This window comes from Lentisalinibacter orientalis (genome assembly GCF_040706535.1).
Classification (GTDB): Bacteria; Pseudomonadota; Gammaproteobacteria; order Steroidobacterales; family Woeseiaceae; genus Lentisalinibacter; species Lentisalinibacter orientalis.
The window spans coordinates 1-115,343 of sequence record NZ_JAPDRJ010000006.1; the positions used below are offsets into that span (position 1 = coordinate 1).

Annotated in this window: 98 protein-coding genes and 1 pseudogene (1 of these 99 running past the window's edge); 68 read left to right on the forward strand and 31 right to left on the reverse strand. The window is 61.1% G+C overall.

The window, feature by feature from the left end:
* The 3 genes from ACJMK0_RS17575 to ACJMK0_RS17585 form a co-directional block, all read right to left on the reverse strand.
* The coding region (locus ACJMK0_RS17575; protein WP_405240317.1) for a DUF4437 domain-containing protein at positions 1–880 on the reverse strand (880 nt) is incomplete at its 3' end.
* Between the two features lie 14 nt (positions 881–894).
* On the reverse strand, positions 895–1,092 hold the full coding sequence (locus ACJMK0_RS17580) for a hypothetical protein (protein ID WP_405240319.1): 198 nt from the start codon (positions 1,090–1,092) through the stop codon (positions 895–897).
* A gap of 111 nt (positions 1,093–1,203) precedes the next feature.
* Positions 1,204–1,977, reverse strand: a complete 774-nt coding sequence (locus ACJMK0_RS17585) for a GntR family transcriptional regulator (RefSeq protein ID WP_405240321.1) — start codon at positions 1,975–1,977, stop codon at positions 1,204–1,206.
* Positions 1,978–3,142: 1,165 nt separating this feature from the next.
* Here ACJMK0_RS17585 and ACJMK0_RS17590 point away from each other — a divergent pair.
* From ACJMK0_RS17590 to ACJMK0_RS17610, 5 genes are all read left to right on the forward strand, one after another.
* On the forward strand, positions 3,143–5,635 hold the full coding sequence (locus tag ACJMK0_RS17590) for a TonB-dependent receptor (RefSeq protein ID WP_405240722.1): 2,493 nt from the start codon (positions 3,143–3,145) through the stop codon (positions 5,633–5,635).
* A 373-nt stretch (positions 5,636–6,008) separates the two neighbouring features.
* On the forward strand, positions 6,009–6,746 hold the full coding sequence (locus ACJMK0_RS17595) for a hypothetical protein (protein WP_405240323.1): 738 nt from the start codon (positions 6,009–6,011) through the stop codon (positions 6,744–6,746).
* 76 nt (positions 6,747–6,822) lie between these two features.
* Positions 6,823–7,611, forward strand: coding sequence for a hypothetical protein (locus tag ACJMK0_RS17600; protein WP_405240325.1), 789 nt, complete (start codon positions 6,823–6,825; stop codon positions 7,609–7,611).
* A 48-nt stretch (positions 7,612–7,659) separates the two neighbouring features.
* Positions 7,660–8,250, forward strand: a complete 591-nt coding sequence (locus tag ACJMK0_RS17605; protein WP_405240327.1) for a tetratricopeptide repeat protein — start codon at positions 7,660–7,662, stop codon at positions 8,248–8,250.
* Positions 8,251–8,305: 55 nt separating this feature from the next.
* A complete protein-coding gene (locus ACJMK0_RS17610) occupies positions 8,306–9,826 on the forward strand; it encodes an FAD-dependent oxidoreductase (RefSeq protein ID WP_405240329.1) in 1,521 nt (506 codons plus the stop codon).
* A 557-nt stretch (positions 9,827–10,383) separates the two neighbouring features.
* Here the strand turns inward: ACJMK0_RS17610 and ACJMK0_RS17615 are convergent.
* From ACJMK0_RS17615 to ACJMK0_RS17625, 3 genes are all read right to left on the reverse strand, one after another.
* Positions 10,384–11,712 carry a sulfite oxidase gene (locus ACJMK0_RS17615; protein WP_405240724.1) on the reverse strand — a complete coding sequence of 443 codons (1,329 nt, stop codon included), beginning with the start codon at positions 11,710–11,712 and terminating at the stop codon, positions 10,384–10,386.
* Between the two features lie 786 nt (positions 11,713–12,498).
* Entirely contained in the window at positions 12,499–13,446 is a 948-nt protein-coding gene (locus ACJMK0_RS17620; protein ID WP_405240331.1) for an alpha/beta fold hydrolase, read from the reverse strand.
* A gap of 622 nt (positions 13,447–14,068) precedes the next feature.
* Positions 14,069–15,766: an alpha/beta fold hydrolase gene (locus tag ACJMK0_RS17625; protein ID WP_405240332.1), complete on the reverse strand. Its 1,698-nt coding sequence runs from the start codon at positions 15,764–15,766 to the stop codon at positions 14,069–14,071.
* Positions 15,767–16,018: 252 nt separating this feature from the next.
* On the opposite strand from ACJMK0_RS17625, the gene ACJMK0_RS17630 reads away from it, so the two are divergent.
* The 4 genes from ACJMK0_RS17630 to ACJMK0_RS17645 all read left to right on the forward strand — a co-directional run bounded on the left by ACJMK0_RS17630 (position 16,019) and on the right by ACJMK0_RS17645 (position 20,329).
* Entirely contained in the window at positions 16,019–16,873 is an 855-nt protein-coding gene (locus ACJMK0_RS17630; RefSeq protein ID WP_405240334.1) for a TauD/TfdA dioxygenase family protein, read from the forward strand.
* A gap of 613 nt (positions 16,874–17,486) precedes the next feature.
* Positions 17,487–18,497 (forward strand): TRAP transporter substrate-binding protein, encoded by a 1,011-nt coding sequence (locus ACJMK0_RS17635; protein WP_405240336.1) that lies wholly within the window; start codon positions 17,487–17,489, stop codon positions 18,495–18,497.
* Between the two features lie 38 nt (positions 18,498–18,535).
* The gene (locus ACJMK0_RS17640; RefSeq protein WP_405240338.1) at positions 18,536–19,003 is read left to right on the forward strand and encodes a TRAP transporter small permease; all 468 of its coding nucleotides are present in this window, start codon (positions 18,536–18,538) and stop codon (positions 19,001–19,003) included.
* Between the two features lie 45 nt (positions 19,004–19,048).
* Positions 19,049–20,329, forward strand: a complete 1,281-nt coding sequence (locus ACJMK0_RS17645; protein WP_405240340.1) for a TRAP transporter large permease — start codon at positions 19,049–19,051, stop codon at positions 20,327–20,329.
* Between the two features lie 31 nt (positions 20,330–20,360).
* Here the strand turns inward: ACJMK0_RS17645 and ACJMK0_RS17650 are convergent, their stop codons facing one another.
* Positions 20,361–21,302 (reverse strand): LysR family transcriptional regulator, encoded by a 942-nt coding sequence (locus ACJMK0_RS17650; protein WP_405240342.1) that lies wholly within the window; start codon positions 21,300–21,302, stop codon positions 20,361–20,363.
* Positions 21,303–21,853: 551 nt separating this feature from the next.
* On the opposite strand from ACJMK0_RS17650, the gene ACJMK0_RS17655 reads away from it, so the two are divergent.
* Positions 21,854–24,136 (forward strand): TonB-dependent receptor, encoded by a 2,283-nt coding sequence (locus ACJMK0_RS17655; RefSeq protein ID WP_405240344.1) that lies wholly within the window; start codon positions 21,854–21,856, stop codon positions 24,134–24,136.
* Positions 24,137–24,634: 498 nt separating this feature from the next.
* The gene (locus tag ACJMK0_RS17660; RefSeq protein WP_405240726.1) at positions 24,635–25,291 is read left to right on the forward strand and encodes a GntR family transcriptional regulator; all 657 of its coding nucleotides are present in this window, start codon (positions 24,635–24,637) and stop codon (positions 25,289–25,291) included.
* 171 nt (positions 25,292–25,462) lie between these two features.
* On the opposite strand, the gene ACJMK0_RS17665 is transcribed toward ACJMK0_RS17660, so the two are convergent.
* Positions 25,463–25,717, reverse strand: coding sequence for a pyocin activator PrtN family protein (locus ACJMK0_RS17665; protein WP_405240346.1), 255 nt, complete (start codon positions 25,715–25,717; stop codon positions 25,463–25,465).
* A gap of 628 nt (positions 25,718–26,345) precedes the next feature.
* Between ACJMK0_RS17665 and ACJMK0_RS17670 the strand changes: the two genes are divergently transcribed.
* From ACJMK0_RS17670 to ACJMK0_RS17705, 8 genes are all read left to right on the forward strand, one after another.
* Positions 26,346–27,800 carry a ParB family protein gene (locus ACJMK0_RS17670; protein ID WP_405240348.1) on the forward strand — a complete coding sequence of 485 codons (1,455 nt, stop codon included), beginning with the start codon at positions 26,346–26,348 and terminating at the stop codon, positions 27,798–27,800.
* On the forward strand, positions 27,797–28,453 hold the full coding sequence (locus ACJMK0_RS17675; protein ID WP_405240350.1) for a DUF2857 domain-containing protein: 657 nt from the start codon (positions 27,797–27,799) through the stop codon (positions 28,451–28,453). Before ACJMK0_RS17670 ends, ACJMK0_RS17675 begins: the two co-directional genes overlap by 4 nt.
* Before the next feature lie 3 nt (positions 28,454–28,456).
* Entirely contained in the window at positions 28,457–29,602 is a 1,146-nt protein-coding gene (locus tag ACJMK0_RS17680; protein WP_405240352.1) for an STY4528 family pathogenicity island replication protein, read from the forward strand.
* Between the two features lie 87 nt (positions 29,603–29,689).
* Positions 29,690–30,484: a PFL_4669 family integrating conjugative element protein gene (locus tag ACJMK0_RS17685; protein ID WP_405240354.1), complete on the forward strand. Its 795-nt coding sequence runs from the start codon at positions 29,690–29,692 to the stop codon at positions 30,482–30,484.
* Positions 30,485–30,520: 36 nt separating this feature from the next.
* Entirely contained in the window at positions 30,521–31,042 is a 522-nt protein-coding gene (locus ACJMK0_RS17690; protein ID WP_405240356.1) for a DUF3577 domain-containing protein, read from the forward strand.
* A 213-nt stretch (positions 31,043–31,255) separates the two neighbouring features.
* Positions 31,256–31,675, forward strand: a complete 420-nt coding sequence (locus tag ACJMK0_RS17695; protein WP_405240358.1) for a JAB domain-containing protein — start codon at positions 31,256–31,258, stop codon at positions 31,673–31,675.
* Between the two features lie 95 nt (positions 31,676–31,770).
* Positions 31,771–32,190 (forward strand): DUF6573 family protein, encoded by a 420-nt coding sequence (locus ACJMK0_RS17700; RefSeq protein WP_405240360.1) that lies wholly within the window; start codon positions 31,771–31,773, stop codon positions 32,188–32,190.
* 293 nt (positions 32,191–32,483) lie between these two features.
* Positions 32,484–34,085 (forward strand): amidohydrolase family protein, encoded by a 1,602-nt coding sequence (locus ACJMK0_RS17705; protein WP_405240362.1) that lies wholly within the window; start codon positions 32,484–32,486, stop codon positions 34,083–34,085.
* Positions 34,086–34,214: 129 nt separating this feature from the next.
* On the opposite strand, the gene ACJMK0_RS17710 is transcribed toward ACJMK0_RS17705, so the two are convergent.
* Positions 34,215–34,874 carry a thermonuclease family protein gene (locus ACJMK0_RS17710; protein WP_405240364.1) on the reverse strand — a complete coding sequence of 220 codons (660 nt, stop codon included), beginning with the start codon at positions 34,872–34,874 and terminating at the stop codon, positions 34,215–34,217.
* A gap of 13 nt (positions 34,875–34,887) precedes the next feature.
* Positions 34,888–35,040: a hypothetical protein gene (locus ACJMK0_RS17715; protein ID WP_405240366.1), complete on the reverse strand. Its 153-nt coding sequence runs from the start codon at positions 35,038–35,040 to the stop codon at positions 34,888–34,890.
* A 781-nt stretch (positions 35,041–35,821) separates the two neighbouring features.
* On the opposite strand from ACJMK0_RS17715, the gene ACJMK0_RS17720 reads away from it, so the two are divergent.
* The 7 genes from ACJMK0_RS17720 (at position 35,822) to ACJMK0_RS17750 (ending at position 42,180) form a co-directional block, all read left to right on the forward strand.
* Positions 35,822–36,688: a phage integrase N-terminal domain-containing protein gene (locus ACJMK0_RS17720; protein ID WP_405240368.1), complete on the forward strand. Its 867-nt coding sequence runs from the start codon at positions 35,822–35,824 to the stop codon at positions 36,686–36,688.
* A 136-nt stretch (positions 36,689–36,824) separates the two neighbouring features.
* Positions 36,825–37,265, forward strand: coding sequence for a PFGI-1 class ICE element type IV pilus protein PilL2 (gene pilL2, locus ACJMK0_RS17725; protein WP_405240370.1), 441 nt, complete (start codon positions 36,825–36,827; stop codon positions 37,263–37,265).
* 290 nt (positions 37,266–37,555) lie between these two features.
* On the forward strand, positions 37,556–38,275 hold the full coding sequence (locus ACJMK0_RS17730) for a TIGR03759 family integrating conjugative element protein (RefSeq protein WP_405240728.1): 720 nt from the start codon (positions 37,556–37,558) through the stop codon (positions 38,273–38,275).
* The gene (locus ACJMK0_RS17735) at positions 38,272–38,820 is read left to right on the forward strand and encodes a lytic transglycosylase domain-containing protein (protein ID WP_405240371.1); all 549 of its coding nucleotides are present in this window, start codon (positions 38,272–38,274) and stop codon (positions 38,818–38,820) included. Before ACJMK0_RS17730 ends, ACJMK0_RS17735 begins: the two co-directional genes overlap by 4 nt.
* Complete coding sequence (locus ACJMK0_RS17740) at positions 38,817–39,344, forward strand: PFL_4695 family integrating conjugative element protein (protein WP_405240373.1); 528 nt, start codon at positions 38,817–38,819, stop codon at positions 39,342–39,344. Before ACJMK0_RS17735 ends, ACJMK0_RS17740 begins: the two co-directional genes overlap by 4 nt.
* Positions 39,341–41,452 carry a type IV conjugative transfer system coupling protein TraD gene (gene traD / locus ACJMK0_RS17745; protein WP_405240374.1) on the forward strand — a complete coding sequence of 704 codons (2,112 nt, stop codon included), beginning with the start codon at positions 39,341–39,343 and terminating at the stop codon, positions 41,450–41,452. Before ACJMK0_RS17740 ends, traD begins: the two co-directional genes overlap by 4 nt.
* The gene (locus tag ACJMK0_RS17750) at positions 41,449–42,180 is read left to right on the forward strand and encodes a TIGR03747 family integrating conjugative element membrane protein (RefSeq protein WP_405240376.1); all 732 of its coding nucleotides are present in this window, start codon (positions 41,449–41,451) and stop codon (positions 42,178–42,180) included. Before traD ends, ACJMK0_RS17750 begins: the two co-directional genes overlap by 4 nt.
* Positions 42,181–42,197: 17 nt before the next feature.
* On the opposite strand, the gene ACJMK0_RS17755 is transcribed toward ACJMK0_RS17750, so the two are convergent.
* Together ACJMK0_RS17755 and ACJMK0_RS17760 are read right to left on the reverse strand one after the other, a co-directional pair.
* Positions 42,198–42,509: a hypothetical protein gene (locus tag ACJMK0_RS17755; protein ID WP_405240378.1), complete on the reverse strand. Its 312-nt coding sequence runs from the start codon at positions 42,507–42,509 to the stop codon at positions 42,198–42,200.
* Between the two features lie 190 nt (positions 42,510–42,699).
* Positions 42,700–43,584 carry a nucleotidyltransferase domain-containing protein gene (locus ACJMK0_RS17760; RefSeq protein ID WP_405240379.1) on the reverse strand — a complete coding sequence of 295 codons (885 nt, stop codon included), beginning with the start codon at positions 43,582–43,584 and terminating at the stop codon, positions 42,700–42,702.
* Between the two features lie 66 nt (positions 43,585–43,650).
* Between ACJMK0_RS17760 and ACJMK0_RS17765 the strand changes: the two genes are divergently transcribed.
* From ACJMK0_RS17765 to ACJMK0_RS17850, 18 genes are all read left to right on the forward strand, one after another.
* The gene (locus tag ACJMK0_RS17765) at positions 43,651–44,283 is read left to right on the forward strand and encodes a Cap15 family cyclic dinucleotide receptor domain-containing protein (protein WP_405240381.1); all 633 of its coding nucleotides are present in this window, start codon (positions 43,651–43,653) and stop codon (positions 44,281–44,283) included.
* 731 nt (positions 44,284–45,014) lie between these two features.
* Positions 45,015–45,344 carry an integrative conjugative element protein, RAQPRD family gene (locus ACJMK0_RS17770; RefSeq protein WP_405240383.1) on the forward strand — a complete coding sequence of 110 codons (330 nt, stop codon included), beginning with the start codon at positions 45,015–45,017 and terminating at the stop codon, positions 45,342–45,344.
* Between the two features lie 9 nt (positions 45,345–45,353).
* Positions 45,354–45,584, forward strand: a complete 231-nt coding sequence (locus ACJMK0_RS17775; RefSeq protein WP_405240385.1) for a TIGR03758 family integrating conjugative element protein — start codon at positions 45,354–45,356, stop codon at positions 45,582–45,584.
* Positions 45,585–45,658: 74 nt separating this feature from the next.
* On the forward strand, positions 45,659–46,009 hold the full coding sequence (locus ACJMK0_RS17780; protein ID WP_405240387.1) for a TIGR03745 family integrating conjugative element membrane protein: 351 nt from the start codon (positions 45,659–45,661) through the stop codon (positions 46,007–46,009).
* A 22-nt stretch (positions 46,010–46,031) separates the two neighbouring features.
* Positions 46,032–46,391 carry a TIGR03750 family conjugal transfer protein gene (locus ACJMK0_RS17785; RefSeq protein WP_405240729.1) on the forward strand — a complete coding sequence of 120 codons (360 nt, stop codon included), beginning with the start codon at positions 46,032–46,034 and terminating at the stop codon, positions 46,389–46,391.
* Entirely contained in the window at positions 46,363–47,022 is a 660-nt protein-coding gene (locus ACJMK0_RS17790) for a PFL_4703 family integrating conjugative element protein (protein ID WP_405240389.1), read from the forward strand. The genes ACJMK0_RS17785 and ACJMK0_RS17790 overlap by 29 nt, the downstream gene beginning before the upstream one ends.
* Positions 47,009–47,806, forward strand: a complete 798-nt coding sequence (locus ACJMK0_RS17795) for a TIGR03749 family integrating conjugative element protein (RefSeq protein WP_405240391.1) — start codon at positions 47,009–47,011, stop codon at positions 47,804–47,806. Before ACJMK0_RS17790 ends, ACJMK0_RS17795 begins: the two co-directional genes overlap by 14 nt.
* Entirely contained in the window at positions 47,806–49,212 is a 1,407-nt protein-coding gene (locus ACJMK0_RS17800; RefSeq protein WP_405240393.1) for a TIGR03752 family integrating conjugative element protein, read from the forward strand. The genes ACJMK0_RS17795 and ACJMK0_RS17800 overlap by 1 nt, the downstream gene beginning before the upstream one ends.
* Positions 49,169–49,576 (forward strand): TIGR03751 family conjugal transfer lipoprotein, encoded by a 408-nt coding sequence (locus ACJMK0_RS17805; RefSeq protein WP_405240395.1) that lies wholly within the window; start codon positions 49,169–49,171, stop codon positions 49,574–49,576. The genes ACJMK0_RS17800 and ACJMK0_RS17805 overlap by 44 nt, the downstream gene beginning before the upstream one ends.
* Positions 49,577–49,578: 2 nt before the next feature.
* Entirely contained in the window at positions 49,579–52,314 is a 2,736-nt protein-coding gene (locus tag ACJMK0_RS17810; RefSeq protein WP_405240397.1) for a conjugative transfer ATPase, read from the forward strand.
* An 85-nt stretch (positions 52,315–52,399) separates the two neighbouring features.
* The gene (locus ACJMK0_RS17815; protein ID WP_405240731.1) at positions 52,400–52,837 is read left to right on the forward strand and encodes a DUF1525 domain-containing protein; all 438 of its coding nucleotides are present in this window, start codon (positions 52,400–52,402) and stop codon (positions 52,835–52,837) included.
* 11 nt (positions 52,838–52,848) lie between these two features.
* Positions 52,849–53,865 (forward strand): TIGR03756 family integrating conjugative element protein, encoded by a 1,017-nt coding sequence (locus ACJMK0_RS17820; RefSeq protein ID WP_405240398.1) that lies wholly within the window; start codon positions 52,849–52,851, stop codon positions 53,863–53,865.
* On the forward strand, positions 53,862–55,211 hold the full coding sequence (locus tag ACJMK0_RS17825; RefSeq protein ID WP_405240400.1) for an integrating conjugative element protein: 1,350 nt from the start codon (positions 53,862–53,864) through the stop codon (positions 55,209–55,211). The genes ACJMK0_RS17820 and ACJMK0_RS17825 overlap by 4 nt, the downstream gene beginning before the upstream one ends.
* Before the next feature lie 6 nt (positions 55,212–55,217).
* Positions 55,218–55,571 (forward strand): hypothetical protein, encoded by a 354-nt coding sequence (locus tag ACJMK0_RS17830; RefSeq protein WP_405240402.1) that lies wholly within the window; start codon positions 55,218–55,220, stop codon positions 55,569–55,571.
* Positions 55,568–57,139 (forward strand): conjugal transfer protein TraG N-terminal domain-containing protein, encoded by a 1,572-nt coding sequence (locus ACJMK0_RS17835; protein ID WP_405240404.1) that lies wholly within the window; start codon positions 55,568–55,570, stop codon positions 57,137–57,139. The genes ACJMK0_RS17830 and ACJMK0_RS17835 overlap by 4 nt, the downstream gene beginning before the upstream one ends.
* A gap of 575 nt (positions 57,140–57,714) precedes the next feature.
* Positions 57,715–59,739, forward strand: coding sequence for a type I restriction-modification system subunit M (locus tag ACJMK0_RS17840; protein ID WP_405240406.1), 2,025 nt, complete (start codon positions 57,715–57,717; stop codon positions 59,737–59,739).
* 53 nt (positions 59,740–59,792) lie between these two features.
* Positions 59,793–61,067: a restriction endonuclease subunit S gene (locus tag ACJMK0_RS17845; protein ID WP_405240408.1), complete on the forward strand. Its 1,275-nt coding sequence runs from the start codon at positions 59,793–59,795 to the stop codon at positions 61,065–61,067.
* Positions 61,068–61,120: 53 nt separating this feature from the next.
* Complete coding sequence (locus ACJMK0_RS17850; RefSeq protein ID WP_405240410.1) at positions 61,121–64,057, forward strand: type I restriction endonuclease subunit R; 2,937 nt, start codon at positions 61,121–61,123, stop codon at positions 64,055–64,057.
* A 125-nt stretch (positions 64,058–64,182) separates the two neighbouring features.
* Here the strand turns inward: ACJMK0_RS17850 and ACJMK0_RS17855 are convergent, their stop codons facing one another.
* The gene (locus ACJMK0_RS17855; protein ID WP_405240412.1) at positions 64,183–64,416 is read right to left on the reverse strand and encodes a helix-turn-helix domain-containing protein; all 234 of its coding nucleotides are present in this window, start codon (positions 64,414–64,416) and stop codon (positions 64,183–64,185) included.
* A 463-nt stretch (positions 64,417–64,879) separates the two neighbouring features.
* Between ACJMK0_RS17855 and ACJMK0_RS17860 the strand changes: the two genes are divergently transcribed.
* Positions 64,880–65,284 carry a GIY-YIG nuclease family protein gene (locus tag ACJMK0_RS17860; protein ID WP_405240414.1) on the forward strand — a complete coding sequence of 135 codons (405 nt, stop codon included), beginning with the start codon at positions 64,880–64,882 and terminating at the stop codon, positions 65,282–65,284.
* A 2,508-nt stretch (positions 65,285–67,792) separates the two neighbouring features.
* Here the strand turns inward: ACJMK0_RS17860 and ACJMK0_RS19235 are convergent.
* The gene (locus ACJMK0_RS19235) at positions 67,793–68,053 is read right to left on the reverse strand and encodes a tyrosine-type recombinase/integrase (RefSeq protein ID WP_452233288.1); all 261 of its coding nucleotides are present in this window, start codon (positions 68,051–68,053) and stop codon (positions 67,793–67,795) included.
* A gap of 62 nt (positions 68,054–68,115) precedes the next feature.
* Between ACJMK0_RS19235 and ACJMK0_RS19240 the strand changes: the two are divergent.
* Positions 68,116–68,274: pseudogene (locus tag ACJMK0_RS19240) on the forward strand (IS256 family transposase); the annotation flags it as partial.
* A 102-nt stretch (positions 68,275–68,376) separates the two neighbouring features.
* Here the strand turns inward: ACJMK0_RS19240 and ACJMK0_RS17870 are convergent.
* On the reverse strand, positions 68,377–69,663 hold the full coding sequence (locus ACJMK0_RS17870) for a tyrosine-type recombinase/integrase (RefSeq protein WP_405240415.1): 1,287 nt from the start codon (positions 69,661–69,663) through the stop codon (positions 68,377–68,379).
* A gap of 444 nt (positions 69,664–70,107) precedes the next feature.
* On the opposite strand from ACJMK0_RS17870, the gene ACJMK0_RS17875 reads away from it, so the two are divergent.
* Positions 70,108–71,520, forward strand: a complete 1,413-nt coding sequence (locus ACJMK0_RS17875; protein ID WP_405240417.1) for a right-handed parallel beta-helix repeat-containing protein — start codon at positions 70,108–70,110, stop codon at positions 71,518–71,520.
* Here ACJMK0_RS17875 and ACJMK0_RS17880 read toward each other — a convergent pair whose 3' ends face one another.
* On the reverse strand, positions 71,521–72,648 hold the full coding sequence (locus ACJMK0_RS17880) for a VanZ family protein (RefSeq protein WP_405240418.1): 1,128 nt from the start codon (positions 72,646–72,648) through the stop codon (positions 71,521–71,523).
* Between the two features lie 249 nt (positions 72,649–72,897).
* Here ACJMK0_RS17880 and ACJMK0_RS17885 point away from each other — a divergent pair, with 249 nt between their 5' ends.
* The 4 genes from ACJMK0_RS17885 to ACJMK0_RS17900 are packed head-to-tail and all read left to right on the forward strand — an operon-like array spanning position 72,898 to position 75,783.
* Positions 72,898–73,386: a hypothetical protein gene (locus tag ACJMK0_RS17885; RefSeq protein WP_405240420.1), complete on the forward strand. Its 489-nt coding sequence runs from the start codon at positions 72,898–72,900 to the stop codon at positions 73,384–73,386.
* Positions 73,387–73,425: 39 nt separating this feature from the next.
* Positions 73,426–73,731, forward strand: coding sequence for an HPr-rel-A system PqqD family peptide chaperone (locus ACJMK0_RS17890; protein WP_405240421.1), 306 nt, complete (start codon positions 73,426–73,428; stop codon positions 73,729–73,731).
* Complete coding sequence (locus ACJMK0_RS17895) at positions 73,728–74,666, forward strand: HprK-related kinase A (protein WP_405240423.1); 939 nt, start codon at positions 73,728–73,730, stop codon at positions 74,664–74,666. Before ACJMK0_RS17890 ends, ACJMK0_RS17895 begins: the two co-directional genes overlap by 4 nt.
* A complete protein-coding gene (locus ACJMK0_RS17900; RefSeq protein ID WP_405240425.1) occupies positions 74,656–75,783 on the forward strand; it encodes a nucleotidyltransferase domain-containing protein in 1,128 nt (375 codons plus the stop codon). The genes ACJMK0_RS17895 and ACJMK0_RS17900 overlap by 11 nt, the downstream gene beginning before the upstream one ends.
* A gap of 70 nt (positions 75,784–75,853) precedes the next feature.
* On the opposite strand, the gene ACJMK0_RS17905 is transcribed toward ACJMK0_RS17900, so the two are convergent.
* Positions 75,854–76,546, reverse strand: coding sequence for a 4'-phosphopantetheinyl transferase family protein (locus ACJMK0_RS17905; protein WP_405240734.1), 693 nt, complete (start codon positions 76,544–76,546; stop codon positions 75,854–75,856).
* Between the two features lie 130 nt (positions 76,547–76,676).
* Between ACJMK0_RS17905 and ACJMK0_RS17910 the strand changes: the two genes are divergently transcribed.
* Positions 76,677–79,496 carry an AMP-binding protein gene (locus ACJMK0_RS17910; protein WP_405240427.1) on the forward strand — a complete coding sequence of 940 codons (2,820 nt, stop codon included), beginning with the start codon at positions 76,677–76,679 and terminating at the stop codon, positions 79,494–79,496.
* 95 nt (positions 79,497–79,591) lie between these two features.
* Here ACJMK0_RS17910 and ACJMK0_RS17915 read toward each other — a convergent pair whose 3' ends face one another.
* A complete protein-coding gene (locus ACJMK0_RS17915) occupies positions 79,592–79,987 on the reverse strand; it encodes a VanZ family protein (protein ID WP_405240429.1) in 396 nt (131 codons plus the stop codon).
* 261 nt (positions 79,988–80,248) lie between these two features.
* Between ACJMK0_RS17915 and ACJMK0_RS17920 the strand changes: the two genes are divergently transcribed.
* The 5 genes from ACJMK0_RS17920 to ACJMK0_RS17940 all read left to right on the forward strand — a co-directional run bounded on the left by ACJMK0_RS17920 (position 80,249) and on the right by ACJMK0_RS17940 (position 84,692).
* The gene (locus tag ACJMK0_RS17920; RefSeq protein ID WP_405240431.1) at positions 80,249–80,905 is read left to right on the forward strand and encodes a PEP-CTERM sorting domain-containing protein; all 657 of its coding nucleotides are present in this window, start codon (positions 80,249–80,251) and stop codon (positions 80,903–80,905) included.
* Positions 80,906–81,145: 240 nt separating this feature from the next.
* Positions 81,146–81,769 (forward strand): PEP-CTERM sorting domain-containing protein, encoded by a 624-nt coding sequence (locus ACJMK0_RS17925; RefSeq protein ID WP_405240433.1) that lies wholly within the window; start codon positions 81,146–81,148, stop codon positions 81,767–81,769.
* Between the two features lie 169 nt (positions 81,770–81,938).
* The gene (locus ACJMK0_RS17930) at positions 81,939–83,084 is read left to right on the forward strand and encodes an acyl-CoA dehydrogenase family protein (RefSeq protein ID WP_405240435.1); all 1,146 of its coding nucleotides are present in this window, start codon (positions 81,939–81,941) and stop codon (positions 83,082–83,084) included.
* Positions 83,085–83,097: 13 nt separating this feature from the next.
* The gene (locus tag ACJMK0_RS17935) at positions 83,098–84,306 is read left to right on the forward strand and encodes an acyl-CoA dehydrogenase (protein ID WP_405240437.1); all 1,209 of its coding nucleotides are present in this window, start codon (positions 83,098–83,100) and stop codon (positions 84,304–84,306) included.
* A gap of 92 nt (positions 84,307–84,398) precedes the next feature.
* A complete protein-coding gene (locus ACJMK0_RS17940; protein WP_405240441.1) occupies positions 84,399–84,692 on the forward strand; it encodes a HigA family addiction module antitoxin in 294 nt (97 codons plus the stop codon).
* A 7-nt stretch (positions 84,693–84,699) separates the two neighbouring features.
* Here ACJMK0_RS17940 and ACJMK0_RS17945 read toward each other — a convergent pair whose 3' ends face one another.
* The 5 genes from ACJMK0_RS17945 to ACJMK0_RS17965 all read right to left on the reverse strand — a co-directional run bounded on the left by ACJMK0_RS17945 (position 84,700) and on the right by ACJMK0_RS17965 (position 88,807).
* Positions 84,700–85,116, reverse strand: coding sequence for a putative toxin-antitoxin system toxin component, PIN family (locus ACJMK0_RS17945; protein ID WP_405240443.1), 417 nt, complete (start codon positions 85,114–85,116; stop codon positions 84,700–84,702).
* Positions 85,116–85,334, reverse strand: coding sequence for an AbrB/MazE/SpoVT family DNA-binding domain-containing protein (locus ACJMK0_RS17950; protein ID WP_405240445.1), 219 nt, complete (start codon positions 85,332–85,334; stop codon positions 85,116–85,118). The genes ACJMK0_RS17945 and ACJMK0_RS17950 overlap by 1 nt, the downstream gene beginning before the upstream one ends.
* A 209-nt stretch (positions 85,335–85,543) precedes the next feature.
* Positions 85,544–86,029, reverse strand: a complete 486-nt coding sequence (bfr, locus tag ACJMK0_RS17955; RefSeq protein WP_405240447.1) for a bacterioferritin — start codon at positions 86,027–86,029, stop codon at positions 85,544–85,546.
* Positions 86,030–86,172: 143 nt separating this feature from the next.
* Positions 86,173–86,394, reverse strand: a complete 222-nt coding sequence (locus ACJMK0_RS17960; protein ID WP_405219725.1) for a (2Fe-2S)-binding protein — start codon at positions 86,392–86,394, stop codon at positions 86,173–86,175.
* A gap of 187 nt (positions 86,395–86,581) precedes the next feature.
* Entirely contained in the window at positions 86,582–88,807 is a 2,226-nt protein-coding gene (locus ACJMK0_RS17965; RefSeq protein ID WP_405240449.1) for a TonB-dependent receptor family protein, read from the reverse strand.
* Positions 88,808–89,176: 369 nt separating this feature from the next.
* Here ACJMK0_RS17965 and prsR point away from each other — a divergent pair, with 369 nt between their 5' ends.
* Positions 89,177–90,559, forward strand: a complete 1,383-nt coding sequence (gene prsR / locus ACJMK0_RS17970; protein WP_405240451.1) for a PEP-CTERM-box response regulator transcription factor — start codon at positions 89,177–89,179, stop codon at positions 90,557–90,559.
* A gap of 217 nt (positions 90,560–90,776) precedes the next feature.
* Positions 90,777–91,475, forward strand: coding sequence for a PEP-CTERM sorting domain-containing protein (locus tag ACJMK0_RS17975; RefSeq protein WP_405240453.1), 699 nt, complete (start codon positions 90,777–90,779; stop codon positions 91,473–91,475).
* A gap of 74 nt (positions 91,476–91,549) precedes the next feature.
* Here ACJMK0_RS17975 and ACJMK0_RS17980 read toward each other — a convergent pair whose 3' ends face one another.
* The 5 genes from ACJMK0_RS17980 to galE form a co-directional block, all read right to left on the reverse strand.
* The gene (locus ACJMK0_RS17980; RefSeq protein WP_405240455.1) at positions 91,550–92,029 is read right to left on the reverse strand and encodes an REP-associated tyrosine transposase; all 480 of its coding nucleotides are present in this window, start codon (positions 92,027–92,029) and stop codon (positions 91,550–91,552) included.
* 159 nt (positions 92,030–92,188) lie between these two features.
* Entirely contained in the window at positions 92,189–93,553 is a 1,365-nt protein-coding gene (locus ACJMK0_RS17985; RefSeq protein ID WP_405240457.1) for a sigma 54-interacting transcriptional regulator, read from the reverse strand.
* Complete coding sequence (locus ACJMK0_RS17990) at positions 93,534–94,166, reverse strand: hypothetical protein (RefSeq protein ID WP_405240459.1); 633 nt, start codon at positions 94,164–94,166, stop codon at positions 93,534–93,536. The genes ACJMK0_RS17985 and ACJMK0_RS17990 overlap by 20 nt, the downstream gene beginning before the upstream one ends.
* Complete coding sequence (locus tag ACJMK0_RS17995) at positions 94,159–95,625, reverse strand: HAMP domain-containing sensor histidine kinase (RefSeq protein WP_405240461.1); 1,467 nt, start codon at positions 95,623–95,625, stop codon at positions 94,159–94,161. The genes ACJMK0_RS17990 and ACJMK0_RS17995 overlap by 8 nt, the downstream gene beginning before the upstream one ends.
* A gap of 46 nt (positions 95,626–95,671) precedes the next feature.
* On the reverse strand, positions 95,672–96,682 hold the full coding sequence (gene galE, locus ACJMK0_RS18000) for a UDP-glucose 4-epimerase GalE (protein WP_405240463.1): 1,011 nt from the start codon (positions 96,680–96,682) through the stop codon (positions 95,672–95,674).
* A gap of 326 nt (positions 96,683–97,008) precedes the next feature.
* Here galE and ACJMK0_RS18005 point away from each other — a divergent pair, with 326 nt between their 5' ends.
* The 6 genes from ACJMK0_RS18005 to ACJMK0_RS18030 all read left to right on the forward strand — a co-directional run bounded on the left by ACJMK0_RS18005 (position 97,009) and on the right by ACJMK0_RS18030 (position 108,306).
* Positions 97,009–99,624, forward strand: a complete 2,616-nt coding sequence (locus ACJMK0_RS18005; protein WP_405240465.1) for a PKD domain-containing protein — start codon at positions 97,009–97,011, stop codon at positions 99,622–99,624.
* 34 nt (positions 99,625–99,658) lie between these two features.
* Positions 99,659–100,291, forward strand: coding sequence for a hypothetical protein (locus ACJMK0_RS18010; protein WP_405240467.1), 633 nt, complete (start codon positions 99,659–99,661; stop codon positions 100,289–100,291).
* Positions 100,292–100,556: 265 nt separating this feature from the next.
* On the forward strand, positions 100,557–104,084 hold the full coding sequence (locus ACJMK0_RS18015) for an EAL domain-containing protein (RefSeq protein ID WP_405240469.1): 3,528 nt from the start codon (positions 100,557–100,559) through the stop codon (positions 104,082–104,084).
* A gap of 49 nt (positions 104,085–104,133) precedes the next feature.
* The gene (locus tag ACJMK0_RS18020; RefSeq protein WP_405240471.1) at positions 104,134–105,027 is read left to right on the forward strand and encodes an N-formylglutamate amidohydrolase; all 894 of its coding nucleotides are present in this window, start codon (positions 104,134–104,136) and stop codon (positions 105,025–105,027) included.
* Positions 105,028–105,092: 65 nt separating this feature from the next.
* Complete coding sequence (locus ACJMK0_RS18025) at positions 105,093–106,235, forward strand: carboxylate-amine ligase (RefSeq protein ID WP_405240473.1); 1,143 nt, start codon at positions 105,093–105,095, stop codon at positions 106,233–106,235.
* Positions 106,236–106,386: 151 nt separating this feature from the next.
* The gene (locus ACJMK0_RS18030; protein ID WP_405240475.1) at positions 106,387–108,306 is read left to right on the forward strand and encodes a diguanylate cyclase domain-containing protein; all 1,920 of its coding nucleotides are present in this window, start codon (positions 106,387–106,389) and stop codon (positions 108,304–108,306) included.
* A 91-nt stretch (positions 108,307–108,397) separates the two neighbouring features.
* Here ACJMK0_RS18030 and ACJMK0_RS18035 read toward each other — a convergent pair whose 3' ends face one another.
* Complete coding sequence (locus ACJMK0_RS18035; RefSeq protein WP_405240477.1) at positions 108,398–109,723, reverse strand: NTP/NDP exchange transporter; 1,326 nt, start codon at positions 109,721–109,723, stop codon at positions 108,398–108,400.
* A 137-nt stretch (positions 109,724–109,860) separates the two neighbouring features.
* On the opposite strand from ACJMK0_RS18035, the gene ACJMK0_RS18040 reads away from it, so the two are divergent.
* Complete coding sequence (locus ACJMK0_RS18040) at positions 109,861–110,508, forward strand: VOC family protein (RefSeq protein ID WP_405240479.1); 648 nt, start codon at positions 109,861–109,863, stop codon at positions 110,506–110,508.
* Positions 110,509–110,566: 58 nt separating this feature from the next.
* Here the strand turns inward: ACJMK0_RS18040 and ACJMK0_RS18045 are convergent, their stop codons facing one another.
* Positions 110,567–111,556: a CpcT/CpeT family chromophore lyase gene (locus ACJMK0_RS18045; RefSeq protein ID WP_405240481.1), complete on the reverse strand. Its 990-nt coding sequence runs from the start codon at positions 111,554–111,556 to the stop codon at positions 110,567–110,569.
* A 226-nt stretch (positions 111,557–111,782) separates the two neighbouring features.
* Here ACJMK0_RS18045 and ACJMK0_RS18050 point away from each other — a divergent pair, with 226 nt between their 5' ends.
* Complete coding sequence (locus ACJMK0_RS18050; protein ID WP_405240483.1) at positions 111,783–113,060, forward strand: putative porin; 1,278 nt, start codon at positions 111,783–111,785, stop codon at positions 113,058–113,060.
* 31 nt (positions 113,061–113,091) lie between these two features.
* Here ACJMK0_RS18050 and ACJMK0_RS18055 read toward each other — a convergent pair whose 3' ends face one another.
* Positions 113,092–113,601: a hypothetical protein gene (locus tag ACJMK0_RS18055; RefSeq protein ID WP_405240485.1), complete on the reverse strand. Its 510-nt coding sequence runs from the start codon at positions 113,599–113,601 to the stop codon at positions 113,092–113,094.
* Positions 113,602–113,816: 215 nt separating this feature from the next.
* Here ACJMK0_RS18055 and ACJMK0_RS18060 point away from each other — a divergent pair, with 215 nt between their 5' ends.
* Positions 113,817–115,343, forward strand: the 5' portion of a protein-coding gene (locus ACJMK0_RS18060) for a tetratricopeptide repeat-containing sulfotransferase family protein (RefSeq protein ID WP_405240487.1). It continues 492 nt past the right edge of the window; only the first 1,527 of its 2,019 coding nucleotides appear in the window; it begins with the start codon at positions 113,817–113,819; the stop codon falls past the right edge of the window.

Genomic DNA, 115,343 nt, shown 5'->3' on the forward strand with positions numbered 1-115,343 from the left:
GCATCGTGTCCTCGAAGTCCTCCGGCCCGTGGGGATGGTTGTGGGCGTGGTTCACGCACCACTTGTAGAGCACCGGGTCACGCTTGGCGAGGCGGGCGGCGGAGCGCTCCTCGTTCTCCTCCGGCGTGCTCCACGGGTTGTAGTGGAAGTGGTTGAACAGTTTCGAGTCGGTGCGGCCGATGGCGATGCAGCCGTACTCGCTCGCGAAGGCACCATGGTTGATGTAGGGCGGACGCCAGAAGTAGCCGCCGGTGGGCAGATTGCCGAACTGCATCATCCACGACGTCCCCCACAGGTGATAACCCTCCTCGCAGCAGTCGTGGTAGGAGATGTTGTCCTGGTGGAATTGGGGCACCATGCAGTAAAGGAACGTCATGGCGAAGGTCTGCGGATTGAAGTTCAGCAGCTTGATCATGCAGCCGGCCGCCACGGACGGGCTCACCACGTTGCCCGGCGCCCAGACGATGTCGGCATAGGTGTCGACGTCGTGATAGAGCTCCGTGCGCGAGAGCTCGTGGTGCTGGTCGCTCTCCACCAGGCTCGGCTCCGCGGTGTTGTACATCATCAGCAGGAGCGCGCCCTGCTCCGAGCTGAGCTCGGGCAGCGCATAGCCCGCCGGCACGAAGAAGTAGTGCCCCCGGTTACAGACCTTGTCGCCGAGTCTGATGCTGCCCTCGATGACGATGAACTCCAGTTCGGAGTAGCTGAAGCCGGGGGGCTGGCGATAACCGGAGTCGAGCTGCACGGTCATCGTGCAGGAACCGATCTCCGGGTCCAGGCTCAGCATCTTGTAACGGTAGCCGCTGCCGAAGCCCGGGAGCGGCATATTCTTGAAATGGACGTCGCGGTCGCAGAACGGTTCGATATGCGGTCTGGTCATGGCGCTCTCCCGGCTCAGTAGACGACTTTATGCTTGCGGTCCGGCTTGACCGGAAGATCGTGCTCGGGGATCTTCATGCGCTGATCGCCGTCCACGTTGAAGCCGTACTCCTGTATGCGCTGGAAGAATTCCTCGTACCACTGATCCCGCGTGGGATCGAGAGCTTCCATCTCGGCGACGATTTTTCGGTAGCGTTCCTTCTGCTCCGCCACTTCAAGCTTTAGCCATTCAGCTGCCTGTGGCGGTTGCTCTCGTCTGACTCTGTTACACATCTCGCTTCCTCATCGCTAATAGATCCGTCTCGTTTCAGGGTTTGTCGATCATCAATCTAAACTAAGCTCCATTGAGTACACATAAAGAGCGGGGTTGTACCAACCATCCAGGATATCGACAGTATCACCCCGCTTGTCGATAGACTTACGCCGGATCGCGAGCAAAGCAGTCCCGGGCTTTACGTTCAGGTGCTCAGCAATTTCCATGGTTGCATCTGTTGCACTCAGCACTTGCTCAACCTTTGCGACCTCTACTTCGTTCCCCTGAAGCACCTCAAGCCGGGGCGTGCGCTCTAAATTTCGCTTCGTGAAACCTCGTCGTATGCCCCGTGTGAAACTAACGTAGTAGGCGAACGGCTCACCGCTCTCATTGCTCCTGACGCGAATCAACTTGTGGATCTTTTCATTCACCGGCATCGAAAGCTCTTCGCGGATATTGGCAGGCGGAAGAATTTTTTGGACCGAGATTACGTTGACGATGCTGTGCTTACCCAATTCGATTAGATTCTCAAGCACATCAACGAGGGGCGCGCGAACCGGTCGCGGTTTGTACCGATAGGTGACGATCGAGCCCTTCCCTCGATATCGTGCAATGAGCCCATCATTCGCCAAGTCATCCATAGCGCGCTTTGTCGTGATTCTCGATACGCCACACGCGCCCGCAATCTCCTGCTCGGTGGGCAGTCTGGATTCGAACGGGAGAACTCCCTTCAGGATTAGCGACTTGAGCGCTGAATAAAGTTGATAATAGAGGGGCGCTCGAGCGAGCGAGCCTTGCTGAATCGCCGACAGCTCGCCGAGCAGAGCTTGCAACGAGTAACTCACTGGCACATCCTCAATTTACGTGAAACGATCTACGCCGGAACGATCAATAAGAACGTATATCACACAGTGGAGCATGTTGGTATATCTATATGACAATTATGAAATAGAGAGGGGTGTCGGCCGTAGCGCAAGAATGATGTAAAAGGCTTACAAAGGCCTTACTTCGTCGGGGACGGGCAGTTTTATGAGCCACGGCTGTCTAATCTGTCCGCTTGAACGACACCAATAAAGGTGAGTGCCTTTTTCATTTCGAATAATATCGGGACATGCTCACTATTTCGCCCACATCATGAGAAGGGGAGAGAGTGAGACTGCCGGGAATACAATCGAGTGCATGGATTCGTAGTCTGCCTGGCCGGACGGAATAGGCAGTCGCTGGTAGAGATGTCTCGCAGTCCGATAAGACGGGTAACGATCTGGATGCGAACGAAGCGGTTCTGCGCTGCAGAGGATAACGAGATTTAGATGACTTAGCCCATACTTTCTCTGTTCCCGAGGGTAATGCTTCGAGGCGAGTGAAGTTTTGGCGGGGGATTCTTCGTGTCGGTAATCAAAGAGCCAAGCGGAAGCGCGTGGTCAGGCGGGTCGCCTAACTTCGAAGATGCCGGGACAGGAGAATTGAGTGGCTTGCGAATTATCGAGGGATCTCGTGGGTGACGTTGAGTCGAGGAGTTCGTAGTGCCTCGCCGAAATGCTCTCCCGGCGGCTGCTCCTTCAGCGGATTGGTTGACCGGATAATTCGGGAATGTCGTCATATGCAGTGAGAGATCGCCTGCAGTCGGGGCAGCTCGCGCGTTGGCGTTTCGCCGTGTAAGCAGTTCGGTTGCCGCGACTGCGGCGTTCTCTCTACAAATAGTATTGGCCGCGCGGATTAGAATCAGTCTATTCGGTCGCGGGGTGACGGCTCGCGCAAGATCATGGCCATCATGGGTTGACGTTGGCGGTACGGCGTGGGTATAAAGATATACAAACCATACAAAAGGCGCTTCGCCTTCTGAGGGTTAAGTCGTGTGACCGATAAAGTAGATGCACGCGCGTGAGTAGGAAGGGTCTAAGGCTGAGCCAAGAAGCAGTTTTCTGTGGAGCAACATTGACGGCAGAAGATGGCCGCCAGCTTGGTATAAGGTCGTTGACGGAAACAGGCAGAGATTTCGGGGGACTAATTATGCAGGGCAATAGGTCTGATCATCGTGTGGATCGGTCGTCGCGGTTCTGTTGGCGCGGCTTGCGAATTCGGCTATCGCTTCGCGCGAATGCGGTCGCGGAAGAGTCGACAAGCTCGGTAGCTCGTTTCGATTTCGCCTCTAGGAACCTTTTCCGATCGCGAATCGATGGGCTTCTAGTAATCGCCGCCGTTATTGCGAGCGGGGTTTCATGGTTGCCGGCTAGCAGCCTCGCGGCGGAGTCGCAGGCAATTGAGGAAGTTGTTGTGACTGCGCGGAAACGCGGAGAGTCACTGCGAGATGTGCCCGTCGCTATAAGCGCGTTCACAAGAGAGGATATCGTTCAGCAGGGAATCAAAGACCTAGAAGATCTGTCCTCTCAAACCCCTGGTCTATTTTTCTCGGAGCAAGGGGATCAGCGAGGAGGTCGATTTACCTCCGTCGTGCGTATGAGGGGCATGAGTATTAATGACATCTCACCTGTTAGGCAGCTGGCGTCCGTCTTTAAAGACGGCGTATTCGTATCGGGCGGCGTCTCAGCAATTAGTATGGAGGACGTCGAACGAGTCGAGATCATCAAAGGCCCTCAGAGTGCCTACTTTGGGCGTTCCACGTTTGGCGGGGCAGTGAATTTTATTTCCTCCGCGCCTTCAATGGACGAATTAGGAGGCGAAATTAACCTAAGCGCGGCGGAAGACGGCCATTACGATGTGGCGGGATCTATCGAAGCTCCACTAGTAAGTGGGAAGCTTGGCGCCAGGTTAACTGGACGCTACTACACGACAGACGGGCGATATACTAGCAGTGTAGATGGCGGAGAGCTGGGAGCCGAAGAGACGCGATCAGCGAACCTCGTCGTGGCGGCAGTACCTAGCGACGCGCTGGACGTAACTGTGCGGCTCTTTTACGGAAAGGATGAAGATAGTCTACCAACGACTGTCGCAATTGGTTCCGATTTCTACAATTGTGGTCCGTTCTTCGACGGGGGTAAGCGATTCATATGCGGTGACGTGCCCGATATCGATAGCGATACGCTTGGGCTGAATACGACCTTAGAAGGCACCGCGCGTGACATATTTGTAAACAACTCGGTGGCAAGTGATGCGATCGCATCCTTTCCGCTAACCCTAGAAAAGCGTGGTATGGAGCGGGAAACAAAGAGAGCAACAGTAGCTGGTAATTACTCGATTCCCGCGTCAGCGTACACCGTCTCCTTTGCAGCTGGGACAAGCTCCATAGAGCAAGTAAGAATAAGCGACACAGATCATACCGGCCAGGATGTTTGGGTGGAGGGAAATTTCCAGGATATAGAAGATTCCTCCTTCGAACTTAGGCTGACGCGGGATGGTGAACGGGCGAACTGGATGGTTGGCATCAATATCTTCAATATGGAGTATCTCGCGCCCACTGGAACAACTATCGGTTGGCTATTTCCGAATGATTTCGCACCGAACGGTTTTTTCTTCGATCAAACGGTCAGCCAATCGGATGTCTCAACGCGAGGACTTTTTGGCTCGTTTAGCTACGCACTGACAGACACCGTTACGATCAATCTAGAGGGTCGTTTCCAGGAGGACGAGATTGAAGAGACGGCGCCACAGGTTGCGCTCGAGGAAACCTTCAATAATTTTCTTCCGCGAATAATCGTGCAATGGCAGCCAACTGACGCGACAAATTTGTATGCCACGTTCGCACGAGGAAACATGCCCGGCAATTTCAACGGGAATATTGCCCAGTTTACAGAGGAGCAGCAACAGCAAATTATCGAGCAAACAGGTGCCACAGAGTTTGTCGATGAGGCAGAACTCGACAATTTCGAGATAGGGCTCAAGCAGTCATTCCTAGGTGGGCGAGCTTTTCTCAATGCAGCGGCCTATTTTATGGACTGGACTAATCAGCAGTCGCGAAGTATTGCAGTCGTGGACGATGATACGAGCCCCGCAGGTTTCCGCACGGTCCCGGTAGTTGTCTCGGACGCAAAGACAGATCTTTGGGGTATCGAGCTAGAAGGAACACTGGACTTGGGCGATAACTGGTCGCTGAGAGGCACATATAATTGGGCAGCTTCAGAGATTCAGAGATTTAGCTGTCTCTTGTGTGAGCGCGTCCTAGGGACAGCCGATGTGTCAGGTAATGAGTCAGCGAGGTTCCCAGAGCATTCGGGCTCGATCGGGGCAATGTATGTCGATCAGCTTTCCAATGATTGGATGTGGTACTCGCGTGTTGATGCGATCTATTTAGGCAGCGCTTGGTCAGAGGTTTTGAACCTTGCTGAGAAGCCCGAGAGTTGGACCGTCAACCTACGAGCCGGTATCGAATCCGACGTCTGGCGACTAGAGGGATTTATTAGGAACGCATTTGACGATCGGACGATACAGACCGCTGCGCGTTCTGCCGACTTTACCAAAGGGAATTTTGACATTACCGACTTCGTAGTGAACGTAACGCCAGCTGCGCCACGGCAGGTCGGCGTCCGGCTGAGCCGCCGATTCTGAGAGGCTGTTTTTGAGATTTGAGCCAAGTGCTTCAGGATGGGCACGAGAGCGCTTTCGATAGATTGGGCACAAGGGCGGTGCAAGCAATTGCTCATCCGAGTGGATGTTCGGGACCAGGGCAAGGTCGGGACCGGGTAAACCCTCGATGCGTGCCCGGATGATTGAAGGGCGGAGGTCTCGAGGGGCGAGGATCGTCAGGGTACAGTCGATATCGGCGATAGCCAAGTACGGCGTACCGAGACGCTTCGCGTCAGTTACGTAGATTAGTGCAGCTATTGTAGCGGAAGCGCCTCGCAACCTCGCTTGGTCGAATCTTCACATCGCGATCTCAGGAACAGAGCAGATGTTGCAGCAAGGAAGGAGAACCTAAGAGATGAAAGCTCGGCTCTGTGCCCTCATGCTGGCGCTGTCGTTTATCCTTGGGCACGTCGCACACGCCCAAGAGAATTCAAACATCGTTCAAGAATTTCATGGGCGAATCGAATATCGATTTCTCGACACCGATGAAGTACGCGGGCACGAGGTGTTTCGTCTGACGGTTCATCCGAATGGTGAAAGGACTATCCGAATAACTAATGTGCTGAACGAGACGGGAGTCTTGCGGGATGTCGTGATGCGCGTCAACGAGACTCTAAAGCCTATAGACTTGTTCATCTCACACTGGAAAGATGCTCAACATCGTGGGACTGGATACTACTGGGCCACGAACGGCGAAGTACATGCCGTGGTAAACGCGCCAAATGGAACCCTACAGCAACGAGCAAACGTCCCAACACCGTTCTCGTTTGCAACACGTCCGCAAGCCGCATTCGGATGGCACCTCTGGAACTATGATTTCGAGAAAGGAGGTACGCAGCCTTTGACGATCTTCGTACTTTCCAAATGGGGACTTGATGTCGGATCGATACTTGGTGAGGTACGGGAGTTTTCGGCGCAATTAATCGGTAGCGAGCGCCTGAAAGTGGCCGGGGCGGTATTCGACACTTGGCACGTGATCATTGGCGAAACGTACGAAGTGTGGGCCGACAAGGAAACACTGCTGGCGGTGCGGCTGCTGGTAAAAGAGAAAAACCGGGTGTATGAGCTTGTGGAATTTGGGCAAGTGCCCTGATCGGAACGTACAGCGAAGTGTGCGGGTATTGGAACGAAGGTCGTGCGCGGATGCAGCGGGCGACCGCCGCGGCAGCATGAAGGAAATGGGGCTGATGTATTGGTACGAGATGAACTTGCGATATCTTTTCGTTCTTTTTGGCAGTGTGCTGGCTACAGCTGCTTATGCCTTCGGACCCATGAGTCCTGGTGTAAATCCAAGCGTGGTTCAAGACCTTGCCGGTGTGATCAAGTATTCGACAATATCGGATTCATCGTTTCGTGGTGAGGAGCATTGGCGAATGCTAGTCCATCCTGACGGCTCGCGGACAGTGACAATGACCGTCAGGCTCGACGCCACGAAAGTGTCTAGGGTGACCACCGTTCGTGTGGATGCCCAATTCAGACCATTGGATGCGTATCAAATGTTGTGGACAGAGGGTGAATTTAGGGGCTCGGGATATTTCTGGGTGGAAGGCCAGATATTGAATGCGGTTGTAACGGCCAATACTGGAACCTTACAGCAGACTGTTGAAGTCCCGAAGCGGTTTTCCTGGGTTACGCACCCCTTAGGAGCCGATGGCCTTCATATGTGGTATTTCGATGAGCAAGGGCCGAGAGTTCAAACGGCAACGGTCTACAACACAGATACGCTTGGAAAATCTCTTGGGTCAATTCTCGGTCGTGTCCATGACGTAAAGTTGGAGCTACTTGGTGAAGAAGAGATTGATGTTCCCGCAGGGCGCTTTCTTACCAAAAAGTACCTCATGGATGAACGGCTGGAAATCTGGGTTGGTGTCGAAGATCCCTTGATGGTAAAGATGCGAAATCAATCGAAAGACCGGCTCTATGAGCTGGTGGAGTTATCCAGGACCGATTTGCGCTAGGTAGGCTTGTGCCGTGCGGCCGCGTAGTTGCGACAAGTGGGGTTCCCAGTGCTGAAAAGGCTAGTGATCTTTGCAATTGTAATGCTCGTTATGATCACGAGTATAGAAGGTAATGTTCAGGCGGCAGTAGGCGCGTGTGATCGATTGGCAGGACACCCGGCGGATCCGGAGCGAGTGACCGCAGGGGTCGGACGTTCGGATATGGACCTAACGGCGGCGGAGGAGGCATGCCGCACGTCGGTCGCGGAGTACCCTGAGCATGCACGTAGTCAATACCACTTAGGTAGGGTTCTGTACTATCAGGGACATTACAAAGAAGCATTACCGCATCTGAAAAAAGCTGCGGAGTATGGATATGCTCAAGCAATCTTCGTATTGGGCTATATAAGGGTGACGGGGGACTTGGGGGAGAAAGACTATTGCTCGGCAGGAGAGTATTGGCTTGACGCCGCAGCTCTCGATCATCCTTGGTCTGGATATTTTCTCGCCGATGCGGCCGTAGAAGGGCGGTTTTCTGAGTGTGCATTCGACATTGACGACGATCAGATAAGACGATTCGCAGCTCTAGCGGCTGATCACATCACTATTTCGGCGTCTGCAGGGCGCGTCGAAGAGCTACTCAAGCGACTGTCCAGATAGGTTGCCGCTTCCAATGTGTAAGAAAACAATCGGTCATGGCCGTGACTCAGCCACCTTGAGCGAATCAGCCTCAGGACTGGCGCTTGATCGAAGGAGCTTCCTGCGTGTGGGCGCGGGCGCGATCACTGCCGTGGCCTTGTCGCCCTTAGAGGCACTCGGCAGTGAGTGGGATCTGGTGATCGTTGGTGCGGGTACGGCGGGGCTCCCGGCAGCTATAGCTGCGGCTCGTCGGAACTTGAACGTTCTGGTCGTTGAGAAGGCGTCCCAAATGGGCGGCACCCTTTGGATCTCGGGTGGTCAAATGAGCGCGGCCGGTACGTTTGCCCAGTCGGAATTGGGAATTGAGGATCGACCGGAAGATCATTTGTCGGACATTCTTCGTATCAGTGAAGGCACCGCGGACAGAGAGTTAGCTAGTCTCGCTGTTGCTCATGCGGCCGACACCGTTGATTGGCTAATGACAAATGGCTTAAAGCTCAATGACTCAAGCCCTACCGTCGGAACGGGTCACGAGCAATATGGGAAGCCCCGGGTGTACGCGCCCGAGAATCGAGGTTTGAGCACGCTCAATATTTTGCGCGCGTTGGTCAATGAGGCGAAACCATCGATATTGTATGAAGCGGAAGCCGTAGAGTTAATAATTTCAAGGAACACAGTTGCGGGCGTTGTTGTGCGTATGCGGGATGGTCTTCAACGCGATATTCTTGCGAGAAACGTACTGATTGCGAGTGGTGGCCATAATGGCAATCCAAGAATGTTCCGAGACCTGCACGACGTACCACTTTATCGCCAGCCAGCGGTATCGGCAAACGTGGGAACGGGCATTGAGTTGGCCCTGCAAGCAGGTGGGTATTGCCGCGGTGGACATAACTATCTCTGTGACTTCGGGAGCATTCCGGCCAGCTTTGAATGGCCAAGTCCAGAATTCGGACGATCTTCGCATCATCCGCATCGACGCCCACCATGGGAAATATATGTCAATGTAGACGGCGAGCGTTTCCTACGCGAGGATGAGCCGAGCGTACATCAGAGGGAAATAGGCCTGCTAAAGCAGCCGATGCAGCGGTATTGGACGATCTTCGATAGGAAGGTCCTCGAGGAATCACCGCCGTTAGTCCGATCAGCTCCTCCGTCCCTTATGATGTGGTCGAATAGAGAGCTGACGCGACTGTTTGGAAAACGACCAGCGTTCGAGCGTGGTGAGAGCCTGGAGGAGTTGGCGCGGCGGATCGGGGTTCCGGCAGCGACCTTGATTGAGACGGTGCGACGGTATAACGAGGGACAAAGCAGTGGCGAGGATTGGCTCGGTAGGCAACACATGCCTGTAGCTCTGAAAAACCCTCCTTTCTATGCCATTTGCCATCAAGGAAGCACACTTCTGTCGTTCTCGGGCGTGGCTGTGAATCAGAAATTGCAGTTAATTCGCAAAAGCGGAGAAGCGATCCGAAACGTGTATGCTGCTGGAGAGGTTCTAGGCTTCGGTAATGTATCCGGGCGCGCGTATTGTGGTGGTATGGGCGTCACACCTGCATTGACATTTGGACGGATGCTCGGACAGCGCTTAGCGGCTTCGTGACGAGCACCCGAAGATACGCCTCCAAATTGTTGAGCATCCCTAACCGGGTCAAGATCAGATAAGCGTTATGAACGAGGCGGTCGAGGATGACATTAGCCAGCGTCGGATCGCCGATGATCTTGCGCCCGCATTCGGTTCATCGCGGGACCTCCCTCTGCTAGATAGTGCCGCGTACCGCTCCGTCGCTTCAATCCCACTTATCTACCGAGTCCCCTCGGTCGGCGGCATCAACTGACGCGGAATTGGACTGCGTCGACGTTTATTGCTCGGCGGATAGTTTGTCGCCAGGTAATCGACAATATCCGCTTCGACGTCTGACGCGAGTGTCCACAGGTTCTGCTCGGACTGCATCCAGCGAATTGTCGCCAGCCACTGCGACTCACTGCCGCGCTGTTGGGTGATGAGTCTTGCTGAATGGCATGCGAGGCAATGCGCACGTACAAGCTCCCATCCGGGGGCGATTTTGAGGCCGGTAGAGGAATCTTCCTCGGCCTGCGAAGTTGGCGAGACACAGCAAAGTACAAGGCCGATTGCAGATAAGAAGAGAACTCGATGAGTCATGCCGACGCCACCTGAACAGCGATTCGATGGCAAGCGTTATTCAGATACCCTTTGGGATTCCAGCCCGGCAACACCATGGGTTGGGAGCGGCCTTGGCTATCCGATGCGCGTGCCCAGACCTCATAGTACCCGAGCTGTGGAAAGCGGATGCGCGCGCGAAATCGTTGCCATGCAAGGCGATTGGCGGGCGGCTCAAGCTTGGCTGCTTGCCAAGTCGAGCCAAAGTCAATGGACACGTGCATAGAGGCTACTGCCACGTCGCCCGCCCAAGCATGGCCCTCCAAGTCCAATGGTTCGTCGATAGGATGTACGATGCCGGATCGCGGCATCGTGATTAAGGACTTGACTGGCATCGATTCGATGATGCACATGTCCTCTGTGGGAACTGTCGCCCCGGGCGACACCGGGCGGCAGGGCACTCGGTAGGAGTTACCCGTCATCTTTGGCCCGTCGTGTACCCTGTCGCGAATGAGGATCTTGGTGAGCCACTTGCCCGAGACGGAGCCGGGCCAGCCGCCACAGACGAGCCTTAGCGGATGCCCGTTGAGGTGTGGAATATCTTCGCCATTCATCGCCCATGCAATTAGTGACTCGTCCTCCAACGCTTTGGCAATTGGCACTCCGCGCGAAATCGGTGCCTTGGTAGTATCACCACTGGCGTGAATATCTGCACCGTAGTAAGCGACGTAGACAGCGTCGTCGCGTAACCCGACGTCGCGTAGGACATCCGCCAACCGAACGCCCGTCCACTCCGGGCAGCCGAGGGCACCGGTCGACCACTGGTTGCCGGCCGCTGATGGCACGAACTCGCTGCGCCCGTTACCGCCACATTCGAGCTGCAACCGATAGGTATGGTGATCGAATTTCCGTTTCAGGTCGGAAATTGAATATGTCACAGAGCGTTGGGCCGATTCCCCGGCGACCTCTAGGCGCCAGGCCTTCGGGTCGATGCTTGTGATCGATGGAGGGGTGCCATTATTGCGAACGAACAGGTATTTCGCGGGGGTTATCTCGTCGTTTAGCAAGTGGGGTGGGGTTTCTGCATTGATTGGTCGATCATTGAGGACGATCAATCCTTCCTTACCTTTTATGACAAACGGTTCGTCCGATTGGGCGAACGCCGCTGGAATCAATCCGGACGGCATGAGATGCCCGAATGGTATGGACGCACCCAAAAACGACGACAAAGTGAGTAACCCTCCGCCTCGAACGAAGTCGCGTCGTGTCAACGTGGTGCTTTGCCGGCTCCATAGCATTCGATCCGCGCGCTGCGGGTCCTCTGCATACAATTCGTGAATACCGCGTTCTCGTTTTGACACTTTGATTTACCTCTTCGTCCATTTCGTCAGGTCAACCATCGACGGCCATCGGAGCAGCTTGAGTTCAAATTCTGTAGCGATAGCCGCTTCGAGGACACCCGGATCGCCTCTCACATGGTCGGACCCCTTTCCGTCGGGCGACGACTCGTCCAAGGCATCATCGATAGCCTCGTAGCACGTGGCCCACGCCACAGAAGTACCGGCGAATCCCGTACCAAGGTAGATATCTTACGGAAATTCCCGAATTGCTGGAAAGCCCACTCGGTGGTCGATTACTCGCTTCCATGTGAAAGCAACGGCACTCCATGCGATCACGACAACGCTGTTCTTCTCGCGCGCAGGGAAGGGCATCCCGAATGAGATCGGCATAGCGATCTCGTCGCAAAGTGCGAATCGCTGTCCGCTCAAGTTGCGCTGTGTGGTCGCGGAGACCTCCAGCCTCAGCCTGTTGTTGGTGGCTGTCCACTAGATGAGACGAAAACGGCGTCCACTGCCTGTGTGGGGCAGATCTTCGACCTCGTCCGAGCAGAGCGTTATCTTGCCCTCGGGTTCGCGTCGCATGGCATCGACGCCTCCATCAGTTCGTCGAATACCTTGCGGTCCTCGGTCATGTCTGCCGCCTCTTGGCGTTGAACTCCGCGTGAATGGCCCTATGTCAGTATTATCTTCTCATCGGTCGTAAGGTCGGTTGCCGCGTTTGACTGTACTCCCGCAATTGGAGCGATGCGTGTTTCGGAATTTCGCCCGTATTGTAGGTTTCCCCAATGCCGGGCCAGCGCGCACCCTCGCCGTTCACTGCTCGGATCGGTTGCGCCTTATGCGCTCGGCAAAACCAGCAGCAATACTTGCCCACCGTTCATGCTGAGCCATCAATTCAAGGATATTGCCATCAGAAAACTTGACGAACTCAAAATCCGGCCTCACCTTTGAGGCTCGTACGTCAGTGTAGTGAATAATATCCTCGATATCGGTCAAAATGAGGCCGGGCACATCGATCGACCTTAGGTCGGGTTCCATGTCATAGTGAAATGCTGCCCAATGCCCGATGTCGGGTCCCTGAATGAATGTTGTAATCGCCAACCAGGTTTTTCCATCCAGAATCGCTTGTTCCTGTGATCTCATTGGCCTTTCGAACGCCCGCGTAAGATGCGAACCATCGACAACTGGAGTGCGAGGGGGCGCATTGCTCATTCGTTTCATGAAGTCCGCACTCTCCTCTGCGGTAAGTATTGCCGCCCCATGAAGAATGATCCCAGCTACACGATCTGGATTACTCGCTGCAAATGCTGTGGCGATTTGAGCGCCTGTATGATGGCCTGCAACTATGACCTTCCGGACATCCAGATGGTCCAGAACATACAATAGATTGTCAGAGTACTCGCGAATCGTTGGCTGGTGCGGCGGCCTGTCCGAGCTGCCATAGCCTGGCGTATCAATCGCAATTGAGCGGACACCGAGTTCGGCCAGGGAATTCTGCACTTCGCCGAACTGAATCATTGACATCGGCGTCATGTGCAGGAGGACGAACGGGTATTCGTAGTCACGCGGTCCGATGTCTCGATAATGCACCTGGCCTAAGGGGGTGTCAGCGTATCCTTTGCCACCGCTCAGAACTCCCCAGCCTTGCCAGTCATCGGTCGATGTTCCACGCATGACTTCATCTGCATGGATATTCTCAATGGAGAAGAAGGCTATTGGAAGCAACGCCAAGAAGAACGGGAAAGTACTTCGATATATCATAGGAGGACCTCGCTAACGGATAGATTTAGATAGCGAATATTAGGATGCCATCGCCTGGCGCTCGAATTGCCGCCCTGTCGTCCAGCGGATGGCAGTGAGTATCATTGTAGACATCATGCGCGAGCGTGACACAGCCTGCCGGATAGCCCGAGCGCGTGTCTTGCCGATAATCTCGTTAGTCGGGTCTGTGCCGACCGAAAAAATGCGCCATAACAATCAGACCGTTTTTTATGACCGCAGAAGGCTTGCATACTACATTGGAACTATGAAATTGAAACTAAGAAGGACGTCTCATCGACGTGCGCTGTCGACTCAGGTTCACGACGAGAATCGCTGTTGATCAGCGAAGGAAGTTAGGCGAGGATGGCGACCTGATCCAATGAAAGATATGCATAGCTATTCTCTGCAAGAATAGCCGAGAAAATAGGCGGTCACTCGCGCAACGACGTGACGCGCTTGATCGGATTCAAATAGCGGCTCAACCAGAGCTCGCAAGAGCGGTGGTACCCCTATCAGCAATAATGAGCATGGAGTGGTCCCGTCAATACAGCGCTGTCGTCTGCAGGAAGAATACAGGGCAGCCAGCAATTGAAACAGTTGCCGGCTACTCTATTGTGGCTGACTATGTGAGCTCTGAAGCGAAAAAGGGCTCAATCGCTGGTCCGCGCTCAGCGGGCACATCCGGTAACGCCAAGAAGCCGCAATGTTGATGCGTTGCACACGCCTGGCGCGCATGAGAAATATGGTGACTCTGGTTGGTAGCGCACAACACGGTGGGTACTTTCACCTTGGCCAGCATCGCGTCGGTGGGATAGTCGAAATAGGCTTGGTGCGCTAGGCCCCACATGATCGGTGCCTTAAGCATCTCCACTACATGGCGATGAACACGGTGGGCATCCAGGCAGGTGCTACCCTCAATAATATTTGCCTTGTACTGGCGGTACCATGGCCAAAAAAGCAATTGATCCCGTGCAAGGTGCCAACATCGTAAGAGATGACCACCATACCAATCAGGTGACCACGCCGGAGTGTAATTGGCTTTCAAGTCAGCCATGACTGCGTCATCGGTAAATATGACGTTAGTCATAGCGAGCCGGTGGACTCTATCCGGCTCTGCCACGGACCAATCCAGGCCGATCAGCCCACCGCTCCCGATGCCATGGTAATCGACCTGATCTAGCCCGAGACTGGTAACTGCCTCCACGAGTACCTCACGATACTTCGGCACCGTGACATCCGATTCACCCAGGAGATGATCGGACTCCGAATGCCCTGGAAGGTCCACTAACACCAATGAACGCTGCGCGACCAGAGGCTGCGCAACGTCATTGACTGTGTCCGTCGATCCGCCGGCACCATGCTGAACTAGGAGCGGTCGTCCCGGTGCGTCGAAATTGCACTTGATGCGCACCTGTCCGCCGTCAACGTCCGCCATGCTTTGCCAGAGCCGTCCCTTAATCGGTGAGGTGTCAGGGGCAAGCGGGGCTACCTCACCCGGCGACCGGAGCAGTAACTCAAGACATGCCGCAGTAGCGGCACCCGAATCCGTCGACGCCTTGAGTTCTACGCATGCTGGCGGTGATGTTATGCGCGACTGATGGGCAAGTAGCGGGTCCTGCTCAGAGGCCGTAACCAAAGTGGGCACCGTCGCATTCCGCAGTGCCGCGGCCCCAGCGAAATTGAATGCCGCCCGGTAGGCGACCTGGTAGTGGTCCCCAGCTCGGAGCATTTCAACGAGCGAGTTCTGTATAACTGCCGAAGCTGGCGCGTCCGCCTTTAGGCGTGCGGCAGCGGTGCGACGAAACCACGGGAAAAATATATGCTGGTCTCTCATTCGCGACCAGAGCCAAGTTAGATGACTGCCGTCCCATCGCACCATCAGTGGCGGCAAGTAGTAGGTCAAAATCTCCTTGCGCTCCTCGTCCGTCAGTGACGCAAGTCCATTCACGGCGCATCCAGTAATACGGTCCGGCGCGAGACAAGATAGCGCCACAGCCATGCTTCCACCAGTGTGGTAACCGTACACACCAACCCGGCGAAGACCCAATACATCCATGAGTTCCAGTACGGACTTGGCGAAGTCCTCTATCGAGGGATCGGGTACATTCAGCGGATCGCTACAGCCATAGCCAGGTGTATCGGGCGCAATGATCGTGAAGTATTCCTGCCATACTTTGATCAAGGGGAGTAGGTTGGCCGATGACTGGGGGGACTGATGAAGCATCAGGAGTGCGGGGCCGCTGCCTGCACGGCGATAGTGAACCTGTCTCGGTCCCCACCGACCAAACACCGTCGCGAAGTGGCGTTTAATCATAGACATCCTTTGTGCTTTTGCTCGATTTATCGAAGGAGATAGCCGCGCGTGGCGGTAACGCGAGCGAGGCATCATGGTAGCCGAGACAAATCGTGTCTACCACGCTTCGCATATTTCAGGATTAAATTCGTTCAGTATTCTTTTAGAGAATACGTATGCACTTTTCTCATTGGATGGCCCCCGCGTGTTGATATAGGTTCAAAGCGTTGAACGCTTGTTAGATTGAGTATCATTAGCAATGAACCATCAGGAGATGTCATGACATCAAGCGAGGGGAACATCGAGTTGCGTCGCCTCAATCCTTACATTGGGGCTGAGGTTCATAATTTAGATATTGAAGCCGGTCTCACAGACGAGCAAGAAAAAGCTATCGTCGCGGCTTTATTCGATCACTCTCTGCTGATATTCAGGGACCAGCATCTTTCGCCAGGCACGCAAGTACAGTTCAGCGAGCTTTTTGGCGAAAATGATGTACACATCTACGATCAGTATCTTGATCCGGATTTTCCGCAGCTGATCCGCCTTTCGAACATGCACGGCGAGAAAGGAGTGGTCGTTGACAACTACTGGCATGCAGATCTGACCTACTATCCCGAGCCGACCGGAGGTGCTGTGCTGTATGCACATGAGGTTCCCAGGGTGGGTGGCGATACACTCTATGCTTCCCTCATTAACGCCTATGATCGTCTACCCGACAAGATCAAGAAGGAGTTAAACGGAAAAGAGGCGGTTCACAGCCACGATCCGAGACCGTCAATCAAGCGCCCGACCTTGTCGGACGAACAGAAGCCCAAGGCGCCTGATAGCGTCCACCCAGTGGTCTGCAGGCATCCGGTAACCGGCCGCCGAATACTCTTCGTAAATGAAGGATTCACATCGAGCATTGTCGGACTAAGCGAGGACGCTAGCGAAGAGTTACTGCAATATCTATTTAAACACTCGACAGACGAGGAATTTGTCTATCGACACAAATGGCGCAAGGGGGACGTGCTGATTTGGGACAATAGAGCAGTTGTCCATTCGGCAACCCCGTGGGATACGAGTACCGAAAAGCGGCATCTTACTAGAACCACTATCAAGGGTGAGCGGCCCGAAATGGCTTCACCATACTGATCGACCTGACTGAAACCCATGAGCCACGGTGGATTCGTTCTGGTATTGGGAGTCGTTTTTTGTCAAGCGGATTCAATACGCGGACTTCGAAGCGTGTGGCGCGCCGTGGGGCAAAATTTCACAGCCGAAGCACATGGATAGAAATGTGCGGCAATGGGGGAATCCAGTACGATCTCAACATGCATTCGGTGCGCGTGCTGTAATCGGCGCGCCCTGTGCAAAAGCCTGCACATTGCCTAAACCCGCCAGCATCCTGTGATGTCGCACGCCGGGTGCTCCGGGCTCGCATGATACGCTGCAGATCTAGGCTGGCACGCGATGAGGGGGCCGCATGCGCACACGTTTGACGATAGGCGCGCTACAGATGATTTCTCCGTACGACCGCATTCCATTCCCGTATCGTTTTGCGGGAACCCAACGTGTGGTTGACGCGTGACGCTCAGAGCGCCAAGCGGTTACCGGACCGGGTATGAGGCCGTTGAGCACAGTTCTATGGGGCGGGCTATATTTCCAAGCCGCACCACGGAGTCACAACCGCCGTACATAATTCAATCCGTGACCGGGATGTGAAAATGACAAGCGTCGGAACGGGGACTATTCTGGAAGCCGCGTTGTGAAGGATCCGCGGTTCAACAGACGAATTCTTATTGCAGGCACGCTTGCAAGCGTGGTGCTGGGCGGGTGCCGGAAACAGCGTGCCCGTCCACTCAGCTTTTCTTTACCTTGGGGTGAAGCATCCTTCCATACCAGCAATGCACGAACCTTTGCTAGCAAGGTCGGGGAGAAGACGGCAGGGAGGGTGGACATACGGGTATTCTCCGGTGCGTCTCTTGGGGTGAAGGGGCCGCAGTCGATTCGCGCCTTGCAGGAAAATATAGTGAACCTTGCTGATATCAGTGGGTTCCAGCAGGTTGGAACCGCGCCCGTCTTGGGGCTGGAGTCCTTGCCTCTATTGATCGATTCAATGGAGGAACTTGAACTACTTTGGAGCAGGCTACGGAATATTGTAGATCGCAAGTTATCAACGCTCGGCTTGAAAGTGTTGTACGTAGTTCCGTGGCCTCAACAAAATATTTTCTCGAAAACAGAGATTCGGCAGCCCAGCGACCTATACGGCCTTCGCATACGCAGCCAAGCACCTATCATGACTGCTTTCTCTCGTGCTCTCGGGATGGCACCTATCCAATTGACGAACCCCGAGACAGTGCCCGCGCTAGCTACCGGCATGATCGATGCCGTCGCTACCTCTACCTCGACTGCCTCCTCACAGAAATATTGGGAATTTCTTGGATATACCCTGAGGACCAATCATCTATGGTCATCCAACATCGTGGCTATAAACCGGGGTGCATGGGAACGGATTGCCAAAGAGGATCGAGACGTAATCCAGGAAATAGCCGATACGCTGGAGGAGCAGTTCTGGCAGATAAGCCGTGAGGAGGATTTAAGACAGCTAAAACGTCTCGAAGCGATGGGTATGAAGACCACAATGCCCACACGCGAATTCATTAAGAGGATGAGGGCGGCGGCGAGACCACTTTGGAGGGATTTCGCCCTGGCCCTCGCGCCAGAGGAAAAAGAGGTGCTGCAATGGTTCATAGAAGCGGTTCAGCGCGGAAGCTGATACGCGTAGTCGACACTGCATGCTGGGGTGGATCGGTTATGGCATGCGTCGCCTTGGCGACTCTATTCGTTATTTGCTTGATTGAGATTCTCTCGCGAGCGTTGTTCGCGCATTCGTCAGCGCTCGTCGGTGAGTACTCTGAATATCTTTTGCTCAGCAGCCTGCTCTTGGGTAGCGGCTGGGTCCTGCGCCAGCAAGGACACATTCGGGTTACGCTATTAACCGACCGGGTACCGCATAACTACACGCGCGCCGCGCGATATGTGACAACGTCTCTGGCCCTTTTAGTGTCGGGCATCGCGTCCGTCGCCATGACCGACTTTGCATTAGGCACATTGGAGCGAGGTACGCTTTCCTACCATCCGAGCGCAACGCCATTATGGATTCCCCAGGTGGTCGCAGCAGCCGGCTTCTGGCTACTCAGTCTGGGCCTGTTTGCGGAGTTGGTCGATCCGAAAGGCACCACGGCTGATCCTGGCGGGGCGGTAGAAAATAATGAACCTTGACCCGGGGCTAGCATGAGCCCTGGACCGCGAATCTAGGGGCTTTGCATGGGGACTGAAGCACTCATCTTCTTTCTGCTCATTTTCATCTGGCTGGCCACCGGCGTATGGGTAGGACTTGCGCTTATTGGGGCAGCCATCATTTCACTACTAATTTTCACGGACGTCTCCGCGCTGGCCTTGTTAGCGTTTGACGCTTGGGCAACCCTGACCACGCCGGAACTAATAGTACTGCCGTTGTTTATCTGGATGGGTGAAATCCTCTTTCGCTCAAGGTTGGCCGGCAACCTTCTTGAAGGTATTACGCCGCTGGCAAGCCGCGTCCCTGGTGGACTGTTGCATACAAATGTACTCGGTTGCACCATGTTTGCAGCGGTTTCTGGATCGTCTGCCGCTACAGCTGTAACGGTAGGGCGTATTACGCTGGGTGAACTCTTTGCAAGAGGCTATGAGAGGAGGCTATCGATCGGCTCGCTCGCGGGAGCGGGAACCCTGGGTTTCCTCATACCTCCATCGATCATATTGATCATTTATGGGGTGCTATCGGAGACGTCAATCATCGATCTGTTCTTGGCAGGAATCCTGCCGGGGTTAATGCTCGCAGCGATATATTCTGGTTACATTGCCATTCGCTGCCTGTTAAATCCTGACCTGTCTCCTGACAACGACGAGCCCGCTTCTCTCTTGGAGATTGCTCGCGGTCTCAAAAGAACTCTTCCGTTACTGTTCTTGATCGGATTGGTTATAGGGAGCATGTACCTCGGTATCGCGAGTCCGATAGAAGCCTCCGTACTGGGTGTAGCCGGGTCTCTGCTGTTGGCCGCTATCGGCAAGGAGTTGTCTGTCCGGGACATCCTCGACTCATTGCAGGCGGCCGTCATGACATCGTCAATGATCGGCCTGATCCTGGTTGGGGCGCTCCTTCTGTCGAAAACCGCAACCATCTTGGAAATTCCGGCGGGCGTAGGCACCTTGATCCAGCTATGGGACCCGAGTCCGCTCGTCCTGGTGCTGACGTTGACTTTATTCTACTTGGCGCTCGGTTGTTTCCTCGATGGCATGTCGACAATCATGCTGACTCTCCCCATCGTGCTGCCCGCCGTTTTGGGTGCCGGTTTCGATGCGGTCTGGTTCGGGGTTTTTCTGGTGCTGGTGATTGAAATGGCGCAGATCACTCCGCCCATTGGCTTCAACTTGTTTGTCATTCAGGGACTGACAGGTGAGAAACTCATGTCTATTGCCCGAGCAGCCTTCCCATTCTTCCTTTTAACCGGCGTAATGATCGCGTTGATCACAGTATTCCCGGAGCTGCTGCACGCTTTCCGTTGAGCTTCCGAAATATCTTCTCGCCTCGTCGATATCAGTACAGGAGATCCGTGTCGTCAGGATTAAACGTGTCGTCATTATAGATTAGCCGTACTTTCTCGACGACGTTCTGAGCGGCCGGCGACAGGACAGTATCCCTCGACCAAAGCAGGGCATGGGAAATCTGATTGGTCTGCGACGTTCCTGGTAGGGCCCGCACGCTACCTTCCCTGAAATGCCGTGCCACAAGGTGCGATGACAAGAGCGCCACATGAGATTGCGCCACAATGGCATGGCGAAGCACAGCAAGAGAGTCGGTCTTCAGGGATACTTTTGGCCGGGGGATCTTCCGTAAGTCGAAATAGCTTTCCATGCCTCTTATGTAATAGGCTTGATTGGAAAAGACCCAGCGTGCGTTCTGTATGTCGGACTGGGATATATTGGCTTTTGAAAATAACTCATGACCACTGTAGGCAAAGATCGATCGCTCGATGGTAAGGTTACGCAGCTCCTGCACTATCACGCCTGGCATCACTTTTTCTTCGGGGAGCGATGTCAGCACGAGATCCAACTCGCCCAGCCTCAAGAGCTGAATCAATGTGTTGTGGAATGCTTCGACGACATAAAGCTCTCGCGGTGTGTGGGATTCATAGACACGCATCAAACCTGCAAGCACCGAATTGCTCAATAACGTCGGGCAGATGCCAAGCCTCAGAGGACTGTCTGAGCCCGAAACGAGTTCTTCAATATCGGAGAAGGCCGCATCGGCGACATTGACTATACGCTTCGCGTGTTCGCATAGCCGCTTGCCTATTGGTGTGGCGACGACGCCTCTGCTCTGCCTCTCCAGGAGCTTCGCCCCTAAATCTCTCTCGAGCTTCTGTATGCTACGCGTGAGTGCCGACTGCGTAATGTGTTGCGTTTCGGCGGCTTTTTTTATGTTGCCGTGCTCAACAGCAGCAACAAGGTAGCGGAGGCGAGTCAGGTCGATATTCAACGAGAGATCCGTCCTTTGTAGGGAAGTCGGAAATAGCTCCTGGCGATTGTATGAGTCAGCTAGACGTTAGGGGGATAGGGATGTAGTGCGCAGGTCTGGCGGCAGTCTCACATTGGGCCCTCCTTCGTGGTAGAGCAGCTAGCAAAAACGAGAGTGGCACCAGCTTACGGTTCTAGCGACCAGGATTCAGATCAACATCTGTTCTTGGATGTGTGTTTTAAAAGTTACTTCCACTTTCGTCAAATCCGGGCGCGTTCGCTAGACGGAACCCGTCGGTAGAAGAATTCAGTTTATATACGGCGGGTCCGCGCCGGGGCTGGGCCGCACCAAAAAAGACGGAATGGTTACCCGACACAACTAAAGTTCACACAGCAGATTTCCACTATCTGGTGTTGAGAAAACGGAGTCGCAGCAAACGTATTCAGCTTGAGAATACATATGTACTTAACTCATTGGAAGGCTATTCGAGATTGAGATACGTTCTATCCGTGATTATCACCTGACGCTGAGACGCAGTTCTGATTACACGAAAAGCCACGCGGGGGAGAACCATGAAGAAGAGTAGTGCACGGCACAGTTTATTGTCCTCATCGATGAACTCCGCGAGCGCAGTTACGCTGTTGTCGCTCGCCGTTGTATTTTCAATGCCGGCCAAAGCGCAGGTCGATGATCCTGATACTGAGGCCGATTCCGGCCGCTCTTCAAAGGCTATAGAGGAGGTTGTCGTCACTGCCACGCGGCGAGCCATGAGCGCGCAAGAGGTTCCTGCCAGTCTCACGGTCTTTGATGCAGCGTCAATCGAGCAAATGAACATTCGAACAGCGTCGGACTTCATGCAGCAAACCCCAAACGTGCAAATAAGAAATGTGAATAATGCTGGTGAAACACTGATCACGATTCGAGGCGACTCGCAAACTCGAAATACGTCACCACCAGTCGCCCTCGTTGTGGACGGCGTCGTGTTAACAGGCCGTAGTCAACTATCCGGTGATCTCTACGATATCGAGCGAATCGAGGTCTTAAAAGGGCCCCAAGGATTTCTGTACGGACGCAATGCTATCGCTGGCGCAATAATCATAGAAACGAAAAAGCCCGGCAATCAGTTTGAGGGAGACGTCGAATTCGGTTACGGTCGCTTCGATACAGCTGAGGCGAGAATCAGTTACGGCGGACCGCTCATTGAAGACGAACTTTTCTTCCGTCTGTCCGGGAGCCTAATAGATAGTGAAGGCTTCTATACGAATGTGACACGACAGGAGAAGATGTTCCCAAGGAATGAAAAGAACTTCCGAGGACGCCTAATTTGGGAGCCGACCGAAGAATTTGATGCCGATTTTCGCTTTAATTATAAAGACAACAAGCAGGGCGGGGTTCAATGGAAAATCCAAAGTGCGATCCCCGGCCTTCAAACATCTCCGCAGGCGGCCGTCTTGGATGTCAACCGGATCGAAGAGCAGCCCTGGGTTAGAAACGTTGAGGCGCGTAGCTTTCACGAAGAGACTACGCTGGCTTTGAAACTGAGCTACGACTTTGGCCCATTCGAACTTCAGAGCGCCACGAATTACGATCAGTTTGACGATGGCTGGAGTACGGATGATCTCCCGTACGCGAGCACGCCCGACGGCACTCAGTTTAACCTCTTTTCTCATGAATCTCTTTCGACCGAATTACGAGTTCAGTCGCGAGGGGACCAGAAACTTAGCTACACGCTAGGCGTCTATTACGCAGACATCGATAATGATCCAGATCGTATTACTGCAGAGGGTGTTGACGATACAGCAACGGGTCGAGTTCTGGATGCCCGCAACCCGCGAATAGGGCCAGACGTTCTCAATCGCACCTTGACGTTTAATGAGTCTCTTCTCTACACGGAAGCATGGGCGGCGTTTGCGCATTTCAATTACCAAATAGCGCCCAGCCTCGCAATTACCGTGGCTGGTAGATATGACCGTGACGAGGTGAAGCAAATCGATGCAAGTCCTCCGGAGTTTTCACCAACTGCGGGTCTCGTACGGGAGGATTCGTGGGAGGAGTTTCAGCCCAAATTTGATATCACCTGGAATCCCACCGATGACATATTGCTCTACGGTGGATTTGCCAAAGGATTTCAGTCCGGCGGATTTAACAACCCGACGGCACCAATAGCCAGTGGCGGCATCGTCTCGGGTAAGTACGATGAGTCTACGGCCGAGAATTGGGAGTTCGGGTTTAATAGCAGATGGTTTCAGGATCGCCTGACATTCAATATGGCCGTTTTCCAGAATGACAAGAAGAACTCTCAGCAGTTCGTATTCGTCCCTGCGGGCAACGTTAATGCGGTTCAGGTTATTGACGAAGTGGAGATCAGTGGGTTCGAGGCGGAGCTAACGGCGCGGCCGATCCCCGAACTGGATGTGCGCGCGGGCCTCGGTATGCTGGACGCCGAAATCAAGGAGTATGCCTCAGAACCTGACACTGTTGGAAACCGAGCGCCGTTTACAGCGGAACTGACCGGCAATCTGTCCGTGACCTATACCCGAGAATTAGCGGGGCTTTCCCTATTTGGAGTCGCAAGGCCTGAGGCGAGAATCAATGTCACCTACGAACACAGGGGCGATCAGTACTTTAATGCGGATAACACACCAGGCACGAAACGGGATGCGCTGAATATTGTAAATGCCAATGTAGCCTTGCGCCTGGATGACTGGACAATCGAAGCCTGGGTACAGAACTTGACGGACGAAATATACCCCGCAGATGTGATTCCGGTTTTTACCGCCCCGGCATTGCAGACCCAGGCGGTGTTCCAGTCTCCGCCACGAATGTGGGGGGTGTCTTTCAAGTATGCTTTTTGAGGTCTGACATAGACTCGCGGACCGGCGCCTGGACGTCTATAGTCGCTGCGGGTATTGGAAGTGCTCGCAGCCGGGGTTAGGACTCGGCTGTCGCTGACGCGTTGCACGCCCTTCGGTGGATTCGCAGGACTTGTTCCCAGCAAGCCGCTTACCTATGGGTGTGCCACTGGCGATCGCGAGACCTACGGGAAACATAGCGGAAAGGGTTCTCCGGCGGGCGGTACATGGAAACTGGCATTGTCATTTTTCATCAGCCAAGGGCATCTACAGATCACTTTCTTCGCTTTGGTACTGAAGACTGTTTTGTGGTGAGCCATTACAAGCAGCCATTATAGGTATCGAGTGTGCGCGGGCTCGATGAAAGGGAATCAGGTGCCACCTCTAGGTAGTGCGTTGGGTGTGTAAGAAGCCGTTAATTCGTAAGCGGCGAGTTGGAACGTTTGACCGCACCGATTTCCCCGAGGAAAAGCTCCGTAGAGAACACGAGGCGGCGTGGAAATGGGAGTGGGTCGACAATCAGCCTTCGAAAAGTCATATGAACTTATCCGCGGAAGAATTTTGTCTGGAGACTACCCTGCAGGAACACATCTGACCGAAAAAGAGATCTCTATTGATGCCGGGGTGAGTCGAACTCCCGTACGAGAGGCCCTGCAACGTCTATGTGCGGAAAGCTACGTTGAGATAAGACCTAATCAGGGTTTTTTCGTCACCCATCACCCTATATTTGACGACGCTAGCGATACGATAGCGTTACGCGAAGTGGTAGAGACATTCGCGATTACGCTTGTCGCCTCGAGAATTAGCGAGAGTGAGTTAGAAGAGCTTTCGGCGATCAATCAACGACTTCGCACTTATCGCAAAACATCTGCCTCTCTGGTGGCTCTCTCACAGCTATGCTCCGAGTTTCATGGGAAACTCGCTGTTATTACGCGAAGTCACAGCGTTTCGCGGATTGTCGAGCTACTTTTGGAGAATCCATCAGTACTAGCCAGTATGGCATACGTTGAGACGACTGCGTCGGAAGCATCTCACACCACACGACTCCAGCTTATTGAAGCACTCCAGGCCAGGGACAGTGCTTACGCCGCGAGCCTTATTTCGCTGATGATACATCGGACCCGACAGGCTGCCATTGCCGATCGTGCGCCGGATTAGTCCGATCCCCCGGAACGGTTCGTTTGACCGGAAGCTGTCGTTCCTTTCTTGCGCTAGTCTACTGCCCAGCCGCGGATTAATGACGCTCTCTGACGTGCCCGAGGTTTCACGTTCACCAAGATAAGGTGAGGCTTACGGCTTTTCTGATGACAGGACCAAGCGCTAATGAAGCTACTGCATTGCCTGCCACTGACTGGCTGCGCTCTCGCGCTGATGATCGATGTGGCGGGCGAGATCCGCGGCACTGATGAGCCAGGGCGATTTCTGCGAGCCGATGCGATAGGCCGGAATCGGCAGCTGCTGCATGGCGGCGCGTCGCTTGGCTTTCGTAACGGACAGGCCAAAGTATTTCTCGCACACCTTTTCGAGCGGAATCTCCGCCGTTCCAAACTCGGCCAACAGGCCGAAATAGGTTGGGGACATCATCTTATTGTTCTTCCCAATGTAGGCCAGAGAAACCATATATGCGAAAAAAATAACAAATAGTGTTTCTTTTGCCCAGCAGGAAAATCCATGAAATGGGCATAAATGCCTGTCTGTGGGCCCTTTTGGCGCACAACACGCGCAAATATCGCTTGTTATGTAAAACGCAATGACGTTCGTTGTACCGATACCGAGAACTTGTTGCCGTCGACGTCTTCGTCGGGACGTTCAGCCTAGCGCCGGGCGATACTGAGGTCAGGAAGAAATGACCCTGACAGAAGGGCGGTTTTCTCCTTGCAGCGCGTCGGTCGTTGAGCCAAGGACCGTCGGGTTTGCGCAAATCGGCGAGCTCACCAACAACTTTCAGCGACCAGCGTGAAAAATCTCCTGGTCCCGTATTGACCGGGTTCTGACCGATTCCGGTCCCAACATTTCCTTTGCTGACCACGCCGCCCGTTGCCGCCGAATAGCCAATTGCCCGGGCTTGTGCGCGTTGCTAGGTTTTTCCAGGAGACCGAGTCGGCAGCGCGTCACAGGAGGTGACCAGAGCGGCACGCCGCTCGGCGATTCCTGGTACGAGGCGTTCGACAGCTCGTGCCTCTGTAGGGTGCGGAGAGTAGGAGACAGGTCGATGGCAGCGGTATCCGCAGCGCTTGAGCCGGACGATACACAGATCCGGCTGCCGGTCGATGCCATCGAGTGCTTCGAGGGTAACCCGCGCCTCGTGGCCAACCCGGAATACGAGCGCATCAAGGCCTCGATCCGCGAGAGCGGCCTGCAGCAACCGCTGGTCATTACCCGAGCTCCCGGTGCCGAGCACTACACGGTCGAGGCCGGCGGCAATACGCGACTGCGCATCCTGCAGGAACTCTACCAGGAGACGGGCGATGAGCGCTTGGGCGAAGTCGACTGCGTGCTCCGGTCCTGGATCTCCTACGACCACGTCGTCATTGCCCATCTCAAGGAGAACGATCTCCGCGGCAATCTCACCTTCATCGAGAAGGCGCTCGCCATCTGCGCCATCGAGAAGCGGCTGAACGAGGAGGCGGCGAAGCGGAGGACCAAGCCACTCCCGCAACGGGCTATTGCGGATCGTCTCGCCCGGGAGGGCTTTGCCATCGATCAAAGCCAGCTCTCGGTGATGCGCTATGCGGTGGATCGACTCTATCCCGCCATGGGCGCGGCGCTGCGGGTCGGGATGGGGCGGCCCAGCATTGTCGGTCTGAAGCGCCTCGATGCGGTGGCCGCGAGCCTGTGGGAGGCGTGGGAACTCAACAAGGAGGGGGCCTACGATCCGATCTTCCTGACGCTTTGCGAGCGTTACGAGCCCGATTTCGATCTGGCCGAGTTTCGAAAATCCCTCGAGTATGAAATCGCCCAGTGTGCCGACGTGTTGCTCGAGACCGTCAAGCTCATCGTCGCCAGCATGCTGGAGGGTGATCGCGCACCGCCAAAACCGAAACCGGAGGATTACCCGGACAGCGTCGCAAACGCCAAAGACGAAGAGGGCGAAGGCAAGGACAAGAAGGCCGACGAGGACAAGGACAAAAAATCGACGGATGACGAGTCAGAGGGACCGGATTACGCGCCGTTCCACACCCACGGTGACTTTGCCACGCCGGGGCTCGAGAGCCTCCGCGCCAACGCCTACCAGACCGCCCATGCGCTGGCCGAGGCCTTCGGCCTGGAGGCGGTGATCACCGCGACACCGGAGCGGGGTGTGGGTTACCTGGTCACCGAGTTCCCGGATCCGGAGTTGATGGACCACTGCAGTCTCGAGGAACAGACGGCAATGTCGTTTCTGTGGTGGCACCTGGTGGCGCTCGCCGAGGTGACGGTCATGCCGATCGAGGTCATTCAGACAGTCCTGCCGGCTGATTCCCGATTGCGTGCCGCACTCGCCAGTGACGAGCCCGGCGCGCTGTTTGACGGCATCCGCTCGGTGGATCTGGGGCAGGTCGCCCATCGGTTCTGGAACGTGCTCGATGCCGAGCAATGGGGACTGCTGATCGATCTGCAGGAGATCTACCGAACGCTCCGCAGTTGCTTCTCGCCCGATAACCCCCTGTGGAGACTCGAGCCATGAGCGGTGCCGCCAAGGAAGCCGACTTGGTACTGGCGGTACTCCTCTACGCCTCGCGCTGCTGTCAGGAGGGCGATCGGCATGCACTGCGCCAGATGAACTTCGGCACCAAGGAGATCGAGGCGATAACGGGGCTGCAGATGGACGATGTCATCCGCGCCCAGCGCCTGGGCGCTCACTGTCTCAACATCCGTTTGGATCGCCATGCCTTCTGGGGCCTGCTTTCGCGTCTGGAACGGCTTCGTGATGAGGAGCAGCTGCAGCGCGAGCTCATTGCCCGCGATGCGCCCTTCCCGATGATGGCGGAACTGACCGACATGGGCGGCCGCGAATACACCCGCTGGCGACGGCTCTATGGATTGCCGCCCGGTATGGGCCGCCCGCCGGAGCCGGACGAGAAAACGGAAAACGCCGTCTGGCGTGCCTGCGAGGAACGGATGGGCACGGGCCCGCGCCGTCGCCTGGCCGCCGAGGATTATCTCGCGATTGCCGAGGCCTGCGATGTCCCACTGAGGACGGTGTGGCAAGCGCTCAAGCGGTGGCGCCAGGATGCCAGCGAGACCGCTGGGAGCGCTCAGGCCACTCTGGCACTCGGCGCCGGCGAAACGTCCTCTGATGCCGCGGTCACAAGCACCCGGATCGCCGACAAGGCCTAAGCCATGGAGGGCGGCGATACATCCGTCCGCGCGCCCTCGGTGCTGGCCGGCCGGCTGGAGGAGGCCGCCCAAAGGGTTCTCAGGGCTACCCAGCCCAGCCAGGGTGTGGTCTACACCGGCAATCGCCATGGCGCCATCCCCGTCGCCCTCATTGCCGACCCCGTGCTCGAGCCCGTCGACAAGCTCATCTGGATGGTCATCAGCACCCGGGTAGAGACCGATGGGGTCTTCGGGACGATTCCCTCGTACAAGGAGATCGCGAGACTCGCCAACATCGGCTCGAGTTCCACCGTGGCCCGGGCGTTAGCAATCCTCCGTGCTACCCGCTGGCTGACGCTGTGTCGCCAGGTACGTGATCAGAACGGGCGCTTCCGCGGCAACGTCTATGCCATGCACGATGAGCCGGCAGCCCTCGCCGAGTGCCTGGAGCTGGATCCGGACTATTTCACCTTCCTGGAGGAGGCTGGCCGTCACGGCCATGCCCGCGTGCGGGGCGTGGCCGGTGCGGTTCGGGTCTCGATCGACCAGGATGTCAAAGAGTCACGGCACGCTCGCCACCCACCTTCGGCGACGGAGCGAAGGCTGCAATCGGCGAGAAGCCGGACGGAGGCGAGCGGTGAACGCTACTTCGCCCTGACCGGTGCCGCCATTGTCCGGTTGAATGAACAGCGCGCCAGGAACCGCTATCCGAGCGCTCACCGCGTTCGAAATTCGAACACGGTACGTAGTAGTAGTAATAATAAAAAAACTACTACTACTACGGATTCGTCCGTACTTTCTGAGACCGATCTCGTCTTCCCGGCTCGCCTCAACCAGGCCCACCGCATGCTCGCCCGGAAGTATCTGGCGAGCGTGCCGGCCCCAGATCGCCAAGCCATCCTCGATGAGCTCGAGGGCAGAATCCAGGCAGAAAAGCGCGGCGCGAGACCATTATGGGACACAATGGGCTATCTGGCGCGGCTCTGTGAGCGGGCCCGCTCGGGAGAGTTCAACCCCAATCTGGGCCTCCCGGTGGCCGAGGCGCGGGCGAAGCTGGCCCGCCAGCCGGCACCCTCCGAGCCGCCGCCGGCACCCCCCGTCGACCCCGAAAAAGCCCGCGAGAACATCCGACAATTGCGGGAAATTATTGCCAGCACCGACCTGAAATAATTTTGATGACACTGTCATCAAAAATCCCTGCAGCCCCTGTCGGGATTTTCCATCGCCAATCCGGCCCGGGTTCGCCAACCTCGGGCCATGGATACCTACAGCGAATTTGGTGAACTCCCCCGGCGTGATCCCGGCCCCCTACGTGGCGGCGCCCGCCTGGTGCTGCACAGCTACCAGGCCGCAGCGCTGGTGCGCGGCCGACGGCCGGAGCCTGCGCGGGACGGCCAGCCCGCCCGCCCGGCGATATTCGGGCTGTTCGCCTTTGCCTCGCTCCTGAATACCATCCGCGACGGTGCCGAGGAGCACGACCCCTACGCACGCTGGTGGTTGCGACGCATCGATGATGCGCTCGATCAGGCGGATCTGGAGCTCTACGACCTCCAGGACCTTCTCAATGAGGAGGCCGATACGGATGAGAGATACAGGCTCGATGCCTGTGCCTCGGTGCGTCCGGCGGTGTTTGAGCTCAAATTTTCTCATTCCCAGGCCTACCGGGCGGCACGTCTCATTGCCGGTTACGACTTCTTCGTCCTCGATGCCATGACGCTGCGCTTCCACACCATGGTGCCGGCGGCCGTGGCGACCGATCTGCTACACGTGGCCGGTCGGGTCGTACGCCGGGGGCTGATGAGCCCGGCGGGCTACCGGCGCACAGGTGTCCGGTATGCCGATATCCGCGCCGGTAACTCGCTGGCCGAGAAAGCACGCTCCCTCATGGGGCCGCTGCCCGAGGACTGGGCCGGCGGTCAGTCGACCGATGATCTGCCGGCGGCAGGCCAGCGGGCTGCAGGTCTGCCGGGCGCAGCCCCTGACGATGACGAGGGTTCGTCCGTGACGACGTCCTCTCAAAACGATTCATCCGTACTCACTGCGGTTCGGTGAGGATGTGCAGGCGATCTGAAAGTGCACACAGGGCGAATGCCCGATCGCGAGGCCGTTTTCGGCCGTTCCAATCAGCCCGTCGGCGAGTGTTGCCCGACGGGCGCATTCCGGGCGGGTTTTTTCTCTCATACAGGAGACCAAGCTATGTCCGAGCATGAAAATCCGTCATCGGAGCCGAAATTTTTCGACCTGATGACCAACGGTCTGGGCTATCTCAGCCGGCTGCGGGAAGTGCAGCCGAGCGAAGGCGAGCCCTTTGTCGCCGTCAGTCTGGCCGCGCTTCGGGGCAGTGCCGATCAGGTGGGTTATACCTACTTCGATTGCGTGCTGGCCGGTGCCAAGGCGCACGACGTCGTCGAGCGACTGAGACCGTTCATCGAGAGCGAAAGGAAGGTCCTGATCGGTTTCACCCTGAGTGATCTTCGCGCGGAGACCTTCACCTTCAAGAACGGCGGACGTGCCGGCGAGCCGGGCGTGAGCCTGAAGGCCCGTCTGGTGCGCATACCCTGGGCGAAAGTCGACGGCGCCGCCGTCTATGACGAACGCCAGGCCGCCTGATCGAAGTCGGACGACACCTCCGGGTGTCGTCCATTCTTTTCAATTTGGGCACGTCTCGTGCCTTACCCACCCGTCCGGGGCCTCGCCCCGACGGGACGATCGCCCCGACTTTCTGAGGAGATCGTCATGGGAATCCCAAAAACCCGGCGTCCGTCCAACCGGATCGCTCGTTTCAAAAGACTCGAACTCTCGGCTGCGGAGGAGACCACACTGATGGAACTCGCACTGGCACGGCTGGCTGAACGACATCGGCCCGGTGAGACCTTCACCGGTCCCGGTGATGCCGAAGGCTACCTTCGACTGAAGCTCGGCACCCGCAAGTACGAGGTCTTCGGTGCGGTTTTTTTAGACAACCGTCATCGAATCCTCGCTCTGGAGGAGCTTTTCCAGGGCACGATCGACGGCACCAGCGTCTATCCGCGGGTCGTGGTGCAGAGAGCATTAGAGCTGAACGCAGCTGCGCTCGTGCTGTTCCACAACCACCCCTCCGGAGTTGCGGAGCCGAGTCACGCCGATGAGGCGATCACAAAACGACTGAAGGCCGCGCTCGACCTGGTCGACGTCAGGGTGCTCGATCACTTTGTCGTCGCGAGCGGTGAGAGCGTCTCCTTCGCCGCACGGGGGCTCCTCTGAGCCCCTTTTTCCAAAACCACCGTCCCGTCGGGAAGTACTCCTTCCCGGCGGGCGGAAGGTGCTTCTCCCGGGTCATTCCACCAAGGAGAACCACCATGTCTGTCGAAATCAATGAAGATCCGTACTTCGGTGAAGTCATTTCCGCTTACACGCGGGCCGAAGCCCTCGCCGACGGTGTCCTGATCGATGCCGGTCCGATGGCCAAGGAGGCGGGATTCCGCTGGCCGGTCGCCATCACGGCAGCGGCCTGGGCGGATTGTGTCGAATGGGAAGCCGTCGATAACCGGCGTCAGACCCATCAGGACCAATCCGGTCGACTCTGGGACGTGCTGTTTATGGCGGCCTATGCTGTCCGCAAGAACCAGGAGGTCCAACGAGAGCTTCGCTTCAAGCTCTATCGGGTGCCCCGGGACGGTCGTTCGACCAAGGCCCGGCTGACCGAACTCAAACTGATCGCCGGTCCCGGGGATGAAGGAGAACCGGTACTGACGATATGCTTACCGACAGAGGACTGAAGGAGCTACCCCTCGCCCCGTCATCCTCTCCCTGGCCGCTTGGGTTAAAGCGGCAACTTTTTCCGCGCATCGATCCGATGCCTGATTCGTTAATTCGTGCTTTTTTGCCTGCCGCAGGCAATGCTGCGCTGCAGGATTGTCTTTGTGCGGCTGGCTGCCTAAGGTGGTGGTGGCGGCCTGTGGCCGCTCACTCCGAACGGACTCTCCTATCCGCGATGGCAGTGATCGGGAGCATTGACGCTCATCCTCACCGGTCGCCACCGCAGCTTGACTTGCTGACGAGGGGGAGAACAATGACCAACAAACACGATCATTCGCACGGACACGGGGGTTGCTTCGTCTGCGACGGCGCACAGTCTCGCGACACGGAAGACGGTCCGAAAGCCGAGGGACGACGGCGCTTTATCAAGGCGGCACTGGCGGCACCTCTGGCTGCCTCTCCGCTCTTGGCCGCCGCCGGCCCCCGGGAATCTGCCGGTCCGCCGGCGGGCCGGGGCCAGGGCCGGTTCAATGCAAGGGCGTTCGTCATCGAGGCCGGCCAGGCGCTGGTCTATCAGGGTGATGAGCTCGCGGTCGAGCGCGATGTCTCGATACTGGTTCGAGATGGGTATATCGAATCAGTCAGCCGCTCGCCGATCCGGGGCTTCCCGAAGATCGACGCGCGGACGCAGTTCGTCGTACCCGGCTTTATCACCGGACACACGCACGCGTGCAGCGCGACACCGACCCGGGGCATCATCGAGATGGGTCGATCCTTCGCCCGGCCGCTCGAGCTGGTGGAGACGCTCACCGATGATGAGATGGATGCGCTGACCGCCTTCAACGTGGCAGAGCTCCTCCTCGGCGGCTCAACCACGCATATCGAGATGTCGCTGAGCCTCCGCCAGGCCCAGTCCTACGTGCGGGTTGCTCGCAAGTGGGGCGTGCGCGGCTATCCGGGCGGGATGGTGCCGGGCATCGCACGGCTGTTCCCGATCTGGTTCCGCGCCAACGATCAGGCGCTGTTCGACTCGGTCCCGGGCACACTTGCTGAAATCGAAGCCAATCTTCAGTTCGCACGGAGTATCAACGGCGCCGAAGAGGGGCGGCTCCTGCCGCAGATGACACCGCACGCAACCGACACACAAACCCCTGAGACCATGCAGGCCTATGCGGACGGCGCGGCGGAGCTCGGCAACGGCATCCACATTCACCTCTCGCAGTCGTCACGGGAGACCGAGACGGTGAAGCGGCTCTGGGGTATGACCCCCGCCGCCTGGTGTCGAGAGTTCGGCTTCTACGACGGCCCGTTCTTCGGAGCCCATATGTCGGGGCTCGATTTCGCCGTCGATCCGCCGATCCTGAACGCCGGCGGTGCCGTCTATTCGCACTGCCCGTCCGCGGGCGGCGCCGGCGGCGGCACCCAGCCATACCCTGAGGCACTGGCAGCCGGGATGAACGTCAACATCGGTATCGACACCCACTCGAACGACTATCTCGAGAACCTCAAGCTCGCCGTGCTCTACGGTCAGGCGAGGCACTCGCTGATCGCGGGGACGAGTCCCATCCCGTTGCAGCGCCCGAGCATGTGGGATGCGATCAAAGGCGCGACGACTGTGGCAGCCGATGGACTCCGGCGCGAGGACATCGGCCGCATCGCACCGGGTGCGAAGGCCGATCTGGTCGGTATCGATGTGACAGGGCCCCTGGTCGGGACCGGCGCGCTGCCGCCGGAGCCGCTCAATAATCTGCTCTATGCCCACGGGCTCTCAACGAAGCTCGTGATGACCGACGGCAACATTCAGGTACTGGATGGGCGATTCGTGGCGGATAACTTTGAGCGCGTCGCGAAGGAAGGCGGTGAGGCCGTTCGCATCATCTGGTCCCGTCTCGCCGCCGAGGGCTGGTTCGACTAGGCAAGGCTTTTGGGGTGACGATATGCGGTCGCCAGGGTCCGGATCGCGAGCGCCAGAATCTCGCGGTCCGCCTGGCGGCCGACCCTTTTATCGGTTGATGCGAAGAGCGCCGTCGCAGGTCTGAGCGTCCTACCGGGGCGCCCGCCAGCCGGCCGCCCGGGCTTCTTCCTCGGAGCAGAACCAGCGCTCGCCCTTGGATTCGTCGATGCGGGTGGGCCCGTAGGAGGACGAGCCCGGTACGTGATAGATGCGTGCGCCGCCCTTGCCGATATTGCCTTTGATATTGCAGCCACTGGGGGCCGATTCCTGGTTGCCGGAACGACGCCACTCCCAGGGCGGCACGTTGCGGGCCTCGCTCAAACCCCACAGTCCGCGCTCAGCCTCCCGTGCCGCTTCCTCATGAGCGAGCAGGGATCGATCCCGGAGATAGCGTCGATAGACCCACGCCGCGCCCCGACGAACCATCTCGGCACAAACGTCCAGCTCCCCAACGTAGGGTCGTCCCACGGTCCGCCCGTAGCGATCGGTCGTCTGTACCTCGACGCGCACGGCTTTTTGGAACACGAGTTCCGAGAGCACCTGTCTCGCCCGATTGCCATAGGGCTGGCCCCGTTCCGGCGCATCAATCTCGGCCAGCCGGATCTTCACCTGTTCGCGCTCTACGGTGAGAAGCGTGAAGGTATCGCCATCGGCAATGCCGACCACGCGCCCGGATAGTTCGGCCGCTGATACCAGCAGCGGTAGGAGGCACAGCAGAAGTGCGGCAGTTGTGCGCATCAAAATGGCCAATCGGGCATCTTTGCTATTGGATGACAACAGTATTCCGGTCGAGCCAGAGTAGGGCAAGGGTGTAGCGCACAGAGTCGATCTGATAGGAAAGAAACGCCTCCTCGATCAAATACGTGAGGTCCTCGTCCGGTGGTCGTGAGCGCCAGATGATCGCCAGCAAATCCATGGCCGAACCCTACTGAGGCTCCGCCCGCGCAGCCACGCGCGAATCAGGCCAGCGCACTGCGATTCACCGCGCGATCCAAGAGAACCGGCTCCCAGAGTCCACAGGCCTTGCCCGGTACGGCCGAGCGCCTCTCTCGCGAGGCCAAGGCCGGGACTGCGGCATGCCGCAGTGCCTGTGGGCCCCTGTGAGCCGGGCGCGAGGGCAGGGTCGCGAGCGTGGAGGGTGCCGTCTAAGGAAGCCGCCCGTGTCCCTACCGAGGCATCGCCGGGTAGGGACGCGGGCGGCGTCCCCTGTATTCGCGCGGGCTTCGGGCGGGATTTCTGAGGGACGGGTGAGGGACGGACCCCTAAACTGGCCTCCGTCGACGCATTATCCGCACGCCACGGCGGTAACGTGGCAAAGGCGTCCCGGATCGTGAAGACGCCACGAGCCAAGGCTCGTCGATCCTTTTCCAAATGCCGACTCAGGCTTTTTCAGGGAACTCCGGTTCCCGTTCAATGGTGCTCACCGGCCGGCGATTCCGTCGGCACGAGAGCAATTTCCCAACCCGCGATACCCATCGCATTCAGCAATAAGGAGGTATTCCCGTTAGAAACTGGCCCGCGGGGGTCAGCTGGTCCACGCCGGACCGATTCTCCTCCGGAGAAGAACCGGCGTTGCCTGCAGCCAGGCATATTCAGGTTGACCGGGCCCAGTGTCCCGAGACCCGTACTGCGCGAGCAGACGCGGAATGGTTACGGCCATCCGGTGGGTCAGAAACGCTTACCAGAGTTTGCACACGATGAAGGACCTGAACTACCAGCTGAAAGAGATGTGCCGCAACAACCGGGACGGTAGCTACCGGACCCAGGCGGCGCGCGAGCGAATCCTGACGTTGATCGCCGATCAGCTGCAGGAACTCGGATTCCGGCGGATGGGGGCACGCACCCTCAGGCCCAAGCACGTCCGGGCCCTGGTCGAGCGCTGGCAGGAGGAGGGACTTGCCCCGGCCACGCTTAAGAACCGTATGTGCGCGCTGCGCTGGTGGGCGGCCAAGGTAGACCGGCGCCACGTCGTCCACCGTAGCAACGAGGACTACGGCATCCCGGCTCGGCGGTTCATTACCAACGAATCGAAAGCACGGTCCGTCACCACGGGTGATCTCGAGCAGATCCCGGACACTCACGTCCGATGGAGCCTCGAGTTACAACAGGCCTTCGGTCTGCGGCGTGAGGAGGCGATCAAGTTCCGGCCGAGCTATGCGGACCAGTGCGATCACCTGCTCCTGAAGGCGAGCTGGACCAAGGGCGGCAAGGCCCGGGAGGTCCCGATCCGGACCCAGGAGCAGCGAGCGCTGCTCAACCGATTACACCAGAGCGTCGGCACGGGCTCCCTGATACCGGATCATCTGAGCTACCGCCAGCAGGTCCGCCGCTATGAGCGCTACACCGCCGATGCGGGCCTCTCCCGCATGCATGGGCTTCGCCACGCCTATGCCCAGCGCCGCTACCGGGAGCTCACCGGCTGGGACGCGCCGGCTGCCGGCGGGCCCCGCAGCCAGGCGCTATCCCGGGAGGAGCGGCGGATCGACCGGGAGGCCAGAGCAATCATCAGCCGGGAATTGGGGCACGAGCGAGAGCAGATCGTCGGAATTTATTGTGGGGCGTGATTTGTTATGTGGAGCTCCGCGGCGGGTCTCCTGCAGACGCAAGAAAACCCGTCCAACATCGCCGGGATTTTCCGTTCCGGAGTCCCGGTGAATCGAAGAGGATCATCCGCAGTCACTGATCACCGGATCGATCCTCATGAAGAACCGAACCCATTTCTTTATCCCCGTCTCCCTACACCCGGTCGCGGTCCTGTTGGGATTGCTGGTCGTCGCAGGTGGCGCAGCCCGTGCTGAGGAGGTCACGGTCGCACGCTACTCGACTCTCCCCCTGGCGCCGACCAGCGCCCAACAGGACCCACTGTCTGAGATCGTCACCGAGCGATTCGACGACACCGTGACCCGGATCGGCGAGGCGCTGGAGGCGACGCTGGCGCCTTCCGGCTACCGTCTTGCCGCCGAGGACAACGCCGATCCCCAGCGCGAGATCCTGCTCGCGCTGCCGCTTCCCGAAGCTCACCGCACGATCGGGCCGCTGCCGCGGCGGGAGATTCTGGCCGTGCTGGCCGGTCCCGCCTGGATCCTGATCGAGGATCCCGTCCACCGGCTCGTCTCCTTCGAACGCGAACTACAGGAGTAAGCGCTATGGGTAGCATTTTCGCCGCGCTTGTCCTGATCGCACTCATCGCCGGCGGCCTGCGAGGCCAGGGCCCGGCGAACGAACCCCAAAACACGACTCAATGTTCATCCGAGGTCCGCAAAGCCCCGGTGTCCATGCCGGCGTCCTGCGCATCGCCCGGCCGGCAGTGCCGCGACCTGACTATTCCCTTTGGCTCCGAGGCCGACTCCGTCTGTCCGGATGAGGACTGATCCATGGGCAGTTGCGCCGGCATGGCCATAGTTAGCGTCATCGTCTCAGCAACCCTCAGCCTGAGTCCCGCACGAGCCGCGGAATCTGATGTAGGAGCGACCAGCGAGGCCGCATCTTCGGTCACCTGGAGCGATCTGACCGCCACCGAGCGGGCTCGGGCCGAGACCTGGGATCTGACCCCCACTGAGTGGAAACGATACCGGGCACTCATGGCAGGCATCCGCGGCAGCGTGAGCCCCGACAACCTGTCTCCAATCGAGGTCTTAGGGATCCACGCCCGGGACGAGGCGGAGCGAAAGCGGTACGCCGAGCGCTGGGCGATCCTGATGCGGGAAGACGCCGAGCGCATCCTCGCCTTCCAGCGCGCCTACGATGCCGCCTACGAGCGCCTTTTCCCCGAAGAGTCGCTCATCGAGCGGGCATGGCTGCCCGCCAGAGTCACGAAGACGCCAATGCTGGAGCCAACCGACCGGATACTCCTCTTCCTCCGTCCGGACTGCGCGGCCTGCGAGGCGGTTCTCAAGCGCGTTCTCGCGAAACGAGGCGAGGTCGCAGGTATCGATCTCTATCTCAGTGAATTCGGGCCTGGGGAGGAGGGCGCTATCCGTAACTGGGCCGCCCGCCAGGGCATCGACCCCGCTTGGGTCAGGACCCGGGAGGTGACCCTGAACTTCGAGGCGGGAGCGCTGGAGCGACTGAGCGGCGATCAGCCGGAGCTGCCTTACCTGATGCGCCGCCGTGGTGAGTCGGTCACGCCCCTGCCGGGCAGCGCCTTGTGAAACGTCGTCTCTGGCCCGCCTTCGTCATGGGGGCAGCGTTCTTCACCAGCTCCGCCGGCGCGGATACCGCCGTACCGCCCGGCTACCGGCAGGTCGCCACCGCCCATGGCATTCCGCCGAAGATCTTCTACGCCATGGCGCTGACTGAGAGTGGACGCTACATCGAACGCCAGGGTATCGCTCGTCCCTGGCCCTGGACCCTGAACGTCCACGGCGAGGGCGGCTACTACCCCACACGAAACACGGCCGCGGCGGCCCTGCAGGAAGCTCTCTCGCGCGGTAAAGACTCGGTCGACATCGGTCTGATGCAGGTGAACTGGCGCTATCATGGCAAAACTCTCCGCTCGCCGGAGGCGGCCCTCGATCCCTACCGAAATCTGAAAGTAGCGGCCGCTATTCTGGTGCGCTGCTACCGCGAGCGCCGTGACTGGTGGGCGGCCGTCGGCTGCTATCACGCCCCGAACCATGCGCTGCGCGCGCAACGTTACCAGGAACGGGTGCGGAGACATTGGAAGACGCTCCAGCCGACCGAGAGCGCCGGATGACACGCTGTGCGTGGGCAGTTCTATTGCTGGCCATGGCCGCGCTCGCCGATGCGACGGAGAGCAGGCTGATCGTCATCTACGACAATGGCGAGACTGAGCCTCTGGCTCCCTATCTGGCGCCGTTCGAGGAGGCCGCACCGAAGCCCGCGGCTCCGCTGGCCCATGAGGAGCTCGGCGCAGCCGACCTGGAAGCGCTGCTGCCCGTTCGTACGCCCGAATTGACGCCTGGAACGGTCGAGCCTCGGCCCTGGCCATTGTCTCCGGCGGCGACACCCGTCCGGCCACTGTTTCTGATCGGCGCTGATGAGCGTTCCCGACACTGGCTCGTCCGAAACCGGGATCGTCTCATAAAGTCCGATGCCATCGGCCTGATCGTCCAGGCGGAGAGCGTGGCGGATCTGGAAACCCTGGCCGATCTGGCCGGAGGGATTCCGCTGCTACCGGCAAGCGGCACGGATATCGCCCGCATCTACGGTCTCCGGCATATCCCGGTGCTCATTTCCCGGCACGGCATCCAGCAATGACCGGTCACCCTGTGGAGGCGCTCCTGCGCCCGCCCGTGGAGCTCTGGTCGGCGGCGACCGCGGCGGCCACCGGCACGATCGCCATCCTGGCGCCCTGGGCCCTGATGATGCCGCCGGGTGTCGCGTACGGCGCGGCGGCTGTGCTTTTCGCACTGGCCTGGGTCCGTGCCCGTCAGGGCTGGCGGGTTATCCGCTACCAGCGAAACCTGAAACGTCTCCCGATCTACCGCCTTCGTCCGGAGCGTATACCCGTGAGCCGCCATAAGCTGTTCCTCGGGCGAGGCTTCCGCTGGACTCAGAAGCATACCCAGCGTCTCCGGGACACCATCCGTCCGGAAGTCCAGGACTACATTCAGCCCGGATGGCTCTACCGCTGGGCGCGCCAGAAGGAAGTGGCCTGGGAGGCCAAACCAATACTCCGCTATGCGGCGGCGCTCATGCGAAGAGATGCCTGGTGGAATCCGCTCCGGCCCCTGCCGCCAGTCGGCGGGACACCGGCGCTCCACGCGGTGGAGCCCGACGAAGGAGACGTCTGGATGGATCTCCGCGAGCGGGTGGGACACACGCTGGTGCTTGGCACGACCCGGGTCGGCAAGACACGCCTGGCCGAGGTCCTGATTGCCCAGGACATCCGCCGCGGCGACACGGTGATCGTCTTCGATCCCAAGGGCGATGCGGATCTCCTCCGCCGAGTCCATGCGGAGGCGAAACGGGCCGGCAGGGCAGGGGAGTTCTACCTTTTTCACCTCGGATACCCGGAGATATCAGCCCGCTACAACGCCATCGGCAACTTCTCCCGGATCACGGAGGTCGCGACCCGGATCGCGAACCAGCTGCCGAGCGAGGGCAACTCCGCCGCCTTCAAGGAGTTCGCCTGGCGTTTTGTGAATATCATCGCCCGTGCGCTGGTGACCTTGGGCCGACGGCCCGACTACCACCAGATCAGGCGCTACATCAACGATATCGAGCCGCTGTTCATCGAATACACCGAAGCCTATCTCGAGGAGCACGCGGCCGAGGGCTGGCGCGACAAGGTCGCCGAGTTCGCCGAGAAGGTGAGCGAACGCAATCTGCCGGCGGCGCTCAAGGGCCGCCATCGGGCGGCGATCGGGCTCATGCGCTACCTGCAGACGCTCGACGTCTACGATCCGGTCCTGGACGGCCTGCTGTCCGCCTTCAAATACGACAAGACTTATTTCGACAAGATCGTCAGCTCCGTCGGTCCCCTCATGGAGAAGCTCACCACCGGCAATATTGCCGAGCTCATCTCACCGGACTACCTGGCCGAGACCGATCCGCGACCGATATTTGAGTGGCTGGACATGATCCGCCGGAAGGGGATCGTCTATATCGGGCTGGACGCGCTGACTGACACCACCGTGGCAACGGCGGTGGGGAATTCCATGTTCGCGGACCTGGTCTCCGTCGCCGGCCATATCTACAAACACGGACTCTCCGAGCCGGGAGAACCTGGCGATCAGGGTTCGATCGAGCTACCGACCGTCTCCCTCCACGCCGATGAGTTCAACGAGCTGATCGGCGACGAATTCGTGCCCCTCCTGAACAAGGCCGGCGGTGCGGGTTTTCAGGTGACGGCCTATACCCAGACCTGGTCCGACGTGGAGGCACGGATCGGCAGCCGGGCCCGAGCCGGGCAGGTCGCCGGCAACTTCAACACCCTGGTCATGCTCCGCGTGAAGGAGCTCGCGACGGCCGAGATGCTGACCGCTCAGCTGCCGAATGTGGAGGTCTTCAGCCTGATGAGTGTCTCCGGCGTGGACGATTCATCCGATCCGGAGTCCGGCGTGGACTTCCGGTCCCGGAACGAGGATCGTATCAGCGTCTCCGAGGTGCCGATGCTGAGCCCGGCCGATATCATTCGGCTGCCGAAAGGTCAGGCCTTCGCCCTGCTCGAAGGCGGAGGACTTTGGAAGATCCGTATGCCGCTGCCCGATACGCGGCGCGACGCCGGCCTTCCGCAGAGTCTGTCCTGCATCGCCGCCGAGATGGAGCGGAGCTATACGACCGGTGAGCACTGGTATCGCACGCCGGAGACTTGGTGGTATGCCGAGCCGAGCCGGACCAAGGCACCGCATCAGTTGCCATGAAGCGGACCGCGAACGACCCACGACGGGCCGAGGTCCGACAAGGGCTGCTCCCAAGAGCACTCCGGTTGGCGGCACAAGGCCTGAAATGGCTCGCTTTCTCTCTCATGTTCTCGATCGTCGCGGAGTGGATCGGCATGACCTTCTGGTGGCCGGAGGAGGGCCTCCAGCACAGCCGAGACATGCTCCAGGCGGAACTCGCTTACCTCGAAACGGATTTCCGGCAGAGTCTCGTGTCCTCCGATCCGCCTGCCTTCGCGCTTGCAGGCATACAGGCGGCTCGGCGCGTTCTGTATGAACAGTCGGGACTGGCCGACTTCCTCGAGTGGCTGCGGCGTCCGCCGAACGCTGCCAACAAACAGGCGGGCAGTCTCAGGCCCTTCCTATCGCCGTTGGTGGACTATGTGGTGGCAGCGCTGCAGGTCACTCAGGTGTTCGTTGCCCGTCTGGCCGTGCTTACGCTCTCGATGCCAGTGTTCCTGCTGCTAAGCCTCGTCGCTCTGGTCGATGGCCTCGTGCAGCGCGATCTCCGACGCTGGGGCGGCGGCCGGGAAAGCTCTTTTATCTATCACTGGGCGAAGCGCTCGGCGCTACCGCTCTGGGTGTTCGCGTGGGTGGCCTATTTGGCAACGCCGGTTACCATCCACCCGAGCCTCGTGGTGATTCCCCTGGCCGTGCTGTTTGCCATCACGGTTGCCGTCTCGGCCCGGAGCTTCAAGAAATACCTGTAGGCGGCCATAGCACGGGCTCATCTTTCCTCGGGTGTGCGCCACGATGCTAGTCGACCCAGAGCATCGGTGTTCCCAATCAGCTCTCGCGCCCGCTGTAGCCGTGCCATCAGGGGTTCACGATCCGGGGCCGGCAGCTTGCTAATCCGATCCTCCGCATCGGCAAAGAAGGCACCTGGGCTTTTCGGTGCGGACCAGCTATCAATAATGGTTTGCAACTCGGTCTTGCTGTCCTGCAGTGCCTTGGCGATGCGCTTCTCTTCCTGTTCACGTTTCCACTGCTGATGCCACTCTTTCCAACTCTTTCGCTCGATTTCCGCGTTACGCTCCACCTCCTCAATGAGCGGAACGATGATATCGGTGGCTTCTCCCCGTTCGCGGATGATCGTAGTGACGCGACGAGACAGATCGCGTGAGCCGGTTTCGCGCCACTGTTTTACGCACTCGGTTCGGTAATAGGTAGAATAAGCTTGGAGCCACAGCCGACATGTGGCGAAGTTCTACCGGATAGAAGCCGGAGCTTTACCTTAGACCAAGGTAATTCCAGACGGCTTGCGCGAATTGGCGACCGTCGACCCGCGCCCACGATTGTTCAGGGTGAAACAGATAAAAGCACTCATTGACCTCTCGCCACCGATTATCCGGGTCAGTCGGCTCTTCTCCCTCCAGCTGGTTCCAAACGTATAGCAAGACTGCACGCACGGTTTCCGTCCAAGTTGGCTCGTTGTAGAGGCGGTCTGGGCAATTGTAGGCGAGGCACTCGATGAAGTAGGACGGAAGAGCGTCATGCGAGGCCGTCTCGGCCACCGAATTACCGACTCTTTTTAATATTCGAACGACCTTCTTATACTTGTAGCCGGTCCTTCGGTTCTTTGCCGCGCCATTAGCGAGCTGTTGCGCCGGATAGTTCACAACCTCAGATTGATCTTTCTTGAATATCTTGGTGCCAGCTCTGCACTCTTCCTCCGCAAAGTAGTATTCGTAGCTGAAGCAAGGGACTATATCTGCATCAATGCGGGCCGTATTTGAATGCACACGTAGCGCTGTTGAGCCTGAAGTATCTACTTCGCTCCCAAATTTGGCCACTAATGCAGCCGTCAGCTCCTCGCGGAGTTTGCGAGGTGTCCATGGGCCGGCGTAAATGCCGCGTGGAGTGTGAAGCCCCTTGCTGGCCTCCTCCCAGTAAGTTGCGTTCGTGCATTCGACTGCGATATCTACATCGCTGTCCGAACGGACGTTGGTATTGTTGGCATACGATCCTTTTGCGTACACCCGAAGAGCGCACTCCTCAAAGGGCGCATGGCCATTGATGGCTTCCCGCACCATACGTTCGGTACGCTCTTGTTTCTCTTTCTCGCTGTCGCTTGACGGACCTGTCCAACTGCTAAGCTGCTGTTCGAGAGACATCGTGCAGACCCTTAAGGTTCGGAGGCTACAATATTGCTCGAGGAGCTGGCTAAGTAGGTTTCTATCATGCTAACACGCACAGAATTGTGGCTAATTGTCATTCTAGGAGCGGGGCTCACGTTGCTTGGGCTGTTGATTCAGGGAAAATCTCTGTCGATAGCCGGTGTAGCCACTACCCTCGGCACGACAGTCGCGCTTCTTTACGGAGGCATTTGGCTCTTCGACTCTTATCTCTGGCGATGGTCGATATTCAGAGGATGGCTGGTAAACCGACCGTACCTTCAGGGAAGCTGGGCGGCGACTTTGCACAGCGACTGGATCGATCCAGAGACAAACGAGAGGGTCCCGCCGATCGAAGCGTACATGGTCGTACGGCAGACGTTAACCAGTCTAAGCATGCGCCTCTTTACGGAAAAATCACGATCAGCATTGGTTGCGCATGCGATAGAAACTGAGCCAGATGGGTTGTTTCAACTGTCGGCGGTCTATCGCAATTACCCGAAGATCGAGTATCAAGGTAAGCAAAGTTCGATTCATCACGGTGCGCTCTTGATCGACGTGCACGAAGTAAGACAAGAGCGATTGGAAGGTCACTACTGGACAGATCGAGAGACGCGAGGAACTGTAGTGCTTGAACGTAGGGTTGCCAAATTGTTCTCTTCCTTCGACGAAGCACGAAGCGCACTACAGGGTGGATAAGTGAACGAGATTGAATCGTGGCTTCGTGCAGTTCTCTCTCTAGTTGATGCACGGGACCGTGGCGGTTTTGCTGGAGTTGGGCTGCTGTTCTATAACGAGCGTGACGCGTTGCCCGTGCATTCATTGACGCAGGACGAATGTGTGGAGCGGCTTCCAACGGCATCGGTAGGCGAGTCTGCTCGTCTGCTTGGGCATTGCGCTCACCCCACGTCGGATTGCCATGATGGGTTTCATTTGGTCGATGCCGTAACACTCTCTATAACGGACATAAGTCAGTTTGTAGCGCCACCCATACCGTCAAAGCCGTTGGTATTGGAAAGGAATCGGGGGGCACGGCATATGGCAGCGCGATTGGCATCGTTGCTCCCGCAAGTTAGGGTCGCCGCTGTCTACACGGTGAGCGGCGAGGCGATACTCTATGAGCGGGGGAATGCGAGATCTATTGGTATACCCGTTTCGGGACTGTCAGAAGGAAACTGTGAGTGATGAGGGCGGCACAGTCTGCCTCAGCTTCACGTACGTAAATTCTGACGAGTGGCTGTATTTCGGCCGCGTTGTGTAACGACCGCGGACGTAGTCGGTGCCGTAACTGGGCTTCGCGGCTGTTATTCGCTATGGTGCTAGAAGCCATCTGGCGACTTCGTCGGTGGAATATATCAAGCGAGAATTCCACCGAATTCTGATCAGATTGTTCATCGACGGGGACGCCCCGGAGCGCGAGGATGCGCTCCATGCACGGTTCCAACTGTTTATCGACCCTGACTTTACCGTCGGCCGCAGTTCTTGCGCTCACTGTAGCCGCCTTCTGGCCGATTTGGGGTGATGCGGGCACATACGTCGAGCGAGGCGCTCTCGCACGGCTGATCCACGAGATCGAGGCCCTGGAGCCGCTCATCGAAGAGGCTGAGGCCCAAGCGTCTCCGAATGCCCGGATCCGCTTTCGCTACGACTGGCTCCGCCAGGATCTCGACAAGATCCAGCGAGGTATAGAGGACCACCTGGAAGCCCCCAGCGCGGAGCCCCGTCCCGTTCCGCCTCTGCGCGGTGACTACCGCCAGTGAGGCCAGCCAATGTCACCGGAACAGGCGGCGGCATTTCAGGCGGGCTCCGGCGCTCCCCACGGCGTCGTGCTGACCGCGATTGCGGGGATTGTCCTCACGCTCATCTTCGTCTGGGTCATCTGGATCACCCTCGGTTCCTTCCGAGCCTGGCAGGGCGGGCAGATCGCGCTGTTCGATCTCGTGTGGGCGGTACTCCGGGCGAGCATCCTCCTCCTCGTACTCGGGTTCTATCTCCGGTGAGTACCTCACCGTTTACTGCCGGTTCGCCGGTATTCCAACAGCCGCGGGCAACCGCACATTCTCGGAGTTCATCTATGCGTGAGTATCTACGTAGCCGGGCGGTAGCCATCGCCGGACTGCTTGGCCTGTCCGTTTTCACCTCGGCGCGAGCCGATCTCCCGACGCCGGTCGCCCCCAGCACGGCTCCCGCCGCCGGTGACTGGATCGGCCTGATCGAGGGCTATATCAGAGACGGCGGTATCGTCCTAGGCCTTGCCATCGCCATCCTCGGCTTCCTCTGGGTCGCCTACCTGGCATTCGCCAAGTTCAACGAGGCACGCCAGGGCAAGGCGGAGTGGGCGGAAGTCGGTGTGCTGGGGATCGTGGGCGCTGTCGTCCTGATCTTCGCGAGCTATCTCCTGACTGAAGCTGCCGGAGTCATCTAGTCCCGTGGCGGATCGAGAGATTCTGGCGGAGCGGCTCAATGCGGAGCCCGCGATCTTCAAGGGTTGCTCGTCGAGCGAGCTCGGCATGATCGTGGGGCTCGCCGCACTGATCTGGCTGCCCGTGAGCCTCGCCGTCGCCGCATTCGCGGGTGCTGTGACCATGGGCTTCGGCCTCGCCGGGATCGGCATTGTGGGGACGGTCGTCGCGACGGCCACGGTCTTCCAGCGCCTGAAGCGTAACCGCCCCGATGGCTACTACCAGCAGCGTCTCGCCCTCTGGCTCGACGCCCGGGGCGTGAAGCGCTGTCCCTACGTGCGACGGGGCGGGCGCTGGGATATCGGCAGGAGCGCCCATGCGCCGCTATCGCCACGAGATCGATAATGTGCGGTTGCATCTGCGATCCCTGTGGGCGGTCATTGTGATCCAGGTCGCGATCATCGGCGCACTGTGGTTCGGCTGGAGTCAGGCTCCGGAGCGTCTCACCGTCCATATTCCGCCAGATCTCCGCTCGGGTTCCGTGCTCGCGATCCGGGAAATCCCGCCGGCCAACGTCTACACCTTCGCCTATTACATCTTCCAGCAGCTGAATCGTTGGCCCGAAGACGGCGCCAGTGACTACGGAGAGGCCATCTTCAGGGTCTCGGCCTATCTGACACCCCGTTATCGGGCGGATCTGATGGCCGAACTCGAGCAAAAGGGCCGTCGCGGGGAACTGGCCTACCGCGTCCGCGCAGTACAGGCACTGCCCGGCCATACCTATGAGGACCGTCGGGTGGAGGTGCTGTCTGATGACGCCTGGGTCGCCTGGCTCGATCTCGAGCTCCTCGAGTCCGTGAAGGGCATGACCGTCAAGCGCACCGCGATTCGTTATCCGCTGCGCGTGGTCCGCCATGCGGTCGACCCCGAGAGCAATCCCTGGGGTCTTGCGCTCGATGGATTCGCAGGGGAAGGTCCGCGTCGCCTGACCGAAGAAGAACTCATCGCCGGAGGTCGCTTCGATGTGGGGTCCTGATCACAAGTCGACTCCCGGCCTGTTCGGCACGCTCGTTCTGGCCCTGGCGGTGTTGATCGCGCCGGTGACCGAGATCTCAGCATCCGAGGCGCCGCCGCCGGAACGCGTCGTCTGGCAGAAACGGCCGATCCCCGTACCGCTCCGGGTCGGCGTCGAGCGCATCATCCACCTCCCGGATACGGTCCGCGTCGGCATCCCCAGCCGACTGGAGGGCAGTCTCCGCATCCAGAATATCGGTGCGACCCTCTATGTGCTCGCGCACAGCCCATTTCCTGCGATGCGCGTACTGGTGCAGTCCCTGGAGGAGGGCACCACCTATGTCCTCGATTTCTCGGCGACGACGGCAGAGCGGTCCCTGGGTCCGATCGAGATCCACCGCCCACCTGTTCCTGCGGCGGCAGAGCCCCGGGCGACCGAGCCGGTCAGCTATGGTTACGTGGCACTGACCCGATTCGCGGCGCAGCAGTTCTATGCCCCGGCTCGTCTCGCCCGGTCGCTGCCTGGCGTCATCCGTGTCCCGGTAGCTGGCGACGCCGTGCCCCTCATCCGTGGCGCCAAAGTCGAGACCCGTCCCCTCATTGCCTGGCGTGCAGGGGGACTCTATGTGACGGCCGTCCAGGTCAGGAACCAGATCGCCAGTCCCGTGGTCCTCGATCCGCGGACGCTGCGGGGCGAATGGCTGACCGCCACCTTCCAGCACAACCGCCTGCACCCCAAGGGTAGCGAGGCGGATACCACGGTCCTCTATCTGGTCTCGGAGCGGCCTTTCGCCGTCGCCCTCTGATGCCGCGCGCCGTCAGCAATCGGCTGTTGCCCCTGCTGGGCGGAACGGTGCTCCTCGTCCTCGTCGCCGTGACCCTCCGGTCCTGCGAGGAAGACGAGGGCAGCGCACCGGTGCTCGCCACCGTACCTGTCGCACCGGCGCCGGACGCCGATACGCCGGCCGACACCATCAAGACCCTGACTGCCAACGTGGCGGCCATGACATCCGAGGTGGAATCACTGCGACGAGACAACGCCCAGCTCAAAAAGGCCAACGAGAAGCTCTTGGCGAGCCGTGAGCAGATGGAGGAGAACGTCGCCCAGCGCCTGCGCCGGGAGATGCTGGCCCGAGATAAGGACCAGGCGAACCAGGCCCGACTCGATGACAGCGTGCTCGAGTCACTGAATGCCCGGCTGGACCGCCTCGCGGCGGCCGTGGGCGAGGGAGGTCGACCCGGTAGTGGCAGCGACATCCCCATTGGTCTCGGCTTCGACAACCTGGGCACGACAACGCCCACGTCAGAGGAGATCCGATGGATCGCGCCGCTGGATGCGCAGACCGAGGACGACACTGGCCTCCTGAGCCGCGCGACCGGCACCGCGTCGGGATATCTGACGCGCGGTCGCGAGCGCATCGAGACAGGAGCGGAAGATATTCATGCGGCGGCCGAGTCTGCCCGGGAACGACCGGTCTACACCGTCCCGCGGAACGCCACCCTCATCGGCTCGACCGCGATGACCGCACTGGTCGGCCGGATCCCGACCAACGGACAGATCCGCGACCCCATGCCGTTCAAGGTGATTACCGGCGCGGATAACCTGGCCGCGAACGGCCTGCGCGTCCCCGGCGTCCACGGCATGATCTGGAGCGGAACGGCCGTCGGCGACTGGACCCTGTCCTGTGTCACCGGCCGCCTGGAATCGGTCACCTTCGTCTTCGACGACGGCACGATCCGTACGGTCTCGAGCGACGATCCGAGCGCGAAGGCGAGCGAGGGCGGCCGCAACGAGCCCCTCGGCTGGATATCGGATGCTCAGGGCATTCCGTGTATTTCGGGGGAGCGGAAGAGCAATGCCGCCGCCTTCCTCTCCCAACGCATCGGCATCGAAGCCGTGCAGGCCGCGTCCGAAGCTGCCGCGGCCGCCGAGACCACCACCGTCGTCGGCAGCGCCGGCGGCATCACCCAGAGCGTCACCGGCGATGTCGGTGAATACGTTCTCGGCCGCACCGCTGCAGGCGGCGCTGATGCGATCGCCCAGTGGCTGCAGGAGCGCCAATCCCAGAGCTTCGATGCGGTCTTCGTGCCGGCGGGCGTGCCGCTGGCCATTCACGTCGACCGAGAACTCGCCATCGACTACGCGCCCACCGGAAGGAAACTGAATCATGACTCCGCGAATTCTTTATCTCGGCATTCTCGTCTGGATTAGCCTCGCCGCCGGCTGCGCCGGCAGCAAAGACACGGTTCTACCTCAGGACGGCCCGTTCATGGAGGCGATCTACGACGCCCATTTTGAGCGAATGGGCACGGCCGACGCCGGCAGCCTCCGTGAAACCACTCTGGGTCGTCCCCTGGCCGATGGTGAAGCGGATCTCGCCGGCTACAGCCGCGATGCGTACACTGAGCTGGATACGATCTTCCCCCGTCTGCCCAATCCCACCCTCGTCCTGTACGTCTTTCCTCATCTGGCCGGCGAGGAGCGGGTGCCGGTACCTGGCTACGCGACGACCTTCCCGCTCTACGAGCGTGTGGAATACGCGCTTCCGGGGGAAGTGCCGGTGAGGCGGCGCTGACGATGGGACGCACAGCACACAGTCTTGCGCCGGATCCCGAGGGCAGAAAGCCAGCGTCCGACGAAGACCGCCCACCGGTCAACCGGGAGCAGGTCCGACGTCTCTACGACCGGCCCCCGACCTTCACGGATTTTCTGCCCTGGGTCGAGTATCTGCCCGAGCCCCAGGCGTTTCTTTTGGAGGACGGGGCAAGCCTCGGCGCGGTCTTCGAACTCACACCGGTCGGCACCGAGGCCCGGACCCCGGCATTCATGAGCGAGTTGAGAGACGCGGTCCAGACCGCCCTTACAGAGGCCATTCCCGAACTCGATGAGGCGCCCTGGATCCTGCAGGTCTATGTCCAGGACGATCCCAGCCTTGGCGAGCTGATCGACGCCCTCGGGCGCTACGCATCCCCCGAACCCGGGTCCTATGGCGAGTTCTACCAGCGCCTTTTCCAGGACCACTGCGCGCGTATCACACAACCGGGCGGGCTGTTCACCGACCGGGCCGTCAACGGTGCGCCCTGGCAGGGCCAGATCCGCCGGGTCCGCGCCGTCCTATACCGCCGGCTCAACACCAAAGGCCGACTCCCACCCCCGGAGTCCCTCGAGGCCGAACTTCAGGATGTCGCCACCCAATGGGTCGCCGCCCTGGCCGCAGCGGGCATCCGGGCGCGACGGCTTTCAGGGTCTGATTTCTATGCCTGGCTCCTGCCCTGGCTCAACCCAAGAACCGATCTGGCCGACGCCGACCGGCTCGTAGACGTCGCTCCCTATCCAGGCGATCGGGATCTGCCCTTCGGCTACGACTTCGCCGAAGCCCTGACGCTGTCACTGCCTCGCTCAGAAGAGGCGACCGGGACCTGGTGGTTCGACGGGCTGCCGCACACCGTGGTGAGCATCCAGGGACTGCGCCGGGCGCCCGAGATCGGCCACATGACCGCCGAGCGGACGGTGGGCGACCAGGTCTACTCCCTGTTCGACCGCCTGCCTGAGCACACGATCATGGCGATGACCCTCATCATCCGGCCCCAGGACAGCGTGCGCAGCCACGTCGGTATCGTGAAACGCGCCTCGGTGGGCGACTCGGCGGAGGCCGCGCTCACCCGGGAGGATGCCGAGGCCGTCGAGCGGGAGATGGCGCAGGGCAACAAGCTCTATCCCTGCAGTCTCGCCTTCTACGTGCGCGGCGAAGATCTCGCCTCCCTGCAGCTGCGACTGAATCAACTCCATGCGCTGCTGCTCCCGAATGGTCTTCAGCCCATCACCCGGGAGGGCGATCTCCTGGCCCTGGACAGCTACATCCGCCATCTCCCCATGGCCTACGATCCCCATCTCGACCGGAAGAGCCGCCGCTCGCGGCTGATCTTCTCCCGGCATATTGCGAACCTCCTGCCGGTCTACGGCCGCTCCCGCGGCACCGATCATCCGGGTCTGGTGTTCTTTAACCGGGGTGCCGAACCCCTGACCTTCGATCCCCTGCATCGCGACGATCGCAAGAAGAACGCCCACATGCTGATTCTGGGGCCAACAGGGGCGGGCAAATCGGCACTTCTCGTCTATCTCCTGCAGCAGATGGCCGCGGTCCACCGCCCGCGGATCTTCATCATCGAGGCTGGCGGCTCGTTCTCCCTGCTGGGTCAGCATTTCGCCGCCCAGCGCCTGAGCGTGAATCAGGTCACCCTGAATCCGGGCACCGACGTGAGCCTGCCGCCCTTCGCCGATGCCTTGAAACTCCTCAATCCCGGGGTCCTGCGGACGGCAGAGACTGGCTTCGATCTTGCCGAGGCGGACGCGGACGAGGAGGAGGGCGACGGCAGGGACGTGCTGGGCGAAATGGAGATCGCCGCGCGCATCATGATCACCGGCGGCGATGAACGGGAAGATGCCCGCATGAGCCGCGCCGATCGCCTGCTCATCCGCCAGGCGATCCTCCAGGCAGCGCGATCGGTTCGAACGACAGGCGCCGACCAGGTCCTGACCCGAGACGTCGTCGCCGCGCTCAGCTGGATCTCCCGGGATCCGGAGCTGCCGGAACACCGCCGCCACCGGGCGCTGGAGATGGCCGATGGCCTGGAGCTCTTCTGCTCAGGCCTTGCCGGACACTTCTTCGACCGCCCCGGCACCCCCTGGCCGGAAAGCGATGTCACCATCCTCGAGATGGGCATCCTCGCCCGGGAAGGCTACGAGGACCAGCTGACCGTGGCCTACATTTCCATGATGAGCCACATCAATGCGCTGGTGGAGCGTGAACAGCACGAGGCCCGTCCCACGCTGGTCGTGACCGACGAGGGCCACATCATCACCACCAATCCGCTCCTGGCCCGCTACGTGGTGAAGATCACCAAGATGTGGCGAAAACTCGGCGCCTGGTTCTGGATCGCCACCCAGAATCTCGCTGACTTCCCCGATGCCAGCCGCAAGATGCTGAACATGATGGAGTGGTGGCTCTGTCTGGTCATGCCCAAGGAAGAGGTCGAGCAGATCGCCCGCTTCAAGGAACTGACCGCCGAGCAACGAAGTCTGCTCCTCTCCGCCCGCAAGGAGCCCGGCAAATACGTCGAAGGCGTGGTCCTGTCCGATAACCTGGAAGCGCTCTTCCGGAACGTCCCACCACCCCTCTCTCTGGCGCTCGCCATGACCGAGAAGCACGAAAAAGCCGAACGTGCCCGGCTCATGCGTGAGCACGGCTGCAGCGAACTCGAGGCTGTACAGCGGATTGCTGACCGGATCGCTGCCGATCGGAGCGACGCATGACCGACTGCGCCGGCCAGCACCCCCTGAACCAGGGACACGCCACGTGGCGTTCGCCCGGGCAAAACGTGCCTGGAGACAGCTCGTGATGATCCTCTGGCACCAACTGCTGCTGTGGATGCTGTTCGGACCGCTGGCAACGAGCTTTCCGGCAGAGGCCGCGTCCTCGATCCGCATGGAGATCTTCGCTACATCCGACACCTGGATTCCCGATCCGCCGCCTGAGGTCACACTAACCGTCTACCGGTTCGACGGCCTCCGCGCGCTGGAAACGCAGCTGTCAGCTGAGCTGCCGGCCGATCCCGAAACCGCAACGGCAGAAGCCGCCCAGCGCATTCGCCGGCTCCAGGCAGACGATTTTGGGCGGGCGGAGGAGGCCGCACGCGGTCTTTCGCGGGCCCTGGAACTCGGTATCGACCGCTATCCAGCCATGGTCATCGAGGAGCAAGTGATCCTGTATGGCCTCCGCGATCCGGGGGTCGCCCTCGATCGCTACCGCACGTGGCGAGTGGAGACCGACCGATGACACGAAATCCCGTGCGCGCCATCATCGCCCTCGTCGCCATCCTTGGCTCCTGGTCCCCGTCACCGGTCAGAGCGGCGGCCATTACAACGCCCGAAATCGTCGCCCAGACAACGGAGGCGGCGCTTACCTGTGCCAAATGGACACCTGTCGGCGTCTGCTTCTGGCTGCGCTGCTCGCTCGCCGGCTGCGACGTTCGAAGCTCACTCAAAGTCGGCCACTACAACCCGGATCTCGTGGTGAGCGTCTACAACGAGCTCGGCGGCAACCCCTGGACCGAGATGAGATTGACGCTGGGCCGCATCCAGCAGCTGGCCGCGCAGCGGCTCCTCGGCCACTTGCTACCGGTGCCGATCGACAGCGCCGGCAACCGGACCGAGGTCACAGCGACCCGGAAAGACCACCGCAATCTCGTCTTCCGGGAGACGGATGCGATCGGCCATCCGCTGAGCGATTTTTCCGGGATCCTGGCTGGGGTCGGTCTCGTCTGCCGCAGCCAGGCGCGACCGTTCCGCCCCTATTTCCAGTCGGGGCTCGATGCGCTCGCCTGGCGCCAGGAGCTACCGGAGTCCCTATATCCCGCGAGTTGGATACCTGGAATTCGGGAAGTGGGCAACTGGCCGCTGCAGACCTGGGGCAATCTCTATCCCCGCACCGGTTGGACCACCCAGGCCGAGGAGCCGAAGGCCGCCGCCCTCAATGCCCAGCGGGCCGGCGACATTGTCACTCGGACCGCCCAGCCCCACCTCTATATCCCCCTGGCCGGACCCGCCGGCGGCCAGCGTGTCTGGGCGTCAGATGCGCTTCTAGAGGGCGACGCCGATACCGGTACCTGGCAGATGCTCGCCCCCGTCGCCGAGGGCAGCTGTGCCGTCTTCGGCCTGAACGATCTAGCCTCACCGGCCGGTTGGGCCGGCGGCCGCGTAGATCCCGCCGGCGACTACGTCTGGAACCTGTGGCGTCCCTACCAGTGTTGCAGCGAACGCGGCCAGTGGTTCCTGGGCGACATCAACTGGATCGAGTTCCCATGAGTTTTTTTGAGATCTTCCGCGTAGCGTGCGCCGCCACCCTGGTTGCCTTGGGGTCCGGGATACCGTCCGCATGGGGGGCTAAAGGACCCACCGAGGACAGTCTCTGGTACTACGAGATCGGCGGTGCTGAACCCGTCTCATCGCCCGCAAACCCTTCTGTGGTTGCCGTGACGCTGGGCGGCTCGGCGCAGCTCGGTCTCGGCTACAGCTGCGGCAAGTTCGATCCGGTGCTGGCTGTCACGAACAGCCTGAACAACATCAAAACCGGCGCCGACGACATGATGGACGCCATGACCCAGGCCGCAACCTCCGCCATCGCCGCACTCCCCGCCCTGATCCTCCAGCGTGCCAACCCCGGCCTCTACGATCTCTTCCAGAACGCGCTCTTGAAGGCCGAGGAGACCATGAAGCTCGCCACCAAGTCCTGTGAGCAGATGGAGGCCGAGATCGCCAAGGGCAAGAACCCCTACGCGGATCTCGTCACCCTCTCCAAGGGCAATGACTGGAAAGTCCAGATGGGCATCGGCGGCAATGATGCGGTGAGCGCCAAGGAGTCCGTGGAAGCGGCCAACGGGAGCAACGGCGTGCCCTGGATCGGCGGTCCGGCCGGTGGCGTCGACCAGCCGGTACTCCGATTCACGGGCGATGTGGTGGAGGCAGGCTACAACATCCAGCTCAACCGTCCGATCACCGCCGAAGGTCCGGTCCCGGCCGCCGACCAAACGAGGCTCTCTGAGGTCTGGCAGACTCCAGACGACGCCAGAGACTGGGTCGTGGATGTGGTCGGCGAGAACATTGTCACCACCTGCGATACCTGCCGGAAGGACACCATCCCCGGCACGGGGCTTCTCCCCAAGCTCTACGCCGAATCCCAGACCGTCACAGCCGAACTCCAGGCCCTGGTCGCAGGCGATGCGCCACCGACCCTCGATAATCTCGCAACCATCACTGCCCCCGGTGTTGCCGTCACCCGGCAGGTCATCGAGGCCATCCGCGAGATGCCGGCGACCGAGCAGGGCCTCATCATCGGCCGTCTGGTCTCCGAAATCAGCACCGCAAGAACCGTCGAAAAGGCGCTCTACGCCCGCCGTCTCTTGCTCTCCGGACGCCAGGTACCGGAGGTCTATGCCACCGATGTGGCCCGCGAACACGCCGATACAGCCATCGCAGAACTCGACCGGGAAATCGACAACCTGCTTTTTGAAACCCGCGTCCGCCGGGAAGTGGTCTCCGACAGCATAACCGTCCTCCTCCGCCGTGCCGCAGCCCGCCGCCAGGCCTCGCTCCAGATCCCGGAAACCGGCCCCATCGATCCGCGGCCGCTTCAGAACGGTCGGGTGGAGTAGGGGAGTATGCGCCGACGCTGGTTCTTCTTTCTGCTGCTCACAGCCATTGCCGGCGTGCTGCTCGTCGGTGGCGCACTCTGGCAGACGGTCAATGTCAGCTCGCTAAGCGCAGTCGCGCAGCAGGTCGACGCTACCAAGCCCTACCTGGTCGCGATACGTCTGACGCTGATCGGAGTTCTGGCCATTACCCGGCCGTACTGGTCAGCCTGGACCGGCCGATCCGAGCGCTGGAACCAGGATCAAAGTGCAGAGTGGCAGGCACTTCGGTGGCGTGTCGTGGGTTGGCTTGTCGCCATCGAACTCATCATCGGACAGGACCTCCTGGCGAAGCTCATCGAGGCCACGACGGATATCGCATGAGCGTCGACAGCCATCTGGAGCTGTTCACGACGCTCTTCGGCTGGGCGTTCTACGGCGTCCTCTGGGACGTACTCGTCGCCACCGGGATTGTCTATCTGCCGTTTCTCGGGATCCTGATCGACAACTGGCGAGAACCGGCCCAGGGCGGGGAGTTCGGGACGGTCACGGGACTTTCCCTCCGCCGTATGGAGATCGAGCTGTTCCTGGCGCTCCTTGTTGTCGTCCTCGCCGGCCAACCGGCCGCGCTGACTCCGCTCGACGCCGGAATGCTGAGCTATGAACCGCAACCCACATTGGCGGATCCGGACCCCGAAACGGCTACTGTGGCGGATCCGCAAAGCACATACGGGACGGACGGATTCGCCGGCTCGCCAGCCACGGTCAATATCCCGATCTGGTGGTACGGCGTCATTGCGCTCAGTTCTGGCTTCAATCATGCGGTCGTTGCAGGCCTGCCGACAGCGGGCGATCTCCGGACCTACGAGCAGCAGGCGCGCCTTGCCACCATCGCCGATCCGCGTCTGCGGCAGGAGGTCAGTGATTTTTTCAGCCACTGCTATGTGCCGGCGCGCTCAAAGTATCAGTCTGAGAGGCCGGGAAACCCTCAGGTGGAGGGGCTCCTGGAAACCTATGGAAGCGACGACCCCGATTGGCTCGGCTCTCATATCTATCGTGAGGTCCCCGGTTACTACGATAGCCTGCGTCCGACCAACACGATAACCGACTGGCCGTACGACCCAGCGAGAGACACTGAATACGATGTAGATGAAGCACCGCTCTGGGGCCGACCGACCTGTCAGCAGTGGTGGGGCGATCCGGATCAGGGGCTGCGGCAGAAGCTCATTGCAGAAGCGGACTTTACGTCCGGGGGACTGTCAGGCCTCGTGCTGGCAATTGCGCCTGCATTGGCGGGAGAGAATCAGCGGGACGCAGTAGCAAAGACGATCCTGAACAATGCTCCGCCAATCTGGTCGAGCAATGAGCTCGTAGCCGGAAATACCGCCACGACGGGCTGGCGAGCGACCCTTGAGAACGCCATTAAGGGTGGATTAGCAGCTGGGGGAACCATTACCGCGTCAGCGCTATTCGCGGTAACGATGACCGCAGTCCTGCAGGCGCTTCCGATGGCTCAAGCGCTGATGCTCCTTGGGATCTATTCGCTGCTGCCGATGGTAGTCGTCCTTTCGCGGTATTCGCTCTCAATGATGGTCATCGGAGCGATGGCGATATTCACGATCAAGTTCTGGAGCGTTCTCTGGTATTTGGCGCAGTGGGTGGATCAGAACCTGATCGGCGCCATGTACCCGGACGTGAGTGTGTTCCTGCAGATCTTCGCCAATCCCGGCGAGCATGACGCCAAGCGCATGCTCCTGAACATGATCACCACTAGCCTGTATGTAGGATTACCGCTGCTTTGGAGCGGAATGATGGCGTGGGCGGGCGTTAAGATCGGACGGTCTGTGGATGCAGCTGCAACCCCTCTTCAACGTCCTGGACGGGATTCAGGGCAGAGCGCTAGTGGTGCCGCTAAGGCACTGTTTGGCAGAGGCGTGAGTACGCGCCGCTAATCCTTGCCGTACCAACCGTAAGGGTCGGTCCCATCGTCCAATCGCCCAGTACGGTAATTAAGGACACCCCCGATGTCCGTGGAGCCGTCATTCTGCTGGTTTAATCGCTCACCGTCGCTCGCAACTGAAAGTATGAAGTGTAACGCCTGAGCTGCGGCGGCCAAAAAAATGGTAGTGGGGCCGGCGCCTGCTCGAGCGTCTATGCGGTTCACTGAAATCCTCCGTAGCCTACGACGCTACAATAGCGCAGGCCGGTAATTTCGTCTACCGGTTGGAAAAGATGAGCAAGCGAAGAGTTCCCATAGGCAGAATAGTCCCGAAGAATCTAGATCAGACCCGATGAACCGATCTCGGGAGTTCTGTTCACCCGAGAGCAGGATGTCAGAGAAGGTGACTTCAAGAGAGTAGGTCAGACTGTTATTGGCCTTGGCAAACGTGACCAGAATTACTAATTTTGTTCACTCGTGACCGAATGGACACGCTTGGGAAGCCAGAATTCTTCTTTTGATTTGGCGCACGCAACGGTTGTGATGACCGTTAAAGGGTCACAAACAACACATCACGGGGAGGGGACGATGGCGAAGGCCAGTACCGATAATCAGAATTTGAGTTCGTTCGTCTGGTCGATCGCGGAAATCCTCCGGGGCGACTTCAAGCAGTCTGAATACGGAAAGGTCGTCCTCCCGTTTGTCGTGCTCCGTCGCCTGGACTGTATTCTCGAGCCCACCAAGCAGGCGGTGCTCGACGCCGCTAAAAGTCTGCCGGCCGATGTGGATGAGGCAACCCGTGACATGATCCTGTTCGAGGCCGCCGGCGAAAAAATCCGCGTCTACAACCTGTCGGGTTTCACGTTTGAGAAGCTGAAAGGGCAGGATCCCGGCCAGCTCCATCAGAATCTCGTGGACTACATTACGAATTTTTCCAGCAATGTCACTGACATATTCCTCGACAAATTTCTCTTCACCGACCAGCTGAAGCGGCTTAATGATGCCGGGACGCTCTGGAATGTCTTTGAGCGGTTCACGGAGATCGATCTCCACCCCGACACAATCTCCAATACGGAGATGGGGTATCTGTTTGAGGAACTGATTCGCCGGTTTTCGGAGATTTCAAACGAAACGGCGGGTGAGCACTTTACGCCCAGGGAGGTCGTTCGCCTTATTGTCGAGCTCCTGATCGCCAATGATGACGCCAAGCTGACGGGGCGCGGCATTATCCGCCAGGTCTACGATCCGGCATGCGGAACCGGCGGCATGCTCGCCCTGACGGAGGAAGCCCTGCGGGAGTTCAATCCGTCGATTCGTGTGGAGCTCTTTGGCCAGGAGTTGAACCCGGAGTCGTTCGCGATCTGTAAATCCGACATGCTTGTGACCGGTCACAATCCCGAGCACATCGCCTTTGGGAACACGCTGACTCAGGACGCCCACGCCGACAAGAAATTCCACTATATGCTGTCCAATCCGCCTTACGGTGTGGATTGGAAAAAGTACAAGGATCCGATCAAAGAAGAAGCCGAAACGATGGGTTTTGACGGCCGCTTCGGTGCCGGCACACCGCGAGTATCCGACGGCCAGCTCCTCTTCCTGCAGCACATGATTTCCAAGATGCGGGACGATGAGGCTGGCTCCCGTATCGGCATCGTTATGAACGGCTCGCCGCTGTTTACCGGGGGTGCTGGCTCCGGCGAGAGTGAGATCCGGCGCTGGATGTTGGAGAACGACTGGGTGGAGGCCATCGTCGCCCTGCCAACGGACTTGTTCTACAACACGGGTATCCAGACCTATGTGTGGTTACTGACCAACCGCAAGCCCGAAGCGCGGCGCGGCAAGGTGCAGCTGATCGATGCGAGCGGGGAGCGATTCTGGTCGGGGATGAGGAAGTCGCTCGGCTCCAAACGACGAGAGATACCGGAAGACGCACGACACGAGATTGTGCGTATCTATGCCGATTTCCTGAATGGCGATAGCGAGGAGTCGGAGGTTTCCAAAGTATTTGACACTAGCGACTTCGGATATCGTGAGATCCGTGTCGAACGTCCCCTGAAGCTGAACTTCCAGGTCAGCGAGGAGCGGCTGGCTCGACTGGAAGAGGAGAGGGCGTTCAAGAAACTGGATCCGGAAGAGCAAGAGTCCATTAAGGCCGCCCTCGGGGCAATTGGCGACGCTCTCTACACCGATCGGAAGACTTTCCAGAAGGCGCTCAATAAAGCGTTGAAGGACAATGGCGCGAAGATTGGGGCCCCAGTCAAGAAAGCGATCCTGGCCGCCTTGTCCGAGCGTGATGAGGATGCGGTCACCTGCACGGATAAGGACGGCAACCCGGAGCCAGATACAGATCTACGAGACCATGAACTCGTGCCGCTGAAAGAGGACTGGCGGGAATACATGGAGCGTGAGGTAAAGCCGTTCGTACCCGATGCATGGGTCGAGGAGAGTCACAAAGATGCTCGTGATAGCGGAGTCGGCCGTGTTGGCTATGAGATCAACTTCAATCGCTATTTCTACAAGTATGTGCCGCCTCGACCGATTGAGGAAATCGACGCAGAGTTAAAAGAACTCGAAGCGGAGATCGCTGGCCTTCTTAAGGAGATCGCGGCGTGATGAGGCTTCGTCATATGGTCCAGATCGGTCCACGCCGAGCGGAGAGCATAGGCTTGGGCGATGCCGACGAAGTTACGTTTGCTCCTATGGAAGCGCTCTTTGATGGTTTAGGAGGGCTTGATGTTTCTCGAGTAAAACCACTGGCTGAGCTCGCCAGCGGCAGTTACAACTATTTTGCGGAGGGCGATATTCTCTTAGCCAAAGTTACACCGTGTTTTGAAAGCGGTAAGAAAGCCATTGCGCGGAACCTCACCAACGGCGTGGGCTTTGCCACATCAGAAGTGCACGTTATAAGAGCGGATCGATCCAAGATCGAAACCAGATTTCTTCGCTATTTACTTTGCTCCGAAGACTTCCGAGCAGAAGGCATGAGAAGTATGACCGGTGCAGGCGGCCTTCGGCGTGTTAGCGAGAATGCCATATTGGACTTTCGTCCTAAGATCACCGATAAAAAAATCCAACGTGCCATAGCCGACTTCCTCGACCGCGAAACCGCCCGTATTGATCAGCTGATTCAGAAGAAAGAAAGGTTGGTGGAGGTCGTGGATGAAAAGCGCTCCTCAATGATTACAGCGGCAGTGACGGGAAGGGTCGATCCAGCCGCCGCCGGGCATAGTCCACCCAAAGGAATCGCGAAACACGGGCAACTCTCGTTTGATGCGCTACCATCGGATTGGTCGGTGAGGCGGATCAAGACAATCTCGCCTGTGATGCGAGGAGCTAGTCCTCGACCTATCGATGATCCTGCCTACTTTGATGAGAGAGGGGAGTATGCATGGGTTCGCATTAGTGATGTAACTGCATCCAAGGGGCTACTGCTCGAGACAGCGCAGCGCCTGTCGGAGCGGGGCGCTGCGAAGAGCGTGAAATTGGGTATTGGCGAACTCTTCCTCTCGATTGCCGGATCAGTGGGGAAACCGTGCATTACAGGGATTAAGGCATGTATTCACGACGGCTTCGTCTATTTTCCGTTCTTACCGAAAGATAGCCAAAAGTTCCTTTATTGGATATTCGAGAGCCATGAGTGCTTTTCTGGGCTTGGTAAGTTGGGAACCCAGCTGAACCTTAATACGGAAACTGTGGGGAATATCGCGATTCCCTTCCCACCGATCAGTACTCAAAGGACATTGGCAGAGTTTCTCGATGACAGGATCGCGGAAATCGATAGGTTGCGCGAAAGGATGCTCAATTCGGTAGACCGACTCCGTGAATTCCGCGCCGCCCTTATCACCGCTGCCGTCACCGGACAAATTGACGTCAAGACCTGGGGCAAGAAGGGCACTACCGACCGCCGCCTGGATCAAATAGAGGAGTCCATGAGCGCATGACGGTCTCCTCCCAGCACAATATCCACAAGGAGGTGGTTCTCCAGGATCACCTGATGAGCCAGCTCGTGGCCGGGGAGGGGTATGTCCTGCGGGACGCCAAGGCGGACTATGACCCGATTCTGGCGATGGATAAGGAGCTCGTGCTCCGGTTTATCCAGGAAACGCAGCCGGAGGAGTGGGAGAAGCTGGTCTCGCACTACACGGGATCGGCCGAGGATACCCTGTTCACCCAGCTGGCCAAGGCACTCAAAAGCCGCGGCACCCTGACCGTCTTGCGCCAGGGCATCAAGATTGTCCCGAACATCAAATTCTCCCTGTGCTATTTCCGGCCGGCGAGCTCGTTGGAGCCGAAGCGCGTGGCCGAATACGAGGCCAAAATTCTTAGCGTGATGAAGGAGGTGGCCTACAGCACGAAGAATGACAACCGGATTGACGTGGTGCTGTTCCTGAATGGCCTGCCGGTGGCCACCATGGAAGTGAAGAACCCTCTGACCGGCACCACATTCCGCCATGCCGAGAAGCAGTACCGTCAGGATCGGTCACCAGCGGGTGAGCCGCTGCTGACGTTCAAGCGGGGCGCATTGGTGCATTTCGCACTGGATGGTGACAACATCTCGATGACAACCCGGCTTGCGAACGGGAAAACACGGTTTTTACCCTTCAACCGTGGCCGGGATGGCGGTGCTGGCAACCCGGACATTGAGGGTGAATTCCGTGTGGCGTATCTCTATAAGTCGGGTGCGTGGGGGGAAGCGATTCTCTCCCGAGCGGTGTTGCTGGACGTGATCGGTCGCTTCATGCACCTGGAGAAGGATGGTAAAGCCGAGAAGATGATCTTCCCGCGATTCCAGCAGCTTGACGCGGTGCGAAAGCTGTTGGCACACGCTAAAGCGAGCGGGGCAGGGCAGAACTACCTGATTCAGCACTCGGCCGGCTCGGGGAAATCCAACACCATCGGCTGGCTCGCTCACCAGGCCATCAATCTTCATACCGAGGCGGATGAGCCGATCTTCGATACCGCGATTATTGTGACTGACCGGATTGTCTTGGATCGGCAGCTCCAGAACACGGTGTCCCAGTTCGAGCAAACCCAGGGCGTCGTCAAAAGGATTGACGGCACCTCCCGGCAGCTCAAAGAAGCGATCGCCAAGGGCGCACGGATTATCGTGACGACCATCCAGAAGTTTTCAACCGAGCACCTGAAGGCAATATCAGGGCAGGGCGATCGGAATTTTGCGGTGATTGTGGATGAGGCTCACAGTAGCCAGTCCGGCAAGTCCGCCCAGGCGATGACGGAAGCCCTGACCCGCGAGGGTACCTCGAGCGACGACATCGAGGATCTCATCGCCGAGTACCAGAAGAGTAGGGGGCCGCAGCCAAATATAAGCTTCTTCGCGTTTACGGCAACGCCCCGGAACGTGACATTGGAGCGGTTTGGTGTCTTGGGGGCGGATGGGCTGCCGCACCCCTTCCACCTGTACTCGATGCGCCAGGCCATAGAGGAGCGCTTTATTCTGGATGTGCTCCAGAATTACATGACCTACAAGGCGTACTACAAGCTCGAGAAATCGATTGAGGACGACCCGGAGCTAAGTGGCCGGCGAGGGCAGCGCAAAGTGGCGCGCTATGCCTCGTTGCACCCCACGGCGATCGGCCAGAAGGTAGAAATTATTGTCGAGCACTTCCGCCGGCATGTGCAAAAGGAGCTGGGCGGTCAGGCCAAGGCCATGATCGTGGCCAGCAGCCGCGAGCATGCCCTTCGGTACTACTTCGGGGTTCGGGACTATATCCGGCAGCAGGGCTACACGGATCTGCGTGCCCTGGTGGCCTTCTCCGGTGAGTTGACCTATGAGGGTGAGAAATACACCGAAGCGGATCTCAATGAATTCTCCGAGACCGAGCTGCCGAGCCGGTTTGACGGGTTCAAGAAGGATGGGACACCGTATCCAGAGCAATACCAGATTCTGATTGTTGCGGAGAAGTACCAGACCGGCTTTGACCAGCCGAAGCTGTGCGCCATGTACATCGACCGCAAGCTGGCCGGCCTCCAGGCCGTGCAAACACTGTCCCGATTGAACCGCACGGTCTCCGGAGCGGATAAGAAAACGTTCATTCTGGACTTTCGCAACACGATTGAGGACATCCAGAATGCCTTCAGGCCGTATTTTGAGGTCACGAGCCTGGAAGAGCGCACAGACCCGAATCAGGTCTATGAGCTCGAGCAACGGCTCTTTACGTTCGGATACCTCGATAAAGAGGAAATCGAGCGTTTCGCCAAGATTTATTACAAAGGGGTGCTTGATGGCGGCGATCGTGCTCGTCTTGAGGGGCTTGTTCGGGAGGCGGTTGCCCGGTTCCAGTTGGATGAGGACGAAGGCCGGCAGGAAGAGTTCCGGCAGCTAGTCAAGAGCTACATGCGGTTCTATACGTTCCTCGCCCAGGTCATGCGTCTCGAGGACACCGATTTAGAGAAGGTGTATTCGTATTGCGCCTGGCTGACACGCCTGCTGCCGAATCGGGAAGTGCCTCCGGAGATTGAGATTACGGACGATATGCTCCAGTTGCAGGCATTCAAGGTGGAGCAGAAGGAGAAGGGGAGTGCGTCCTTATCTCCTGGCGATCGCGCTGCGATCAAGGCGATCAGCGAGTTCGGCGCCAAGCCGTACACCGAGGATGAGCAAAAAGAGCTGTCCGAGATCGTGAAGGCGTTTAACGAGCGTCACGGCACGACTTTCACTGAAGAGGACATGATTCGGTTTGAGCAGGTCAATCGGGAGATCCTGGATGAGGATATGACCGATATGATCCGCAATAACCCTCCGGACGTGGTCTATGCGGCGTTCTGTGACGCGTTCTTCAAGGGCGCGATTCGGATGTTCCAGCGGGACAACGAAATGCGGAACATCGTTTTGAGTGACCCGGAAGCGCGCGATAAGGCGATGCGGCACTTTTTCCAGCGAGCGGTTCGAGAGGTGCGAGGAAGCCCCTGACGAGCGAGCAAGGGAACGGGGGTGCCTAAAGAAGCTGCAAGTAGATTGACGGCATGCAAAGTGCCGTAGCGCTTTCCTATCCCGCCGCCAAGCGAGGCAAGCGGGTACGTTGCTCTCGCGGAGGCTCATTTCCCGTCTTGCTTTCGAGTCCAGCCGTAAGATCTGTTCTGCCTTAGGCGAACAATGAATTCATCGATCGCTTCGCAGGGCACAAGGCGACGACTTCCGACTTTAACCGTTTCGATTTGCTGGGAACTGACCAACGAATAGAACTTGGCGCGACTGATGTTGAGAAGCTCATAAGCCTCTTGGACGGAATAGAGACGACGGGCTTTGGGCATGACCGGCGATCCACGCATCTAGATCCTGAGAGGCTAAGGATCTGAAAGACAGACGACGACAAGAAAACTCTGCGCGCCTTGTCGACATTTCGAGCGCGAGAGCGAAACTCGTGGGAGCTGATTTTTGGTGGCTGCGAAAAGAAAAACTGCACTTACAGTGCACTTACGGGGCTGGGAGGAGGAGAGTGATATTTGGTAACTTATTGTTTTTATTGGTCGGGGTGAGAGGATTTGAACCTCCGGCCCCTGCCTCCCGACAGCATTTCACTAATGTAAGTTTGTGTTTCGACTAGAGTGATAAGTAGGGGCGTTCATTGGCAAGTGATAGTCTTCAATGACCGATGATCGAAAACCGTCCGACACAAATCTCCCACAGTGGGGCACAATTCGTCTAAACGGAAATCATCAGAAAGCCTATATGCACCAGCGATTCCGCGTATTCGTCGATCAACTGCATCCTTCATTTGAACGGCTAGTTGAGATGGAATCCGTTACCGCAGCGACTCTGCCGAGAACTGCGCCTACCTCTGGCATCTACCTATTCAGCGAGGGCGACAATCATCTGTATATCGGGCGGACTAGGATGCTTAGACAGAGAATGGGACAGCACTCCCGCCCGGGTTCACGTCACAATCAGGCCGTCTTCGCATTCAGGCTTGCAAGGGAAGCTACTGGTCGTCTTGCCGCTGACTATGCAGGAGATGGACGAAGAGAAGCTCTTGTAGAGGACAAAGACTTCAGCCGAGCGTTTACGGAAGCGAAGGCTCGCGTTCGTAACATGGACCTCCGGTACGTCGAGGAGGCAGACCCAATACGTCAGTCCCTACTCGAAATCTACGCCTCCGTGGTTCTCGAAACGCCGTACAATGATTTTGACACCCACTGAGCCTAAGGTAACAAGGTAAGCCATCTGTCCAATTAATTGGTCGAAACTCCGCTCACGATAGTGGCGAGTTCTTTGCGCTACTCTACATCTTTTTGTTCAGTTCAATTATCCGCTGCCTCTGCGCAGCTACCTCATTCTCAGATAGAGGCCCATGCAAGTTGATTTCGTCCGAATTCGCGAATCGGTCTACGAAAGAAATAAACGTCCATGCTGCACACTCGCAACACTGATGTAGCTCGTCGGTAAACTCGTCGCCGTAGCCAACGCGTTCCCAGCTTCCGCGTTTTGCGAGGTTTTTCCTAAAGGCGCACTACAATCGGAACAGCCGACCGGCAAACTAGTATCGATTTCGGACATTTGGGCGTCCTCTGCCTCCTGAATAGACCAGCCCGTCTCGGATCACCGTGATAACCGTGTTAATTCAAGAAGCAATAGTCCCCATTGGCCGTTTCAACGCATCCAGTAGATGGGACCACGACAGCCCACATGGCGCTATAAGGATTTCCAATGAGGGGGAAACCTTGTCGGATCGTGCTAAATTTCAGCTGGATTCTACGCGATAGGCGGCCCGATGCAGCAGATTAATGCGACTCTGCCTACACTCGGCAGTTGTGCGATTCAATTCCACAAAGAATCTGCGGAGTTGCTAGGCGCTCTGAAGAGCCACGAACTGGACCGCCTAAACGGAATTCCTCACCTTGGGGTTGCATCGTTCGCCTTTACCGGGCTGAACCACACACGACTTGAGTATATGCTTCTTCAATGCGCGGTAATCGGACTACTGCCGAAATTCAATATCGAGACTGCTAACCTTGCGATCAGCAGTTCAGTTCGCCTCGCTGGGATTAAGACGCGCATATCCTCAGGAGAAGAACTGCTCAAATGCTGGTCCATCCTCAGCAACGCGGGCCACATGCAATATACATATGGGGTTGAACGCTCGCTGTTGATGCACGTGCAGGCCGACCACGGACTGGCGCGGCTCCTCGTACCACGAAACATCCCGGCTGATCTTAATCATTGGTGCCACGAGACAATTCGGGAATTTCGGTACGACCGATTCCGATACGTGCTGATCTTGAGGCGCATCTGCAATCGGCTGCCATCAAGAAGTCGCCTCAAGGGTCGACTGATCCATATGCTTCGGAATCTCCTTCTGCCTGTCGATCAGCTGTTTCCCACTGCGCCAGTGGATCGACACAAGATCTTTCGACTCCGCACTGTGTTCCAGCAGGTCCGATTACTCAGCATGGTCACACTAGACGCCTACTACTCACATCACCCTATCCGTTACCAAATAGGTAGCGCGATAATGGACCTGAGCAGCCTCGTAAAGACTCCTGGAGAAGGGTCGGAATTTATCGATTTGATGCGAAGAACGTCTGGATTTCTCGCTGACGAACTCTATCTACATCCATCGGCAGTGGCCCTCCAACGAGCGTACGAAATTCGGTCACTGGAGAAACTTTCAAAATTCGGAGGGAAAATAAGGAACGACAAGGCCCTTTCACAGCTGTTGCAGAACGCTAGGAACAACGGCTTCGGGAAGCCGAAACAAGGCGCTCTCGCACCGCTCTATCGAATTAGCTTTATGCCGGTTCATCGCTCTCTCCTGGGTCACCGAAACGAACACAAACAAGTCACTGATCTCGAGGGCCAATTGACGAATTCGAAGACGACATTCGTCGCCGTGAGCCACAACCATGCGACAGAGAACACTCATATCGATGTTCTGTACTCACCCACTGCGACAGTGTCTGATGTCGGGGATGTCTGCAGACAGACGTACAAGTGGCTTGCTAGGGCATTGTCGGCAGAAGTGACCCGCAAAACGCGTATTAGACGACCCGATACGCAGGTTGCATGGCGACCCACTGACTATGCCGAGCGGTTGCTTGCGCGATGGTTGCGTAATCCATCGCTAATGAGAAGTATCTTTGAGGGGATCGTCAGATTCCTCCTGCCCGAGGGATACAGCGGCGCATTGACTGGATATATTCCTCGATACACTCGGGGGGCAGGCCAGCTAGGTGCATTTCCCGCCTACCTAAAGTTGCCAAATGGAATCGAAGTCGACGACATTAAGCTCGTACTGGATCACCACTTGATTCATAACCCGGGCGGACTCGGCCACGACCGCCTACAAGAATTGCGAGCATTATCGGTGATGCGAGTAAGATCGTCGGCGCCGTTCCTTATAGCTTGCACCGAAACTTATGTGATTAGAGATAGATTTAGGAGACAGGTAGACGAGTGGGACGGAGTGCTGCTAGAGGTCGCTAATGGGTTCGTTAAGTTTACAGTCGTCGAGGCAAAGAATCGTGGTTCAAGAGCGCGAAACGTGACTGAGGCATGGAATCAATTGGCGGCGACAAGAAGTCTTATCCGTAGTAGGCATGGATGTAAAACGCGAAGAACGCGTATACCAAATCTGGGAGCTGCCCTAACGCTCGACTTGGACTCGTGAATTTCTTTTTGTGGTCCGTAGTGGTTACTCTGGCTGCGTCCCTAACGCCAAATTCCGTCGACGGCTGCACTCGGTAGGGCGGTGTACCGCAAGGTATGCCGAATAGAAGAATGTCCTAGCCAGTGCTGAAGCGCTCTTATCGGAACGCCACGGTTGGCGAGCGCGAGTCCGCACGCATGTCGTAGCTGATGCGGAGTGACCGGGATCGGTATCTCCGCTCCCTCACCAGCACGCGATACTAGCCTGTTGACGGTGGGGCGAGTTAGTGGCCCATTGTCCGTACCCCGTGAAGTAAGCCACATCTGATGTGGGAACTTGAACGTATGCAGGTCCCCCCAATGCCGAGCCAGCCAGCCTGTGAACTTCCAAGGTAGTCGGTGCCTTCCCGGATGGCCACTCAGCGCTGATGCTCGTAGCAGCCAGGTTGCGTTTCGTCTCGGCAACAGGCTGGGGTACTCGGAAGTACATGAACATGAAGCTGCTCGAGCTGCAGGATAATCAGCCCGCGAGCTCTGTAGCATGAACACAGACCGACACCACCGCGAAATCAAAAGTGCGAAAGATTTTTGACACTACCACATTTTCGATCTAGAAAGCGGTGGACCATCATCAGACCTTCTCACGACTAGTTGCGTAGTCGTTCGTCCGGAAGTGGTACACCTGTGCCAGATGCCGCCACGGCGTCTTCGTCCGCGCGGAGGGAGGGCAGTGATGCCCGGACTTCCGCATCGATCGTGGACTGCAGCAAGCGCGCATAGTGCTTTGCTGTGACGTGTATCGAGGAATGGCCCATGGCGCGCGAAACCGTTTCGAGCCTAGCACCTGCATTCAGCATGATGGAACCATAGGCGGATCGAACGTCGGTAAGCGTTATATGTCGATTGAGGCCGGCTCTCTCGACCGCCTCAGCCATTCGGCGATGTTGCATGCCTTTTGCCCAAGATTCACCACCTGCGCGTAGGAACATAGGCGAGTCACCGTGCCTGTCTCCACCGGCTCTCGCAAACAAATTGGCGCCGTCGGGAGTCAGAGGCACAAGGCGCGATTGTCGCTTGGAGTTGTAGACCCGCAAGTGCTTTGTATCCGAGAAATAATCACGGACGCGCAGACGTATCAGCTCGGACCAGGCGCACCCCGTTAGAAATGTTGCCTCGAGCAACGGTCGAAATTCTTCGTCGGCACCGTTTACTAGCGACCGGCACTGATCGAGAGTGAGGAATTCGCGTGAAGGCGCGTCAATATTTCGGAAAGGCCTTATCGAGCCCCATGCGTTATCAGAATCGACCATGCCCTCCGCACGGGCAAAATTGAGCACCGCCTTGAGCAGTGTGAACTTTCGTTCTGCTGTTGCGCGACGACGTCGCTTGATGTCGGGATCTTCAAGATCGATCGGACGGGGCTCACCATTTCGTTTTCTTGGGAGTTTCTTGACCATTGAGTTTCGCCACCGCGTCAAACTAGAACGATCAAGATCGGAAAGATGCGTGTCACCGAGGAATGGCAGAATATCTCTATCCAGGACACGTTGGAGTTCGGCCGTAGCCTTGCCGCTCCGAGCCTTGTAATCGGCCATATATTCCTTTGCTGCCTCCTTGAGGGTCGCCCCACCAGGCCGTGTTGTTCGGCTGGCGATCGTGTCCGGCGGCCTGAATGCAAACTCAACCGCTTGTCGATACGACAATATCGATTGACAGTTGGCGTCTTGGTAATCATCCGCAATGGCAAGTTTGGTCGTCTCATTGCGATTGCCATTTCTCTTGCGGAGATACCACGTGCCGGCTACCGAGCGTCGATTCGGGCGGTAATATCCAAGGGAAATGCCAGGCGCCAATCGTACCCAGTGGCGCTTTTTTGACGGGAGTTCAAGGCGCTCCGCTTTGCGCTCAAGAACTCCATTTCTGGGTATTCTCACTGTTACCTCCGTACTACGGCGGAAACCGGTTGTTCCGTATTGTTCCAAAATATGGTCGTGGACGCCCGTGGACACCCATAGACAGGTTGTCCGATTATTTTATTGGATACAGAGGGTTACGTGCTAGTGAGAATCTCGGGAAATCATGCATTTATGGCCCGTTGCACACCCTTTCACGGCGGCAACCGGGGTTCGAATCCCCGTGGGGACGCCTTCCGGAGAAAAACGGGCCTGCATGGCCCGTTTTTTTTGAAGGCCCCCTTGAAGCCGTGCCGACTCTCCCTAATTGCGCCTGCCGACGTCAGAGTCTTGGCACCGCATGCGATGACCAAGCTCCGCAAGTGGTGTCGGCGAAAGCCGACATGGTGACTAGCGCTTTGGCGTCTGTTTACATGTGCAGCCATAGGATGAGCCAGATCCCGACGGATCCTGGGAGAAGATGTGATGATTGGTCGAATCTTTGCTCTGGTCGGTTTGGCGCTTGTGGCGTCTCTCTGGGCGCCCGAGACGAATGCCGAGACCTTCGTTGCCGATCCACAGGCGACCGACGGTCCGAATTATTACCGTAACTTGCTTTCCAGTCTGAGCCCGGGCGACACGCTATATCTCCCGTCCGGTACGTACCGTGATCGCCTGAATCTTACGGGAATCAAGGGCGAGGAGAACGCCTGGATCACCATTTCGGGTCCGGATTCAGGCGAGCCAGCCGTCATCACCACCGATTCGACGTGCTGCAATACCGTGCAATTGGGCGATAGCGCCTACATCAAGCTCGAGAATCTTACCATCGACTCCAATAGCGAGGCTCTCGGGGTCAGCATCGATGCCATCAACGCCAAAGGCCAGCCGACTCATGACATTCTCGTGCAGGACTGCGTGATTCAAGGAGTAGGGCTGCACCAGCAGACAGTGGGCATCTCGACGAAGAGCACCGCATGGAGCTGGACGATAAGACGTAACCGGATCATCGGCGCGGGAACCGGGATCTATCTGGGCAATTCCGACGGGTCGGCACCGTTCGTCAACGGGGTCATCGAGAACAACCTGTTCGTCGACACGATCGGTTATAACATGCAGATCAAGCATCAGAATGCATTCAGCGCCCTGGCCGGCATGCCGGCATCGGGCGGGCGCACGATCATCCGCGACAACGTCTTTCTGAAACGTGTTCCACAGGCGAGCGTTCCGCAGAGCAAGGTCGACGGGCCGAGGCCGAACCTGCTGGTGGGAGGATTCCCCGAGACGGGTTATGGATCCGACAATCTTTACGAAATCTACGGCAATTTCTTTTATCAGAACCCGGATGGCGAGGGGCTGATCCAGGCGTCGGGCCGTGTGTCGATCCACGACAACATTTTCGTGGGTCCCGCATGGTCGGCGGTATTCCTGGTGGATCACAACGGGCCGCTGCGATACGCGACGGTCTACAACAATACGGTCTACGCCGTGGACGAGGGAATTCGGCTGGCCAATGCTGCTCGCGAGAGGTCTGACGTCGTCGGCAACCTGCTCTTCGCTGCGACGCCGATATCCGGGCCCGTCGACAATGCCGCCGGCAACATCGATGCTGCAGTTTCTGCGGCCGGCGATTACGTACTGAATCCGTCAACCCGACTCGGAGAGATGGATTTCTATCCCGTAGCCGGCGCAGTCGAAGCGGAACCGCTCGATTTAAATGCCTTCTCGAGCGATACGGACTTCGCGCTCGACTTCAACCGCAGTCCCAAGGGGAACTACCGCTACCGGGGTGCATACGCCGGTGATGGACCTAACCCTGGCTGGGAACTGGATGCGGCGCTCAAGCAGATGAGCGAGATTGTCAGGCCACTGCCACCATCGAACGTAACGGCCGATTAGTCAGTCATTCGGGCGGGCCTGCTCCAGCGCTCGCATCCCAAGCGCCGCGAGGATCATGAGAAGGGGATCGGTGATCTCCGCTGTATGGCCGACCATCCGTGTCTGTGCGACCTCGACCAGGCCGAGAACCATTACGCCTGCGAGCGCGGTGAGAAAGAACGAAAGATGCAGCTGTCGCGCCAGATAAGCGAAGCTGGCATACAGGAAGAGCTTTTCCAGCGCCGACTGAGTGTTGACGTACATGGACCCGCCGAGGAAACCCTGAAAGGGCACCCAGCCGAACTCGGCCGGAATAAAAAGGAACTGGAAAGGCGTCAGCCCTGAAATCAGGATCGACAGCGTAAGCGCTGCCAGCAGCCAGGCCTCCGGTGCGCGCTGGCGTCGCAGGAACGCAAGCCATAGCGTCGCTCCGAGCAGAAGCCCGAGGACGTTGGAGGCGCTCACGGAGTTCGCGACGATCGTGACCTCGAGTCCCAATACTCCGATACCCGCTGCAAGCAGAAACCGGTCCAGACGGGCGGCTTCGTGAATACGGCTGAGGAGATAGCCGGCGATCGCCCATGCCGTCAGATCGCGCATCACGTTGGCAAAGCGGAGGTCGAGGGTTATGAGCGGCTTCAGGCTGTCTTTCCAGAGCTGAAGATCGATGGACGGCACGAAGGGGAAAAGCCGGTAGGCGAGCCAGGCGCCGAAGAGTACCGTAGGGATGAGCGCTGCTTGTCGGGCTGCCGCCGATGGATGTCGCGAGATGGCGGCTGCCAGCGGTGCAAGAGCCGCTCCGGCGAATGTTCCGACGGTGTTCCAGATGACGTCCTGGAGGCTCTGGTCCCGCGAGGGCAGGTAGAATTGGGCGACCTGGAGGATCAGCGCGAAAATGATCGAGACGGTCAGCACGGCGCAAAACTGATATCGCCTTTCTCGATGCTGCGGCTGCGCCAGCATCCCGGCGAAACCCACCGGAAGGAAAAGCACGAAATTCCCGAGAATGTCGCCTCGACTGGTCATCACACAGCACGTCGCCAGAAAGGCCCGGAGGGCCTCCGCACCGGGTGCCGTCCAACGGAAGTCCAGTGGATAGATGGAAACGAAGGCGACCACGGCCAGGACCGCCAGCCAGATCTTCCTCATGGCGCCAGCCAGGATCCGGGCGGCCCGGGGAGGCCGTTCGCGTTATGTAATGCGCGCATGACGTGTCGAAAATTTATACAGTTGCATCCGCTTTACAGAATCCTTGTCCGCATAATTCCTTGATTGATAGTCAGGTTTTCCGATTGGCGTGCTTCTTGCTTGATTCACGGTAAATCGCTAGCATCAACGTCAGGTGTATGACTTTTCAGAGTCGATTAGCCGGCCGGGCGCGGGTCGAAGGAAACATCGATGAGCAACAGTGACAGAGAGTCGGATGCGATGACGGACCGTAATCCCGTTTCGGGTCCCAAATCAATAAGCCGCCGGTCGCTTCTCAAGGGATCGGTCAAGGCCATGCCGGTGGTGCTGACGCTGCACAGCGGTGCTGCGCTTGCGAGATCGAGTAATCTGATCAGTGGCACGGTGACTCCGCATATGGATGAGCTTAAGCGGACAGCCTGCCTGGACACTACGTCGGTGGACCCGGCCGGGTCACCCGATCTCTATGACCTTGGTGAGCCGCCGCACGCTCGAGTGCACATGATCAACGAGCGGGATTACCGGTTGGATAAGAACAATGGTTCGGCCCCGATATCCGAGGGTCAGATGTGCGAGACCGGCGGGACCTATTACTACAATGAAAACGGGTGGCAAGAGGTCAATCTGCCAAAGGGCATGCTGGTGTCGGGCACAGCCCTGACTTCTTTTGCGGGCGCAGTCAATTACGTCGATCTCTGATATTCGGCCAGTCTGCTATTGCCGCAATACAGGGAGACGATGCGCCCCCGGTCGTCGGATGATTCTCCGTCCTGGTACGTGCCATTCCCCGACGATCTGATCTGGGCGTCATGGGGCGACAGCTATGTGGCCTACCATCGGCCGTCCGGCAAGACCCATTTTCTCAATTCCGCGAGCCACGAGCTTTTGTGCGAAGTGCTGCGCGAATCCGCCGATATCGAGGCGATCGCTCGGGATTTCGCTCCGGTGAACGATAATGACGGGGTGGTCTCGTCGCGGGACCGTGAGCAGCTTGCAGCGCTGCTGAATCATCTGGAAGAGCTCGGGCTGGTCCGTCGCGCATGAGCGGTCTGGGTTCGCCCGCGCCAACCGTCGGATCCCTTGCGCCGGCGGAGTTCACGCGGCGAGTCGAGCAAGGGCTGGGCTTGGCAATCGGGCCGTTCACCGCGCGTATCCGGGTCAGGCACGACGCCATCACGGACGCTCTCTATAAGCTCTACAGCGATTATCCGCTCGTTGCCGAGGGCAGCGTCTTCAGTTTTCATGCATGGCTTGACCGACGTCGTCCGTTGTTGCCATGGCGGGGACAGAGGGTCAGATTCACCGTGGATGGCCGAGTGCCCCACGAGGACATGCCGGCTTCCCACGGGCTTGCGGTGCTGGAGTGGGGCATCAACCTTGTCATCGCGCTGCGGTTCCATTCCTACCTCATGCTTCATTCGGCGGTGGTTGCCAGAGACGATCGGGCTCTGTTGTTGCCCGCGGCGCCCGGAGCCGGCAAGACGACGCTCTGCGCGGCACTCGCGCTGCGCGGATGGCGCCTGTTCTCCGATGAATTCGGAATGCTTCGGCCAGGCACATCCGACATGATTCCGCTGCCGCGGCCGATGGCCCTCAAGAACGAGTCCATCGATGTCATCAGGCACTTTTCCGCGGATGCAGAACTCGGTCCGGCCATAGCCGGCACCCGCAAGGGGACCGTCGCGCACCTGCAACCGCCGACGGACAGTGCTCGTCGGGCGGCGGAGACCGCCTCGGCTCGCTGGATCGTCTATCCCCGGTGGCAGGCCGGATCCGAGTGCCGGCTCGAGGAACTCGCTCCGGCGGACAGCTTCATGCTGCTTGCCACGAACGCGTTCAATTACGAAGTGCTGGGGGAGGCGGGCTTCACGACCGTGAAAGGGCTCGTGGACCGCTGCCGGAGCTACAGGCTGATATATTCCGACCTCGACCAGGCCATAGAGGCGCTGGAGCGCATGGCGGATCAGGATGAAGCTTAGCGAGGACGACTCCCGGGCAGAGGTACGCAGGCTGCTCGGACTGGTTATTTCTGCGCCGGTGCGTTTCCCGTCTCTGTCCTCGGCCGAACAGGATCTGGCCCTGCGCGTGACGCGCAGGGCCCGTCTGCTGGGTCGCCTGGCCGCCTCACTTGAAGAGGCGGGAGGCCTCGATGAGCTACCGTTGGTGGTGGCCGATCAGCTCCATAGTGCGCAGATCATGGTCGAGGCCCGGAAGCGGCTGGCGCTCTGGGAGCTCGATCGGATTGCCTGGGCGGTGGGAGATGACGACGAGCTGCCCTTGGTAGCGATGAAGGGCTGTGCCTACCTGCTCCTGGATCTTCCCAATTCCCGGGGCCGTGTCTTCGCCGACGTGGACCTGATGACGAACGCGAACGCTCTAGAGGAGCTGGAGACCAGACTCAATGAGCGGGGATGGCGCACCGCCCCGCTGACTCCGTACGACGACAATTATTACCGCAGATGGACGCACGAGCTCCCCCCGCTGACGCACGAGGCCCGGGAGATAGAGGTTGACCTCCATCACAATATTCTCCCGAGGACTGCCCGCCTGAAGCCGGACGGGAGCGCACTGATGCAGCGTTCGCGTGCGGTGGCAGGTTCGATATATCGGGTGCTGGCTGACGAGGACATGGTGCTCCACGCCATGACGCACCTGATAGTCGCCGATGACCTCGCCGACAAGATCAGGGAACTCGTCGATATCGCGGATTTGCTGGAGTCTTTCTCTTCCCGGGATGCTGCATTCTGGAATCGCCTGATTCAACGGGCAGGGGAACTCGATCTGCAACGGCCGGCTTTTTATGCACTGCGCTATGTGCATCGCCTGTTAGGGACGCGAATACCAGAGGCGGTGTTGCTCGAGTCCAGGTCATGGGCCCCGCCCGGATTCGTGCTGGCGCTCATGGATCGGCTCGTTCCTCGCGCGCTGTATCCTCAGCATCCGGATGAACACAGTCTGCTCACCGAGCTCGCGCGATTTCTGCTTTATCTCCGTTCGCACTGGATACGCATGCCGCCGTGGCTGCTCGGCTATCACCTCTGCTACAAGTTTGCGGTTACGCGCTTGGGCTTGGGCAAGGCACCGCAACCGTCCTGACTGCCATGGCAGCGATGTAGCGCGATTGCTGGCGGTATGGTTGTCGTACGAAGAGCAAGGCAAAGGTATGTCAGGCTGTTCTCCGCCCGATAGCCAGTGCAGCAACTACGGGTGCAGGGAGCGCGAGCGAGACTACCTCGATCTGCCACGCACTCTCGTTGGCATGCAGGCGAATTCCTGTGCTGCAAGCGTTCGTACCGACTGTTACATGGGCAAGCGGGACCCTCAGCCCATGCCCGGTTGACTTCAGACAGGCTTCTTTTCTCACCCACGTACGCAGGAATATCTCATCTTTCTGCGCTGCCGGTGCCTTCTCTACAGCTGGCTTTTCTGCCTCGCCGAAAAGGGACTCCACCAATGAATCCCGCTCCGGCACCGGGCGCAGGACTTCTACGTCGATACCCACGGACTGGTCCTCGGCGATGGCAACCAGGGCGTGCCCTTGACTTCGGCTCAGGCTGAAATCGATGTTTGAATTGACGAGCGTTGGTTTGGCCCTATCCGCTTGCTGGTAATGTATGTCGTCACGGTTCCAGTCGAGATAGGATGCGAGCAGGCATCTCAAGGCGTGGCGGGACGCGAGGAAACGCCGGGCATCGAGTGTGCGGGTCATTTGCTCCGACCGGAGAATCTCGTCGGCCGACAGTCCGCTCCGGTCCATGCTCTCGGCGTGGGCGTCGAGACTGATCCACCAGGCCGAGACCTCGGGGCCGAAGGCGGTCTCCAGTGAGCGCGTGTGCACGGATTCGATCGATCGCGTCATTGGTTTCACGTAGGCACGAGATTCCTGTCTCGGCATTGGCGTGAGGATACTGTGCCGGGGATCATAGATGCATAATCTGATCGCGGCTAGGCTTGCCGCTTAACCTCTCGAATCGGGCCGCTCGAACAGCATGGAACAGTCGGAACTCCCATCTCTGCTGCACGTTCATTTTCGATTCCGGGCAGCGCTTATGCCGGATGCCGTCGCGCTCCGCCATCGGGGGGAGAGCGCCACCTTCGGTGAGTTGGAGCGGAAGTCGGAGATGTTGGCGAACGCGCTCGCGGCCAGAGGGCTCGGGCGAGGGAGTTACGTCGGCGTGCATCTGGAGCGATCCGTCGACTATGTAGTTTGCTTGCTCGGCGTCCTGAAGGCCAATGCAGCTGCAGTGCCGTTGCCGCCTTCGTATCCGGGAGAGAGGCTGCAACAAATCCTCGCCTTCGCCGACCTGGATCTGGTCATAGACAGTGCGGGAACCCGTATCGCCCCCTCTGTTGGCACTAAAGCGAGTTGCCTGAATGACCTGCTGGTCGAGAAGGCGCCACGGGCGTCTTCGGATCGAGGGGATCCACACCAGCCTGCGTTCGTTCTCTGCTCATCGGGCTCGACCGGCACTCCGAAGATGATCGTGCGCAGCCATGATTCGTTTTTCCACCGCCTGGAGTGGACCTGGCGAGAGCATCCGTTTACCGAGGCGGATGTCGGGTGCCAGAAAGCGCATATGACGACGACCCATAGTCTCTACGAGCTTTTCGAGCCGCTCCTGGCCGGGGCTCCGGTCCTCCTTATCGGAGACCAGCAGGCCAGAAACCTGGAGGAGTTCTGGCAAGCGGTCCACGAACAGGGGATCACACGGCTGTTGCTGGTGCCCTCTGCTCTCCGGGCGAGTCTGGATATGCCGGCTTTCTCGCCGCCGGCGCTTCGAACGTTGGTTCTCATGGGCGAATACTTGCAGGCGGATCTTGCCGAACGCGCTCTATCTGTTTTCCGGTCAGATACGAGTATCTATTCAATCTACGGGAGCACCGAGGCCAGTTCTGCCCTGGTCTGCGATCTTCGGCGTCATTTTCGTGCCGGCGAAGATCTACCGCTGGGCGACCCGATCTCCGATGACGTGAAGGTGCAGGTCCGGGCGCCTGACAGATCGGCCGCGACACCCGGCGAACGTGGGCGCCTGTATATCGGTGGGCGAGCCCTTTTCAGCGAGTACTTTCGCGACCCCGAGCTGACCTCGTCGGTGTTCACAGAAATGCCGGATCAAGAGGGCAACTTCTACGACACCCGTGATGACGTCTGCCAGCAACCCAACGGTGAGATCTATTTTGTCGCGCGCACGGATGACACTGTGAAAGTGAGAGGCTTCCGGGTGGACCTGCAGGAGGTCGAGAGTGCGGTGAGGTCGCACGACAGCGTTCGGGATGTGGCGGTTGCCGTCACCGGGCGTGGCGGCGGTAACGCCCGTTTGATCGGTTTTTATGCGCCCGCGTCGGTTCCGGCAGCGGAGATCTACGACGCCGTGAGATCGCGATTGCCAGAGTACATGGTGCCGAATGCCCTGGTTGGCGTTGACGCGTTTCCCCGAACGGCGAGTGGCAAAGTCGACAGGCTTAGCCTGCTCGCCGAGCATGGCCCCGGGGCGGTCACGGAGACTCGGGCTCGGACACTATCGGAAACCGAGCGAAGAGTCGCCACGGCATGGGCCTCGATCCTCGAGCATGCGCAATTCGGCCCCGAGACCAGTTTCTTCGAGGCTGGCGGCACGTCGCTGACTGCCTTCTCCCTGATTCACCGACTGAGAGCCGACTTCGGTCTGGATCGTGATCATCTGGGGGAACAGTCTCTCTACCAGTTCCCCACGCTGGAAGGCCTCAGCGACCATCTCGATGCGATTCTGTCCGGGCGTGAGGCAGCTGGCGGCATACAGATTCCGCTGTTGGTAACACTGCGACAGGCGGCCGACCCCAGCCGGGAGCCTGTATTTCTGATCTCGTCTGCCGGCGGAACCCTTGGTGCCTATAGCAAGCTGGTAAAAGCATTGGATACTGACAGGGAAGTCATCGGGGTCAGAGATCCGTTTCTGTGGGGCGCGCGCGACCCGACTGCGGGGTTCGATCACTGGGTTGGGCTCTATCTCAATGCGCTCCGCGAGCGCCAACCGCAGGGGCCGTACTTCATTGCCGGCTACTCCTCGGCCGGTGCATTCGCCTACGAGTTGGCGTGTCAACTGCGGGAATCGGGTGAGGACGTGTCCTTGCTTGCTCTGATCGATCCGTTGGGCATCGCCAGTGGAGGTCGATCAGAGTTCGGCTGGTGGGTGCTCAATGCAATGTCGGCAGGCATGTACGTTCGGTTGGGGACGCGTATTGCAGGACGCCTGCGCGGCGCTGTACCGCCGCTGTTGAGACGGTATCTGCACAAGCATACTGGCTACGAGTGGCGCATCACTCAGGAAGAGTTCGACGAACACGTCAGGCAAACCCGTAGCGACAAGGGTTTCATGTTTTTTCTCTCGTCCCTTTTCGAGTTGAATACCGGCTTGCCTTTCGCGCTATCGGAAGGGGACTTTGCACACGTCGACAGCGATGAGTATCTCGGCGTTTTCAAAGAACGTGTCGCTCAAGTCATCCGGGAGTTCGACATTGATCAATTGGAGCGCATCGCATTTCAGTACCACCTGCAAGCACGAGCCCAGCATGCGTATCACCTCCGGCGATTTGACGGAAAGGTTCTCGTGGCAGAGCCCCGTACTCCGTACGCCGGGCTAGTTGCCATACAGTTGAGACCGTTCGTAAGTAATCTGAAATCTGTTGTGTTGCCCCTGGGTGAGCCATCGGGACGAGTGGAGGAAGTTTCGCGCTGCTTCGCAAAATGGCAGCTTCACTTCCGCAGCATGCGGGACGATCAATTTGTTGGAGAACTGGCGCGCGAAATCGGCGCGGCACTCCGGTCATAGGATGAGGCTTCAATTCTCGCCGCAAGACCGCCCTGGTAGGGACTGCCGCTGGACAGGAGGTGACAGATCAGGCCACCAAGTGCGTTAAGGAGTATCTAGAAGACCATCCATGCGAGCAGTAAACCGAGCAGTGCGCCTGCACCATTCAGCAGCACATCAGCGAGCGTGCCGAATCGTCCCGGTACATAGGTCTGCGCCAGTTCCATAGCCGCGCCGAAGCTTGCGGCAAGCACGGCAGCTACCGCGAAACGTACCCTCACGGATTCCAGTGCCTCCAGCGTCCATGCCCACAGGAACGCCAGCAGCGCGTAGAGCAGCAGGTGCATCAACTTCTGGAGGGCAGTGGGGGTCATTGCGACTGCCCAGACAAACACGGAGTCGCCGGGTTCTGCACGGCCGGGAATGAGGGACAGCACTAGCAACAGCAAGGTCAGGAGCAGAGTTAGTGCCGCTCGGGTCCAGATGCTGACGGTCGCCAGTTGTTCAATCATGGGATGGAGTCTGTGAGCCGGCTGCTTCTGTGACCGGGAAAGCCTCGACGACTGACGCGGCACGTTGGTGCCATCTGTCACATATATATTGGACCCGATTTGTCATAGTTTCTGGCAGTGTCGGTGTCGCTTACAAATGACTTCACAGGAAAGGACGAAAGTAGATTTAAATCATTAATAATGCGGGAGTTTATAGACTTGGCATCAAGTTTGCTTTGTCTCAATCGACTTTCAAAGATTTCTGACCGAAAGGATTTGGCAATGACCAAGATTAACCGACTCGCCGCACTCGTCAGTTTGGCCCTCTGTACCGCAGGTGTGGCCAATGCCGACATGATCATCGTCTCCGAAGAAGGGAAGGATTGCACTCTGACTGCCGACGCATCGGCTGATTGCACGACGGTGGAGATCGGACCGCATCCCGCATGGCAGGACAATGATCCGCTGGGCAATGGTGCGGTATGGGTTTCGTATGATGAGACCGGTGTGGACGGGACGTCGACCCCCGACGCGTCGACGACGGATCCGATTTTTACCATCGTTGAGTCGTTCACGCTGACCGGCAACGGTTCGCTCGACTTCTGGATCTGGGCCGACGACACCGCGGATCTGTATTTCAACGCGCAGGGTGGTTCTCTGGAACTGATCAAGGGCGCCAATTTCTCTCAGGATACTTGCGCTGACGGATCCATTGGTTGCGAGTCGGACGAGTATTACAACCTCTCTGTTGCCAACCTTGGTCCAGGCACGTACGACATCACGATGCGGATTTATCAGGTGGGAACGGGCACCAGTCCTTCGAGTAACCCGTTCGGCGTCCTGTATTCCGGTCGTGTCGCCGTTCCCGAGCCCGGGACTCTGGCTCTCCTGGGCCTCGGTCTGCTGGGAGTCGGCGCAGCGCGCCGCCGGAAGGCCTGACGATTTCGGTTTCGATGTTTGCTGCCTTGGGGCCCCGCCTGGCGGGGCCTCATGTTATGTGGCGTAAGCTGCAAGCGGGTGGGGCGGTGACCCCGAGAGTGTCGGATAAATTGACAACTCAAGACGCCGATGAGACTGAATTACCACTCAAGGTGTTCAAATAAAGAGAAAAAATAGATCTGGCACCGATATTGCTTTGTTCTACATCGAACATTCAGTTTTGCCCCAAGGAAGATAGTGATGAACGGACTGACCAAGAGGATTTCCGGAGTTAAGGCAATTTCAGCAGCGACTTTGCTGTTGTTTGCAGGCGCTTCGAACGCAACCGTTATTTTCTCCGACAATTTCGACGACGAAAATGGCGGGGTTGGAGTGCTGAACTATTTCGGCTTTGATAACTGGACCGTGGAAAATGGTACGGTTGATCTTATCGGCAACGGATACTTCGACTTCCTGCCGGGCAACGGTCTTTACGTGGATCTCGACGGCTCCACCGGCGATGCTGGTGAAATGGTAAGTAGTACGCCGATTAGTATTGGCCCTGGCACTTACCATCTGAGTTTCGATCTGGCCGGTAATCACCGGAACAATAATTCGGAGACCGTTACCGTCGAAGTCAATCTTGGCGATATTTTCAGCAGCACTTACTCCTTGGGACGCTTTGATCCTTTTACTACGTTCGGTACAACGTTCAACGTCGTGAGTGAGATGTCTGTCAGCCTCTTCTTTGCGAATGCTGGAGGCGATAATATCGGCATGCTTCTGGATAACGTGTCTTTGACGCGTGTCCCCGAGCCCGGGACTCTGGCCCTCCTCGGCCTCGGTCTGCTGGGAGTCGGCGCAGCGCGGCGCCGCAAAGCCTGACGAGTACTTTTTGATATTTGCTGCCTCGAAGCCCCGCACCGCGGGGCTTCATTTTTTGTGTAGGAGGGCCTTCAGGCCCGATTCATTGATCAATCGGGCCTGAAGGCCCTCCTACATCCCTCCCGACCGATCTGCTACATTCCTCCCCAGCCAACGGGGAGGAAACACCATGAATTTCGAGTTTTCCGAAGACCAGGAGATGCTGCGCCAGGAGGCGCGCAAGTTCCTGAGCGAGCAGTGCGGGCCTGAGACGGTGCGCGGCGTGCTCGACACCGAGGCCACCCACGACGAGCAGCTGTGGTCGTCCATCGTGGAGATGGGCTGGACGGCGACGGCGCTGCCGGAGGCCTACGGCGGTTTCGGCATGGGTTATCTCGAGCTCTGCGTCATCGCCGAGGAACTCGGCCGGGCCGTGGCGCCGGTGCCGTTCTCGAGCGCGGTGTATCTTGCCGGTGAGAGCCTGCTCGCGGCCGGCAGCGACGCGCAGAAGTCCGAGTGGCTGCCGAAGCTTGCCTCGGGTGAGGCCATCGGCACGCTGGCGCTGGCGGAGACGCCCGGCGCGGTCACCGCTCGGAAGATCCGTGCGAAGGTCGAGAACGGGAAACTCTCCGGCACGAAGACACCGGTGCCGGACGGCAGCATCGTCGATTACGCCGTGGTGGCGGCGAAGGACGGGCAGGGCGTGTCGCTGTACCTGGCGGATCTCTCCGACGCCGGCGTGACCCGCGAGACCCTGGCCACGGTGGACCCGGCCCGGGATGCGGCGACGCTCACCTTCGAGGAGGTCCCGGTGGAGCCGCTGGGCCAGCCGGGCAAGGGTCTCGAGTACCTGGAGCGGGTGCTGGACCGGGCGGCCGTGCTGGTGGCCTTCGAGCAGCTGGGCGGCGCCCAGGCGGCGCTGGAGATGGGCGTGAAGTACGCAAAGGAGCGTTTTGCCTTCGGCCGGCCCATCGGTTCCTTCCAGGCCATCAAGCATCGGCTGGCGGAGATGTTCGTGTCGCTGGAGCTGGCCCGCTCGAATACGTATTTCGGTGCCTGGGCGTTGTCGACGGGGGCGGACGAGCTGCCCGTGGCGGCGGCGACGGCCCGCGTGGCGGCCTCCCAGGCCTTCTACGAGTGCGCCCGGGAGAACACCCAGGTGCATGGCGGCATGGGCTTCACCTGGGAGGGCGACTGCCACCTCTATTACCGGCGCGCGAAGCTCCTGAACCTGATCCTGGGCGGCGAGCGCGTGTGGAAGGACAAACTCATCCAGCGGCTGCAGGCCCGGCGCGAGCCAGACGCCACCACGGCCACCACGCTGAACGCGGCCTGAGGAGGGAGAGCGCATGGATTTCAACGACACACCCCAGGAAGCGGAATTCCGCGCCGAGGCCCGCGAGTGGCTGAAGGCCAACCGGCCGGACGTCGACCTGTCGAAGGTGCACTACAAGCGCGACCTGACGCCGTTCAAGAACTGGCAGGCGAAGAAGTTCGACGCCAACTGGGCCTGCCTGGGCTGGCCGAAGGCGGCCGGCGGCCGCGGCGCGAAGCCCATCGAGCAGGTGATCTGGTCCCAGGAGGAGGGCGACATCTCCATGCTCTCCGGGCCGTTCATCATCGGCATCGGCATGGCGGGCCCGACCATCATGCGTCACGGCACCGACGAGCAGAAGGCGCGCTATCTGAAGCCGATGGCCCGCGGCGACGAGATCTGGTGTCAGCTCTTCTCCGAGCCGGCCGCGGGTTCGGACCTCGCGGGCATCCGCACCCGCGCGGTGAAGGACGGCGACGAGTGGGTGGTGAACGGCCAGAAGATCTGGACCTCGTTCGCCCACGTCGCGGACTTCGCCATCCTGGTGCTGCGCACCGACCCCACGGTGCCGAAGCACCAGGGGCTCACGTATTTCATCATGGACATGAAGTCGCCGGGCATCGAGGTGCGGCCCATCAAGCAGGTCAGCGGCGAGTCGGATTTCAACGAGGTGTTCCTCACCGACGTGCGCATCCCGGACGCGAACCGCCTCGGCGCGGTGGGCGAGGGCTGGAAGGTGTCCATGACCACGCTGCTGAACGAGCGGCTCTCCGTGGGCGCGGCCTTCCCGTCGAATTTCGACGACATCCTGGAGATGGCCAACCGGATGGAGGGCGCCGACGGCCTGCTGATCGAGGACGGCGCCGTGCGCGACCGCCTCGCCGACTGGTTCGTGAAGTCGAACGGGCTGGAGTACACGGGTTACCGGATGATCTCGGCGCTGTCGTCGGGCAAGACGCCGGGCGCGGAGGCCTCCATGACCAAGCTGGTGCTCGGCCGCGGTCGGCAGGACATCGCCTCGTTCGCAATGGACCTGCAGGACATGGCAGGGATGATCACCGACCCGGAAATGGCGCCGCTGAACGCGGTGTTCCAGCGCTCGTTCTTCCGCTCCATCGGCAATCGGGTGGAGGGCGGCACGGACGAGATCCTGCTGAACATCATCGGTGAGCGCGTGCTGGGACTGCCGCCGGATGTGCGGGTGGACAAGGACGTACCGTTTAATGAGATCCCGAAGGGCTGACTTGTTGATGGGATGGCTATTGTGTGGGAGGGCCTTCAGGCCCGATTATTTGATGGATCGGGGCTGAAGCCCCTCCTACAAGAGAGGGCGATATGGCGAAAAGGCTGCCGAATATTCATCCCGGCGAGATACTGCTCGAGGAGTTCCTCGAGCCCATGGGACTCAGCCAGAATGCCCTCGCGCGTGCTGTGGGTGTGCCGCCTCGCCGGATCGACGAGATCGTGCTGGGCAAGCGGGCGGTGACGGCCGATACCGCTGTTCGGCTCGCGAGGGCATTCGGCACGTCGGAGCAGTTCTGGATGGGCTTGCAGGCGGATTACGACCTGGAGGAGGCACGTAGCGCGGCTGCCGACGACCTCCGCAAGATTCGCAGAGTGGCTGCCTGATTCGACATTAACCCAGTCGCTCCCTGAACTCATCCGCCGTCACGATCAACGAGGGAAAGCTTTTTCGCATTGCGAGAATATCGGCATCGCCGGTCACCAGGGATTCAGCCTCGCCCGCATGGGCAAGTACCAGAAACACCTGATCATGCTCATCGCGGCACACGGGCAAGTCCGGCCATGGCTCCGGTAGATCCACCACATCGGAATAGGGCAGGAAATCCGCCAGCAGAACTTTCTGATCGGCTTTCGTCAGCTCGAACTTCGGGTAGGCCAGAACACGCATCAGCTCTTTGACGGTTGCTCTGCAAACCAGGGGTTGCACTCGTTGCTGCTGCCAGGCGTGGCGTACCCAGGCGAGGCGGCCCGCATTGAAGAGCAGCGCGGACACGACTATGTTCGTGTCGAGCACCACCCGATGCGTCATCAGCGACGCGCCCAGTCTACGGCGTCATCGATGTCCTGCTCCGTGATCCCCAGCTCTTCGAGTTTGTCGCGAACCGCCCGGGCCTCGTGAATCCGCACGGGCGTCAGGATGATGCGGCCATTCTCGACCGTGACGTCGAAATACTCCGCGACATCCACGCTGGAGACCACCGCCTTCGGCAGCGTGAGCTGGTTTTTCGAGGTGAGTTTGGCAAGCATGACTGCGCCCTGTGTTCATGTGATAAGGAAATCTTACTTCCTTACATAGTGGCCTTTCAAGCTATTTAATGAGCGCGCGTCCTGCAATAGCGCCTGGCCAAAACGAAAAACCCCGGCTCTGGGCCGGGGTTTCCGTAGATGGACATGTAGGAGGGCCTTCAGGCCCGATTTTCTTATGGATCGGGGATAAATCCCCTCCTACGTGAGGGTCAGCCGCCTTCCGCCCCTTCCCCGATCTGGCTCTGGATGTAGTTCTGCAGCCCGGTCTTCTCGATCAGCCCCAGCTGCGTCTCGAGGAAGTCCACGTGTTCCTCCTCGGACTCGAGGATGCGCTCGAAGATCTCGCGGGAGACGTAGTCCTTCACGCTCTCGCAGTATTCGATCGCCTCGCGCAGGTCCGGGATGGCGTCCATCTCCAGCGCGAGATCGGCCTCGAGGATCTCCTGCACGTTCTCGCCGATCCTGAGCTTGCCCAGGTCCTGCAGGTTCGGCAGGCCCTCGAGGAAGAGGATGCGCTCGATGAGGGTGTCGGCGTGCTTCATCTCGTCGATGGACTCGCCGTACTCGTAGTCACCCAGGCGGTGCAGGCCCCAGTCCTTCAGCATGCGCGAGTGCAGGAAGTACTGGTTGATGGCCGTGAGTTCGTTCTTCAGCGTTTTGTTCAGATGCTGGATGACGGTGGTATCGCCCTTCATGATGTTCCTCGTCCTTAGGTTGGCGTTGTGTCAGGCGAGGATTCTAACGAAACGGCGCCGCCGGCGCGATTCGTGAAAATCGTGTAGGAGGGCCTTCAGGCCCGATTGGCCTAATGAATCGGGGCTAAAGCCCCTCCCACAGCCTAGCCGGCGGGCGCCGGCTCGGGACGCCACCGTCCCACCGGCGCAGGAGCGGCGGTGGAGGGCGCACAGCGGGCGATGATGGCTTCGGCGTCTTCCTGGCAGCTGCCGCAGCAGGAGCCTACGCCGATGTGGTCCTTGAGGTCGTAGAACGTCTGCGCGCCGTCCTTGACGGCTTTTTCGATCTGGCGATCGGTGATGGCTTGGCAGATGCAGACATACATGGTTTCAGACCTCTGAACGCGATACTAAGCGCGAATGCGAATGATTGTCAATTAGGTATTTTCCGAAAATGGGGCGAACCTGATGTAGGAGGGCCTTCAGGCCCGATCCTCCCTCGAGGGTGACCCCCTCCCGCACCCGGCGAGGTAGCAGCAGAACCGGGTGCGGAAGGGAGCCGTGCGCCAAATCTCAAATATCCCAGGTAAACCCAATAAACGCCGTCCGCGACCGCCCCGGCCGCAGCCCCGCCGGCCGCCGCGCCACCGCGTATTCCTTGTCGAACAGGTTGTCGACGCGGAAGGTGGCGCGGAGATCGGGGCGCACCTGCCAGCCGGCGGCGAGGTCCCAGATTACGAAGCTGTCGACGCCTTCGCGGGGCCCGATGTCGCCGCTGCCGGCGGTGGTGCGGGTCTCGTCGGTGTAGCTGGCGGCGACGTCGATGCTCCAGCGCTCGGCGGCCAGGCCCGCGCTGGCGCGCAGCTGGTGCTCGGGGATGTAGGGCAGCTCGTCGCCGGCCTCCACCTCGCCCCAGGGGTCGAAGCCGCTCTCGAAGCTGTTGTCGAACTCGGCGGTGGCGGTCCACGTGTAGGCGAGCGAGAGCGGCACCTGGATGCCGTTGCCCAGGCGGTCACCGAACGGCTCGCGCAGGTTCCACGCACCGGTGAGCTCGAGTCCGCTGACGGTGGCCTCGCCGCCGTCGAACTGGTCGCCGATGTTGCCGCTGCCGCCGGTCGACGCCGTGACGGTGCCCACCAGGTTCTGGTAGTCGTTCAGAAATCCAATGGCTTCGAAGCTGCGGCCGTTCTCGCCCCAGCGCACCCCGAACTCGTAGTTCCAGCTCTCTTCCTCGTCGGCGTCGGAGCCGGGGCCCGGCGGGTTGAAGCCGCGATGCACGCCGGCCAGCAGGCGCCAGTTCTCGCCGATGTGGTAGAGCGCGCCCATGCCCGGGATGAAAACGTCCACGCTGTTCTCGCGCACCCGGGTCGGGCCGATGGACCGGTCGGTGTTGTCGGTGGAGTAGTCCTCGCGGACGAGGTCGATGGTCTCGTAGCGGAAGCCGGGGCTGAGCACCCAGTTTCCGACAGAGATCTCGGCGTTGACGAAGCCGGCCAGCACCTCTGCGGTGCTCACGCGGTTGGTGGCCGTGCCGGGCTCGGCGTCGGTGGTGAGCACGAGCAGGCCGTCTTCCATGCGGTAGGCGTCGTCGTCCTGGAAGCGGTCCTCCTCGTCCTCGTGGATGCGCAGGCCGAAGGTGAGGCCGATGTCGGCGCCGCCGACGGCCCAGTCGTAGCCCACGCGGGCCTGGACGCCCTGGGAGTAGTACTCCCGGTTGTTGTTGCGCTTCTCGAGCGCGTCGTCGGCGCTGGTGGCGCCCTCCAGGATGGCGAGTTCGGCGGCATAGGTGTCGGGGTCCGACAGGATGCTGCTGATGCCGATGTCATTGACGCTGGAGAGCTTGTACCAGTTGCGCTCGAAGTCGTTGCGATACGCCGTCACCTCGCCGTACCAGGGGCCGGTGGGGTCGATGGTCCAGGCGAGCTGCACCTGGCGGTGGTTGGTGTCGATGACGTCGTCCTGGGAGGCCGCGTAGCGCCGGTAGGGGTCTTCCGCGAAGTCCTCGTCGGTGAGGCCGAGGTAGGTCTCGTCGGAGGCCTGCTCGGTGTAGCCGAGTTTCAGGTCCAGAGACTGGTAGACGTCCGACCCGGGAGCGCTGTTCACGCGGAACTTCGCCATGTAGTCCTGCAGACGGTAGCCGGCGTCGAAGTCCCGGGGCGCATCGATGGTCTTGAAGCCTTCGGTGGACTGCTGGGCCGTCTCCACCAGCCAGCCGTAGCGCTCGGCCCGGTAGCCGTAGCGGGCGATGCCCTGCAGCGTGGCGTCTTCGCCCGCGCGCGCCTCGAGGCGGCCGCCGGTCTCGGACGGGATGGGCGTGGAGATCATGTTGATGGCGCCGCCGATGGTGCGGGCGCCCACGCCGATGGAAGAGGGGCCCTTCAGGACCTCCAGCGCGTGCATGCGCTGCTGGGTCGGAAAGTAGTAGGCGGAAGGCGCAGAGTACGGAGCCGGGGCGATCAGCACGCCGTCTTCCAGCAGCGCGATGCGGCTGGAGCGGTCGAGGCCGGAGCCGCGGATGCCGATGTTCGGCCTGAGCCCGTAGCCTTCCTCTTCCTGCAGGTAGACGCCGGGAGCGGCTCGCAGCACCCGCATGATGTCGGCGTTGGCGAAGACCTCGAGGTCCTCCGGACTGAAATACTGCGCCGAGCCGGCGATGTCGGAGACCTGGTTCGGGTTACCGAGTATGGTGACGACGTCGATGACCTCGCCCTCGTCGGTGGTTTCCTGCGCGATGGCGGATGTGGCGATCAGAGCGAGGGGTAGGAGGGCCTTCAGGCCCGAAAATCTGTTATGCGGCATGCCCATCAATTCCGGTTCTGGTTCTCGATCTGCGAGCCGTTTTCTGTCCACGGACGGCCGCAGGCCCGTCGATGGGCGTAAATTAGATCAAATGAGAATCATTCGCAACAGCAAATCGTAAGCATTTGTACGTATCGGTTCCGCCGACCCCTCAGCTCGACTGCTACTTGACAGGCAATCGTCTGCTGATAGTTGGCCAATCGTTGGCCAATCGTCGGCCAGTCGCGCGCCGATCGAGTCCGCCGCCCGGCAATTCGCAGCCCCGAGTGTGACCTGGCCACTCCCCAGCCCCGCGGTGGCGTGGCACTATGCGCGATGGGCAGGGAGCCGGCCATTCGGACGGAGAGCCAGACGGAGAGCGACAAAGCCGTGAACGACACGCCGCGCAAGCTATTGATCGTAGAGGATGACCCGGGGCTGCAGAGCCAGCTCAAATGGTGCTTCGAGGACTACGAGGTGCTGACGGCGGAGAACCGCTCCGACGCCATCGCGGAACTCCGCCGCCACGAGCCCGCCGTCGTCCTGCAGGATCTCGGCCTGCCGCCGGACGCCGAGGGTGTCAGTGAGGGCATGGCGACGCTGGAGGAGATCGTCAGCCTCGCGCCGCACACCAAGGTGATCGTGGTGACCGGCCACGGCGACCAGGAGAACGCGGTCAAGGCCGTGGGCCTCGGCGCCTACGACTTCTACCAGAAGCCCGTCGACACCGACACGCTGCGTCTGCTGGTCGACCGCGCCTTCCACATCTACGAGCTGGAGGCCCAGAACCGCCGCCTGATGAACCAGGAGGGCATCTCGCCGCTGGATGGCATCGTCGCGGCCAGCGAGGCCATGCTCCAGGTCTGCCGCATGATCGAGAAGGTGGCGCCCACGGACGTCTCCGTGCTGCTGCTCGGCGAGAGCGGCACCGGCAAGGAGCTGCTCTCCCGCGCGCTGCATTCGCTCAGCAATCGCAAGGACGAGCGCTTCGTCGCCATCAACTGCGCGGCCATCCCCGAGAACCTGCTCGAGTCCGAGCTGTTCGGCCACGAGAAGGGCGCCTTCACCGGCGCGCACAAGACCACCCCCGGCAAGATCGAGACGGCCAACAAGGGCACGCTGTTCCTGGACGAGATCGGCGACATGCCCATGCCGCTGCAGGCGAAGCTGCTCAGATTCCTGCAGGAGCGGGTGGTCGAGCGCGTGGGCGGCCGGGACGAGATCCCCGTGGACGTGCGCGTGATCTGCGCCACCAACCAGAAGATCTCGGATCTCATCGAGGAAGGCCGCTTCCGCGAGGACCTCTACTACCGCATCAGCGAGATCACCGTGAATATTCCGCCTCTGCGCGAGCGTGAGGGCGGCCGGCTGATCCTGGCGCGGAAGCTCTTGGAGAAGTACTCCAAGCAGCACAAGCGCCCGCTGCGCGGCTTCAGCCAGGACGCCCAGGACGCCATCCAGAGCCACAACTGGCCGGGCAACGTGCGCGAGCTCGAGAACAAGATCAAGAGCGCGGTCATCATGGCCGAAGGCAAGCAGGTGACCGCTGCCGACATGGGCCTGGGCGACAAGGTCGGCACCCAGCAGACGCTGAATCTCCGCGAGGTGCGCCAGGAGGCCGAGACCAAGGCGATCCGGCTGGCGCTGATCCAGACCTACGGCAACATCTCGCGCTCGGCGGAGCTGCTGGGCATCACCCGCCCGACGCTGTACGACCTGCTGGACAAATACGGGTTGTCGGCGGATGGGTTTGCAAGGAAGAAGAGCGGGTAGGAGGGGATTTATCCCCGATTGGATTATTGGATCGGGCCTGAAGGCCCTCCTACATTATTTCCATGCATATGGGACGATCCAGCACGCGGCCCTGTCGGTAGGCTTTACAAGGACTTACGGCGCTTTTCTTAACCGGCGGTTTTATAAGGCATTCCCGTTCTGGCACGAAAGCTGCTCTGTTACAGGCAGACAAGAAGTCTTTTGCAAGGAGCGCCACGTGAACTTCACTGCTAGAATCATCCGCACCGCCGTATTGGTGACCGCCGGTCTTTTCGGCGTCTCAGCCCACGCGGACCTCATCGAGGGCGACGGTAACGTCCTCATCCGTTCCCTGCCGAATGACATCGTCGAGGACTTCCCGCTTGAGGACTTGGTGCCGACGCAGGACCCGCTCGAGAGCATCGATTATTCTCCAGGGTCCGTGGCATTCAAGGACGGCGCCGGCGACTTTCTTCCCGCCGAAGATCCTTCTGATCCCGACTGGTGGCAGGGCGACGGCCTCGTCTACACGACGACCACAGACACGATGTGGGTCGAATTTCATGATCTGAACGTTATTGGATTCACTTTCCGGCTTGGGGCCAATATGGGAGCCCGTGCTTGGATACGCGCCTATTACAGTGATGACAATGAGGCAACTGGTACATTTTGGAGTGGGTGGTTCGGGGGTATTGATCCCGATACGTCACCGTCCTATGGCGTATTCGTAACCAATCAGTCGGCATGCCGAAAACTGGATCGCATTGAGATTGATCCGCCGGCCACCTTCACCTGGGGCCTCGGCGACATGCAGATCGCGACCAGCGACGCGTGCACGACGCAGGTGCCGGAGCCGGGGTCGCTGGGTCTCCTCGGCGCCGGCCTGCTGGCCATGGGCTTCGTCTGGCGCACCCGCCGCCGCGTCGTCCAGCTGTAGGAAGGCCTTCAGGCCCGATCTGTAGGAGGGGATTTATCCCCGATTCGAATAATGAATCGGGGATAAATCCCCTCCTACATTTCCTTTTTGTCCCACCAGACCGCGTAGGTCAGCGGATAATCCTCCGGCCGCTCGACCAGCTTCGCGCGCACCGGGTTGTGGACGACGTAGTCCCCCACGACCTCGACCACCTCGTCTTTCCGCAGCGCGTGGTCGTGGAACCCCGGCTGCCAGATGCGCCCGCAGGTGCTGCGCGCCTTGTTGATGCGCAGCGCCGAGCGGCCCTTCATCTGTCCCACCACCGATTGCAGCCTGTGCCCGGGCTGCAGCTCGAACAGCCAGCGCAGATGGTCCGGCATTACGGTGTAGGCGAGGGTGCGGGTGCCGCCGTTGTCGTCGGAGCGGCGCAGCTCGTCGATGACCATCGAGCCGCAGAACAGGCAGGTGAAGATCGTGCGCCGTGCGTGGCAGTAGGTGGTGACGAGGTAGATGCGCTGTGCCTCGGACCAGCGGCCGAGCCTGAGGGCGTGCCCTCTGTGTTGTGTTGATGCCATGCTGGAAGCATGGCGAAGAGGACTACAGGCAGCGACGCGCGAATGGATGCAGTTGCGTGTGAAATGCGTGGTAGGAGGGCCTTCAGGCCCGATTCGGATATTGAATCGGGCCTGAAGGCCCTCCTACAAGAGCCAATCCCAAATCCAATCCCCGAACCCCTAATGGGGCTTGAACGCGTCCGGGTTCAGCTCGTGCCGCGCCAACAGCTTGTAGAAATCCGTCCGGTTCCGCTTCGCCAGCCGCGCCGCCTGGCTCACGTTCCCCGAGGTAATCTGCAGGATCTGGCTCAGGTAGTTCCGCGTGAACTCGTCCCGCGCCTCGGAGAAGGAGGGCAGTTTGCCGCCGTGCTCGCCCAGCGACGAGCGCACCAGCTCCGCGCTGATGACCGGCGAGCGCGAGAGCGCCACGTTCTGGCGCACCACGTTGTAGAGCTGGCGTATGTTGCCGGGCCACTCGGCGGTGACCAGCATCTCGACCGCTTCCGGGGCGTAGACCTTGCGTTCGCCGCCCCTCTCCTCCGCGATGGTCTTCAGGAAGTGGGCGACCAGCAGCGGGATGTCGTCGCGGCGGTCGTCCAGCGGCGGGACGTGGATGTTGACCACGTTCAGCCGGTAGTAGAGGTCTTCGCGGAAGGTGCCCTCGGCCATCATCTCGCGGAGATCGCGGTGGGTGGCGGAGATAACGCGGACGTCGACGGGGATGGAGTCCGTCGCGCCGACCGGGCGCACCTGGTCTTCCTGCAGGACGCGCAGCAGCTTCACCTGCAGGCGCATGGGCATGTCGCCGATCTCGTCCAGCAGCAGGGTCCCGCCCTCGGCGGCCTGGAACAGGCCCTTGTGGGCGCGGGTGGCGCCGGTGAAGGCGCCCTTCTCGTGGCCGAACAGCTCGGACTCGAGCAGGTGCTCGGCCATGGCGCTGCAGTTGATGGCCACGAAGGGGCCGTCGCGGCGGTTGCTGGCCCGGTGAATGGCCTTCGCCATGAGCTCCTTGCCGGTGCCGCTCTCGCCGGTGATGAGCACGCGGGTGCCGCTGTCGGCCACCATGCGGGCCTGGTTGAGGCGTTCGCGCATGATCGGGTTGCGGGTGATGATGTCGTCGGCCCAGTCGTCTTCCGCCGGCGCCTTGGCCGAGACCTTCAGCGCGCGCTCGACGTGGTCCAGCAGCTCCGCCTTGTCGATGGGCTTGGTCAGGAAACCGAAGGCGCCGCTCTGGGTGGCCGAGACGGCGTCCGGGATGGTGCCGTGGGCGGTGATGATCAGCACCCTGAGCCCCGGCGAGCGTTCCTGCAGTTCCTTCAGGAGACCGATGCCGTCCATCTTGTCCATGCGCAGGTCGGTGATGACCAGGTCCGGCTCGAAGCGGTTCAGCACCGCCAGCGCCCGGTGGGCGCTCTCGACCGCCTCCACCTCGTACTTCTCCGCGCGCAACCGGATGGAGAGCAGGCGCAGCAGCCCCGGGTCGTCGTCGACCAGCAGGATGCGTCCCTTCGGTTCGTCCTTGCGCTCAGCGTTGTTCGTCGGCATCGGAGCGTTCCCTGATTGATCTCTCGATGGTGGTGATGGCGCGGAGCTTCTCCTCCGCCTCTTCCAGCGCCCGGGCGAGTTCCCGGTTCTGCGCCCGTGCCGCCGCCAGCTGCTGCTCGAGCCGCTGGCGCTCGTCGTCCGCGGCGCGCTCGTATTGGGAGCGCAGCTGGCGGTTCTCTGTCTTCAGGAGCAGCCGCTGCTCCACCACCTCCAGCTGCAGCTCGGCCAGTGTGACCTCGGCCGGCAGCAACAGTTCGGAGCGCGCCAGAATCCCGGTCAGCATCTCCCGGGCCCGCTCCGCATCGGCGCCGGCGTGTCCGGGGGTCGCGAGCGCCAGCGCGAGATGCAGCCGGTTGGTGGTGGTCGGCGCCTGCAGGAAGGCGTCGTCCACCCGGGCGAACACCTCGGCCTTGGTCGCGGGATCCCCGGCGGCGAGGTCGCGCATCGTCCGAAGGTAGCCCGAGACGTCGGCGCCATCAACGTCGCGGGCGGCAGTTCCGTCGTCGCCGTCCCGGTCCAGCCAGCCCGTGGTAGAAGTGCACCCACCAATGAGCACCAGGCCGGCGAGCGCGGCGAGGAGGGCGGGTATCCATCCGTGACTTGCGCTACGCATTGGCCGCCATCCTGTCGTTCAGGCTGATCTGTTCCTGGGGGATGTGCAGGCGGAAGTGCGCACCGCCCCAGGGCGAGTCCACCAGTTCCACGCTGCCGCCGTGGGCCTGCACGCACTCCAGAACCACCGACAGGCCGATACCGGTGCCCGCCACCGGGCCGTCATGCTGCTGGTTGGAACCCTGATAGAAGGCCTGGAAGATGCGGCTGCGTTCCTCGGGCGGTATGCCCGGCCCCGAGTCCGCCACGTCGATGACGAAGCTCGAATTGGTCGCGATCGCGCGCACTTGAATATGGCCGCCGCGGGGCGTGTACTTGATGGCGTTGGAGATCAGGTTGTCGAGCGCGGTGCGCAGCTTCTCCTCGTCGGCGTTCACCCGGATGTCCTCGACGTCCAGCACCAGTTTGATGCCCTGGGTCTTGATGGCCAGCCGGTGGTCCTTCAGCACGCCCGCGATCAGCGCCTTCAGCGAGAAGTCCGACAGCATCAGCATCTCGCTCTTCGTCTGCCAGGCGCTGAAGGAGAGCAGGTTCTCGATCAGGCGCTGCAGCTTCAGGCCGTTGGAGCGGAGGATGTCGGTGACCTCGCGCTGGGGGGCGTCCAGCGGCCCGACGGCGCCGTCCAGCAGCAGGTCCGTGCCCTCGCGGATGTTGGCGAGCGGGGTCTTCAGCTCGTGGGACATGTGCCGGAGGAAGCGGTTCTTCTCCTGGGCGAGTTCCAGCAGCCGTACCCTGAGCCACTCGAGCTGGCGGCCGAGCGCCTGCAGATCGGTGGGGCCGCCCACCCGGATGGGCCGGGAGAAGCCGCCCTGGCCGAGCTGGTTGATGGCGGAGTCGATCTGGCGGATGGGCCGCGTGACGAGAAGGGCGAAGATCAGCACCAGGATCAGGATGATCGGGATCAGCGCGGCGGCCTGCCAGGCGAGCGTGGCCTGGAAGTCGCTGGCGTCCTGCTGCAGCGCCGCCAGCTCGCGGCCGATGTAGTCGTTGATGGCCACGCTGAACTCGCCGGCCTGGCGGGAGAGTTCCTCCAGCTCGCGGGTGGCTTGGAGCACGCGTTCCGAATCCGCCGGCTGGGTGCGGATGGTGAACACGGCGGAGCCGGTGCGCCGGCCGAGGACATCCGCCGCCTCGGCCGCGCCCGCCCGCTCGGCCAGCGACGCCAGCGCGGTCAGGCGCGACTCGAAGCGGGCCGCGTCCTGGGTCATCAGGTCCAGGTAATCCTCGGTCTGCTGCACCTGATACAGCTTGGCGAGGCGCTCGAGTTCGCGCAGGCGCTCCAGCAGCAGGCGGGTGTTCTGGGTGGCGGTGACGCTCTCCAGCACCAGGCTCTCGCTCTCATCCGCGTAGCGTTCCAGCTGCACCAGCGCCCACACCACGGCCACCATCAGGGGGATGGTGACCAGGCCGAAACCCATGAAGAGCAGGCCGTTCAGTGAGCGGGGGCGCGGGAATCTCATGGCCGGAGTTTAACGTAATCCCTCTGCCCGGAGTGCCGCGGCCCGGTCAGCCGGTGGCCCGGGACGGGGCGTCCCGCGCCGCGAGCTTGCGCTCCCAGTTCAGGGCATGGGTGACGATGGTGTCCAGGTCGTCGTAGCGGGGCTGCCAGCCGAGCGCCTCGCGCACCTGGTCGGCGACGGCCACGAGGCTCGGCGGATCGCCGGCCCGGCGCGGCTCTTCGCGGATCTCGATGGCGTGACCGGCGGCCCGCTGCACGGCGTCCAGCACCTCGCGCACGCTGTAGCCGTGGCCGTAGCCGCAGTTCAGCACGCGGGAGTCGCCGCCGGCGCGCAGATAGGTGAGGGCATCCAGGTGCGCCCGGGCCAGGTCTTCCACGTGGATGTAGTCACGCACGCCGGTGCCGTCCGGGGTGTCGTAGTCGGTGCCGAAGATGGAGACGTGGGAGCGCTTGCCCACCACCGCCTCGCAGGCCACCTTGGTCAGCAGGGTCGCCTTGGCCGTGGACTGGCCGATGCGGCCCTCGGGGTCGGAGCCGGCCACGTTGAAGTAGCGCAGCGCCACGTAGCTCGGCCCCCCGGCGGCGGCGAGATCCCGCAGCATCCACTCGGTCATGAGCTTGGAGGTGCCGTAGGGGTTGATGGGCGCGGTCGGCGTGGTCTCCGCCGCGCGGCCCTCCGGCGGGATGCCGTAGACGGCCGCCGTGGAGGAGAAGACGAAGTGCTTCACGCCGTGGCGCTGGCAGGCCTCCAGCAGGGTGCGGCTGGAAGCGGTGTTGTTGCGGTAGTACTTCAGCGGATCGGCGACGGACTCCGGCACGATGGTGTGGGCCGCGAAGTGCATCACCGTCTCGATCTCGTGGTCGGCGAACAGCCGGTCCAGGACGGCCTCGTCGCCGGTGTCGCCCTGCACGAGTTCGCCCGCCAGGACGGCGTCGGCGAAACCGGTGCAGAGATTGTCCAGCGTGACCGGGCGCTCGCCGGCCTCGCCGAGCTGGTGCACCACGTGGCTGCCGATGTAGCCGGCACCGCCGGTGACCAAGATGTTCGCTTTGCTCATGTCGTTACCTGGGCTGCTTGGCTCTTCGGAAAGGGCCGAAATCGTCGGGTTTCGCGTCGGGCCCGATATCGGGCCAAATGGCGGTCCGGAGCATCCGGGCGTACCCGCTCAGCGAAAAGTCTAGCAGGCAACTTGTTGAAAAAACGTGAACCGGTCGGCGCGGCCCTGGTCCGATGAACGGTAGCGTCGGATGCCGGCGACGCGGCCCGGTGCTCGCCGGCCGGCCCGCCGGGCGCTATTATCTTCGCTCGTCGCCATGAGCCATCGGCCATCAATGCCAGCCAATGACACCGCTCGGCCGGCACCTGCAGAACGGATACGGGAACATGCAGTTATACAGGAAGTTCACCTTCGTCGCCCTCGTCTCACTGCTGGCCGCCTGTGGCGGCGGGGGAGGCGGTGGCGGCACCGTGGCGCCGCCAAACGAGCCGCCCATGGCGGATGCGGGTGCGGACCAGCAGGTGCGGGGCGGGGACGCCGTCAGCCTCTCGGGGGCGGGTTCCTCCGACAGCGACGGGACCATCAGTTCCTATTCGTGGTCCCAGACGGCCGGCACGTCGGTGACCCTGCAGGGCGCCTCCACGGCCACGGCGACCTTCACCGCGCCGAACGTCGCCGAGACGCTGGAATTCACGCTGACGGTCCGGGACAACGATAACGCCACCGCGACCGATACCGTGTCCGTCACCATCGAGCCGAACGAGGCGCCCACCGCCGATGCGGGCGGCGACCAGACGGTGAACGAGGGCAGCCTGGTCACGCTGGCGGGCAGCGGTACGGACCCGGACGGCACGATCGCGAGCTATTCCTGGGTGCAGGTTGGCGGAGCGTCGATCGCCCTGAGCGGTGCCGACACCGCCACGGCCACGTTCGATGCGCCGGCCCTCGCGTTGGGTGAGACCCTGACGGTGACCTTCGAACTCACCGTGACCGACAACAACGGCGCCACCGACACGGATACGGCGACCGTTACGGTGAACGCCGTGGCCGGCGTCAACATCCCGCCGGTGGCCAATGCGGGCCCCGACCGGGTGGTCTTCGGGACGCAGACGGTTACCCTCGACGGGTCAGGCAGCAGCGATGCGGAAGAAACTCTCTCCACGCTGGGCTTCCTGTGGGAGCAGATCGGCGGTCCGGCCGTCACGATCACCGGCGCCGATCAGGCCCAGGCGACCTTCGACGCGCCGGACGTGGTGAATGACACCCTGCTGAATTTCCGCCTGACGGTGACCGACAGCGACGGCGCCAGCGACACCGACCTCGTCGAGCTCACTGTCCGCGAGGCGCCGGCAACCGTGACCATCAGCGGCAAGGTGCAGTTCGAGTTCGTGCCGCGCGGACCTATTGGGACGGGGCTGGATTTCTCCGACACGGAGGTCCGTCCGATCCGCGGTGCCACGGTCCAGGCGATCGCAGCTTCGGATGGCACCGTGCTCGCCGAAGGGGTGGCGAGCGACAGCGGAGACTATTCGCTCACCGTGCCGTCGCTGACGGATGTGTTTATCCGCGTTCGCGCGGAACTGAAGCGCACTGGCTCGCCGGCATGGGATGTGGAGATTCGGGACAATACTAGCAATATTGCGCAACCTCTTGGCCAGCGTCCGCTCTACGTACTGGACCACAGGATCGAGAACAGCGGTGGTGCCGATTCGGTACGAAATCCGCTTGCCCAGACAGGCTGGACTGGCTCTGGCTACACGGAGCCCCGGGCGGCCGCTCCATTTTCCGTGTTGGACGTCATCTATCAGGCGATGCAGCTGGTCACCAGCGTCGATCCGGCGGCGCAGTTCGCGCCGCTGGACGCGTTCTGGAGTGTGAACAATTCACGGGACACTACGATTCCGGCGTGCATCTCGGCGCGGAATGACCAGGATCCCGCCACCGACCCGGTGGACTACGGCTGTCTCGGCACCTCCTTCTACAGACCTTCCCTCGACTCGCTTTTTCTTCTGGGAAAGTTTGGTGATGACACAGAGGAATTTGACACCCATGTAATCGCTCATGAGTGGGGGCACTATTTTGAGGATGTACTTTCGCGCTCCGACAGTACTGGCGGGGGGCACAGTCTCGACGACCGATTGGACCCGCGTCTGGCATTTGGAGAGGGCTGGGGCAATGCTGTAGCAGGCATGGTGATGGGCGACCCTCAATATTTCGATACGTTCGCTGGCAGCAGCTTTGGATTCAGTGTAGATACCAAGAGCAGTTTCGCGTCAGGCTGGTATAACGAGACCTCCGTGCAGTCAATCCTCTGGGACTTGTTCGACAGCACTGGTGACGACGTTGAGGCTGAAGATTTGACGGCTTTCGGGTTCCACCCGCTCTACGATGTTTTGACTGGACCACAGCGCGTCACACCGGCTTTCACTACCCTATTCAGTTTCATTGATGCGCTGAAGATTGACCTCCCGTCGGACGCTGCCGCCATCGATGCGTTGGTGAGTGCTCAGAACATCGACCCCATTGTCGACATCTGGGGCGACAGCGAAGCCGGCAACAACCCCGGGGCCACCAACCTGCTGCCGGTGCATGCCGAGCTGCAGCTCGGCAGTACGGTGACGGATCTCTGCGTCACACGCCAGTTCGACCCGAACGAAGACGGCAACAAGCTCGGCATTTTCCGCTACCTGCGATTCACGGTGAACGCGACCGCTAACTACCGCATCTCGGTGACGACAACGAACCCGCCGAGCGCTCCGCAGGGCGAGCCGGCGCAGTTCTCGGATCCGGACTTCTTCGTCCTGCGGTCGGGTGAGTTCATCGACCTGGGCGCTACCGGCACGCAGAACGCCGAATCTCTCGATCTGGCCGGCCTGCCGGCGGGCACCTACGTCATCGAACTCTTCGAGGCCGGCTTCCCGAACGTCTACGGCTTCACCACCGGCAGCGCCGACTTCTCCCAGGACACCATGTGCTTCGACGTCTCTCTGAGCCAGTTCTAGGCGCCACCCACACTACATCCGCAAGGGAACAGCCATGACCCACAGAACCTCCATCCTCTCTGCCGGCCTGGCGACGGCCCTGGCCGCGCTCCTGCTGACCGGCTGCGGCAGCGAAGAGCCGGCGTCTACAGATCAATCAGTTACTGACACTTCCTCGACCGTGGCTGAGGACGTGCCGAAGAAAGCCACCACCGCGGAGATCGCGGCGCGGCAGGGCGATTCCCCCGGCAAGCCGGTGGCCCCCATCGACATCGACTACGAGGTGCTGGGCGAGCCCCGGCCCGGCGAGCCGGTGGAGATCGAGCTGAAGCTGCGCTCGAATCTCGAGGGGCCGGTGACCGTGCAGCTCCAGCCTCGCGAGGGACTGCAGATGGGCGCCAGCCAGGCGGCGGAGCTCAGGCGCGAGACGCTGAGGCCTCTGGACGAGGCGTCATCGGCAGCTGAACCCGCCACAGAGCGGGTGGTGGTGATTCCCTCGGCCGAGGGCCGCTTTTATCTCTCCGTGCTGGTCAGCGTGGCCACGGCGGAGGGCGAGCAGATCCGTGCGGTGTCCATCCCCGTGCAGGTGGGCGACCAGCCGCCGACCCTGCAGCAGAACGGCGAGCTGAGAACCACCGAGGGGGAGACGGTCCGGTCGCTGCCGGCGAAGGAGACCGGCGGCAATTGAGGTCGGCAATTGAAGTCCAAATTTGCATTTTATTCAGCGCATTGGACATAAACCTTGAGGAGGACTCGAACGTAAGCGGGAAAAATTTCCCAGCGCTCTGATTGAAACGAGAGTTGGGTCACAGACACCCCTTGTGGCGCCAACTATCGTCCGGTTCATTAGCGCCGGTGTTGCCGGTGCACCAGGTGAAGCTCCAGGAGAAGCTCTGGTCCGACGCTCGCCGCGAGCGCGCCCAGGGGGTCTCGGAGGAATGGACCGGCCACCCATGCACCCGACCCTCAAAGAACAGATCAGGCAGGCGACCGCGGACGGCGAGCGACTCGATTATCCGAGCCTGCTGGAGCTGGTGGAGGCGCGTTACGCCGAGCTGGACCGCCTGGTCACGACCACGCAGGACGAGCCGAGCCGCAACGCGGACCTGCGCGTGGTGCTCGACAGCGTCGCCGACGCCGTACTCACCGTCGATCCCGACGGCATGATCCGCTACGCCAACCGGGTCGCCCACCAGCTGTTCGGCTACGAGGCCGGCGCCCTCCCTGGCGTGATGCTGCCGGCATTGCTGCCCCAGGCCGGCAAGATCCCGGTCAAGATGTTCCTGCAGGCCTACATCACCAACCTGGACGATACCTACCTGGAGCTGGAGACCGGCCAGACCGAGGCGCAGCGCGCCGACGGCAGCCGCTTCACCGCCGAGATCAACACCACACGGCTGTCGGAGAAGACCAGCGGTGCTTTCGTGCTGTGCCTGCGCGATATCTCCGAGCGGCTGCAGGCCGAGGGGGCGCTGCGCGAGAACGAGGAGCGCTACCGGGCGCTGGTGGACCACGCCACGGAGGCCATCGTGGTGCTGGACGTCGACAGCGGCCGGTTCGTGGACGTGAACGAGAACGCGGTCAGCTTCTTCAACATGTCGAGGAAGCGCCTGCTGGCGATGGGGCCGGAGGGCATCTCGCCGGAGTACCAGCTGGATGGCTCGCTCTCCTTCGGCAAGGCGCGTGGCTTCGTCGACCGTGCGTTGAACGGCGAACAACCCTGCTTCGAATGGCTGCACATCGACGCCGACGGCCGGGAGATTCCCTGCGAGGTGCGCCTCGTGCGCCTGCCCTCGGCGAACCGCAAGCTGCTCCGCGGCAGCATCACCAGCATCGCGGAGCGCAAGCGCAACGAGCTGATTGCCTTCGGCGAGCACAAGGTGCTGGAGATGGTGGCCTCCGGCGCCAGCCTGAAGAGCACGCTGAAGGCGCTCTGCCGGACCGTGGAACAGGTGACGCCGGGTGCGCGCGTGCTGGTGACCACGCTGGACCGGGACCGGGCCAGCTTCCGGGTGGCCGCTTCCAACGGTCTGCCCGAGGCGGTGCTGGACGTCATCGACGGCTTCGAGGTGGACGCCGCGACCACCTCCTGCGGCCGCGCGGTGGCCGAGAACACTCAGGTGATTACGCCGGAGATCGCCCGCGACCCCGGCTGGGCGACGCTCGCGGACTTCGTCGAGGCGCACGAGCTGCGCGCCTGCTGGGCCTTCCCGCTGGTGGGCGGCGCGGACGACGTGCTGGGCACGCTCGCGCTGTATTTCCCCGAGACCCGGGAGCCCTCCACGGCGGAGCTGGACCGCATCACCGGTCTGGTGCGCCTCGCCGGTATCGCCATCAAGCGCCGCTACGACGAGGAGGCGCTGCGCTCCAGCGAGGCCCGCTTCCGCGGCCTGTTCGAGCATGTGGTGGAGGGCGTCTACATCGCCAACACCGAGGGCGAGATCGAATCCGCCAACCCGGCGCTGATGCAGATTCTCGGCTACGACGACGAGGAAGAACTGAAGCGGGAGGTGAAGTCCTCCACCGCCTACGTGAATCCCCAGGACAGCGTGCGTTTCCGCGAAAAGCTGGAGCGCGACGGCGTGGTGCGCAACTTCGAGGCGCGCATGAAGCGCCGGGACGGCAGCGAGATCGTGGTGCTGGAGAACTCCCGCGCCGTGCTCGACGCCGAGGGGAATATTATTGCCCACGAGGGCACCATCACCGACATCACCGAGCGCAAGATCGCCGAGACCCGCATCTTCGAGGAGAAGGAGAAGGCGCAGGTCACGCTGAAATCGATCGGCGACGCGGTCATCACCACGGATTCCGACGGCAACGTGGACTACCTGAACCCGGTGGCCCAGGACCTCACCGGCTGGGAGCTCCGGGCCGCCCGCGGCAAGCCCATCGGCGAGATTATCTCCATCGTGCACGCCCACAGCCGCCAGGCCGTGGACAACCCGGTGGAGCGCTGCCTGCGCGAAGGCCGGGTGATCGCGCTGGCGGAGGACTCGGTGCTGATCAACCGGCTGTCCAACGAGATCCCCATCCAGGATTCGGCGGCGCCCATCCGCGACCGTGTGGGCAACGTCATCGGCGCGGTGATGGTGTTCCACGACGTGAGCAAGGAGAGCCGGCTCTCGCGCCAGCTCTCCTACCAGGCCGCCCACGACAGCCTCACCGGGCTGATCAACCGCCGCGAATTCGAGAACCGGCTGACCGCCGCGCTGGAGGAGGCGAGCCTGGACACGGGCGTCTCCCATGCCCTGCTGTATCTGGACCTCGACCAGTTCAAGGTGGTCAACGACACCTTCGGCCACACCGCCGGCGACGAGCTGTTGCGCCAGCTGGCCGAGCGCATCCAGGGCTGCATCCGCTCCAGCGACGTGGTGGCCCGGCTGGGCGGCGACGAGTACGGCATCCTGCTGCAGAACTGCGACTGCGAACGGGCGGTGAGCGTGGCCGAGACCATCCGCGGCGCGGTGGAGAACCACCGCTTCGTCTGGCAGGACAGCGTGCAGACGGTGCGCGCCTCGATGGGCGTGGTGATGGTGACCCACGAAACGGTGAGCGTCGGCGCGCTGATGAGCGCCGCCGACGTGGCCTGCTACTCGGCCAAGGACCTCGGCCGCAACAAGGTGCACCTCTATCAGGACGGCGACGCATCGATGCGCCACCGGGAGATGCAGTGGGTCTCGCGCATCACCAGCGCGGTCGAGGAAGACCGCCTCGAGCTCTACTTCCAGCCCATCGTCGCTATCGACAAAGGGGGCGAAAACGGCGGCCGCGCGGCCGAATGCGGCCACTACGAGCTGCTGCTGCGGATGCGCGACGAGGACGGCGAGCTGGTGCAGCCGAACGTGTTCATCCCGGCGGCCGAGCGCTTCAACCTGATGCCCATGCTGGACCGCTGGGTGGTGAGCGAGACGCTGGATCACCTGGCCGACCGGGTGGGCGCCGACGGACACGCCACCTACACGCTGGCGCTGAACCTCTCGGGTACCTCGCTGAGCGACGACCGCTTCCGCGCCTGGGTGATCCACGAGCTTCGCCGCCGCAAGCTGCCGACCGGCGCCATCTGCTTCGAGATCACGGAGACCGCGGCCATCGCGAACCTGGACCGGGTCATCCACTTCATGAAGGAACTGAAGGACGTCGGCTGCCGCTTCTCGCTGGACGACTTCGGCAGCGGCCTGTCCTCGTTTACCTACCTCAAGCACCTGCCCGTGGACTATCTCAAGATCGACGGCGCGTTCATCCACAACGTGGGCGAGGACACCAAGGACCAGAGTCTCGTGGACGCCATCAGCCGCATCGGCAAGGCGCTCGGCATCGCCACGATTGCGGAGCGGGTGGAGAGCGAGCAGGTGCTGGAGATCCTCGGCAGTATCGGCGTGGAGTACGCCCAGGGCTTCCATATCGCCCGGCCCGAATCGGTGCGCCGATTCGCGCCCTGGGGCGAGACGGGCCGCGATACCGAGGACCGGGCGCTGGCCTGAAGCCCGCTCCCTGCCGGCCCCTCGGGGAATGGGTTACACTCGGTGGCGTATGAAAGACGCACCCGAGCCGGTACACATACCCGCCCAGGCCGCCATGGAACACGCGCAGCGGGCACTGCTGGCGCCGGATGAGCCGCCGCCCTACGACATCGTGCATGGACGCAGCGACCCGCCGGTGCTGATCGTCTGTGATCACGCCAGCCGGCGCATCCCCCGCACGCTCGACGATCTCGGCATGGACGAGAAGGGCCTGTCGACGCACCTGGCCTGCGACATCGGCGCCGGCGAACTCACCCGGCGGGTGGCGGCGAGGCTCCAGGCCAATGCGGTGCTGGCCCGCTATTCCCGCCTGGTGGTGGACTGCAACCGGCACCTGACCGATCCGACGGCCTTCCTGAGCCGGGGCGACGGCCACATCATCCCGGGCAACGAGGGCCTCACCGAGCAGCAGAAGGCCTGCCGCGCGGACGCACTCTACTGGCCCTACCACCGGGCCATCGAGGAGGAGATCCGCCGCCTGACCGACGGCGACCGGGTGCCGGCGTTCATCTCCATCCACAGCTTCACGCCGGTGCTGGACGGGCAGGGCCGCGACTGGGACGCGGGTATCCTCTGGGACACCGACCCGCGGCTGCCGCGGCCCATCCTGGAGGGACTGCACCGCATCCCCGGGCTGGTCATCGGCGACAACGAACCCTACTCGGGCCGGGCGCCCGCCGACTTCACCGTGGACTACCACGCGGAGCGGACGGGGCTGCCCCACGCCGCCTTCGAGATCCGCCAGGATCACCTCATGAGCGAGGAGGGCCTCGAGCTCTGGACCGACCGGCTCGTGCACCTGCTCGCGCCCCTCCTGGACAACCCGAATCTCTACCGCCGCCTGCCCGTGGTACCGGAGCACGACGCCCCGGGCCGCTCGGGGGACAATCCAATATCCGGCTGATCCCCGGCTGACGGGCCGGAGGCAGGCGAGCGGCGGCTGACGACTGGCGAGCGGAGCACCGGCCCATGAAAGAGCCTGCCTTCACAATCGGTATCGAGGAAGAGTATCTGCTGGTGGACCGGGAGACCCGGGGACTGGCGGACGACCCGCCCACCGCCATGCTCGAGGAGTGCGAGAGGCGCTGCAAGGGCCAGGTCAGCCCGGAGTTCATGCGCTCACAGATCGAGGTGGGCACGCGCGTGTGCCGGAATATCCGCGAGGCCCGCCGGGATCTTGCGCGGCTGCGCCGGGTGATCACGGACGTGGCCGACGAGCACGGCCTCGCGCCCATCGCGTCTTCCACTCATCCCTTCAGCCGCTGGACCGAACAGAAGCACACGCCGAAGACCCGCTACCAGGCGCTGGCCACCGAGATGCAGGCGGCCGCCCGGCGGCTGCTGATCTGCGGCATGCACGTGCACGTGGGCATCGACGACGACGCGATGCGCATCGATCTCATGTCGCAGATGAGTTATTTCCTGCCGCATCTGCTCGCGCTGTCCTGCTCGTCGCCGTTCTGGGAGGGCAAGGACACCGGGCTGAAGTCCTACCGCCTCACCGTGTTCGACGCGCTGCCGCGCACCGGCCTGCCCGAGCATTTCTCGAGCTTCGGCGAATACCAGCGCCACGTGGACGTGCTGATCTCGGCCGGCATCATGGAGGATGCCACCAAGCTCTGGTGGGACCAGCGGCCGAGCGCGCGCTATCCCACGCTCGAGACCCGGGTGATGGACGTCTGCACGCTCATCGACGACACCATGGCGCTGGCCGCACTGGTGGTGTGCATCCTGCGCATGCTGTTCCGCCTGCGCGTGGACAACCAGCGCTGGCGCATCTACCCGAACATGCTCATCCACGAGAACCGCTGGCGGGCCATGCGCTACGGCTTCGACGAGGGCATGATCGATCTCGCCAAGGGCCGGGTCATCGCCTTCGAGTCGCTGCTGGAGGAGTTGCTGGAGATGGTTGCCGAGGACGCTGAGGCGCTGGACTGCGTGGCGGAGGTGCGCTCGGTGCGCCACATCATCGAGCGGGGCACCAGCGCCCATCGTCAGCTCGAGACCTATCGGGAGGCGCTGTCCGAGGGCGCCGACCACCAGGGGGCGTTGCAGGCCGTCGTCGACCATCTCATCGCGGAGACGGCGACGGGGCTGGAGGCGCCCGATTGAGGCCCCGATTGCAACCTCGATTGCGACCCTGATTGAGACATAATCCCGTCCGGCGCCGGAGGCAACTGAGTACCGGTTAACAGAAACCGGCGCCGCCCGCCGCTAGAGTGTTTGGATCGCCGCCGGTGGGGGCGGCAGACGGACGGGGCGATTGGATAAGACGATCTTCTTCCTGCTGATCCAGCTCTCTGCCGGCGTGGGCTACGCCGTCATGGCGGCGGCGCTGTATCGCCGCCGGGAGCCGGATGCCCGTTCCGTCTCGCTGGTGGTCTTCCTGGGATTGCTGTCCGTCTGGATCCTGGGGGCGGGGCTCGAGACTGCGTTCCCAACGCTCGCCGTGCACAACGTCGCCCGGGTGCTGGTGTTCGTCGGCGCGTGCTTCGCGCCGGTGGCCATCGTGGCCTTCCTCATGGGTTACACGGCGCAGGGGGTGCGCCCCAATCTGCTGGCCGGGCTGTGCGTGGTGCCCACGCTCACGCTGCTGATGACGGCGACCAATCCCTGGCACGGCCTCATGTGGGATTACCCGCCGCCGATGATCGGCGATCGCACCCTGCTGTCGCTGGACTGGGGGCCGTGGTTCGCCTACGTGCACGGTCCCTACAGCTACGGCATGGTGCTGCTGGCCTTCACCGTATTCGGCTTCCACCTGCCGTCGGTGCCGCCGTCGCAGCGTCTGCCGGCGGTGGTGATGATGATCTCCGGCATGGTGCCGCTGACGATCAGCGGGCTGTCGGTGCTGGGCTACGGGCCGCAGGATGCGCCGGTGACCACGCTGACGCTGTCGGCGTTCATTCCCGTCTACGCCTGGATGACGCTGGGCATGAAGGTGACCCGACTGAGCGTGGTCGCGTACCGGGGCGTGTTCGAGCAGCTGAAGGATCCGGTGCTCCTGCTCGACAACGAGGACCGGGTGGTGGGCGCGAACCGCGCGGCCGAGAAGCTGCTGGGGGCCCGCGAGGCGGCGCTGGTGGCGCGCCGGCTGCGCGGCGATACGCCGGTGGTGGATGCCATCCGGGAGTGCGTGGAAAGCGGCATCATGCAGCATCTGTCGACGGACTGCGGTCGTCATTACGAGGTGCGCCGCTCGGCCATCCGCACGGCGAAGCGTCATCAGCGCGGGCAGATCGTGGTGTGCCGGGACGTGACCGAGCGGCACAAGGCGCAGGACCGGCTGGCGAAGAGCGAGCGGCTGTTGCGCACGCTGGTGGATAACTCGTCCAACGGCATCCTGCGGCTGCGCCAGACCGAGGACCGGGACGTGTTCCGCTGCGTGTTCGCCAATCGGGCCGCCGAGCGCTACCTGGGTCTGCCGTCGCGGCGCATCGTCGGCCAGGAGATCGATACCTTCGAGCTGCCCGGCGACGGCCAGCTGCAGGCGCTGGTACTGCGCTCGGCCACCGAGGGCGCGCGCTGCGACGACGAGATGGAGGTGGGCGAGGGCACGCGGCGGCGCTGGATGCGGGTGATCGCCGAGCCGGTGGACGACGACGTGGCGGTAACGTTCATCGACATCACGGAGCGCAAGGAACGCGAGCGCCAGATGGAGACCTATGCGCTCTCGGATGCGCTCACCGGGCTCTACAACCGGCGCGGGTTCGAGCAGCACGCCCGTCCGCTGCTCGCGCGGGAGGCGGGGCCGGGCCACGGCGCCGTGATTTTCCTGGACATCAACGGCTTCAAGGCCATCAACGACCAGCACGGGCATCGGCTGGGTGACTCGCTGCTGCAGAGCTTCGCCGATCGGCTGCGGGCGAACCTCAGGCCCCAGGACGTGATCGGCCGCTGGGGCGGTGACGAATTCGTGGCACTGGCGCCGGGGATCTCGAAACCGGAGGCCGAGCAGCTGGCGCGACGGCTCACGCTGGCGCTGGCCGAGCGCTACCGCATCCGGGATGTCGCGGTCGGCTGTCCCGCGAGCGTGGGGATGGCGCTCTACCCGGAACACGGCCGCCATCTGAACGAGCTGCTGCGCGCCGCCGACCACGCCATGTACCGCGCCAAGCAACGCAGCCGCGAAAACGACCGGCTCTCCGACTCCCAGCTCCTGGAGCAAGTCCAGGCCAGCTGATCAGGTGCCGGTCACTCGAACTGCAAATAACGATCAAAAGTTGCAAAAGTTCGGATTCGGGTGCCGGACACTCGAAATGCAAATTTGTTGATTAACTATCAGAAGTTCTAATAGTTCGGTCCGGCACCTTGTTGTACTGCCGGCCCAGGGCTACTGCGCAGACGGCCCAGATCGCCGCTACCAGCACGCCCACACTGGCGATACCGGCCAGGCCCAGGCCGAAGGTCTGCATCAGCTTGTAGAGGCCCGCATTGGCCGCGTCGCCGCCGCGGTACACCACGGTGTCGATGACGTTCTTCACCTTGTAGCGGCTCTCCCGGTCCACGGCCGTGTAGAGCATCTCCCGCGCGGGCCGGGTGATGGCGTAGTTGCCGGAGCGCCGGATCACCTGGACGATCACCAGCACGGTCAGCGTCGGCACGGCCGCGAGCGCCACGAAGCCGCCAATCATGAACACCGGCATCGCGGCGAGCGTCACCACCATCCCCACCCGCTTGACGATGCGCCCGGTCAGGAACACCTGGGTGCCCAGCGAGATCACGTTCACGGCCAGGTCGATGAAGGCGAAGACCTGCGTGCGCTCCTCCGACGAGGCGAAGGCGTCGCGCACCAGCTCCGCCTGCTGCAGGTAGATGAACGTGCCGACCGCCGTGTAGAGGAAGATGAACGCGGCGAGGGTCAGCAGATAGGGCGAGCGGAACAACAGCGTGAAGCCCGCGAACGGGTTGCCGCCCATGGCTTCTTCGCGCCGTGTCGGAGTGCCGTCCGCCTTCACCTCGCTGCTGGCGGCCGAGGTGTGCGACCAGTGCAGGAGGTAGCGGATCAGGAACAGCGTGGCGCCGAGCAGCGCGGCGGCGACCAGCACCAGATTCCCGGTCCCCAGCGTCTCGGCGAAAGTCACCGTGAACGCCGGTCCGACGATGAAACCGGTGCTGGCGCCGGCGGTGACAAAGCCGAACAGCCGCTTCGCCTGGTCGCCGGAGAAGATGTCCGCCATGAAGCTCCAGAACACGGAGACCACGAACAGGTTGTACACGCTCAGCCAGACGAAGAAGACGCGGGCGACGACCGGGTTGTCGGGATCCGCGCTGAAGGCCGCGTAGAACAGCGCCAGGTTGATAATGAAGAACAGGTACACCCACGGCAGGAATACGCCGCGGCGATAGCGCGAACACAGCCAGCCGTAGAACGGGACGGCGACGAGGGTGGCGAGGAAGGTCGCCAGGAACATCCAGGGCAGGTTCTCCACGCCGCCCGCGATGCCCATCGTGTCGCGCACCGGCCGCAGCACGCTGTAGCCTGTGAACAGGCAGAAGATATAGACGAATGCCGCCAGGCAGGCGGAGAGCTCCCCCGGTCGCGCGCCGATGGCGAAGCGCATCGCCGCGGCCAGTCTCTCCCTCGGATTTCCCGCCATCGGTCGCTTACCCCCTGCGCCTGCACGGCGACGCGTCGAAACCGGGCAAGCCTATCGCATCCCCGCCGCCCGTCACAGGCTCCGCACCCGGCCGCTCCGCGCTAAACTGTGGACCGACCAAGCCAGGAGTGACCGCCATGAGCCGCCGCCATCCGCATGCCCGTCCCGCCCGCGCGATCGCCGTCCCGCGGATCCGCAAGTCCGCCTCGCCCCTGGGCATGCCGGCAACTCTCGCAATGGCGGCCCTTGTCGGCCTGCTCCTGTCCGCCGCCGCGCTCGCCGCCCCGGTGCCCGAGTCCGAGCAGGTGGACATCGACCTGCGCCGCACCACCCTGGTGGTCCGCGACATCGATGCCTCGCTCGCCTTCTACCGCGATGCGCTGGGCATGGAGGTGATCTACGACCGGGCCATCCGCACGCCCCGGGACGCGGCCACCGACGAGGAGGCCGACATCGCCCGCCGCCTGGTCTTCCTGCGGGCGAACGACGACTACGTGGGCATCATCGGGCTGCTGCAGTACGTGAAGCCGGCGAAGCCACCGGCCAATCAGGGCCTGGAGCCGTTCACGCCGGGCAGCATGGTGCTCCTGTTCAACACCAGCGACCTGGCGGCGAAATTCGAGGCGGCGCGCAACGTCATCGGCGTGCGGGTGCTGAGCGAACCCCGGGAGATCAGCTACCCCTCCTACGACGGCAAGGGCACCATCCCCGTGCTGGTGAGCATCCTCACCGACCCGGACGGTTTCGTCATCGAGCTGAACCAGCTCCTGGGCGAGCTGCGCTGACCGCGGCGCAGGGCGGCGGCGCCCACGGGCAGCGCCGCCCGCGGGCTGCCGTCGGTTCCTATTCGATATGGCTCGGCTCGATATAGTCCGGCACCGGCAGGCCGGGCAGCACCAGCACCTCGAAATCCGCCGCGCCCTCGCGCAGCGGCAGGATCTCGTTCTGGTAGGTGTCCGAGTACCAGAACTCCCGGGCGGCCTCCAGGCAGGGGAAGCGGGAGATGACGACGCCGCGTCCCGGCGGCGGGTCGCCCTCGAAGACCTCCAGCGCCGGCGTGATCGCCTCGTAATAGCCCTGCACCTGCTCGTACAGGCCGGAGGCGAAGATGGCCCGGGGATAGGCGGCGAATGCCTCGCGGTCGTGGATCTCGCCGAAGACCACCATGCGCACCGGTTTGTTGCAGGCATCGACGCCGCCATCCTCGCCGACGGGGCGGAAGCGGTAGCCGCCGGCCTCCGGTCCCCACACCACCCGACCGTCGGCGGCGATGCCCCGGTCCCAGTTGATCATGACCTCGTCGGTCAGCACCGAGCGCGAGACGACGTAGGCGGCGCCCTTGTAGCTGTTCTTGCATTCCCGGCCGCGGGTGTTGCCCTCGAAGCGGCGCTCGCCGGCGCGAACGAGCGTGACGTCGCAGCCCGCCACGGGCTCCAGATCGTCCGGTGACAGGCCTTCGAGCAGCGCCGGGTCTTCCCAGGCGCCGACATAGGGCTCGGTCTGCGGCAGGCGGTAGCCGCGGGCGAGGAGGCTGCCGTCCTCCGCCACCGTCAGGCGCGTAATGCGCTGCCGGTAGGGCTGCTCCGCCTCGCCGAACCAGTTCTCGGCGTACAGCCAGCGGCCGTCTTCCCGGCCTTCCCAGACTTCGGCGATGTGCCAGACTGCGGTGCCATAGCGGTCGTCGGTGGCGGCCTGGGCGGCGGAGCTGAAACTGCCGGTGGTCATCTCGACGTACAGATCCAGGGCCTCGCTCCCGCGGGCGGGCGGCGCGGCCAGGAGCATGACCGATGTGATCGCACAAAGTGCGGACAGGGGGAACGAGGTGCTGCGCATGCGTTGTGCCTCCTGCGGCGACGGAGTGTGCCGCGACCGCCGGATCGTAGCAGAACCGTCCCGGCCAGGATCCTGGCACCCGGCGATCACACCCCACCGGGGGTCACAAAACTGCAATAATAAGGAAACCTTTTCGTGACAATGCGGCGGCCGGCAGCGGGTCGCCCGATTCCGGAAAATCCACTCCGGAAAATCAACTCCAGATGATCAGACGGGGAGATCAGATATGCGAGCTTTGCTGAGAGTTGGCATCACGCTCGGCGTGATTCTCGGCGTGGCAATAGCGCCTGCGGTATCGGGCGCGGCCGCCGTGAGCCAGGAGGAAATCCGCGAGCTACGGGCGCAGATCGCCGCCCTCAGCGAGCGGCTGGCAGAACTCGAGGAGCGCGCCGGGATGGAAGAGGGCGGCATGGCTGTCGAGGAGACAACGGCGCCGGCGCCGGCCCCCGCACCGGCGCCTGCTCCTGTGCCTCGCGAGGAGCACTGGACCGACCGGGTCGCGTTCAGCGGCGACTTCCGCTACCGCTGGGAGACCATCGACCAGGAGGGCAGCGACAGCCGGGAGCGCCACCGGATACGTGCGCGGCCGACGATCATCGCCCGGGTCAACGATACCGTGCGGGCCGGCTTCGGTCTCGCCACCGGCGGCGATAACCCGGTCTCCGGCAACCAGACTCTCGGTGACGGCGGTGCGAGGATGGACATCGGCCTGGACCAGGCCTGGTTCGAGTGGACCGCTCTGCCGGGCACCCGGCTGATCGGCGGCAAGTTCAAGAACCCGCTCCGCCGGGCGGGCGGCAACGGCCTCGTGTGGGACGACGACTGGCGCCCGGAGGGTTTCGCGCTCGACTATGCCACCGGCGATTTCTTCGCCACCGCGCTGGCCACCTGGCTCGAGGGCGACAGCCGGCGCGGCGACGAGCTGGCCATCGGCCTGCAGGGCGGCTATGCGATGCCGCTGCGACACGACGATACGCTCACCCTGACCGCGAGCCACTACCGCATGGACCTCGCCGGCCGCGAGACGCTCTACGACCCCACCGATGCCTTCGGCAACAGCGTCAATCCGGACGGCAGCTACCGCTACGATTTCAGCCTGGTTGAATTCGCCGCCGAGTACGCCACCCGCGTGGGCGACTGGCCGGTGGCCCTGTTCGCGGACTATGTCAGGAACCTGGATGCCGGCGATTACGACACGGGCTGGGCCGTCGGCGGCGCGCTTGGCAAGGCGAGCGCCCCGGGGACCTGGCGCGTGCGCTATACCTGGCAGGAACTGGAGGCGGATGCCGTCCTGGGGCTGCTCACCGACTCCAACTTTGGCGGCGGCGGCACGGACGCCCGCGGGCACTTTCTGTCGGCGGACTATGCACTGGCGCCCAACTGGGTATTCCGGCTGAGCTATTTCCGCGACGTCATCAACGAGGATGCGGTGGACCGGGGCGACCCCGGCGCCGAGGAGCTCGACTACGACCGCCTGATACTGGACTTCCGCTACAAGTACTGAGCCGAGCCCGGCTCCGGCGGCCGGCGCGGGATCAGTCCGCCCGCTCCACCCGGATGCTGCGGCTCGAGCCCCCGCGACTCATCAGGTAGGAGCCGAGGCTGGCGCGGCGGATCTTCACCTCCTGGCCCTCTCGCAGCAGAAACCGGGACGGGACGGTCTGGCGCCAGATCTGGCCGTTGTCGAGCTTCACCGCGATGCGGTCCGGCGTGATCTCGATCAGCTCGACGACCTCGCCGGTGATCTGCTGCAGCTCCTCGCGTCCGGCCGCCTGGTCCATACGGCGCTGAATGTCGGCCGGGTCGCGGCCGAACAGCTCTTCGGGAGAGGTCATCGGAGCGGTTTCGGTGCCGGCGTCATCGGCGCGGCGGTCCACGGCGCGGTCGTAGCAGGCCAGCCGCTCGTCGGCGCCGGCGATATCCCGGCAGGCCAGCACGTCCGCGGGCAGGCCTTGCGCGCCAGCCGGGCCGGCGACGATGGTGGCGATGGCGGCGGCCGCGAGGAGCGTGCCGACGGCCGTTGCGATTGGCGAGGCCGCCGGCACGGCAGCGATTGATGCCGATGTCTCCGGAACCGACGCCGGGCACACCGACCGGCGGGGCTGTGGGCCGCGCGACAGGATGAGGTGCAGTTTCCGCATGGCCGATAAGATAGCATTGAAAAACGGCGGTGGCCCGCCCACAATCCGGCCGCTTCTGCCACCCGCTAACCAGAACCCGTAACCAGAACCAGTAACCAGAACCAGTCCGGCTGACCGATTTGCAGAATCCGAACACCAACGCCGACGCCGAGCGAGCCCTGGACGCCGCGCTGGCCCGCATCGACGAGCTGCTCGGCAGCGATCCCGCCCGTGCGGATGCCGAGGCGCGAGCCCTGCTGGAGAAGATACCCGGCCAGCCCGCAGCCCTGCTGTTCCGGGCCATTGCCCGGCGCCTGATGAACGACCCTGCGGCCGCTGTCGGGATCCTCGGCCCGCTGTGCCAGGCTCATCCGAACGCTGCGGTGCCCCGGTTGCAGCTTGGCCTCGCGCTGCGGGAGACGGGCGACGACGAGGCCGCACTGGCCACACTCCGGCGTGCCGTCGACGCCAAACCGGATTTCGCCGATGCCTGGCTCGCGCTGGCCGATCTGCTGACCGCACTCGAACGAACCGCAGAGGCCGACCGGGCGTTCGCAGGCTACATTGCACACGCCAACCAGAAACCGCGCATAGCCGAGGCCGGCCGCGCGCTGGCCGAGAACCGGCCGGGCGACGCCGAAGCCCTGTTGCGCGCGCAGCTCGGCCCCTATCCCAACGATGTGGTGGCGCTGTGCCTGCTGGCGGATGCCGCGGAGCGCCAGGAGCGCATCGGCGAGGCGGAGGAGCTGCTCGCGCGCTGCATCGAGCTCGCCCCCGGCTACCGGCGCGCGCGCCACAACCACGCCGTCGTGCTCATGCGGCAGAACCGCCTGCAGGAGGGGCTGGCGGAGACCGGGCCGCTGCTGGACGCGGATCCGAAGAACACCGACGCGCGCAAGCTTAAGGCCTCCATCCTGGTCCGGCTGCTCGAGTACGACGAGTCCATCCGCCTCTGCGAGGAGCTGCTGGCCGAGGACGAGGCCCAGCCCACGGTCTGGACCAGCCTCGGCCACATGCTGAAGTCGGTGGGGCGCCGGGAGGACTGCATCCGCGCCTATCGCAAGGCCATCGAGCTGGCGCCGGGCTATGGCGAGGCGTACTGGAGTCTCGCCAACCTGAAGACCCACAGCCTGACCGACGAGGAGCTGGATGCGATCGGGCGGCAGCTGGAACTGGCCGGGCTCGAGGAACGGGATCGCTGGCACCTGCACTTCGCGATGGGCAAGGGGCTGGAGGATCGGGAGCGCTACGAGGAGTCTTTCCGGCACTACGCCGAGGGCAACCGGCTGCGGCGCGCCCGCAGCGCCTACGACATCGGCGAGATGGAGTCGCACGTGCGCCGCAGCAAGGCGCTGCTGACCGGGCCGTTCTTCGCGGATCGGGCCGGTTTCGGTGCCGGCGCGCCGGATCCGGTCTTCATCGTGGGTCTGCCGCGCTCAGGCTCCACGCTGGTGGAGCAGATCCTCGCGAGCCACAGCCGGGTGGAAGGGACCATGGAGCTCCCCAACATCGCCGCCATCGCGCGGACACTCGACCGCGGTGCCGCGCCGGCCGGCGCTTATCCGGAGTCGCTGGGGCAGCTGACGGCCGAGGAATCCCGGGCGCTGGGCGAGCGCTACCTCGAGGAGACCCGGGTCCAGCGGAAGGAGGGCACGCCCTTCTTCGTG

Coding starts and splice junctions, on each gene's coding strand:
- ACJMK0_RS17590 (WP_405240722.1), top strand. CDS start 3,143: ATGCAGGGCAATAGGTCTGATCATCGTGTGGATCGGTCGTCGCGGTTC.
- ACJMK0_RS17595 (WP_405240323.1), top strand. CDS start 6,009: ATGAAAGCTCGGCTCTGTGCCCTCATGCTGGCGCTGTCGTTTATCCTT.
- ACJMK0_RS17600 (WP_405240325.1), top strand. CDS start 6,823: ATGAAGGAAATGGGGCTGATGTATTGGTACGAGATGAACTTGCGATAT.
- ACJMK0_RS17620 (WP_405240331.1), bottom strand. CDS start 13,446: ATGATATATCGAAGTACTTTCCCGTTCTTCTTGGCGTTGCTTCCAATA.
- ACJMK0_RS17625 (WP_405240332.1), bottom strand. CDS start 15,766: ATGTCTATGATTAAACGCCACTTCGCGACGGTGTTTGGTCGGTGGGGA.
- ACJMK0_RS17630 (WP_405240334.1), top strand. CDS start 16,019: ATGACATCAAGCGAGGGGAACATCGAGTTGCGTCGCCTCAATCCTTAC.
- ACJMK0_RS17640 (WP_405240338.1), top strand. CDS start 18,536: ATGGCATGCGTCGCCTTGGCGACTCTATTCGTTATTTGCTTGATTGAG.
- ACJMK0_RS17645 (WP_405240340.1), top strand. CDS start 19,049: ATGGGGACTGAAGCACTCATCTTCTTTCTGCTCATTTTCATCTGGCTG.
- ACJMK0_RS17655 (WP_405240344.1), top strand. CDS start 21,854: ATGAAGAAGAGTAGTGCACGGCACAGTTTATTGTCCTCATCGATGAAC.
- ACJMK0_RS17660 (WP_405240726.1), top strand. CDS start 24,635: ATGGGAGTGGGTCGACAATCAGCCTTCGAAAAGTCATATGAACTTATC.
- ACJMK0_RS17665 (WP_405240346.1), bottom strand. CDS start 25,717: ATGATGTCCCCAACCTATTTCGGCCTGTTGGCCGAGTTTGGAACGGCG.
- ACJMK0_RS17670 (WP_405240348.1), top strand. CDS start 26,346: ATGGCAGCGGTATCCGCAGCGCTTGAGCCGGACGATACACAGATCCGG.
- ACJMK0_RS17675 (WP_405240350.1), top strand. CDS start 27,797: ATGAGCGGTGCCGCCAAGGAAGCCGACTTGGTACTGGCGGTACTCCTC.
- ACJMK0_RS17680 (WP_405240352.1), top strand. CDS start 28,457: ATGGAGGGCGGCGATACATCCGTCCGCGCGCCCTCGGTGCTGGCCGGC.
- ACJMK0_RS17685 (WP_405240354.1), top strand. CDS start 29,690: ATGGATACCTACAGCGAATTTGGTGAACTCCCCCGGCGTGATCCCGGC.
- ACJMK0_RS17690 (WP_405240356.1), top strand. CDS start 30,521: ATGCCCGATCGCGAGGCCGTTTTCGGCCGTTCCAATCAGCCCGTCGGC.
- ACJMK0_RS17695 (WP_405240358.1), top strand. CDS start 31,256: ATGGAACTCGCACTGGCACGGCTGGCTGAACGACATCGGCCCGGTGAG.
- ACJMK0_RS17700 (WP_405240360.1), top strand. CDS start 31,771: ATGTCTGTCGAAATCAATGAAGATCCGTACTTCGGTGAAGTCATTTCC.
- ACJMK0_RS17705 (WP_405240362.1), top strand. CDS start 32,484: ATGACCAACAAACACGATCATTCGCACGGACACGGGGGTTGCTTCGTC.
- ACJMK0_RS17715 (WP_405240366.1), bottom strand. CDS start 35,040: ATGGATTTGCTGGCGATCATCTGGCGCTCACGACCACCGGACGAGGAC.
- ACJMK0_RS17720 (WP_405240368.1), top strand. CDS start 35,822: ATGAAGGACCTGAACTACCAGCTGAAAGAGATGTGCCGCAACAACCGG.
- pilL2 (WP_405240370.1), top strand. CDS start 36,825: ATGAAGAACCGAACCCATTTCTTTATCCCCGTCTCCCTACACCCGGTC.
- ACJMK0_RS17740 (WP_405240373.1), top strand. CDS start 38,817: ATGACACGCTGTGCGTGGGCAGTTCTATTGCTGGCCATGGCCGCGCTC.
- traD (WP_405240374.1), top strand. CDS start 39,341: ATGACCGGTCACCCTGTGGAGGCGCTCCTGCGCCCGCCCGTGGAGCTC.
- ACJMK0_RS17750 (WP_405240376.1), top strand. CDS start 41,449: ATGAAGCGGACCGCGAACGACCCACGACGGGCCGAGGTCCGACAAGGG.
- ACJMK0_RS17760 (WP_405240379.1), bottom strand. CDS start 43,584: ATGTCTCTCGAACAGCAGCTTAGCAGTTGGACAGGTCCGTCAAGCGAC.
- ACJMK0_RS17765 (WP_405240381.1), top strand. CDS start 43,651: ATGCTAACACGCACAGAATTGTGGCTAATTGTCATTCTAGGAGCGGGG.
- ACJMK0_RS17770 (WP_405240383.1), top strand. CDS start 45,015: ATGCACGGTTCCAACTGTTTATCGACCCTGACTTTACCGTCGGCCGCA.
- ACJMK0_RS17775 (WP_405240385.1), top strand. CDS start 45,354: ATGTCACCGGAACAGGCGGCGGCATTTCAGGCGGGCTCCGGCGCTCCC.
- ACJMK0_RS17780 (WP_405240387.1), top strand. CDS start 45,659: ATGCGTGAGTATCTACGTAGCCGGGCGGTAGCCATCGCCGGACTGCTT.
- ACJMK0_RS17790 (WP_405240389.1), top strand. CDS start 46,363: ATGCGCCGCTATCGCCACGAGATCGATAATGTGCGGTTGCATCTGCGA.
- ACJMK0_RS17795 (WP_405240391.1), top strand. CDS start 47,009: ATGTGGGGTCCTGATCACAAGTCGACTCCCGGCCTGTTCGGCACGCTC.
- ACJMK0_RS17800 (WP_405240393.1), top strand. CDS start 47,806: ATGCCGCGCGCCGTCAGCAATCGGCTGTTGCCCCTGCTGGGCGGAACG.
- ACJMK0_RS17805 (WP_405240395.1), top strand. CDS start 49,169: ATGACTCCGCGAATTCTTTATCTCGGCATTCTCGTCTGGATTAGCCTC.
- ACJMK0_RS17810 (WP_405240397.1), top strand. CDS start 49,579: ATGGGACGCACAGCACACAGTCTTGCGCCGGATCCCGAGGGCAGAAAG.
- ACJMK0_RS17815 (WP_405240731.1), top strand. CDS start 52,400: ATGATCCTCTGGCACCAACTGCTGCTGTGGATGCTGTTCGGACCGCTG.
- ACJMK0_RS17825 (WP_405240400.1), top strand. CDS start 53,862: ATGAGTTTTTTTGAGATCTTCCGCGTAGCGTGCGCCGCCACCCTGGTT.
- ACJMK0_RS17830 (WP_405240402.1), top strand. CDS start 55,218: ATGCGCCGACGCTGGTTCTTCTTTCTGCTGCTCACAGCCATTGCCGGC.
- ACJMK0_RS17835 (WP_405240404.1), top strand. CDS start 55,568: ATGAGCGTCGACAGCCATCTGGAGCTGTTCACGACGCTCTTCGGCTGG.
- ACJMK0_RS17840 (WP_405240406.1), top strand. CDS start 57,715: ATGGCGAAGGCCAGTACCGATAATCAGAATTTGAGTTCGTTCGTCTGG.
- ACJMK0_RS17850 (WP_405240410.1), top strand. CDS start 61,121: ATGAGCCAGCTCGTGGCCGGGGAGGGGTATGTCCTGCGGGACGCCAAG.
- ACJMK0_RS17855 (WP_405240412.1), bottom strand. CDS start 64,416: ATGCGTGGATCGCCGGTCATGCCCAAAGCCCGTCGTCTCTATTCCGTC.
- ACJMK0_RS17860 (WP_405240414.1), top strand. CDS start 64,880: ATGGAATCCGTTACCGCAGCGACTCTGCCGAGAACTGCGCCTACCTCT.
- ACJMK0_RS19235 (WP_452233288.1), bottom strand. CDS start 68,053: ATGTGGCTTACTTCACGGGGTACGGACAATGGGCCACTAACTCGCCCC.
- ACJMK0_RS17875 (WP_405240417.1), top strand. CDS start 70,108: ATGATTGGTCGAATCTTTGCTCTGGTCGGTTTGGCGCTTGTGGCGTCT.
- ACJMK0_RS17880 (WP_405240418.1), bottom strand. CDS start 72,648: ATGAGGAAGATCTGGCTGGCGGTCCTGGCCGTGGTCGCCTTCGTTTCC.
- ACJMK0_RS17885 (WP_405240420.1), top strand. CDS start 72,898: ATGAGCAACAGTGACAGAGAGTCGGATGCGATGACGGACCGTAATCCC.
- ACJMK0_RS17890 (WP_405240421.1), top strand. CDS start 73,426: ATGCGCCCCCGGTCGTCGGATGATTCTCCGTCCTGGTACGTGCCATTC.
- ACJMK0_RS17895 (WP_405240423.1), top strand. CDS start 73,728: ATGAGCGGTCTGGGTTCGCCCGCGCCAACCGTCGGATCCCTTGCGCCG.
- ACJMK0_RS17900 (WP_405240425.1), top strand. CDS start 74,656: ATGAAGCTTAGCGAGGACGACTCCCGGGCAGAGGTACGCAGGCTGCTC.
- ACJMK0_RS17905 (WP_405240734.1), bottom strand. CDS start 76,546: ATGACGCGATCGATCGAATCCGTGCACACGCGCTCACTGGAGACCGCC.
- ACJMK0_RS17910 (WP_405240427.1), top strand. CDS start 76,677: ATGGAACAGTCGGAACTCCCATCTCTGCTGCACGTTCATTTTCGATTC.
- ACJMK0_RS17915 (WP_405240429.1), bottom strand. CDS start 79,987: ATGATTGAACAACTGGCGACCGTCAGCATCTGGACCCGAGCGGCACTA.
- ACJMK0_RS17920 (WP_405240431.1), top strand. CDS start 80,249: ATGACCAAGATTAACCGACTCGCCGCACTCGTCAGTTTGGCCCTCTGT.
- ACJMK0_RS17925 (WP_405240433.1), top strand. CDS start 81,146: ATGAACGGACTGACCAAGAGGATTTCCGGAGTTAAGGCAATTTCAGCA.
- ACJMK0_RS17930 (WP_405240435.1), top strand. CDS start 81,939: ATGAATTTCGAGTTTTCCGAAGACCAGGAGATGCTGCGCCAGGAGGCG.
- ACJMK0_RS17935 (WP_405240437.1), top strand. CDS start 83,098: ATGGATTTCAACGACACACCCCAGGAAGCGGAATTCCGCGCCGAGGCC.
- ACJMK0_RS17940 (WP_405240441.1), top strand. CDS start 84,399: ATGGCGAAAAGGCTGCCGAATATTCATCCCGGCGAGATACTGCTCGAG.
- ACJMK0_RS17945 (WP_405240443.1), bottom strand. CDS start 85,116: ATGACGCATCGGGTGGTGCTCGACACGAACATAGTCGTGTCCGCGCTG.
- ACJMK0_RS17950 (WP_405240445.1), bottom strand. CDS start 85,334: ATGCTTGCCAAACTCACCTCGAAAAACCAGCTCACGCTGCCGAAGGCG.
- bfr (WP_405240447.1), bottom strand. CDS start 86,029: ATGAAGGGCGATACCACCGTCATCCAGCATCTGAACAAAACGCTGAAG.
- ACJMK0_RS17960 (WP_405219725.1), bottom strand. CDS start 86,394: ATGTATGTCTGCATCTGCCAAGCCATCACCGATCGCCAGATCGAAAAA.
- ACJMK0_RS17965 (WP_405240449.1), bottom strand. CDS start 88,807: ATGCCGCATAACAGATTTTCGGGCCTGAAGGCCCTCCTACCCCTCGCT.
- ACJMK0_RS17980 (WP_405240455.1), bottom strand. CDS start 92,029: ATGGCATCAACACAACACAGAGGGCACGCCCTCAGGCTCGGCCGCTGG.
- ACJMK0_RS17985 (WP_405240457.1), bottom strand. CDS start 93,553: ATGCCGACGAACAACGCTGAGCGCAAGGACGAACCGAAGGGACGCATC.
- ACJMK0_RS17990 (WP_405240459.1), bottom strand. CDS start 94,166: ATGCGTAGCGCAAGTCACGGATGGATACCCGCCCTCCTCGCCGCGCTC.
- ACJMK0_RS17995 (WP_405240461.1), bottom strand. CDS start 95,625: ATGAGATTCCCGCGCCCCCGCTCACTGAACGGCCTGCTCTTCATGGGT.
- galE (WP_405240463.1), bottom strand. CDS start 96,682: ATGAGCAAAGCGAACATCTTGGTCACCGGCGGTGCCGGCTACATCGGC.
- ACJMK0_RS18005 (WP_405240465.1), top strand. CDS start 97,009: ATGCAGTTATACAGGAAGTTCACCTTCGTCGCCCTCGTCTCACTGCTG.
- ACJMK0_RS18010 (WP_405240467.1), top strand. CDS start 99,659: ATGACCCACAGAACCTCCATCCTCTCTGCCGGCCTGGCGACGGCCCTG.
- ACJMK0_RS18015 (WP_405240469.1), top strand. CDS start 100,557: ATGCACCCGACCCTCAAAGAACAGATCAGGCAGGCGACCGCGGACGGC.
- ACJMK0_RS18020 (WP_405240471.1), top strand. CDS start 104,134: ATGAAAGACGCACCCGAGCCGGTACACATACCCGCCCAGGCCGCCATG.
- ACJMK0_RS18025 (WP_405240473.1), top strand. CDS start 105,093: ATGAAAGAGCCTGCCTTCACAATCGGTATCGAGGAAGAGTATCTGCTG.
- ACJMK0_RS18035 (WP_405240477.1), bottom strand. CDS start 109,723: ATGGCGGGAAATCCGAGGGAGAGACTGGCCGCGGCGATGCGCTTCGCC.
- ACJMK0_RS18040 (WP_405240479.1), top strand. CDS start 109,861: ATGAGCCGCCGCCATCCGCATGCCCGTCCCGCCCGCGCGATCGCCGTC.
- ACJMK0_RS18045 (WP_405240481.1), bottom strand. CDS start 111,556: ATGCGCAGCACCTCGTTCCCCCTGTCCGCACTTTGTGCGATCACATCG.
- ACJMK0_RS18050 (WP_405240483.1), top strand. CDS start 111,783: ATGCGAGCTTTGCTGAGAGTTGGCATCACGCTCGGCGTGATTCTCGGC.